110 protein-coding genes (2 of these 110 cut by a window edge) are annotated in these 115343 nt (G+C 69.5%); 70 read left to right on the forward strand and 40 right to left on the reverse strand.

The features are described from left to right. Positions 1-457: the start of a tryptophan--tRNA ligase gene (gene trpS / locus BMY74_RS04455; RefSeq protein ID WP_089909650.1), read on the reverse strand. It extends 467 nt beyond the left edge of the window; only the first 457 of its 924 coding nucleotides appear in the window; its start codon is at positions 455-457; its stop codon lies beyond the left edge, outside the window. A gap of 176 nt (positions 458-633) precedes the next feature. Between trpS and BMY74_RS04460 the strand changes: the two genes are divergently transcribed. Then, positions 634-936, forward strand: a complete 303-nt coding sequence (locus BMY74_RS04460) for a YciI family protein (protein ID WP_089909653.1) — start codon at positions 634-636, stop codon at positions 934-936. Here BMY74_RS04460 and BMY74_RS04465 read toward each other — a convergent pair. Beyond that, the gene (locus tag BMY74_RS04465; protein ID WP_143091440.1) at positions 933-1790 is read right to left on the reverse strand and encodes a S41 family peptidase; all 858 of its coding nucleotides are present in this window, start codon (positions 1788-1790) and stop codon (positions 933-935) included. The two genes, BMY74_RS04460 and BMY74_RS04465, sit on opposite strands and share 4 nt — an antisense overlap. Next, on the reverse strand, positions 1787-1942 hold the full coding sequence (locus tag BMY74_RS44800) for a hypothetical protein (protein WP_177229559.1): 156 nt from the start codon (positions 1940-1942) through the stop codon (positions 1787-1789). Before BMY74_RS44800 ends, BMY74_RS04465 begins: the two co-directional genes overlap by 4 nt. Positions 1943-2107: 165 nt before the next feature. On the opposite strand from BMY74_RS44800, the gene typA reads away from it, so the two are divergent. The 9 genes from typA (at position 2108) to BMY74_RS04510 (ending at position 13851) form a co-directional block, all read left to right on the forward strand. Then, on the forward strand, positions 2108-4003 hold the full coding sequence (gene typA / locus BMY74_RS04470; protein WP_089909659.1) for a translational GTPase TypA: 1896 nt from the start codon (positions 2108-2110) through the stop codon (positions 4001-4003). Between the two features lie 265 nt (positions 4004-4268). Continuing rightward, the gene (locus BMY74_RS04475; protein WP_089909662.1) at positions 4269-5930 is read left to right on the forward strand and encodes an ABC transporter family substrate-binding protein; all 1662 of its coding nucleotides are present in this window, start codon (positions 4269-4271) and stop codon (positions 5928-5930) included. A gap of 299 nt (positions 5931-6229) precedes the next feature. Further along, entirely contained in the window at positions 6230-8011 is a 1782-nt protein-coding gene (locus BMY74_RS04480) for an ABC transporter family substrate-binding protein (RefSeq protein ID WP_089910528.1), read from the forward strand. 93 nt (positions 8012-8104) lie between these two features. Next, the gene (locus BMY74_RS04485) at positions 8105-9103 is read left to right on the forward strand and encodes an ABC transporter permease (RefSeq protein ID WP_089909665.1); all 999 of its coding nucleotides are present in this window, start codon (positions 8105-8107) and stop codon (positions 9101-9103) included. Continuing rightward, positions 9096-10028, forward strand: a complete 933-nt coding sequence (locus tag BMY74_RS04490; protein WP_371927423.1) for an ABC transporter permease — start codon at positions 9096-9098, stop codon at positions 10026-10028. The genes BMY74_RS04485 and BMY74_RS04490 overlap by 8 nt, the downstream gene beginning before the upstream one ends. After that, a complete protein-coding gene (locus BMY74_RS04495; RefSeq protein ID WP_089909671.1) occupies positions 10028-11191 on the forward strand; it encodes an ABC transporter ATP-binding protein in 1164 nt (387 codons plus the stop codon). Before BMY74_RS04490 ends, BMY74_RS04495 begins: the two co-directional genes overlap by 1 nt. Beyond that, entirely contained in the window at positions 11188-12180 is a 993-nt protein-coding gene (locus tag BMY74_RS04500) for an ABC transporter ATP-binding protein (protein WP_089909674.1), read from the forward strand. Before BMY74_RS04495 ends, BMY74_RS04500 begins: the two co-directional genes overlap by 4 nt. A 418-nt stretch (positions 12181-12598) precedes the next feature. Next, a complete protein-coding gene (mshB, locus tag BMY74_RS04505) occupies positions 12599-13429 on the forward strand; it encodes an N-acetyl-1-D-myo-inositol-2-amino-2-deoxy-alpha-D-glucopyranoside deacetylase (protein WP_089909677.1) in 831 nt (276 codons plus the stop codon). Further along, entirely contained in the window at positions 13426-13851 is a 426-nt protein-coding gene (locus BMY74_RS04510; protein WP_089909680.1) for a hypothetical protein, read from the forward strand. The genes mshB and BMY74_RS04510 overlap by 4 nt, the downstream gene beginning before the upstream one ends. On the opposite strand, the gene BMY74_RS04515 is transcribed toward BMY74_RS04510, so the two are convergent. Continuing rightward, complete coding sequence (locus tag BMY74_RS04515) at positions 13827-14567, reverse strand: GNAT family N-acetyltransferase (RefSeq protein WP_425434812.1); 741 nt, start codon at positions 14565-14567, stop codon at positions 13827-13829. The genes BMY74_RS04510 and BMY74_RS04515 overlap by 25 nt on opposite strands. A gap of 114 nt (positions 14568-14681) precedes the next feature. On the opposite strand from BMY74_RS04515, the gene fdxA reads away from it, so the two are divergent. Further along, complete coding sequence (fdxA, locus tag BMY74_RS04520) at positions 14682-15011, forward strand: ferredoxin (RefSeq protein WP_218159521.1); 330 nt, start codon at positions 14682-14684, stop codon at positions 15009-15011. Then, positions 15008-16105 carry a succinyldiaminopimelate transaminase gene (gene dapC / locus BMY74_RS04525; protein ID WP_281244946.1) on the forward strand — a complete coding sequence of 366 codons (1098 nt, stop codon included), beginning with the start codon at positions 15008-15010 and terminating at the stop codon, positions 16103-16105. The genes fdxA and dapC overlap by 4 nt, the downstream gene beginning before the upstream one ends. On the opposite strand, the gene BMY74_RS04530 is transcribed toward dapC, so the two are convergent. Next, positions 16095-17000 carry a hypothetical protein gene (locus tag BMY74_RS04530; protein WP_143091441.1) on the reverse strand — a complete coding sequence of 302 codons (906 nt, stop codon included), beginning with the start codon at positions 16998-17000 and terminating at the stop codon, positions 16095-16097. The genes dapC and BMY74_RS04530 overlap by 11 nt on opposite strands. A gap of 37 nt (positions 17001-17037) precedes the next feature. Beyond that, positions 17038-17994 carry a 2,3,4,5-tetrahydropyridine-2,6-dicarboxylate N-succinyltransferase gene (gene dapD / locus BMY74_RS04535; RefSeq protein ID WP_245785881.1) on the reverse strand — a complete coding sequence of 319 codons (957 nt, stop codon included), beginning with the start codon at positions 17992-17994 and terminating at the stop codon, positions 17038-17040. Positions 17995-18164: 170 nt separating this feature from the next. On the opposite strand from dapD, the gene BMY74_RS04540 reads away from it, so the two are divergent. Further along, complete coding sequence (locus BMY74_RS04540) at positions 18165-18773, forward strand: MSMEG_1061 family FMN-dependent PPOX-type flavoprotein (protein WP_245785882.1); 609 nt, start codon at positions 18165-18167, stop codon at positions 18771-18773. Here BMY74_RS04540 and BMY74_RS04545 read toward each other — a convergent pair. Then, entirely contained in the window at positions 18751-19164 is a 414-nt protein-coding gene (locus tag BMY74_RS04545) for a hypothetical protein (RefSeq protein ID WP_089909690.1), read from the reverse strand. The genes BMY74_RS04540 and BMY74_RS04545 overlap by 23 nt on opposite strands. A gap of 59 nt (positions 19165-19223) precedes the next feature. On the opposite strand from BMY74_RS04545, the gene dapE reads away from it, so the two are divergent. The 3 genes from dapE to BMY74_RS04560 are packed head-to-tail and all read left to right on the forward strand — an operon-like array spanning position 19224 to position 21621. Continuing rightward, positions 19224-20291, forward strand: coding sequence for a succinyl-diaminopimelate desuccinylase (gene dapE / locus BMY74_RS04550; protein WP_089909693.1), 1068 nt, complete (start codon positions 19224-19226; stop codon positions 20289-20291). 17 nt (positions 20292-20308) lie between these two features. Then, the gene (locus BMY74_RS04555) at positions 20309-21088 is read left to right on the forward strand and encodes an LOG family protein (protein ID WP_089909695.1); all 780 of its coding nucleotides are present in this window, start codon (positions 20309-20311) and stop codon (positions 21086-21088) included. Then, complete coding sequence (locus BMY74_RS04560; protein WP_089909698.1) at positions 21088-21621, forward strand: LOG family protein; 534 nt, start codon at positions 21088-21090, stop codon at positions 21619-21621. Before BMY74_RS04555 ends, BMY74_RS04560 begins: the two co-directional genes overlap by 1 nt. Here the strand turns inward: BMY74_RS04560 and BMY74_RS04565 are convergent. Both BMY74_RS04565 and BMY74_RS04570 read right to left on the reverse strand, forming a co-directional pair. Beyond that, positions 21592-22644 carry a winged helix DNA-binding domain-containing protein gene (locus BMY74_RS04565; protein ID WP_177229560.1) on the reverse strand — a complete coding sequence of 351 codons (1053 nt, stop codon included), beginning with the start codon at positions 22642-22644 and terminating at the stop codon, positions 21592-21594. The two genes, BMY74_RS04560 and BMY74_RS04565, sit on opposite strands and share 30 nt — an antisense overlap. 10 nt (positions 22645-22654) lie before the next feature. After that, positions 22655-24157, reverse strand: a complete 1503-nt coding sequence (locus BMY74_RS04570) for a CocE/NonD family hydrolase (RefSeq protein WP_089909703.1) — start codon at positions 24155-24157, stop codon at positions 22655-22657. A 116-nt stretch (positions 24158-24273) separates the two neighbouring features. On the opposite strand from BMY74_RS04570, the gene BMY74_RS04575 reads away from it, so the two are divergent. Both BMY74_RS04575 and BMY74_RS04580 read left to right on the forward strand, forming a co-directional pair. After that, entirely contained in the window at positions 24274-24612 is a 339-nt protein-coding gene (locus tag BMY74_RS04575; RefSeq protein ID WP_089909706.1) for a hypothetical protein, read from the forward strand. Then, complete coding sequence (locus BMY74_RS04580) at positions 24612-25523, forward strand: glucosyl-3-phosphoglycerate synthase (RefSeq protein WP_089909709.1); 912 nt, start codon at positions 24612-24614, stop codon at positions 25521-25523. The genes BMY74_RS04575 and BMY74_RS04580 overlap by 1 nt, the downstream gene beginning before the upstream one ends. Here the strand turns inward: BMY74_RS04580 and BMY74_RS04585 are convergent. The 4 genes from BMY74_RS04585 to BMY74_RS04600 are packed head-to-tail and all read right to left on the reverse strand — an operon-like array spanning position 25455 to position 29852. Continuing rightward, positions 25455-26756 (reverse strand): amino acid ABC transporter ATP-binding/permease protein, encoded by a 1302-nt coding sequence (locus BMY74_RS04585; protein ID WP_089909712.1) that lies wholly within the window; start codon positions 26754-26756, stop codon positions 25455-25457. The genes BMY74_RS04580 and BMY74_RS04585 overlap by 69 nt on opposite strands. Continuing rightward, positions 26753-28102: an ABC transporter ATP-binding protein/permease gene (locus BMY74_RS04590; protein WP_089909715.1), complete on the reverse strand. Its 1350-nt coding sequence runs from the start codon at positions 28100-28102 to the stop codon at positions 26753-26755. The genes BMY74_RS04585 and BMY74_RS04590 overlap by 4 nt, the downstream gene beginning before the upstream one ends. Next, entirely contained in the window at positions 28072-28692 is a 621-nt protein-coding gene (locus BMY74_RS04595) for a cytochrome d ubiquinol oxidase subunit II (protein ID WP_089909717.1), read from the reverse strand. The genes BMY74_RS04590 and BMY74_RS04595 overlap by 31 nt, the downstream gene beginning before the upstream one ends. Then, on the reverse strand, positions 28692-29852 hold the full coding sequence (locus BMY74_RS04600; RefSeq protein ID WP_089909720.1) for a cytochrome ubiquinol oxidase subunit I: 1161 nt from the start codon (positions 29850-29852) through the stop codon (positions 28692-28694). Before BMY74_RS04600 ends, BMY74_RS04595 begins: the two co-directional genes overlap by 1 nt. A 131-nt stretch (positions 29853-29983) precedes the next feature. Here BMY74_RS04600 and BMY74_RS04605 point away from each other — a divergent pair, with 131 nt between their 5' ends. From BMY74_RS04605 to BMY74_RS04620, 4 genes are read left to right on the forward strand one after another with little or no spacing between them, the layout of a single operon-like run. Beyond that, entirely contained in the window at positions 29984-30319 is a 336-nt protein-coding gene (locus BMY74_RS04605) for a PadR family transcriptional regulator (RefSeq protein WP_089909725.1), read from the forward strand. Next, positions 30304-30981 (forward strand): permease prefix domain 1-containing protein, encoded by a 678-nt coding sequence (locus BMY74_RS04610; RefSeq protein ID WP_143091442.1) that lies wholly within the window; start codon positions 30304-30306, stop codon positions 30979-30981. The genes BMY74_RS04605 and BMY74_RS04610 overlap by 16 nt, the downstream gene beginning before the upstream one ends. Continuing rightward, positions 30978-31286, forward strand: coding sequence for a DivIVA domain-containing protein (locus tag BMY74_RS04615; RefSeq protein ID WP_089909731.1), 309 nt, complete (start codon positions 30978-30980; stop codon positions 31284-31286). Before BMY74_RS04610 ends, BMY74_RS04615 begins: the two co-directional genes overlap by 4 nt. Beyond that, positions 31270-31848 (forward strand): DNA-3-methyladenine glycosylase I, encoded by a 579-nt coding sequence (locus tag BMY74_RS04620; RefSeq protein WP_089909734.1) that lies wholly within the window; start codon positions 31270-31272, stop codon positions 31846-31848. Before BMY74_RS04615 ends, BMY74_RS04620 begins: the two co-directional genes overlap by 17 nt. Here BMY74_RS04620 and BMY74_RS04625 read toward each other — a convergent pair. Together BMY74_RS04625 and BMY74_RS04630 are read right to left on the reverse strand one after the other, a co-directional pair. Then, entirely contained in the window at positions 31835-32620 is a 786-nt protein-coding gene (locus tag BMY74_RS04625) for an enoyl-CoA hydratase-related protein (protein WP_089909736.1), read from the reverse strand. The genes BMY74_RS04620 and BMY74_RS04625 overlap by 14 nt on opposite strands. Before the next feature lie 10 nt (positions 32621-32630). After that, positions 32631-33428, reverse strand: a complete 798-nt coding sequence (locus BMY74_RS04630; protein WP_089909738.1) for a PaaX family transcriptional regulator — start codon at positions 33426-33428, stop codon at positions 32631-32633. Positions 33429-33637: 209 nt separating this feature from the next. Here BMY74_RS04630 and BMY74_RS04635 point away from each other — a divergent pair, with 209 nt between their 5' ends. The 3 genes from BMY74_RS04635 (at position 33638) to BMY74_RS04645 (ending at position 37030) form a co-directional block, all read left to right on the forward strand. Further along, positions 33638-33805 (forward strand): DUF3117 domain-containing protein, encoded by a 168-nt coding sequence (locus tag BMY74_RS04635; protein WP_065914675.1) that lies wholly within the window; start codon positions 33638-33640, stop codon positions 33803-33805. A 96-nt stretch (positions 33806-33901) separates the two neighbouring features. Then, positions 33902-35353 (forward strand): leucyl aminopeptidase family protein, encoded by a 1452-nt coding sequence (locus BMY74_RS04640; protein ID WP_089909741.1) that lies wholly within the window; start codon positions 33902-33904, stop codon positions 35351-35353. A 78-nt stretch (positions 35354-35431) separates the two neighbouring features. Continuing rightward, positions 35432-37030, forward strand: a complete 1599-nt coding sequence (locus BMY74_RS04645; protein ID WP_089909744.1) for an amidohydrolase family protein — start codon at positions 35432-35434, stop codon at positions 37028-37030. On the opposite strand, the gene BMY74_RS04650 is transcribed toward BMY74_RS04645, so the two are convergent. Then, the gene (locus BMY74_RS04650) at positions 37012-37905 is read right to left on the reverse strand and encodes a LysR family transcriptional regulator (protein ID WP_342716588.1); all 894 of its coding nucleotides are present in this window, start codon (positions 37903-37905) and stop codon (positions 37012-37014) included. The two genes, BMY74_RS04645 and BMY74_RS04650, sit on opposite strands and share 19 nt — an antisense overlap. Positions 37906-37957: 52 nt before the next feature. Here BMY74_RS04650 and BMY74_RS04655 point away from each other — a divergent pair, with 52 nt between their 5' ends. Next, positions 37958-39202, forward strand: a complete 1245-nt coding sequence (locus tag BMY74_RS04655; RefSeq protein ID WP_089909749.1) for an MFS transporter — start codon at positions 37958-37960, stop codon at positions 39200-39202. 1332 nt (positions 39203-40534) lie between these two features. Here the strand turns inward: BMY74_RS04655 and glgA are convergent. Beyond that, a complete protein-coding gene (gene glgA / locus BMY74_RS04670; RefSeq protein ID WP_089910538.1) occupies positions 40535-41686 on the reverse strand; it encodes a glycogen synthase in 1152 nt (383 codons plus the stop codon). An 88-nt stretch (positions 41687-41774) separates the two neighbouring features. Between glgA and glgC the strand changes: the two genes are divergently transcribed. Beyond that, positions 41775-42989 (forward strand): glucose-1-phosphate adenylyltransferase, encoded by a 1215-nt coding sequence (gene glgC, locus BMY74_RS04675; RefSeq protein WP_089909758.1) that lies wholly within the window; start codon positions 41775-41777, stop codon positions 42987-42989. 464 nt (positions 42990-43453) lie between these two features. On the opposite strand, the gene BMY74_RS04680 is transcribed toward glgC, so the two are convergent. After that, a complete protein-coding gene (locus tag BMY74_RS04680) occupies positions 43454-44086 on the reverse strand; it encodes an O-methyltransferase (RefSeq protein WP_089909761.1) in 633 nt (210 codons plus the stop codon). Between the two features lie 219 nt (positions 44087-44305). Here BMY74_RS04680 and sigE point away from each other — a divergent pair, with 219 nt between their 5' ends. The 4 genes from sigE to tatB all read left to right on the forward strand — a co-directional run bounded on the left by sigE (position 44306) and on the right by tatB (position 47395). Continuing rightward, a complete protein-coding gene (gene sigE / locus BMY74_RS04685) occupies positions 44306-44887 on the forward strand; it encodes an RNA polymerase sigma factor SigE (RefSeq protein ID WP_082374044.1) in 582 nt (193 codons plus the stop codon). Continuing rightward, positions 44884-45417 carry an anti-sigma factor gene (locus BMY74_RS04690; protein WP_245785883.1) on the forward strand — a complete coding sequence of 178 codons (534 nt, stop codon included), beginning with the start codon at positions 44884-44886 and terminating at the stop codon, positions 45415-45417. Before sigE ends, BMY74_RS04690 begins: the two co-directional genes overlap by 4 nt. Positions 45418-45482: 65 nt before the next feature. After that, positions 45483-47003 carry a S1C family serine protease gene (locus BMY74_RS04695; RefSeq protein ID WP_089909766.1) on the forward strand — a complete coding sequence of 507 codons (1521 nt, stop codon included), beginning with the start codon at positions 45483-45485 and terminating at the stop codon, positions 47001-47003. 17 nt (positions 47004-47020) lie between these two features. Beyond that, on the forward strand, positions 47021-47395 hold the full coding sequence (gene tatB / locus BMY74_RS04700) for a Sec-independent protein translocase protein TatB (RefSeq protein WP_089909769.1): 375 nt from the start codon (positions 47021-47023) through the stop codon (positions 47393-47395). Between the two features lie 223 nt (positions 47396-47618). Here the strand turns inward: tatB and BMY74_RS04705 are convergent, their stop codons facing one another. Then, positions 47619-48764 carry an Mrp/NBP35 family ATP-binding protein gene (locus BMY74_RS04705; protein WP_089909772.1) on the reverse strand — a complete coding sequence of 382 codons (1146 nt, stop codon included), beginning with the start codon at positions 48762-48764 and terminating at the stop codon, positions 47619-47621. Between the two features lie 103 nt (positions 48765-48867). Here BMY74_RS04705 and BMY74_RS04710 point away from each other — a divergent pair, with 103 nt between their 5' ends. Together BMY74_RS04710 and BMY74_RS04715 are read left to right on the forward strand one after the other, a co-directional pair. Further along, positions 48868-49335, forward strand: coding sequence for a MarR family winged helix-turn-helix transcriptional regulator (locus BMY74_RS04710; RefSeq protein ID WP_089909775.1), 468 nt, complete (start codon positions 48868-48870; stop codon positions 49333-49335). 4 nt (positions 49336-49339) lie between these two features. Next, the gene (locus tag BMY74_RS04715) at positions 49340-49738 is read left to right on the forward strand and encodes an NUDIX hydrolase (RefSeq protein WP_089909778.1); all 399 of its coding nucleotides are present in this window, start codon (positions 49340-49342) and stop codon (positions 49736-49738) included. Here BMY74_RS04715 and BMY74_RS04720 read toward each other — a convergent pair. From BMY74_RS04720 to BMY74_RS04740, 5 genes are read right to left on the reverse strand one after another with little or no spacing between them, the layout of a single operon-like run. Beyond that, the gene (locus tag BMY74_RS04720) at positions 49728-50186 is read right to left on the reverse strand and encodes a hypothetical protein (protein ID WP_089909782.1); all 459 of its coding nucleotides are present in this window, start codon (positions 50184-50186) and stop codon (positions 49728-49730) included. The genes BMY74_RS04715 and BMY74_RS04720 overlap by 11 nt on opposite strands. Continuing rightward, positions 50183-50668, reverse strand: a complete 486-nt coding sequence (locus BMY74_RS04725; RefSeq protein ID WP_089909785.1) for a DUF1003 domain-containing protein — start codon at positions 50666-50668, stop codon at positions 50183-50185. The genes BMY74_RS04720 and BMY74_RS04725 overlap by 4 nt, the downstream gene beginning before the upstream one ends. Further along, on the reverse strand, positions 50661-51914 hold the full coding sequence (locus tag BMY74_RS04730; protein ID WP_089909788.1) for a magnesium transporter MgtE N-terminal domain-containing protein: 1254 nt from the start codon (positions 51912-51914) through the stop codon (positions 50661-50663). Before BMY74_RS04730 ends, BMY74_RS04725 begins: the two co-directional genes overlap by 8 nt. A 15-nt stretch (positions 51915-51929) precedes the next feature. Then, positions 51930-52763 (reverse strand): aminoglycoside phosphotransferase family protein, encoded by an 834-nt coding sequence (locus tag BMY74_RS04735; RefSeq protein WP_089909791.1) that lies wholly within the window; start codon positions 52761-52763, stop codon positions 51930-51932. After that, on the reverse strand, positions 52760-53098 hold the full coding sequence (locus BMY74_RS04740) for a hypothetical protein (RefSeq protein WP_245785884.1): 339 nt from the start codon (positions 53096-53098) through the stop codon (positions 52760-52762). The genes BMY74_RS04735 and BMY74_RS04740 overlap by 4 nt, the downstream gene beginning before the upstream one ends. Positions 53099-53207: 109 nt before the next feature. Between BMY74_RS04740 and BMY74_RS04745 the strand changes: the two genes are divergently transcribed. Both BMY74_RS04745 and BMY74_RS44805 read left to right on the forward strand, forming a co-directional pair. Next, the gene (locus BMY74_RS04745) at positions 53208-54167 is read left to right on the forward strand and encodes an HpcH/HpaI aldolase/citrate lyase family protein (RefSeq protein WP_089909794.1); all 960 of its coding nucleotides are present in this window, start codon (positions 53208-53210) and stop codon (positions 54165-54167) included. Between the two features lie 146 nt (positions 54168-54313). Beyond that, entirely contained in the window at positions 54314-54490 is a 177-nt protein-coding gene (locus tag BMY74_RS44805; RefSeq protein WP_177229561.1) for a hypothetical protein, read from the forward strand. 2 nt (positions 54491-54492) lie between these two features. Here BMY74_RS44805 and BMY74_RS04755 read toward each other — a convergent pair whose 3' ends face one another. After that, positions 54493-54870 (reverse strand): DUF4190 domain-containing protein, encoded by a 378-nt coding sequence (locus BMY74_RS04755; RefSeq protein WP_089909800.1) that lies wholly within the window; start codon positions 54868-54870, stop codon positions 54493-54495. 203 nt (positions 54871-55073) lie between these two features. Between BMY74_RS04755 and BMY74_RS04760 the strand changes: the two genes are divergently transcribed. From BMY74_RS04760 to BMY74_RS04815, 13 genes are all read left to right on the forward strand, one after another. Next, positions 55074-56270, forward strand: a complete 1197-nt coding sequence (locus BMY74_RS04760) for an acyl-CoA dehydrogenase family protein (RefSeq protein WP_089909803.1) — start codon at positions 55074-55076, stop codon at positions 56268-56270. Between the two features lie 144 nt (positions 56271-56414). Next, the gene (locus BMY74_RS04765) at positions 56415-57182 is read left to right on the forward strand and encodes a hypothetical protein (RefSeq protein WP_089909806.1); all 768 of its coding nucleotides are present in this window, start codon (positions 56415-56417) and stop codon (positions 57180-57182) included. Positions 57183-57219: 37 nt separating this feature from the next. Next, on the forward strand, positions 57220-57819 hold the full coding sequence (locus BMY74_RS04770) for a hypothetical protein (protein ID WP_143091443.1): 600 nt from the start codon (positions 57220-57222) through the stop codon (positions 57817-57819). Between the two features lie 230 nt (positions 57820-58049). After that, on the forward strand, positions 58050-64766 hold the full coding sequence (locus BMY74_RS04775) for a LamG domain-containing protein (RefSeq protein WP_089909811.1): 6717 nt from the start codon (positions 58050-58052) through the stop codon (positions 64764-64766). Between the two features lie 21 nt (positions 64767-64787). Next, positions 64788-70994, forward strand: a complete 6207-nt coding sequence (locus tag BMY74_RS04780) for an RHS repeat-associated core domain-containing protein (RefSeq protein ID WP_089909816.1) — start codon at positions 64788-64790, stop codon at positions 70992-70994. A gap of 4 nt (positions 70995-70998) precedes the next feature. After that, positions 70999-71514, forward strand: coding sequence for a hypothetical protein (locus tag BMY74_RS44055; RefSeq protein WP_143091444.1), 516 nt, complete (start codon positions 70999-71001; stop codon positions 71512-71514). Positions 71515-71704: 190 nt separating this feature from the next. Next, positions 71705-72229 carry a YflT domain-containing protein gene (locus tag BMY74_RS04785; RefSeq protein ID WP_371927421.1) on the forward strand — a complete coding sequence of 175 codons (525 nt, stop codon included), beginning with the start codon at positions 71705-71707 and terminating at the stop codon, positions 72227-72229. A gap of 167 nt (positions 72230-72396) precedes the next feature. Then, positions 72397-73650, forward strand: coding sequence for an ABC transporter substrate-binding protein (locus tag BMY74_RS04790; protein ID WP_089909822.1), 1254 nt, complete (start codon positions 72397-72399; stop codon positions 73648-73650). Further along, positions 73647-74609: a carbohydrate ABC transporter permease gene (locus BMY74_RS04795; RefSeq protein ID WP_089909824.1), complete on the forward strand. Its 963-nt coding sequence runs from the start codon at positions 73647-73649 to the stop codon at positions 74607-74609. The genes BMY74_RS04790 and BMY74_RS04795 overlap by 4 nt, the downstream gene beginning before the upstream one ends. Continuing rightward, entirely contained in the window at positions 74609-75454 is an 846-nt protein-coding gene (locus BMY74_RS04800) for a carbohydrate ABC transporter permease (protein ID WP_089909827.1), read from the forward strand. The genes BMY74_RS04795 and BMY74_RS04800 overlap by 1 nt, the downstream gene beginning before the upstream one ends. An 8-nt stretch (positions 75455-75462) precedes the next feature. After that, on the forward strand, positions 75463-76647 hold the full coding sequence (locus BMY74_RS04805) for an ABC transporter ATP-binding protein (protein ID WP_089909830.1): 1185 nt from the start codon (positions 75463-75465) through the stop codon (positions 76645-76647). Between the two features lie 270 nt (positions 76648-76917). Continuing rightward, positions 76918-77805, forward strand: coding sequence for an SDR family NAD(P)-dependent oxidoreductase (locus tag BMY74_RS04810; RefSeq protein ID WP_089909833.1), 888 nt, complete (start codon positions 76918-76920; stop codon positions 77803-77805). A 99-nt stretch (positions 77806-77904) separates the two neighbouring features. Next, positions 77905-78879: a hypothetical protein gene (locus BMY74_RS04815; protein ID WP_089909836.1), complete on the forward strand. Its 975-nt coding sequence runs from the start codon at positions 77905-77907 to the stop codon at positions 78877-78879. Here the strand turns inward: BMY74_RS04815 and BMY74_RS04820 are convergent. Both BMY74_RS04820 and BMY74_RS04825 read right to left on the reverse strand, forming a co-directional pair. Further along, positions 78861-79367 carry an SRPBCC domain-containing protein gene (locus BMY74_RS04820; RefSeq protein ID WP_089909839.1) on the reverse strand — a complete coding sequence of 169 codons (507 nt, stop codon included), beginning with the start codon at positions 79365-79367 and terminating at the stop codon, positions 78861-78863. The genes BMY74_RS04815 and BMY74_RS04820 overlap by 19 nt on opposite strands. After that, positions 79364-79666: an ArsR/SmtB family transcription factor gene (locus tag BMY74_RS04825; protein WP_089909841.1), complete on the reverse strand. Its 303-nt coding sequence runs from the start codon at positions 79664-79666 to the stop codon at positions 79364-79366. Before BMY74_RS04825 ends, BMY74_RS04820 begins: the two co-directional genes overlap by 4 nt. A 58-nt stretch (positions 79667-79724) precedes the next feature. Between BMY74_RS04825 and BMY74_RS04830 the strand changes: the two genes are divergently transcribed. Together BMY74_RS04830 and BMY74_RS04835 are read left to right on the forward strand one after the other, a co-directional pair. Further along, a complete protein-coding gene (locus BMY74_RS04830; protein ID WP_089909845.1) occupies positions 79725-80267 on the forward strand; it encodes an SMI1/KNR4 family protein in 543 nt (180 codons plus the stop codon). An 86-nt stretch (positions 80268-80353) separates the two neighbouring features. After that, positions 80354-81346, forward strand: a complete 993-nt coding sequence (locus BMY74_RS04835; protein ID WP_089909848.1) for a hypothetical protein — start codon at positions 80354-80356, stop codon at positions 81344-81346. 99 nt (positions 81347-81445) lie between these two features. Here BMY74_RS04835 and BMY74_RS46625 read toward each other — a convergent pair whose 3' ends face one another. From BMY74_RS46625 to BMY74_RS04850, 3 genes are read right to left on the reverse strand one after another with little or no spacing between them, the layout of a single operon-like run. Next, the gene (locus BMY74_RS46625; RefSeq protein WP_177229562.1) at positions 81446-81778 is read right to left on the reverse strand and encodes a GNAT family N-acetyltransferase; all 333 of its coding nucleotides are present in this window, start codon (positions 81776-81778) and stop codon (positions 81446-81448) included. Between the two features lie 33 nt (positions 81779-81811). Continuing rightward, complete coding sequence (locus tag BMY74_RS04845) at positions 81812-82678, reverse strand: ParB N-terminal domain-containing protein (protein ID WP_089909851.1); 867 nt, start codon at positions 82676-82678, stop codon at positions 81812-81814. After that, positions 82668-83339, reverse strand: coding sequence for a metallophosphoesterase family protein (locus BMY74_RS04850; RefSeq protein WP_089909853.1), 672 nt, complete (start codon positions 83337-83339; stop codon positions 82668-82670). The genes BMY74_RS04845 and BMY74_RS04850 overlap by 11 nt, the downstream gene beginning before the upstream one ends. Before the next feature lie 56 nt (positions 83340-83395). Between BMY74_RS04850 and BMY74_RS04855 the strand changes: the two genes are divergently transcribed. Further along, positions 83396-84493: a DUF2332 domain-containing protein gene (locus tag BMY74_RS04855; RefSeq protein WP_245785885.1), complete on the forward strand. Its 1098-nt coding sequence runs from the start codon at positions 83396-83398 to the stop codon at positions 84491-84493. Here BMY74_RS04855 and BMY74_RS04860 read toward each other — a convergent pair. Then, positions 84477-84854, reverse strand: coding sequence for a hypothetical protein (locus BMY74_RS04860; RefSeq protein WP_089909856.1), 378 nt, complete (start codon positions 84852-84854; stop codon positions 84477-84479). The two genes, BMY74_RS04855 and BMY74_RS04860, sit on opposite strands and share 17 nt — an antisense overlap. Positions 84855-84993: 139 nt before the next feature. Continuing rightward, entirely contained in the window at positions 84994-86067 is a 1074-nt protein-coding gene (gene corA, locus BMY74_RS04865; protein WP_089910547.1) for a magnesium/cobalt transporter CorA, read from the reverse strand. Between the two features lie 285 nt (positions 86068-86352). Between corA and BMY74_RS04870 the strand changes: the two genes are divergently transcribed. Together BMY74_RS04870 and BMY74_RS04875 are read left to right on the forward strand one after the other, a co-directional pair. Further along, the gene (locus BMY74_RS04870) at positions 86353-86856 is read left to right on the forward strand and encodes a MaoC family dehydratase (protein ID WP_089909859.1); all 504 of its coding nucleotides are present in this window, start codon (positions 86353-86355) and stop codon (positions 86854-86856) included. A gap of 1 nt (position 86857) precedes the next feature. Further along, on the forward strand, positions 86858-87853 hold the full coding sequence (locus tag BMY74_RS04875) for a DUF2332 domain-containing protein (protein WP_089909862.1): 996 nt from the start codon (positions 86858-86860) through the stop codon (positions 87851-87853). 29 nt (positions 87854-87882) lie between these two features. Here BMY74_RS04875 and BMY74_RS04880 read toward each other — a convergent pair whose 3' ends face one another. Continuing rightward, positions 87883-88296: an NUDIX hydrolase gene (locus BMY74_RS04880; RefSeq protein WP_089910550.1), complete on the reverse strand. Its 414-nt coding sequence runs from the start codon at positions 88294-88296 to the stop codon at positions 87883-87885. A 140-nt stretch (positions 88297-88436) separates the two neighbouring features. Between BMY74_RS04880 and BMY74_RS44810 the strand changes: the two genes are divergently transcribed. From BMY74_RS44810 to BMY74_RS04895, 4 genes are all read left to right on the forward strand, one after another. Further along, positions 88437-88595: a hypothetical protein gene (locus BMY74_RS44810; RefSeq protein WP_170067890.1), complete on the forward strand. Its 159-nt coding sequence runs from the start codon at positions 88437-88439 to the stop codon at positions 88593-88595. Between the two features lie 64 nt (positions 88596-88659). Further along, positions 88660-89220 (forward strand): PH domain-containing protein, encoded by a 561-nt coding sequence (locus tag BMY74_RS04885; protein ID WP_089909866.1) that lies wholly within the window; start codon positions 88660-88662, stop codon positions 89218-89220. Positions 89221-89256: 36 nt separating this feature from the next. Continuing rightward, on the forward strand, positions 89257-90114 hold the full coding sequence (locus BMY74_RS04890; RefSeq protein ID WP_425434813.1) for a PHP domain-containing protein: 858 nt from the start codon (positions 89257-89259) through the stop codon (positions 90112-90114). Positions 90115-90126: 12 nt separating this feature from the next. Next, a complete protein-coding gene (locus tag BMY74_RS04895; RefSeq protein WP_256557314.1) occupies positions 90127-90741 on the forward strand; it encodes a MarC family protein in 615 nt (204 codons plus the stop codon). On the opposite strand, the gene BMY74_RS04900 is transcribed toward BMY74_RS04895, so the two are convergent. After that, positions 90738-91040 carry an ArsC/Spx/MgsR family protein gene (locus tag BMY74_RS04900; protein WP_089909872.1) on the reverse strand — a complete coding sequence of 101 codons (303 nt, stop codon included), beginning with the start codon at positions 91038-91040 and terminating at the stop codon, positions 90738-90740. The two genes, BMY74_RS04895 and BMY74_RS04900, sit on opposite strands and share 4 nt — an antisense overlap. Positions 91041-91082: 42 nt before the next feature. Between BMY74_RS04900 and BMY74_RS04905 the strand changes: the two genes are divergently transcribed. Continuing rightward, positions 91083-91922, forward strand: a complete 840-nt coding sequence (locus tag BMY74_RS04905; RefSeq protein ID WP_177229563.1) for a RecB family exonuclease — start codon at positions 91083-91085, stop codon at positions 91920-91922. A gap of 153 nt (positions 91923-92075) precedes the next feature. After that, entirely contained in the window at positions 92076-92372 is a 297-nt protein-coding gene (locus BMY74_RS04910) for a hypothetical protein (protein ID WP_143091445.1), read from the forward strand. A gap of 147 nt (positions 92373-92519) precedes the next feature. On the opposite strand, the gene BMY74_RS04915 is transcribed toward BMY74_RS04910, so the two are convergent. Genes BMY74_RS04915 through BMY74_RS04925 form a run of 3 tightly spaced genes read right to left on the reverse strand, consistent with a single transcriptional unit; the run spans position 92520 to position 96251 of the window. Beyond that, positions 92520-93398: an alpha/beta fold hydrolase gene (locus BMY74_RS04915; protein WP_089909881.1), complete on the reverse strand. Its 879-nt coding sequence runs from the start codon at positions 93396-93398 to the stop codon at positions 92520-92522. An 8-nt stretch (positions 93399-93406) separates the two neighbouring features. After that, complete coding sequence (locus BMY74_RS04920; protein ID WP_089909884.1) at positions 93407-94741, reverse strand: Rv3212 family protein; 1335 nt, start codon at positions 94739-94741, stop codon at positions 93407-93409. Between the two features lie 4 nt (positions 94742-94745). Next, on the reverse strand, positions 94746-96251 hold the full coding sequence (locus BMY74_RS04925) for a DEAD/DEAH box helicase (RefSeq protein WP_483867888.1): 1506 nt from the start codon (positions 96249-96251) through the stop codon (positions 94746-94748). A 297-nt stretch (positions 96252-96548) separates the two neighbouring features. On the opposite strand from BMY74_RS04925, the gene BMY74_RS04930 reads away from it, so the two are divergent. From BMY74_RS04930 to BMY74_RS04940, 3 genes are all read left to right on the forward strand, one after another. Continuing rightward, positions 96549-97190 (forward strand): ferritin-like fold-containing protein, encoded by a 642-nt coding sequence (locus BMY74_RS04930; RefSeq protein ID WP_089909890.1) that lies wholly within the window; start codon positions 96549-96551, stop codon positions 97188-97190. 43 nt (positions 97191-97233) lie between these two features. Further along, positions 97234-97458, forward strand: coding sequence for a DUF3107 domain-containing protein (locus tag BMY74_RS04935; RefSeq protein WP_089910556.1), 225 nt, complete (start codon positions 97234-97236; stop codon positions 97456-97458). Between the two features lie 193 nt (positions 97459-97651). Beyond that, positions 97652-105157, forward strand: coding sequence for a DUF7927 domain-containing protein (locus tag BMY74_RS04940; protein ID WP_089909893.1), 7506 nt, complete (start codon positions 97652-97654; stop codon positions 105155-105157). A gap of 34 nt (positions 105158-105191) precedes the next feature. Here BMY74_RS04940 and BMY74_RS04945 read toward each other — a convergent pair whose 3' ends face one another. Next, entirely contained in the window at positions 105192-105506 is a 315-nt protein-coding gene (locus BMY74_RS04945; RefSeq protein ID WP_089909896.1) for a DUF4873 domain-containing protein, read from the reverse strand. Continuing rightward, a complete protein-coding gene (locus BMY74_RS04950) occupies positions 105506-106189 on the reverse strand; it encodes a TetR/AcrR family transcriptional regulator (protein WP_089909899.1) in 684 nt (227 codons plus the stop codon). The genes BMY74_RS04945 and BMY74_RS04950 overlap by 1 nt, the downstream gene beginning before the upstream one ends. A gap of 61 nt (positions 106190-106250) precedes the next feature. Here BMY74_RS04950 and BMY74_RS04955 point away from each other — a divergent pair, with 61 nt between their 5' ends. Beyond that, positions 106251-107138 (forward strand): AurF N-oxygenase family protein, encoded by an 888-nt coding sequence (locus BMY74_RS04955; protein ID WP_089909902.1) that lies wholly within the window; start codon positions 106251-106253, stop codon positions 107136-107138. Continuing rightward, positions 107111-107896, forward strand: coding sequence for an alpha/beta fold hydrolase (locus BMY74_RS04960; protein ID WP_245785886.1), 786 nt, complete (start codon positions 107111-107113; stop codon positions 107894-107896). Before BMY74_RS04955 ends, BMY74_RS04960 begins: the two co-directional genes overlap by 28 nt. A 37-nt stretch (positions 107897-107933) precedes the next feature. Here BMY74_RS04960 and BMY74_RS04965 read toward each other — a convergent pair whose 3' ends face one another. Further along, complete coding sequence (locus tag BMY74_RS04965) at positions 107934-108563, reverse strand: TetR/AcrR family transcriptional regulator (RefSeq protein WP_089909905.1); 630 nt, start codon at positions 108561-108563, stop codon at positions 107934-107936. Between the two features lie 126 nt (positions 108564-108689). On the opposite strand from BMY74_RS04965, the gene BMY74_RS04970 reads away from it, so the two are divergent. The 6 genes from BMY74_RS04970 to BMY74_RS04995 form a co-directional block, all read left to right on the forward strand. Next, the gene (locus tag BMY74_RS04970) at positions 108690-109643 is read left to right on the forward strand and encodes an alpha/beta fold hydrolase (protein ID WP_245785887.1); all 954 of its coding nucleotides are present in this window, start codon (positions 108690-108692) and stop codon (positions 109641-109643) included. A 40-nt stretch (positions 109644-109683) separates the two neighbouring features. Then, entirely contained in the window at positions 109684-110682 is a 999-nt protein-coding gene (locus tag BMY74_RS04975) for a DUF3152 domain-containing protein (RefSeq protein WP_245785888.1), read from the forward strand. A 79-nt stretch (positions 110683-110761) separates the two neighbouring features. Next, entirely contained in the window at positions 110762-111934 is a 1173-nt protein-coding gene (gene moeZ, locus BMY74_RS04980) for an adenylyltransferase/sulfurtransferase MoeZ (protein WP_089909914.1), read from the forward strand. A 262-nt stretch (positions 111935-112196) separates the two neighbouring features. Then, a complete protein-coding gene (locus BMY74_RS04985; protein WP_089909917.1) occupies positions 112197-112994 on the forward strand; it encodes a TIGR02569 family protein in 798 nt (265 codons plus the stop codon). Between the two features lie 105 nt (positions 112995-113099). After that, positions 113100-115019 (forward strand): molybdopterin oxidoreductase family protein, encoded by a 1920-nt coding sequence (locus BMY74_RS04990; RefSeq protein WP_089909920.1) that lies wholly within the window; start codon positions 113100-113102, stop codon positions 115017-115019. After that, a protein-coding gene (locus BMY74_RS04995) for an FAD-dependent oxidoreductase (protein ID WP_089909923.1) crosses the window boundary here: on the forward strand, positions 115016-115343 show its 5' end (the start). 1103 nt of this gene lie beyond the right edge of the window; 328 of the gene's 1431 nt are visible here — the first part of the coding sequence; its start codon is at positions 115016-115018; the stop codon falls past the right edge of the window. Before BMY74_RS04990 ends, BMY74_RS04995 begins: the two co-directional genes overlap by 4 nt.

Below are 115343 nucleotides of genomic sequence, written 5' to 3' on the forward strand. Positions count from 1 at the left end.
CCCGCGCCAACTCGACGTGCTGCAACTGGTCCTCGCCCACCGGCACCTCCGCGGTGCCCTGCAACAGGATGTCCGCCGCCATCAGCACCGGATAGGTGAGCAGGCTCAGCCGCACCGACTCGCGCCCGAGCGACTTCTCCTTGAACTGGATCATCCGGGCCGCCTCCCCGTACGTGCAGGTGCACTCCAGGACCCAGTTGAGCGCCCCCAGCTCGCGGATGAGGTCGCTCTGCACGCACACGCTGGCCGGGTCGATGCCGGACGCGACGAGCACCGCGAGCTGCTCGCGCGTCATCGATCGCAGCCGTTGCGGGTTGTGCGACGACGTCATCGCGTGCAGGTCGCTGATGAAGTACACGTCCTCGTCGGTGCCCTCCTTCGCCCACGTGCGCAGCGCCCCCAGGTAGTTGCCGAGGTGCACCTGGCCGGACGGCGTGATGGCGGAAAGCCGGATCATGATCGGTCCTCTCGTGGGGACCGCCCGTCCGGAACGCATCAAAAAAGCCGCCCGTCGGGGCGGCCCGTGGTTCGCGTCAGTGGTGTCTGCGCGCTGCTACTCCGGCCGCCTGAAAGCGGCCTGCCAGAAGGCGTTGAGGATGCGCACGAGCACGAGTATAGGTCTACCGTCAACGCATGTTCATCGTGCTGCTGAAGTACGCCGCGCCACTGGAACAGATCGACTACGCCCTCCCCGACCACCGCGAGTGGGTCGAGAAGCAGTACGAGCGGGGCCTCTTCCTCGCTTCGGGGCGTCAGGTGCCGAGGACGGGCGGCGTGATCATCACGCGCCCCATGCCCCGGGGCAGGCTCGAGGCGCTGCTCGCCACCGACCCGTGGGCGGAGCAGAAGCTCGTGAAGTACGAGATCTGCGAGTTCGAGGCGACGCGGACGGCGCCCGAACTCTCCAAGCTGAACGAGGCCGTGCTGCCGGCCTAGGTTCGTTCGGCCAGCCACTCGATCGCCGCCGTCAGCGCGTCGCCGTCGACGACCGCCTGCGGGACGACCGGGGCGTTGCCGTACGCCCGTCCGGTCCGGTCGGCCATGACCGCGGTCGTGATCGCGAGCCGTGCGCCGTCGGGGAGCGGGAACGACCGGTTCGCCGTGGCGTAGCCGGCGGTCGGCGTGCCGAAGGTCCTCGTGTCCTCGGCGCCGAGGAACGAGATCAGCACCGCTTCGCCGGAGCTCGCCGTGCGGTGGTCGGTGAGCACCGCGACCGGTTCGGTGCGGGCCGCCGGGATCCGGCGCCATCGGAACGCCGTCCGGTGGCCGTTGTAGACGTGACCGCGTCTGATGCCCCAGCCCGTGGAGCCGTGCGGGCCGACGAACCTGCCCCGTTCGCCCTCGCCGAGCAGCGGGGCGACCACGGTGAGCATCGGGTGCATGTCGCCGCCGCCGTTGCCGCGCAGGTCCACCACCCAACCGGTCGGTCGTTCCGCGATCAGGTGTCTCAGTGCTCGAAGGCCTGCCGTGACGTAAGTGCTCCCGTGGCGGGAGTGCGTCGGGGGCAGGACCAACCATCCCGTTCCGTCGAGCAACCGACCGGTCGGCATGGGGTGCTGCCGTGGTGAGGCCGCTCGCTCGGCTGTGATCAGGTGGGTGTGCGGGTTGCCGAGGGTGGCGATCACGTGACGGATCGTGTCGTAGGTGTCTTCCAGAGTCACCGCGTGCGCCGTGGCGAGGTGAGCTTCGGCACGTAGTGCGGGCCAGTCGGCCCCGGCGCTCTCGATCGAGTGACGCTCGAGAAGCCCCAGCGCCACGTCGACGTAAGCACGCACCGAGGTAGGTCTCAAGCGGCCTTCTTCAGGGCCTTCTTGGCCGCCTTCTCCGCCTTCTTCGCGGCCTTCTTGCGGGCCTTGTCGCGTTCCTTGAGCAGGAACGGAACCGGGCAGCGCTTGCAGCGGGGCGTCGATCGGCAGCACTTCTTCTTGAGCTTTTTACCCACTGGTTGAACTCCACTCCGACACGTATCGCTAGAGTAGGTGAGGCTCACTTCACTGGCACTCTTGTGTGGTAATGGCGACGCAGCCGGTAGTATCAGCAACGGCCCTGCGCATCGAAGTGTCCGGCGCGAGCCCCTCCAACGCCTTCGAAGCTCTAGGAGTTCTGCGTGCCCACGGCCACCGCGTCCGCCCTTCAGACGCGCACTGACCTGCGAAACGTCGCGATCGTCGCGCACGTCGACCACGGCAAGACCACGCTGGTCGACGCCATGTTGCGCCAGTCCGGCGCCTTCTCCGCGCGTGCCGAGCTCGTCGACCGGGTCATGGACTCGGGCGAGCTCGAGCGGGAGAAGGGCATCACGATCCTCGCCAAGAACACGGCTGTGCGCAGGCACACGCCGGATGGTGACGTGATCATCAACGTCGTCGACACCCCCGGCCACGCCGACTTCGGTGGTGAGGTCGAGCGCGCGCTGTCGATGGTCGACGGTGTCGTCCTGCTCGTCGACGCGTCCGAGGGCCCGCTGCCCCAGACGCGCTTCGTGCTCCGCAAGACCCTCGCCGCCGGCCTGCCGGTGATCCTGCTCGTCAACAAGGTCGACCGCCCCGACGCCCGGATCTCCGAGGTCGTCGAGGAAGCCCACGACCTGCTGCTCGACCTCGCGACCGAGGTGGGCGCCGACGAGTCGGTGCTCGACCTGCCGGTCGTCTACGCGTCCGCGCGTGCCGGTCGTGCGTCGCTCACCCAGCCCGAGGACGGCGGCCTGCCGGACGAGGAGAACCTGGACACGCTGTTCCAGGTTCTGCTCGACCACATCCCCGCTCCGCACGTCGACGTCGACGGGCCGCTGCAGGCGCTCGTCACGAACCTCGACGCGTCGACCTTCCTCGGCCGCATCGCGCTGTGCCGCATCCACCGCGGCACGCTGCGCAAGGGCGAGACCGTGGCGTGGTGCCGCGAGGACGGCGAGCCGCAGAAGGTCCGCATCACCGAGCTCCTCATCACCGAGGCGCTCGACCGCATCCCCGCCGAGTTCGCCCGCGCGGGTGACCTGGTCGCCATCGCCGGCATCGCGGACATCACCATCGGTGACACGCTGGCCGACGCCGAGACCCCCGAGGCGCTGCCCCGGATCACGGTCGACCAGCCGGCCATCTCGATGACCGTCGGTGTGAACACCTCGCCGCTGGCCGGCCGCAACGGTGGCACCAAGCTCACCGCCCGCGTCCTCAAGGCCCGTCTCGACGCCGAGCTCGTCGGCAACGTGTCGGTGAAGGTCCTGCCGACCGAGCGTCCGGACACCTGGGAGGTGCAGGGCCGCGGTGAGCTGGCGCTGGCCATCCTGGTGGAGCAGATGCGCCGCGAGGGCTTCGAGCTGACCGTGGGCAAGCCCCAGGTGGTCACGCACACGGTCGACGGCAAGATCCACGAGCCGTTCGAGCGCCTGTCCGTCGACTGCCCCGAGGAGCACCTCGGCGCCGTCACGCAGCTGCTGGCCAACCGCAAGGGCCGCATGGAGAACATGTCGGGCCACGGCACGGGCCGCATCAAGCTCGACTACGTGGTCCCGTCGCGCGGCCTCATCGGCTTCCGCACCGAGTTCCTCACCGAGACCCGCGGCACCGGCATCGCCAACGCCGTCTCCGAGGGCTACGGCCCGTGGGCGGGCGAGATCCGCACGCGCCACAACGGCTCCCTGGTCGCCGACCGCACCGGCTCCATCACCGCCTACGCGATGATCCAGCTGGCCGACCGCGGCACGTTCTTCGTCGAGCCGGGTGCCGACGCGTACGAGGGCATGGTCGTGGGCGAGAACCCGCGTGCCGAGGACCTCGACGTCAACATCACCCGCGAGAAGAAGCTCACGAACATGCGCTCCTCCACGGCAGACGTGATGGAGACGCTGGCCCGCCCCCGCAAGCTCTCGCTGGAGGAGGCGCTGGAGTTCTGCGCGTCCGACGAGTGCGTGGAGGTGGCCCCGGAGGTCATCCGCGTCCGCAAGGTCACGCTGGACGCCAACCTGCGCGGCCGCGAGCGCTCGCGTCTCAAGCAGCGCGGCTGAGTCGAACGCCTGACGAGGGCGGCCGGGCCGGTGGCCTGGCCGCCCTTCGTCGTCTCCGGGGTGCACGGGGACCCAGGTACCCGTGGAACGCGTTCCGACCCCCGCGATCCCGCCGGTTCCGGCACCGAACCACTCTTCCAGGTGAGCCGTACTACCCACCGGGCGAGCAACCCCGCGACGGCGCCACACGTCACCCGTAGTGGCGCGGGTGACAAAACCTGGGTTGCCCGAACGCCGTCAACACTCTTCTGGCAATGTGAGGACCATGAGGCGACTTGGGGGAGTGCTCGTCGCTGCCGTCCTGTGCGGCAGCGCGGCGGCGTGCACGAACGCGCCTCCTCCGCCCCTGGTGCCGGCGTCCGAGGCGCCCGTCATCACCACCACGGGGCCGAAGGTCACCGAGATCGTGGTCGGCGTGGACGACGTGGCGGGCGGCTACAACCCGCACTCCCTCGCGGCGCAGAGTCCCATCACGACGGCGCTCAGCTCGCTGTTGCTGCCGAGCGTCTTCCGGCCGGGCAACGACGGCGCGCCGCAGCTCGACCGCAACCTCATGGTGAGCGCCAGGGTCACCAAGGCCGAGCCGTTCACCGTCACCTACACGATCCGCAAGGACGCCAGCTGGTCCGACAGCGCTCCCATCGCCGCCGAGGACTTCTACTACCTCTGGCAGCGTATGAGGGCCGAGCCCGGTGTGGTGGATCCGGCGGGTTACAGGCTCGTCAACAACATCAGCGCGCGGGAGGGCGGCAAGGTCGTCGAGGTCGCCTTCGGCAAGCCGTTCCCCGGCTGGCGCTCCCTCTTCGCGAACCTGCTGCCCGCGCACCTGCTCAAGGACGCGCCCGGCACGTGGTCGAACGTGCTCGCCACCGGGTTTCCCGCCACCGCGGGCCCCTTCCAGGTGCGCAGCCTCGACGAGCCGCGCGGTGAGGTCGTGCTGGAGCGCAGCGACCGGTACTGGGAGACGCCGACCACGCTCGACCGGGTCGTCATCCGCAGGGCCACGCACAGCGCGATGGCCGAGTCACTGTCCAAAGGCGACAACCAGGCGGCGTTGCTCAGGGCCGACGCGTCGGACGTGAACCTGCTCGCGGGCATCGAGAAGGTCACCACCAAGCCCGTGCCGCGCAACGAGGTCGTGCAGGTGCTGCTGCGGCCCGCGAGCGAGCGGCTCAAGGACGTCAAGACGCGCAAGGCGGTCGTCGCCGCGCTCGACCGCGAAGCCCTCATCGCGTTCGGGACGCAGAGCGGGCCGAGCACGTCGTTCCGGGCCGACTCGTACGTGGTGCCGCCGAGCCGCGCCGGGTACGCGAAGTCGATCACCGGGAACACCCTGGACGCGGCGGCGAGCGAGCAGCTGCTGACCGAGGCCGGCTACGCGAAGGCCGGCGCGGAGTGGCAGAAGGCCGGCAAGGCGCTCAAGCTGAAGATCGCGGCACCGGAGAAGACCGAGCCCTACACCGGCATCGCGAACCGGATCAAGGCCCAGCTGGCCGAGCGCGGGATCGACTCCGAGGTCGTCACGCCGAACGCCGAGGAGCTCTTCAGCAAGCAGCTCACGGAGTCCGACGTGGACATCGCCGTCGTCCCGCGGGTCGACGCGGGCGACTCGGCGGCGGCGCTCGCGAGCGAGTTCGGCTGTGCCGGTGACGCCCCGGACGGCGCGACGCCCGGTCCGCAGAACCCGGCGGGCTTCTGCGACCCGGCGATCCAGGCCGACATCGACGCCGCGCTCACCGGCAAGGCGCTGCTGTCGGACGTGCTGGCCCGCGTCGAGCCGTTGATCGCGGCCCAGGCCGTCTCGGTGCCGCTGTTCCAGGTCGTCGACCTGCTCGGTGTGCTCCCGACGGTTTCAGGAGTCGACACCGGGGCACCCCTGGCGGGCGTGCTCAGCGGAGCGCCCGAATGGCGACGGCTCGACAAGTAGCCGCCGCCGTAAATCCGTTGTGCGTGCCCTTTTCACGTTGCTACATTCGGCCGTTCTCGTTGACAGAATTCCTGTCGCCCGGTCAACGAACGCATTCGCCCGGTAATCGAGCCATTGCGGCCTGCAACAACCTGTTTCCATTGGGTCACGATCGCCCTCTTGGGTAGTGACCGCCACCTCACCGGCTTTCTACCGTGCTGCCCACGATGTGCCGGTTCGGGGCGCGTATGGCACATCTCGGTTATGGGCGTGCAGGCCGACCAGGCAACGGCCGCCCAGTGCTAGGAGGGCACGTGTCGATGAGGAGAACCAAAGCACTTCCGGCGATCGCGCTGGTCGCCAGCGCGTCTCTCGTGCTGGGTGCGTGCGGTGGTGGCGGCGGCGGGAGCAGCGACGCCGATGGTGGCGACGCCACCATCGCGGAGATGGCGACCGCCCGCGGTGAGTCCGCGGACGGCTACACCGCGCCGGAGACGAAGCAGAGCGACCAGGTGGTCGTTTCGACCGACAAGCCGTTCACCTCGTACAACAACGCGACGGAGGACGCCAACCAGTCCTACAACACGTTCGCGTTGGTGCTCGTGCAGCCTGGCGCGCACATCACGAACGGCAACAACAAGGTCGTCCTGAACAAGAACACCATGGAGTCGATCGAGGTCACCTCGAAGTCTCCCCAGGTCGTGACCTGGAAGATCAAGAAGGGCGTCACCTGGTCCGACGGCGAGGCCTGGGACTGCGACGACTTCTACATGGCGTGGTTCACGCAGTCGAACACCGCGAAGAAGGCCGACGGCAGCAAGTTCTTCAAGCCGGCCGGCACGACGGGCTACGACCTCGCGACCGGTGAGTGCAAGGACGACCAGACGTTCGTCGGCACGTTCTCCTCGCCGTACCCGGACTACGAGGACATGTTCAACGCCGACGTCCTCCCCGCGCACATCCTCGAGAAGAACGCGGGCATCGCGGACGTCACCAAGCTGACCAAGGCCAGCGACCCCGCCGAGCTGCAGAAGGCCGCCGACTTCTGGAACGAGAAGTGGAACGGCTTCACCAAGGAGCTCATGCCCGGCGCGGGCCCCTACGTCATGACCGGCTTCGAGCCGAACCAGTCGGTGACGCTGGAGCGCAACGCGAAGTGGGCCGGCAACCCCGGTGGTCCGGCCAAGATCATCCTGAAGGCGATCCCGGACCCCGTCGCGCAGGCGCAGGCGCTGGAGAACGGTGAGCTCGCCGTCAACTCCTTCGCCCAGCCGGACGCGAACGCGGCCACCAAGCTCAAGGGCCTCAACGCCCAGGGCGTGACGTTCGGCGCGGGCCCCGGCCTGTCGTTCGAGCACCTCGACATCCAGATGAAGCACCCGGTGCTGTCGAAGGAGGAGGTCCGCAAGGCCTTCTTCATGTGCGTCAAGCGCCAGGACATCATCGACAAGCTGATCTCCGAGGTCCAGACCGACGCGAAGCCCATGGGCAGCCTCATGTTCTTCCCGAAGGACGAGGGCTACAAGGACGTCTACGGCGAGAAGGCCAAGGGCGACCCGACCGAGGCCAAGAAGATCCTGACCGACGCGGGCTGGGCCCAGGGTGCCGACGGCGTGTTCGCGAAGGACGGCGTCCGCGCCTCCTTCCGGATCAGCCACACCGACATCCCGCGCCGCAAGCAGACGGTCGAGCTGATCCAGGGCCAGTGCAAGGAAGCCGGCATCGAGGTCAAGGACGACACCGACCCGAACTTCCTCGACGAGCGCGTCTCCGCCGGTGACTACGACGTGGCGCTGTTCGCCTGGTCGAGCTCGCCGTTCAAGAGCGGCAAGAAGTCGATCTACGAGACCGGTGGTGGCCAGAACTGGCAGAACCTGTCCGTGCCGAAGGCCGACGAGGCCCTGAAGCAGGCCGTCTCGCAGACGTCGATCGCGGACTCCCTGAAGTACTTCCAGGAGGCCGACGAGGCGATCGCCGGTGCGTACGCGTCCTTCCCGCTGTTCCAGATGCCGAACATGTGGGCGTTCAAGGGACTCGACCGCGTGTACTTCCAGAGCTACTACGGCGCGCTGTGGAACGCCAACGAGTGGCAGACCAAGTAATCGCCATAGCTGAAGTGCGCAACGCCTGACCGGGCGGGGCCGGACCACGAGTCCGGCCCCGCCCGAGCCGGGTTGCCCCCTAGGAGCCCGCCCGTGATCCGCTACATCATCCGGCGCCTGCTGATCTCGATACCCATCCTGCTGATCGGCAGCTTCGCCTGTTACGTCCTCGTCGCCACCGCCGGAAACCCGTTGGCGGAAATGCGATTCCGACCGGGTGTCACCGAAGCCGACATCAAGGCCGCGGAGATCTCCCTGGGCCTCGACAAGCCCGTCATCGTCCGCTACTGGAACTGGCTCACCGACTTCCTGTCGGGTGACTGGGGCCAGAGCATCGCCCTCGGTCAGGCCAAGACCGCCGTCTTCCCGGCCGTCACCGACGCGCTGTGGACCACCGGCCGGCTCGTCATCGGCGCCGAACTCCTCGCTCTGACGCTGGGTGTCTCGGTCGGCGTGCTCGCCGCCGTGCGCCAGTACTCGATCTTCGACTACCTCGCCACCAGCACCGCGTTCCTCATGTTCTCGATGCCGATCTTCTGCGTCGCGGTCATCGTGAAGAACTACGGCATCCAGTTCAACAACGTCCTGGAGTCGATGGGGCTGGACCGCTGGCTCACCACCGCGGGTCCGCGGCCGGGAGGCTTCAGCGGCAGCTTCGGCGAGGTCATCTTCAAGTACACAGGCACGTTCCTGCTGCCGACCGTCGCGCTGATGCTGATCAGCTTCGCCGCGTACAGCCGGTTCGAACGCGCCTCGATGCTCGAGATCCTGCACTCCGACTTCGTGCGGACCGCGCGGGCGAAGGGCATCTCCCAGGGCCGCGTGATCTTCAAGCACGCGTTCCGCAACGCGCTCATCCCCGTCGCCACGCTGTTCTCGCTGAACTTCGGTGCCGTGCTCTCCGGCGCGATCATCACCGAGACCGTGTTCGGCTGGGCCGGCATGGGCACGCTGCTGGTGAACTCCGTGCGGCAGTTCGACCCGCCGATGCTGATGGGCTGGCTCGCGGTCACGGCCACCCTGATCGTGCTGTTCAACCTGTTCGCCGACATCGTGTACGGCTTCCTCGACCCTAGGATTCGCCTTGGCTAACATCAACTTGGCGTCCGAGGGCGGCGTGGTGAACAGCGCTCCCCAGTCAGACTCCCACGAGTTCGACGCCTCCCAGACCCGCACGCAGGGCCAGCTCGTCCTGCGGCGCTTCCTGCGCCACCGGCTCGCGATGGTGAGCCTCGGCGTCTTCGTCTTCCTCGTCCTGTTCGCGTTCGTCGGCCCGTTCATCTGGACCTTCGACTTCGAGGACGTGAGCAGCAAGTCCTACCAGCCGATGAGCGGCACCCACCCGCTCGGCACCACCCAGGTCGGCAAGGACATGCTCGCGCTGCTCATGCGCGGCACCGGGTACTCGCTGCAGATCGCGCTGATCGTGGCCGCGCTGGCCACGGCCATCGGCGTGACCTTCGGTGCCCTCGCCGGATACCTGCGCGGCTTCGTCGACACGACGCTGATGCGCCTGGTCGACCTGCTGCTGATCATCCCGCAGATCGCGGTCGCCGCGATCGTCGTCAAGGGGTTCTCCGGCAGCTGGTACGTCGTCGCGCTGGTGCTCGCCGCGTTCGCCTGGATGCAGATCGCCCGCATCACCCGCGGTGAGACGCTCTCCCTGGCGCAGCGCGAGTTCATCGAGGCCGCGCGGGCGTGCGGCGCCTCGACCTCGCGCATCATCTTCAAGCACCTCGTGCCGAACATGATCGGCAGCATCACGGTCAACGCCACGCTGGCGATCGCGAGCGCGGTGCTGACCGAGGCGGCGCTGTCGTTCCTGGGACTGGGCGTCCAGCCCCCGGACACCTCGCTCGGCGTGATCGTGCTGGAGAACTACGGGCAGTTCCTGAACCGGCCGTGGCTGTTCTGGGGTCCGTTCATCGTGCTCGTGTCGCTCTCCCTGGCCGTCAACTTCATCGGTGACGGTCTGCGCGACGCGTTCGACCCGAGGCAGACGAAGGTGCGTGCCTGATGTCCACTGTTTCCGAACTGTCGGAGGACTTCCTGCCCTCCGGTTCCACCGCACCGCTGCTCTCGGTCAAGGACCTGTCGGTCACCTTCCCGACCGACGACGGCGACGTCCGCGCCGTGCGCAACGTCTCGTTCGACCTCAACCCCGGCGACGTGCTGGGCATCGTCGGCGAGTCGGGCTCCGGCAAGTCCGTGTCGTCCATGGCGATCATGGGTTTGCTGCCCAAGAACGCCGTTATCGAGGGCTCGATCCGCTACCGCGGTGAGGAGCTGAACGGCCGCACCTACAAGCAGATGCAGCCGTTCCGCAGCAAGCACATCTCGATGATCTTCCAGGACCCGATGACGTCGCTGAACCCCGTCTACACCGTGGGGTGGCAGCTCGCCGAGACCTACCGCGCGCACCACGACGTCTCGAAGAAGGCGGCGTGGGCCAAGGCGGTCGAGGCGCTCGAACTGGTCGGCATCCCGCAGCCGGACAAGCGCGCGGCCCAGTACCCGCACGAGTTCTCCGGCGGCATGCGGCAGCGCGTGGTGATCGCGATGGCGATCATCAACGACCCGAGCGTGATCATCGCCGACGAGCCGACCACCGCGCTCGACGTGACGGTGCAGGCGCAGATCCTCGACACCATGCTGCGCCTGCAGTCCGAGACCGACGCGGCGATCATCATGATCACGCACGACCTCGGCGTGGTCGCGGGCATGGTGAACCGCGTGCAGGTGATGTACGGCGGCACCGTGGTCGAGTCCGGCCCGGTCGACGACGTCTTCGAACGGCCGCGGATGCCCTACACGGTCGGGCTCCTGGGCTCCGTCCCGAACCCGTCCACGCTGGGCAAGCGGCTCACCCCGATCAAGGGCGCGCCGCCCTCGCTGGTGAACCTGCCGACCGGCTGCTCGTTCTCGCCGCGCTGCCCGCTCGTCGCCGACGTGTGCCACGAGTACGAGCCGCTGCTGGAGGAGGCCGGCGCCGCGAACCACCGGACGCGCTGCCACCGCTGGGAGCACCTGGCGACGATCGAGACACCGCAGAAGTTGTTCCTGCACGACGAGATCGGCACCGTCGAGAACCCGGCCGCGTTCGCCGCGGCCAACCCCGACGAGTCGCTCGAGGTGACCGCCGTGCACGGGTCGTTGCTCACGGATGAGGAGGCGAAGTGACCGCGCCACTGCTGGAGGTCACCGACCTCGTCAAGGAGTTCCCCGTGCGCGGCAAGGGGATCATCCCGCGCAACATCGGCACGGTGCAGGCCGTGTCCGGCGTGTCGTTCACGCTGCACCCCGGTGAGACGCTCGGCCTCGTCGGCGAGTCCGGCTGCGGCAAGTCCACGACCGGCCGCGCGATCCTGCAGCTGCACAAGCCGACCTCGGGCTCGGTGAAGTTCGAGGGCCGCGAGCTCACGTCCATGAGCACCAAGCAGCTGCGGCCGCTGCGCAAGGACATCCAGATCGTCTTCCAGGACCCGTACGCGTCGCTGAACCCCAAGTGGCAGGTCAACGACATCATCGCGGAACCCCTGGTGATCCACGGTGTCGAGGGCGGCGTGCAGCGGCGGGTCAACGAGCTGATGGAGCTCGTCGGCCTGAACCCCGAGCACCGCAACAGGTACGCGCACGAGTTCTCCGGCGGCCAACGCCAGCGCATCGGCATCGCCCGCGCCCTGGCGCTGAACCCGCGCTTCCTGGTGCTCGACGAGCCGGTGTCCGCTCTGGACGTCTCGGTGCAGGCCGGTGTCGTGAACCTGCTGGAGGAGCTGCAGGAACGACTCGGGCTCGCGTACCTGTTCGTCGCGCACGACCTCTCGGTGGTGCGGCACATCTCGGACCGGGTCGCGGTCATGTACCTCGGCAAGATCATCGAGATGGGCGAGCGCGAGGCCATCTACGCCAAGCCGATGCACCCGTACACGCAGGCGTTGCTGTCCGCGGTGCCGATGCCGGACCCGAAGGCGGAGCGCAAGCGCCAGCGGATCGTGCTGACGGGCGACGTGCCGTCGCCGGTCAACCCCCCGTCGGGGTGCCGGTTCCGCACGCGGTGCTGGAAGGCGCAGGACATCTGCGCGACCGAGGAGCCCCGGCTGGAGAGGCGGGGTGGGCCGGAGGGAACGTTGTCCGCGTGCCACTTCGCGGAGGAACGTTCGGTGGTCTGAGGCCACGCAGGCCACGTAGGCCACGCGGGACATCGGCCAGGGGACGCGCTGCCGGCGCGACCCTGGCCGTTCGCCGTGTCGGGGGAGTGGCTTGGGGTGGGCCGCTGCCGTGCCAGGGGAAGGCGGGATCGCGTCGGGTGGCGGGGCATATGGCTGACGTGTCAGGGGATGGCGGAATCGCGGGATCGCGTGGACTGGCCGGAGCGTGCTGCTGCCATGCCAGGGGATCGCGAGATCGCGACGGCTGGCAGGCCGTGGTGCTGCCGCGCCACGGGATCGCGCGATCGCGCCGTCTGGCAAGGCCTACTGCCGCCACGCCAAGGGATCGCGAGATCGCGTCGGCCGGACGACCGACTTCCCGGCGATCTCGCCGCCCCCTCGGAGAGGGGGCAGACCAACACAGCTTTACTCTTTTACGGTGACCCTGACTGCCCCACCACGGTTGCTCTTCGTGCACGCCCACCCCGACGACGAAAGTCTGTGGACCGGCGGCACCATCGCGCGCTACGCCGCCGCGGGCGCGCACGTCACCGTGGTCACCTGCACGCTGGGCGAAGAGGGCGAGATCATCCCGCCCGCCCTGGCGAACCTCGCCGCCGGTGCCGCCGATCAGCTCGGCGGATACCGGGTGGGTGAGTTGAGATCCGCCTGCGCCGCACTCGGTGTGACCGACCACCGCTTCCTCGGCGGCATCGGCCGCTGGCGCGATTCCGGCATGGTCGACGTGCCGTCCAACGCCCACCCGCGCGCGTTCATCCAGGGGCCGCTCGACGACCAGACCGCCCAGCTGGTCGAGATCCTGCGCGAGGTCAAGCCTCAGGTCGTGGTGAGCTACGACGCGTTCGGCGGTTACGGCCACCCGGACCACATCCGCGCGCACGAGATCACGGTGGCCGCGTGCGCCCAGGTCTCGGACGTCGAGCGAGTCTTCTACGCGGTGACGTCCCGCGACGCCACGAACGCCGGTGTGGCGGCCTTGGAGGACGTCCCCGAGGCGTTCCGGCTGCCCGAGCCCGGCGAGCTGCCGGTGACGCCGGATGAAGAGATCACAACGGTTGTCGACATCTCCGAGCACCTGACGGCCAAGCGGCGGGCGTTGAGGGCACACTCGACGCAGGTCAGTGTGTGGGACGGCGGGTACGCGTTGTCGAACGACATCGCGCAGCCGCTGGTCGGGGGCGAGTACTACGTGCTCGCGAAGGGCTCACCGGAAGGTGCGGCCGCGGATCTGTTCGGAGGACTTGGGTGAGCGGTGGCACGCGTGGGTTGTTGTTGCTGCTTCTGTGCGTGGAGGCAGCGGCGCTCGCCGTGCTCGAAACGTTCTTCCTGCCGCTCAGACTCGACGGCGTGATCCTGCCGCGGCTCGGCGACGTCCCGTTCCCGGTCACGATCGTCGTGGCCGTCGTCACCACGCCGCTGCTCGTGCAGTGGGCGGCCGGCCTGTCCGGCCGGGTGTCGGCCGCCGCGGCGCCGCTGGTCGTGTGGTTCTTCACGATCTTCACGCTCGGGTTCCTCGAGCCGGGCGGCCAGGGCCAGTTCCTGCTCGGGGACTGGCGGACGCTGCTGCTGATCGCGGGCGGTGCGATGCCCGGCGCGGTCGCCGTGGGCGCCGTGATGGCGCGCAACGCGGCGAACCGGCCCGGCCTCTACGAGACCGCCGGGATCCAGTAGCGGTAGCGGTGGTGCTCGGTGCAGCCGAGCTCCTCGTACAGCCTGATCGCCGGGTGGTTGTGCTCGGCCACCTGCAACGCGCACGTCGTGGCGCCCTGCTGCAGGCCCCAGCCCGCGAGTTCGCCCATGAGCTTCCTGGCGAGGCCCTGACGGCGGTGGGAGGGCCGCACGGCGAGGCGGGCCACGTGCAGCACGTCCTCCACGACGGCGCCCCGGACGGCCGCGACCACCTCCCCGTCGTCGGTGAGGCTCGCGAAGCAGACGGTGCCGCCGCTGCCGAGCACGTGCCGCTGGGCGGCGGAGACCTCCGATCCCGCCGTCAGTTCCCACCATCCGGGAAGATCGAGATTCTCGGCTACGCCCTCGGCGAACTTCTCCAGCGGACCGGTCATGACCAGCGACTCGGCGCCGCCGGGGTGGTCCAGGTCGACGTGCCAGCCCGCAGTGGCGATCGCGGCCTCGTGTGCCGAGCCCCTGACCACGTGCGCTGTGGGTTTGATGCCGTGCCCGGCGGCGAACCCCTCGACGACCTTCAACGCGTCGGGGATGGGGATGCCGGGATCACCGCAGGTCAGCGTGCTGTTGGCGCGGCCGGTGAACCCTGCGGCAGCTCGCATCGACCAGTCCCCTAGCGGAACTTCTGCCAGGGCGGGCCATGCTCGCGCGCAGAGTGACTCCAGATGATCGACGGTGTGCACGCGTTCATCCTGTCCCACCAGGTGTTGTGACGTGGAACACCGCTTGGATAAGGCAAGCCTGACCGGGTGATACTCGAACGTGCCGCGTACTCTCCGGCTTGCGCGGTGTGACCGATGAAGTTGGAGAGCGCAGTGACTTATGTGATCGCCCAGCCGTGCGTGGATCTGCTCGACAAGGCGTGCATCGAAGAGTGCCCTGTCGACTGCATCTACGAAGGCGACCGGATGCTCTACATCCACCCCGACGAGTGCGTGGACTGTGGTGCGTGCGAGCCGGTGTGCCCGGTGGAAGCCATCTACTACGAGGACGACGTCCCCGACGAGTGGAAGGACTACACCAAGGCGAACGTCGACTTCTTCGACGAGCTCGGTTCGCCGGGTGGCGCGTCGAAGGTCGGCAAGGTCAGCAACGACCCGCCGTTCGTCAAGGCGCTCGAGCCGCAGCAGGCCGAAGGGCATTGATCATCGCAGGCAGGGGCCCGGCGCTGCCGGACTTCCCGTGGGACCAGCTGGCCGACCACGCCGCCAAGGCGCGCACGCACCCCGGTGGCGTGGTCGACCTGTCCGTCGGCACGCCCGTCGACCCGGTCCCGGAGGTGATCAGGGCCGCGCTGGCCTCGGTCTCCGACGTCCCCGGCTACCCGACCACCCACGGCACCCCTGAGCTGCGCGCGGCCTTCGTCGCCGCCGTGGAGCGGCGGTACGGGGTCGTCGGGCTCAGCGAGGCGGCGGTGCTGCCCACCATCGGCTCCAAGGAGCTCGTGGCGTGGCTGCCCACCCTGCTCGGCATCGGGCCGGGCGACGTCGTGGCCGTGCCCGCCGTCGCGTACCCCACCTACGAGGTGGGCGCGCTGATGGCGGGGGCGCGGGTCGTCCGCCTGGCCGACGGGGAGGCCCCGCCCGCCGGCACCCGGCTGGTGTGGCTCAACTCGCCGTCCAACCCGACCGGGCGCGTGCTGTCGGCGGCGCAGTTGCGCGACGCCGTGGCCGCCGCCCGCGCGGTCGGTGCGGTCGTGGCTTCGGACGAGTGCTACCTGGCGCTGCCGTGGGACTCGTCCCCGGTGTCGGTGCTGCACCCGTCCGTCGTGGACTCCTTCGACGGCGTGCTCGCCGTGCACTCGCTGTCGAAGACGTCGTCGCTCGCGGGGTACCGGGCCGGGTTCGTCACCGGTGATCCGGAACTGGTCGCGGGCCTGCTGGAGCTGCGCAAGCACGCGGGCATGATCGTGCCCCGGCCGGTGCAGGAGGCCATGCGCGCCGCCCTGGAGGACGACGCGCACGTGGCCGAGCAGCGGTCGAGGTACCTGGCCCGGCGCGAGGTGCTCAAGCCCGCGCTGGAGGCGGCCGGGTTCACCGTGTCGCACTCCGAGGCGGGGCTCTACCTGTGGTCGACTCGCGGTGAGGCCGCCTGGGAGACGATCTCCTGGCTGGCCGACCGGGGGATCCTCGCGGCTCCGGGCACGTTCTACGGGCCGGAGGGCGCGCAGCACGTCCGGGTCGCGCTGACGGCCACCGACGAACGGGTCGCCGCGGCCGCGGAACGCCTCAGGGCTTGAGGGCCGACCAGACCCGTCGCGTGAACTGGTTCGGAGGGACGGCGTCCGTCGTCAGGCGGACGCTCGTGCTGATCTCCTCGCCGCTCAGGCCGAGGCCCAGCACGAGGTGCCAGTGCAGGTCCCACAGGTCGGCGAACGCGTCCAGTTCCACGTCGGCGTCCGCGCTCACGTGGAGCACGGCCGGTTCCGCGACGCGCACGACCCGTTCCACCGCCCGCACGTCCCGCGTGTTCGTGCGGAAGCTGAACTGCAGGTCCACCGTCGCGAGGTCGAGGCCGTACGTCGCGTACGAGTGGCATCGGTGGTGCGGCAACGACAACGGCTGGTTCGTCTCCAGGTAGAGGTCGCCCTCGAACCGCAGCGTCGGCGAGTGCTGGCTCAGGGTCGCTCTCGCGCTGACGAACTCCCAGCCCGGCATGTCGAGCTTGGGCACCAGCAGTTCCAGCACCTCACCGCGGCGCGCCGAGCGGGTGCGCTCGCCCGAGCGCCACGGGATCTCCCTGCTGTACGGCTCTTTCTTGGTGACGAACACGTACGGCGCGTTGTCGGTCTGCAACGAGAGGACGACGACGGTGCGGCCGCGGGCCCAGTCGAACGCGACCGTGGTGAGGCCCGGTGCGACGCCGTCGAAGTGGCTCTCGACCCGAGGCCACCACGACGACAACTCCTCGGCCGGCGCGCCCTTGACGTAGCGGCCCTTCTCGTCGACGCCGACGATCCACATCGCCTCGGAGCCGCGCGCGGCGTTGCACAGCGCGGCGATCTGGCGGGCAGCCTTGCCGTGGTCGACCGGCCACTGCGTCTTGAACTCCACGAAGGAGTCCTCCGACTGCGCCCCCTGGAGGGCACGCTCGATCGCGGCGCGAGCGTTCAACTCGAGTCGCTGTTTCAGCACGTGCACCTCCCCGGGGACAGCAGGGACCGGGCCCTGCTCAGTCGTTCGCGTGCAGCGCCGCGTTCAGCTCGACGCCGGTGCCCTTGCGGGGCTTGACCAGGACCGTGCCGGTGACGGAGTCCCGGATGAAGAGCAGGTTCGACCGTCCGCTCAGGGACAGCGCCTTGACGACCTCGCCGTCCGGGAGCGTGACCTTCGTGCCCGCGGTGATGTAGAGACCGGCCTCGACCACGCAGTCGTCGCCGAGGGAGATGCCGAGGCCCGCGTTCGCGCCGAGCAGGTTGCGCTCGCCGATGCTGATGACCTGCTTGCCGCCGCCGGACAGGGTGCCCATGATCGACGCGCCGCCGCCGACGTCCGAGCCGTCGCCGACCACGACACCGCCGGAGATGCGGCCCTCGACCATCGAGCCGCCGAGCGTGCCGGCGTTGAAGTTGACGAAGCCCTCGTGCATGACCGTGGTGCCGGACGCGAGGTGCGCGCCCAGGCGGACGCGGTCGGCGTCGCCGATGCGGACACCGGACGGGACGACGTAGTCGACCATGCGCGGGAACTTGTCGACGCTGTAGACCGTCACCGGGCCGCGCACGCGCAGGCGGGTGCGGGTCTGCTCGAAGCCGTCGACCGCGCACGGGCCGTGGTTCGTCCACACGACGTTCGTCAGCAGGCCGAAGATGCCGTCGAGGTTCGCGCCGTGCGGCTGCACCAGGCGGTGGCTGAGCAGGTGCAGGCGCAGCCAGACGTCGTAGGTGTCGGCCGGGGCCGCGTCCAGGTCGACCGCGACCCTGACGCCGACGACCTCGACGCCGCGTTCCAGGTCCTCGCCGAGCAGCTTCGCGGCGGACTCGCCGAGCGCCTCCGCGATCTCCGCGGACGACACGCGGACCGTGCCGAGCTCTCCCGCCTCACCGAGGGCGGGGGACGGGTACCAGGTGTCGAGGACGGTGCCGTCCGGGGTCACAGTGGCCAGGCCGATGCCGTATGCGGTGCTCACAGGTACCGAGCTTAGTCCGCCGAACGGCACCGCCACCGCCCGGCGGGGAAGTGTGACGTGCCCCCGCAGGCGTATTCACTTAGGTAAGCCTGACTTAAGCTGACCCGGCTGACCGGGAACGCGGCTCGGACGCCCCCGGCGCCGGTCCGGCGGAGGGAGTGGAGCGCGCAGTGTCCGAAGTGGACGCCCGTGACGTCGTGACCGGAACCCCGATCCGCACGCTCGCGCAGCTGCGCGAGCTGATCCCGGAACCGTTGCCCTACCTGCGGGACAAGGCCATCACGGTCGTGGACGAGGGCTCACGCGGGTTCCTCGAGGCCTCGACGTTCTTCCTGCTCGCCACCACGGCGGCGGACGGCAGCGTCGACGTCTCCCCGCGCGGCGACCCCGCGGGCAGCGTGAAGGTCCTCGACGAGCGCACCGTCGCGTTCGCCGACCGGCCGGGCAACCGGCGCGCGGACAGCTACCGCAACCTGCTCGAACACCCGCGGATCGGGATGCTCTTCCTGGTCGCCGGACGCACGGAGGTCATGCGCGTCAACGGGAGGGCGACGCTCGTGCGCGACGCGCCGTTCCTGCGCGACTACCCGGCGGCCGCCCCGCTGCTCGGGGTGGTGGTCGAGGTCGAGGAGCTGTTCCTGCACTGCGGCAACGCCCTGCGCCGGTCGTCGCTGTGGAACCCGGAGGACTGGCCCGCCGACGAGTCGGTGCCGTCGTTCGCCGACATCGCGGAGAGCCAGAAGCGCCACTGGAAGGTCAGTCCGGAACCTCGGCGCTGAAGTACAGCGAGCCCAGGTCGCCCCGCGTGGCGATCAGGGCCTCGTTGCACTTGGCCTGCAACGAGTCGGTGCTCGACAGGTTGTCGACGTCGATGGCGCCGCACCGGAGGTTCTCGAAGTCGCCGACGGCCGTCATCAGGCGGGGCAGGACCTCGCTCACGTCGTCCTGGACGGGCTTGCCCTGCAACGACTCGTCGAGCCGCCGGGTCATCGTGCCGACCTCGGCGACCCACCGCGCGCACTCGGCGGGGGTGCCGCTGTGCTGCGAGCCGCACGGCGCGGTGAACAACGCCCGGATCTCGCCGCACTGCCGGTCGCAGGCGGCGGGGACCTCACCGCAGCCGGTGGGCAGGAGCAGCAGGGAGATGACCAGGAGTGTGCGCTTGATCACGCAGCGCACGGTATCGGCTGAACGGCGTAGCGCCCAAGCGGCCTGAGTAGGGTGAACGCGTGTCCGACACCCTTGACCTCCTCGCCGACCCGATCGACCTGACGACCGCGCTCGTGGATGTGCGCAGCGTGTCCGGGGAGGAGGGGGAGATCGCGGACCTCGTGGAGCGGTCACTGGCCCTGCACGCGCCCCACCTGGAGATCACCCGATCGGGGAACGCGGTGCTGGCCCGCACGCACCTCGGCCGCGACCGCCGCGTCGTGCTCGCCGGGCACCTGGACACCGTGCCGATCAACGAGAACTTCCCGAGCCGGCGCGAGGGCGACGTCCTGCACGGCTGCGGCACCGTCGACATGAAGGGCGGCGACGCGGTCATGCTCGCGATCGCGGCCCTGAGCGCCGACGCGCGCCACGACCTCACGTTCGTCTTCTACGACTGCGAGGAGATCGAGGCCGAGCGCAACGGGCTCACGCGCATCCAGCGCGACCTGGGCGAGTGGCTGCTGGGCGACCTCGCGATCGTCTGCGAGCCGTCGAACGGCACGGTCGAGGCCGGCTGCCAGGGCACGATGCGCATCGAGATCCGCACGTCGGGCAAGCGCGCCCACACGGCCCGCGCGTGGATGGGCGAGAACGCCATCCACTCCCTGGGCGAGGCGCTGCGGCGGCTGGAGGCGTACGTGCCGCGGCAGCCCGAGATCGACGGCTGCCACTACCACGAGGGCCTGCAGGCGGTGAAGATCTCCGGCGGCGTCGCGGGCAACGTGGTGCCGGACTCCGCCGTGCTCACCGTCAACCACCGCTTCGCCCCCGACCGTTCCGCGGAGCAGGCCGAACAGCACCTCCGCGAGGTCTTCGAGGGCTTCGACGTCACCGTCACGGACGTCGCCGCGGGCGCGCTGCCCGGTCTGGGCGCTCCGGCGGCGCAGGAGTTGGTCACGGCGGCCGGCGGCACCCCGGTGGCCAAGCTGGGCTGGACGGACGTCGCCCGCTTCGCCGCGCTGGGCATGCCCGCGGTCAACTTCGGGCCCGGCGACCCGACCCTGGCGCACACCCGCGAGGAGCACGTGGAGGTCCGACAGATCACCGGGTGTTTCGACGTGCTTAAGCGATTTCTGTTGAGCTGATCACTAGCATCTCAGTGATGACGGAAGAGAAGAACGGCGTCGTGGACGAGCGCCCCACCGAGAAACAACGCGGCCCCGTCGTGGAGCGGCGTCATCGCAAGGACGACCGCACCACCACAACGGACCAGCGGCTGCTGGACTCCCGGGGCCCGTCGGACTGGGTGCACACCGACCCGTGGCGGGTGCTGCGGATCCAGGCCGAGTTCGTCGAGGGCTTCGGCGCGCTGGCCGAGGTGCCGAGCGCGGTGACCGTGTTCGGCTCGGCGCGCACCGGACGGGACCACCCGGAGTACCAGCTCGGCCGCGACCTGGGCGCGGCGCTGGCCGAGGCCGGGTTCGCCGCGATCACCGGTGGTGGTCCCGGCGCGATGGAGGCCGTCAACCGCGGGTGTTCGGAGGCCGGTGGCTTCTCGATCGGCCTGGGCATCGAGCTGCCGTTCGAGCAGGGCCTGAACCCGTGGGTCGACCTCGGGGTGAACTTCCGGTACTTCTTCGTGCGCAAGACGATGTTCATCAAGTACTCGCAGGCGTTCATCTGCCTGCCCGGCGGGTTCGGCACGCTCGACGAGCTGTTCGAGGCGTTGACGCTGGTGCAGACGAAGAAGGTCACCAAGTTCCCGGTGGTCCTGTTCGGCACCGCGTACTGGCAGGGGCTGTACGACTGGATCCAGAACTCCGTGCTGGAGGGCGGCAAGGTCGGGGAGAAGGACCTCGCCCTGCTGCACCTGACCGACGACATCGACGACGCGGTCCGGGTCGTGAAGGACGCGCACAAGGCCTGGGCGGACGCACACTGATGTACGTAGCCGTTTACTGCGGAAGCCTCGCCACCGTCCCCCAGAGCTACGTCGACCTCGCCGCCGAGGTCGGCCGGCAGATCGCCGAACGCGGGTGGCACCTCGTGTGGGGCGGCGGGCAGACGTCGATGATGGGCGCCGTGGCCCGTGCGGCCCGCGCTGGCGGCGCGCACACCTACGGCGTGATCCCGAAGGGGCTCGCCACCCGGGAGATCGCGGACCGCGAGTCGACCGAGCTGCACGTGGTCGACACCATGCGCGAGCGCAAGAAGATGATGGACGACAAGGCCGACGCGTTCCTGACGCTGCCCGGTGGCATCGGGACCGCGGAGGAGTTCTTCGAGGTCTGGACCGCCGGTGTGCTCGGCATGCACGGCAAGCCCGTGGTGCTCCTGGACGTCGACAACCACTACAAGGGCCTCGTCGAGTGGCTGGGTGAGTTGCGGGACAAGGGGTTCGTGTCGCACGCCGCGTTGAAGTCGCTGGTCGTCACGGACGACGTGTCAGTCGCTCTTGACGCTTGCGTCGTCTAGCCCCTTGGCCTTGGCCAGGAGCTGGGTCTCCGGCAGGAGGTCCGGGAGCGGGCGGTACGGGGTCGCGGTGACCTCGAAGCGCTTGCCGGAGACCACCCTGCCCTGCCAGGAGCCCGCGATCTCGCCGTCGACGAGGATCGCGCCGCGGCGGCCGAGGATGCGGAAGATGTCCCTCTGCGCGGCCTTGTCCGGCAGGAGCAGGTCGCGGTCCCGTGCCTGGAGGTACGGGTCGGTGGGCGGCAGCAGGCGGACGTCCGGGGGTTCGGCGTCGGCGATCTCGACGTCCTCGGGCAGCCACGCCGGCGCGCCGTCGACGGTCACCTCGACGAGGCCCTCCTTGGGCCAGCGCTTCTTGACCTCACGCGTCGACGTGCCGAAGTAACCGGCCACTTCGGACGGTCCGGCAGGGCCGTGCAGGGTCAGGTAGCGGTGGACGAGCTCGTCGAAACCCGCGGTCCTGCGGGGGACACCCGGCCAGCCGTGGATGCGTTCGAACGTCACGGTCTTCTCCTCCGGGATGATCCGGAGACCCGCCGGGAGCGCGCCGAGGCGGAAGATCGGGTCGCTGACGTGCTCGGTCCGGCAGCCGCGGCAGGGTTCGATCGTCTGCTTGGGCGCCAGCGGGGTCAGGGCCTTGCTCACCTCGCCCTTGGTCATGGGCTTCGTGACGATCGACCTCATCGCGGTGGCGATGTGCCGCAACGCGTCCAGCAGGTCGTCGACCTTCGGGCGGGCCGCGCGGGCTCTCGCGTCGGCGTCGTTCCACGGCCACAGCGCGCGGGAGAACGCCTTCAGCTCGCCCGCCCGGTGCAGGTGCGGGGCACCGCGCACCGACCAGGTCACGGTGAAGTCTTCTGTCGACGGTGCGTCCAGCCTCGCGGCGAGACTCAGCAGGGCCGAGCCGGAGGTGTTGTCCTGGACGCCCAGGGAGAACACCGCCAGCTCGGCCGCGTCGCCGGTCCGCCGGTCCAGCTCGTGCTGGTGGATCCGGTGGAGGAGCACCTGTTGCCGGGTGAGGTCCACCCGGACATTCTTACGCCTTCGGAACCGTGAGGCTCGACGGTCCGAAGGTGACGGTTGAGCCACGCGTCGATTCCGACAGGTAACGCGGGTCCACCGTGTCGATCACCAGTGCGATCCGGTTGCCCGCGCCGACGGTCCACGCGGTCGGTTCCAGCTCCACGTCGAGCGTCTGCGTGCGGCCCGCGCCGGTGACCTTCACCGGCTTGTGCGTGATCAGCGCGCCCAGGCCGAGCGGGCCGACCTCGTACAGGTACGCGAACAACGTCGTCGTCTCCGCGCTCGGGGTCACCTGGAGCCGGAGCTTGGGCGTGCCGGCGAGCGTCGCGCCGTTCGGGTACTGCGGCCCGCTCCACACCCCGGCGACGTTCCGGTCGACGAACGGCAGCGAGACGCCGGTCGGGATGTTGAGGAACCCTTGCAGCGCACCGGAGAGCAGGATCGTGCCGCTGTCCGCGACCGTGTTCCAGCCCGCGGTGATCCGCCTGCCGTCGAGCGCGACCGTGTCGGCGTTGCCGTTCGGCCAGGCGCCGAACTTCCTCCACGTGCCGCCGTTGTTGGGCTTGAGCTGCACCGGCTGCTCGGCGTCGATGCCGTTGGCCGTGCCCTTGACGTAGCGGTCGAACCAGCGGCCGACCGACTCCCAGATCTCGTTGGGCAGACCCGCCGCGCCGAACAGCTCGGCGGTGGCGTGGTCGCCCGGCGAGAGCATGAGCCGCTTCGGGCCGGTGAGCTCGCCGTAGAAGTCCGCGATCTGGCCGGGCGCGAAGATGCCGTCGTTCCAGGCGTTGCCGAGCAGGACCGCGGTGCCGTTGGAGTTGATCTGCGCGATCTTCGCGGCGGTGGCGGCCGAGCGGTCCGCCGAGATCGGCACGACCTCCCAGAACCTGCCGTCGCGGTAGGCGTCCTCGGCCTCGACGAGCACGGGGCCGGGACGTCCGGTGGCCTTGCCCGCGGCCAGCAGGACCTCGACGGCCTGCTTGTTCACGGTGCTGTTCGGGTAGAGCGACCGGGCCAGGTCGGTCCACGTGCTGAGCGCCGCCGCGGCCTTGATGCGCTTGTCCGACGCCGCGGCGAGCAGGGACTGCCCGGCGCCGTAGGAGATCCCGGCCGCGCCGACCTTGGTGCCGTCGGCGTTCGCGTTGGTGACGGCCCAGTCGATGACCTTGCTGACGTCCCCGACGGTGTCAGGGCCGGCGACGTCGATCTGGCCGCCGGAGTCCCAGAAGCCGCGGCTGGTGTAGCTCACGACGACGTAGCCGGACTCCTTGGCGAGCTTCGCGGCGGCGCCGACGTACTCGATGTTGGGGACCGCCCAGCTGGACGGCATGACGAGCAGCGGGAACGGGCCGCCGCCCCGGCCGGTGGGCTCGACGACGAGGGCCTTCAGGGTGGTGCCGCCGACGCCGGGGATGGACCGGTAGGTGATCTGGTGTCCGGGAGCCGCCGTGGCGGCGACCGGAGCACCGAGCAGGGTTGTGAGGAGTACGAGGGCTAGAACAAGTGATCGTCGCACGCTGGTCCTCCTTGACCATGACGTAGATCACACAGGGTGTTACCGGCGAGTAAACCAGGTTGCTACTCGTGGGTAGCAAGAAGCTGTGAGTCAGGTCACTGTCTACGCTGGGTGGCGTGAACCGATTCCGCGTCACTGACCTGCCGGAAGACCGCGTGCTGGTCGTCGCGCATCTGACCAGCGCGGACGAGCTGAGACGGGCCGTGGAGGCGGGTGCGGACGTCGTCGAGTTCGACGGCGAGCTGGAATTGCCGTCACTCACCGGGACGTTGGACGTGGTGACGATCCCACCAGGCGACGAGGACGAGACGCTCGCGGCCGCCACGGTGGCTGCGCTGTCCGGAGCACGCGCCGTTCGTGCGTCTGACGTGCGGCAGGCGAGGAAGGTCGTGGAGATGGTGGCGAGCGTGACGGGGACCCGTCCGCCGGCGCGGGCGATGCGGGCGCTGGCCTGATGCTGCCCGCCACCGAGGCCTGGTTCGCCTCGCACACCTGGCAGCAGCCGTCCTGGACGGTCGACGAACTGGTCGCGCTGAAGCGCGGCCGGACCGTGTCCGTGGTGCTGCCCGCGCTGAACGAGGAGGAGACCGTCGGCGACGTCGTCTCCGTCGTCCGGCCCTTGGTCGGCACGCTCGTGGACGAGCTGGTCGTGATGGACTCCGGGTCCACCGACCGCACCGCCGAGGTCGCCTCGGCCGCCGGGGCGCGGGTCGTGCTGCGCGAGGACGTCGTGCCGTGGCTTCCACCGTTGCCCGGCAAGGGCGAGGTGCTGTGGCGGTCGCTGGCCGCGACCACCGGTGACCTGATCGTCTTCCTCGACTCCGACCTCGTGGACCCGGAGACCGCGTTCGTCACGGCGCTCCTCGGGCCGTTGCTGCTGGACTCCGGCGTGCACCTGGTGAAGGGGTTCTACCGCCGGCCGTTGCGGCTGGAGAGCACCGGTGGCGGGCGGGTGACGGAACTGGTGGCGCGGCCGTTGCTGAACACGTTGCGGCCCGAGCTCTCCGGTGTGGTGCAACCGCTCGGCGGGGAGTACGCGGCCACGCGGTCCTTTTTGGAGTCCGTTCCCTTCGCGGCCGGGTACGGCGTGGAGATCGGGCTGTTGCTGGACGTGCACCGGGTGCACGGCCTGTCCGGCCTGGCGCAGGTGAACCTCGGGGTGCGCAAGCACCGGAACCGGTCGTTGCTGCAGCTCGGCGCGATGTCGTCGCAGATCATGGGCACGGCGCTGGCCCGGTGCGGCGTCTCCGCGGACTCCGGGCCGTTGACGCAGTTCGTGCAGGTCGGCGGGGAGTGGCTACCCGACTCGACCGACGTGCTCGTCGCCGATCGGCCGCCGATGGTGCACGTGGTCGAAGAGGGCTAGCTGTTCGGTCCGGTGCGTGACGACCAGGGCGGTGCCCCGGCTCGCGTCCAGGACCTGGGCCAGCACGCGGTCGGCTTGGTCGGGGTCGAGGCCCTCGGTGGGCTCGTCCAGCAGCAGGACCTCGGGGTGCGCGAGCACCGATCTGGTGAGGACGAGTCGCTGGCGCTGGCCGCCGGAGATCTCCTCGCCGCGTTCGCCGACGACCCGGTCCCAGTCGAGGTCCAGTTCGGTGATCGCGGCCGCCCGGTCCAGTTCTTCCTGTGTCGCATCGGGTTTGGCCAGCAGGACGTTCGTGCGGACCGTGGTGTGGAAGACGTGCGCGTCGGCCAGCGCGCCCTTGCTGGGTTCGAGGCGGTGCGCGAGAGCGTTGAGCAGCGTGGTCTTGCCCGCTCCGCTCGGCCCGACGATCGCCGTTCTGCCGTGCAGTTCCGGGGGTTCGGTGACGTGGGGCGGTTCGGGCTCGTCGGTGCGTTCCGGAGCGGGCTTGGTCAGCGCCGCGAGGGGGACGGTGATCTCGAACGCGGCGACGGCGGCCATGACCAGCCACGCCGGTTCGTGCTGGGCCAGCATCAGCAGGGCCGCGGCGAACTGGACGGCGATCGCCAGCGGGGTCAGGTCGCGCGTGCGTTCTCCGCGGGACAGCTCTTTCGCGGTCTCGGTGGCGATGCGGAGTTTCTCGTCGAACAGGTCGTAGGCGATCAGTTCTTCTCTGCCGTGGACCAGTTCCGTGGTTTGTTCGGTCAGCCTGGCGCGCAACGGCGTGAGGTCCCGCGGCGTGCGGATCGCGAGCCAGGGGAGCAGGGCGAGGTTGACCAGCAGTCCGGCGATCAGCGGCAGCGAGAAGCCCGATGCCGCCGCGACGACGGCACCGGTCAGGGCGGCGGTGATCCACGGCAGGGTGGTGCGGAGCCGCGCGTCGAGGTGCTGGTCGACGTTCGTGACGATGCGGGTCAGCGCCGTGCCGGACGGGACGTGCTTGCGGTGCACGAGGTCGTCGTAGACCTGGCCGCGCAGCTCCACGGCCTCGCTGAGCACGGCTTGGTGGCTGCTCAGGCGTTCCAGGTAGCGCAGGGCGCCCTTGGCGAGGGCCAGGGTGCGGACGGCGACGATCGCGACGGTGAGCGCCTGCACCGGCGGGTGCTCGGCGGCGCGCAGGACCAGCCAGGTCGCGGTGGCGGTCAGGCCGACTCCCGCCAGTTCGGCGAGGGTGCCGACGAGGATCGCGAGTCTCATACCCGGACCACCCTGTCGACCTCGCTGAGCAGTGCCGGTCGGTGCGCGACGATCACCGCGGTCCGTCCTCGGATGAAGTCGCGTGTCGCTTCGAGCACCAGTGCCTCCGTCTCCGCGTCGAGGTGGGCGGTCGGTTCGTCGAGCAGGAAGAGGCCGGCCCGGCGCCGGTCGAGCGCGTTCGCCACCGCGACCCGTTGCTGCTCGCCCGACGAGAGGTTCGCCGGGACGAGCACGGGGCGTTGCGGCACCCAGGCCAGAGCTTCCAGCCACTTCCGCTGGTCGATCTCCCGCAGGTCGACGCCACCGACGAGCACCCGGCCGCGGTCGGGGCGCACGAAACCCAGCAGCAGTCCGAGAACCGTGCTCTTGCCGGCGCCGCTCGGCCCGACGAGGGCGATCCGTTCACCGGGGCGGATGTGCAGGTTGAGGTTCTTCAGGCTGCGGACGCTCACGTTGTCGAACACGATCTCGGCTTGCGCGAGATCAGGTGGTGCCTGACCCGTGGTTTCGTCGTGTGCCGGCACTTTGCCGAGGACTTCGCGGCCCTGAGCGCTGGCGTGGTACTGCGCTCCGGCGGCGCGCAGCGGCAGGAACGCTTCTGGAGCAAGGAAGAGCACGAGCAGTGCGGTGTGGAGCGGCACGCCGCCGTCGAGCAGCCGGAGCCCGACCGGCACGGCGATGAGCGCGACCGACATCGTGGCCACGAGTTCGAGCACGAACGCCGACAGGAACGCGACGCGCAGCGCCGCCATCGTCTCGGTCCTGTGCCGCGCGGCCAGCCTGCGGACCGTGGCGGACTGCGCCTCGGCCCGTCCGAACGCCCGCAGCGTGCCGATTCCCTTGACCACGTCGAGGAAGTGCCCGCCGAGGGTGGCCAGCGCGTCCCACTGCCGGGATGTGCGCTCACGGGTGTGCGCGCCGACCAGTGCCCCGAAGATCGGGATCAACGGCAGCGTGACCAGGATCGTCAGGGCCGCGGTGAGGTCGGCGAACGCCAGCCTGACCACCACCGCGAGCGGCACCGCCACGGCCAGGACCCGCATGGGCAGGTACCCGACGACGTACGGCGTCACGTCGTGCACGCCCCGGGTGACCAGCGTGGCGACCTCGCCGGCCTTGGTGCCGGGGGAGCGCAGGAACGCCTCCCGCAGGCGGACGCGGGTGCGTTCGGCGGACCGGTGAGCCCACTCGCGGTGCGCCCACCACACCAGCACCCGCGCGCCGATCACCAGGCACAGCAGGAGAAAGCCGGTGCCACCGCTGAGCACCGACGCCAGCAGTTCGGCCTGGGCCAGCACCAGGAAAGGAACCGGGATCAGCGCGAGGAGAGGGCGACGATCGACCACTGCAACACCACCACCAGCGGGATGACCGGGATCGCGACCCACGCGAGCAGGCCGAGCGTGTCGGGGTGCGCCATGAGGCCGGTGACGTCGATCGAGCTGAACGCGAGCGGGATCGGCAACGCGCACAGCGCCGCCGTCACCGGGAAGAGGGCCTTCCTGTGCTGGAACGCCCAGCCGTGCAGGGCGAACAGCACCGGCATCACGAACGCGACGGGCCAGGGCGCGTCGAGCAGGTGCGCCAGGAAGAGCCCCCAGCCCGCGGACACCATCAGCGCGCCCGTGAACACGAGCCACCACCACAACCTGAGCTGGACCGAGGCCATGAACAGCACCAACCCGGCCAGGAGCAGCGTGAACGTGCTGTGCGCGCCGGAGAGCAGCTCGCCTTCGAGGCGCGGGAACGCCGCGAACAGCACCCCGATCACGGCGACCAGCCACACCTCGTTGCCCAGGAAGAACGGGGTCATGCGGTGCAGCACGACCTCTCGTCTGCCGAAGGGCAACAGCAGTCCGCTGCCGTAGTCGAAGCCGGCCAGCGCGAAGTAGCCGACGGTCAGAACACCGAGCACGGTCAACCACAGAGCTTCCATCAGAGCGTCACCACCAACGGCGAGACAGGAGCCGGCTCCACGTCCGGACCACGACGGACCGCGCGTGCGATCAACGCCCAGTCGACGCAGGCCAGCACCACGAACAGGGACGTGAACACGACGAGCGACAACAAGATCTGCGAGACGTCCACATGCGACACCGCGTCCTCGGTGCGCAACAACCCGTAGACCAGCCACGGCTGGCGCCCGATCTCCCGGAACATCCACCCGAAGATCGCGGCGGCGAACGGGAACGGGATGCCGAACACCATGAGGTACAACGGGAAGCGCATCCGGATCACGGCGTCGCGGAGCAGCAACGGCAGGGTGAGCCAGCTGACCACCGTCAGCCCCATCCCGATGAGGATCATGAACCCGAGCGGCGCGCCGATCCACGGCACCGCCCCGGTCTTGCCCGGCTGGTGCGCGGCGATCACCGGGAACTGCGCGAACCCGGCGCCGATCAGCACCGGTGTGGCCAGTGCCGTGGTCACCACGCCCATCCGCAGCGACCGCCGGAAGAAGTCGGTCTCGGGCGTGCGCTTGATGAAGTGGTACGCCGAGACGCCGGTCAGGAACACGCCGCCGGCCGTGATCGCCGCGAAGACCACGTGCACGAACGCGGAGGTGAACGTCGGATTGGTCAGCAACGCGCCGAAGTCGTCCAGCCGCAGCACGTTCCCGTCGACCCGGTAGCCGACGGGGTGCTGGAGGAACCCGTTCGCCGCCATGATCCAGAACGCCGACGCGAACGCGGTCAGCGCGGTCAGGTACAGCAACGCCAGGTGCACCCAGCGGTGCAGCCTGCCCCAGCCGAAGATCCAGAGCCCGAGGAACGTCGACTCCAGGAAGAACGCGATCAGCGTCTCCAGCGCGAGCGGCGCCCCGAACACGTCACCGGCGTAGGTCGCGAGGCCCGACCAGTTCAACCCGAACTGGAACTCCATCACGACACCGGTGACGATCCCGAGCGCGTAGTTGATCACGTAGATCCGGCCCCAGAACCGCGTCATCCGCTCGTGCACGGGCGCGCCGGTGATCGTGAACCTCGTCTGCATGACCACGAGCAGCGTCACCAGGCCGAGCGTGAGCAGCACGAACAGGAAGTGGAACGAGGTCGTCAAGGCGAACTGGAGCCGTGCGAGGTCTACTGCGCTCATGGGTAGCGACGGTATGTGTAGCACGGCTACTTATTAAGGCCGGAATCCGCATCTCAGGGGGATCTCAGGGCTGACCCTGACCGAGGATTTCAGGGACCACTCCGAGTGCGCGATGACTAGAGTCGCCACCCATGAAGCCCGACGCGCTCCGCGGCCACCTCGACGCGTTGCTGCTGGCCACGCTCGACGGGAAGCAGCTGCACGGCTACGCGATCATCGAGGCGTTGCAGCAGGGCAGCGGCGGCGCGCTGGACCTCCCGACGGGCACGGTCTACCCGGCGCTGCGGCGGCTGGAACGGGCCGGGCACGTCACCAGCGACTGGAGCACGGTCGGCGGCCGCAAGCGCCGCACGTACAAGCTCACGCAGGCGGGGCAACGCGCGCTGAACGCCGAGCGCAGCGCGTGGCGCGAGTTCACGACGGTCATCGACGGGGTGCTGGGAGGGGGGAAGTGGGCACAGCAGTGATCGACCGGTACGTCACCGACCTCGGGGCGCGGTTGCAGGGGTCGAAGAAGCAGGTCCGCGACCTGCTCACCGAGACCCGCGACAGCCTGGCCGACGCCACCGAGGCGCACGTCGGCCGCGGCCTCAGCGAGCAGGAGGCCCAGGAGCGCGCGGTCGAGGAGTTCGGTCCCGTGCGCGAGATCGCGAACGAGTACCAGGCCGAACTCGCCGTCGCCTATGGCACGCGCACGCTCGTGTGGCTCGCGATCGTGCTGCCGTTGATGCACATGGCGTGGGAGTACGGGCGGATGCTGCTCATCGGCCCGTGGCAGGACTTCGCCGCGATGCCGCCCGCCTGGTACCTGTTCATCGCCAAGGCCAACGACCTGACCAGCGGCATCGCGTCCGGGGTGGCCCTGGTGACGTTGGTGCTGGGCCGGGTCCTCGCCCGCAAGTACGACTCGAGGCGGCTCGCCAAGATCGGCGCGGGCGTCGCGCTCACGGCCGTCGGCGCCGTGTTCCTCGGCAACGTCTCGATCATCCTGGCGACCGCGCACCTCGACGTGGCGCGGCTCGCGCAGTCGCTGCCGATGACCGTCGCGAGCGCGATCACCTGGATCGTGATCGTTCGTCTCGGTCTGCTCGCTCGCCGCTGCCTGAGCTGTGCCACGATCGTCGCGTGACCAACGCCCTGATCTACCTGATCGTGATGATCGCCGTCGCGGCAGTGGTGTTCCTGCTCGCGGCGTTGGTGTTCGGGCGCGGCGAGGAGCTCGCGCCGCTGCCGCCCGGTGCCTCGCCGACGAGGCTGCCCGCCGACGACATCACCGCGCAGGACGTCCGCGAGCTCAAGTTCCAGCAGGTCTTCCGCGGCTACAAGATGACCGAGGTGGACTGGGCGTTGCAGCGGCTCGCGACCGAGGTCGAGACCCTGCGGGCGCGCGTCGCGGAGCTCGAGGACCGGGAGAGCAGTGAGCACCCGGCCTGAGCCGCTCTCCCGCTGTCCCTGGGGCGACTCGACCCCGGACTACGTCGAGTACCACGACACCGAGTGGGGCGTGGAGCTCCACGGCACCCCCGAGCTCTACGAGCGGATGTCGTTGGAGGCGTTCCAGTCCGGCCTGTCGTGGATCACGATCCTGCGCAAGCGCCCGGCGTTCCGCGCGGCCTTCTGCGACTTCGACCCGTCGCTCGTCGCGGACTTCGGCCCCGCCGACGTCGAACGGCTGATGGCCGACGCGGGCATCGTCCGCAACCGCCTGAAGATCGACGCGGCGATCCACAACGCCCGCGTGATCGTCTCGGAGGGCGTCGACCTCGACGCGCTGCTGTGGTCGTTCGCGCCGGCCGTGCACGAGCGGCCCAAGACGTTCGCGGACGTGCCGGCGATCACGGACGAGTCGAAGGCGATGGCCAAGGAACTGAAGAAGCGCGGCTTCAAGTTCCTCGGCCCCACGACCTGTTACGCGCTGATGCAGGCGACCGGCATGGTCGACGACCACATCTCGACCTGCTTCCGGGCGAACGGCGCAGCCGCTACTTCCCGGTGAACTTCGGCGCCCGCTTGTTCACGAACGCGTCCACGGCCTCGCGGTGGTCCTCGGTCGCCCCGCAGTCGGCCTGGGTGCGGCGCTCGGCCTCCAGCGCGTCCTCCAGCGTCCCGTCGGCCGCGGCGGCCAGCGCCTCCTTGATCTTCGCGTAGGCCGTCGTGGGCCCCGCGGCGAGCTTCGCGGCCAGCAGGTGCGCGGTGGAGAGCAGTTCGGAGTCGGGCACGACCTGGTTGACCATGCCGATCCGCAACGCCTCCTCGGCGCCGACGGGCTGGGCGAGCAGCATCATCTCCATCGCGCGGCCGTGGCCGATGAGCCGCGGCAGCGTGTACGACGCGCCCGAGTCAGCGGTGAGGCCCACGTTCGCGAAGGCCATCAGGAACTTGGCCGACTGGCCCGCGATCCGCAGGTCGGCGGCGTAGGCGAAGGAGGCACCGGCGCCCGCCGCGCTGCCGTTGACCGCGGCGATCACCGGCTTCGGCATGCCGATCAGCTCGCGCACGATCGGGTTGTAGTGCTTCTCGACGGTGTGCAGAGGGGCGGGATCACCGGCCTGCAACAGGCCGATGTGCTCCTTGAGGTCCTGCCCCGCGCAGAACGCCCTGCCCGCACCCGTGATCACCACCGCGCGCACCGACGCGTCCACCGCGGCGGCCTTCAGCTCGGCGAGGAACGCCTCCTTCAGCGAGACCGTGAAGGCGTTGAACGACTCGGGGCGGTTGAACGTGAGCGTGCGCACACCATCGGCGTCTTCGACGAGGAGCTCGGACACTGGACCTCCATCAAGCAGTGGAAACGTTGCGCACCGGCCGCAGGCACCCGTCGACGAAGCGACTCGTGCCCGGTGCCAGCCGCAGGGTCTGTTCGTCGAAGAACGACGCTGCCGCGTGCCCCGGCCAGTCCGGTGGCAACAGTTCAGCAGGAAGACCGGGATCGCGGAACAGGAACTTGCGCCACGCGTGCAGCAGCTGCTGCGAGGCCGCGAACGCCGCCGCGTCGTCCGTTTCGTCCACAACGGACACCTTCTCGGTCCAGTGCGCGACGAACCCGGCGTAGTCGCGGCCCAGCTCGGCCAGGTCCCAGGCCTTCGCGGCCAGCTCGGCGTCGCCACCGTCGTGTGAACCGTGAAAAGTTCGTGCGGCGATTTCTCCGGCGGCCAGCACGTCGGCCAATCCGGGGGACGGCCGGGGAGCGATCCACGTCACAGGGCCGAGCGCGCCGTAGCCCAGCAGCTGCAGTTCCGACGCCAGGTGGTCGCGCGAGTCGCGGCCCGGCATCTCCTCCAGCACCACGACGTGCCAGCGACCGTCCCACGTGGACGGCCCGGTGCGGTAGATGCGGGCAGCGGCCTCGTCGAGCCGGCGTTCCCCGCGGGGTGTCATGGCGTATCCGGGCCCGTCAGGCAGCCTGCTGGGCTGCAACCAGCCCTGCCTGACCGTGCGCGACACGGCCGTGCGGACGGCCGGCGCGGCGAAACCGAGGGGCTCGAGCAACCGGACGAGCGCGGCGATGGTGGCGGCGCCGCCGCGTTCGCGAAGGTGGCCGCCGTAGACGTCGAAGAGCGCGGAACGGGCTCGCACCCGGCCCAGTCTGTCACGACACGTCCGAGGGTGCCCAAAGTGTTGCGAGGTCGTGAAAACAGGTGTTGATCAGGTACAAGAGAAGATCGACAACTGTCACCCGGACTCGCCAAAAGATCGGTTCGGTTTCGCCCCTGAGTCGCGATAGGGGAGAATGGAGCAGATCCGGCCTGGCCGGACGGGGAAGATGTTGACGGAGGGAGCACGCGATGGCGGCCATGAAGCCCCGGACCGGCGACGGTCCCCTCGAGGTCACCAAGGAGGGACGCGGCATCGTCATGCGCGTGCCGCTCGAGGGTGGTGGGCGCCTTGTCGTCGAGATGTCGGCGGACGAGGCCAGCGCCTTGGGCGACGCGCTGAAGGCCGCCGCCGGCTGAGGCACCCGGCGAGGAAGCAGTGTTGAGCCCCGGTTTCCACAGTGGAGACCGGGGCATCGCTTCGTTCTCGGCCCAGGCGAGAATGAGCGGTCGTCAATGCAACAGGGAGGTCCAGCCGTGCCGTCGACGGTTCCGTCAGTGCCCACCAAGCTCGTGGACGTCGAGGTGGCCACCACCGCGCGCCGCGGCGTGCCGGCAGTCGTGCTCGCCGCCACCGGACCGGCGCTCGGACCGGGTGGCGACGGCATCGACGTCTCCGACCTGACCGGCAAGGCCGGTGAGGCGGTCCGCCACGACGGGACCTGGACGCTCGGCGTCGGCACCGGGACGCCCGCCGACTACCGCACCGCCGGCGCGGCGCTCGTGCGCGCGCTGAGCGGCGACGACGCACCGAAGACGGCCGACGTCCTGCTGACCCCCGACTTCGACGCCGAGAAGGTGCGCGCCCTCGTGCTGGGCGCGGCGCTCGGCGGCTACCGCTTCAAGGTCACCGGCGAGGACGCCCCGAAGCGTGTCAGCTCGCTGCGCCTCGTCACCGCGGACACCGGGTTCGAGGAGGTGCTCACGTCGGCCGCGCTGAAGGCCCACGCGCTGGCCACCGCCACCTCGCTGACGCGCGACCTGGCCAACACCCCGTCCAACGTCAAGGACCCGCGCTGGCTCACCACGACCGCCGCGAAGCTCGCGGACAAGGTCGACGGGCTGACGGCGACCGTGCGCGATGAGAAGTGGCTGGCGCAGCAGGGCTTCGGCGGCGTGCTGGCGGTCGGCGGCGGCTCGTCCCGCCCGCCGCGGTTGCTCGAGCTGACCTACGGCACCATCGGCCCGCACCTGGTGTTCGTTGGCAAGGGCATCACGTTCGACACGGGCGGCATCTCGGTGAAGCCCGCCGACGGCATGCACCTCATGCGCACCGACATGGCAGGCGGCGCCGCGGTGATCTCCGCGCTGCTGGCCGTGGCCCGGCGCGGGCTGCCGGTCAGGGTCACCGGGCTCGTGCCGTGCGCCGAGAACCACGTCTCCGGCTCGGCGTACCGGCCCGGTGACGTCGTGCGGCACTACGGCGGCGCGACGACCGAGGTCCAGAACACCGACGCCGAGGGCCGCATGGTCCTGGCCGACGCGATGGCGTACGCGGTGAAGAACCTGAAGCCCGACCTGCTCGTGGACATCGCGACGCTCACCGGCGCGATGAAGGTGTCGCTCGGCCTGCGCACGGGCGCGGTGCTGACCTCGTCCGACGCGCTGGCGGCCGAGGTGGTCGAGGCGGGCGCGAACGTCGGCGAGAAGTGGTGGCGGATGCCGCTGCTGGAGGAGCACGTCGACGCCGTCAGCAGCGAGATCGCGGACTACAGGCAGACCCCGCCCGGCCCCGGCGGCATCACGGCGGCGCTGTTCCTGCAGAAGTTCGCGGGCGACGTGCCGTGGGCGCACCTCGACATCGCGGGCCCCGCGCGGTCGGAGAAGGTCTACGACGAGGTCGTCGCGGGCGCCACCGGGTTCGGCGCGCGGACGCTGGTCGAACTGGCTGAAAAATATTCGCGTTAACCGACGATCGACCGATACGAGACGGTGGCGTTCCACGGCATGATGTGAGCTCCTTCACAACGTCGTAGAGGAGCGCTCGTGTTACTCCGCCTGGCTCTCGCCGTCTCGCTGGTCATCGCGTCGTTGTCCCCTGCCACCGCCGCCGCGCCCTGGTGGGAACCGGTCGCCCGGCCCGCGCCGGACTCGCAGATCAACGTGACGGGGGAGCCGTTCCGGGGCACGGACGGCCAGGGCAGGGTGCGCGGGCTCGTCGACGCGCACAACCACCTCATGACCAACGAGGGCTTCGGCGGCCGGCTGATCTGCGGCAAGCCGTTCTCGGAGCAGGGCATCGCGGACGCGCTGAAGGACTGCCCCGAGCACCACCCTGCGGGCCTCGGCGCGATCTTCGAGGCGATCGTGACGGGCGACCTCGACGGTCACGACCCGGTGGGCTGGCCGACGTTCAAGGACTGGCCGTCCGACACGACGGTCTCGCACCAGCAGAACTACTACGCCTGGCTGGAACGGGCCTGGCGCGGCGGCCAGCGCGTGCTCGTCACCGACCTGACCAGCAACGCGACGCTGTGCATCATCCACCCGTTCAAGGACCGCGGCTGCGACGAGATGGCGTCGGTCCGGTTGCAGGCGCAGCGCACCTACGAGTTGCAGGCGTTCATCGACAAGCAGTTCGGCGGGCCCGGCAAGGGCTGGTTCCGCATCGTCACGTCGGCCGAGCAGGCCCGTGACGTGATCACCCAGGGCAAGCTCGCCGTGGTGCTCGGCATCGAGACCTCGGAGCTGTTCGGCTGCCGCACGTTCCTCGACCTGCCGCTGTGCAGCAAGGCCGACATCGACCGCGGCCTGGACGAGGTCTACGCGCTCGGCGTCCGCAGCGCGTTCCTGTGCCACAAGTTCGACAACGCGCTGTGCGGCGTCCGGTTCGACTCGGGCACGCAGGGCGGCGTGATCAACGCTGGTCAGTTCCTGCGCACCGGCCAGTGGTGGCAGACCGAGCAGTGCAAGGGCCCGCAGCAGGACAACCCGATCGGCACCGTCGGCCCGAACGCGCTGATCCCGGCCGGTGTGGTCGCGCCGCAGTACGACCCGGCGAAGCGGTGCAACGTGCGCGGCCTGACCTCGCTCGGCGAGTACGCGGTGCAGGCGATGATGCGCAAGCACATGATGATCGAGATCGACCACATGAGCGTGAAGGCCGCCGGTCGCACGCTGGACCTGGCCGCGCAGGCGAAGTTCCCGGGCATCGTGTCGAGCCACAGCTGGATGGACGCCCAGTGGACCGAGAAGGTCTACCAGCTCGGCGGGTTCATCGCGGGCTACGAGAACGACCCCGGCGGCTACGTCTCGCAGGCCGCGGCCGCGGAACCGTTGCGGCGCAAGTACGACGTGGGCATCGGCTTCGGCTCCGACTACAACGGCGTGGGCTCGCACCCGGCACCGCAGACCGGCGTGACCTACCCGTTCCGCAGCTACCCGGACGGCCCGCTGGTCGACCGGCAGCGCACCGGCGAGCGGGTCTGGGACATCAACGTCGACGGCGGCGCGCACATCGGCCTGCTGCCGGACTGGGTCGAGAAGGTCCGCCAGCTGGGCGGCGACCGGCTCGTGCAGGACATGCTCGGGGGCGCCGAGTCGTACCTGCGGACGTGGTCGGGCACTCAGCGCTGGACGCCGTGAGTCCTCAGCGCGTGGTCGCGGAACGCGCGGACCGCGGGCGTCAGCGGGTTGCCGCTCAACCACGTGAGCCCGAAGATCCGGCCGGTCCGCGGCGTCAGTGACAGCTCCCGCAAGCCGGGAGGCGGCGCGAACTCGGCGTGGGTGAGCAGTGCCACGCCGAGTCCCGCCGCGACCAGCCCGCGCACGGTCTCGATCTCCTGGCACTCGAACACGTAGCGGGGCACGACCCCGGCCGCGGCGCACATGTCGTCGGTGATCTGGCGCAGGCCGTAGCCGTGTTCCAGGGTGATCAGGTCCTCGTCGGCCAGGTCCTCGATCCGCACGGCCTTCCTGGACTCGAGCCGGTGCCCCGCCGGCACCACGACGATCAGCGGCTGCTCGAACACGACGACCGACTCGAACTCGGGCCCGGCGGGCGGCGGGGCGACCAGCGCGAGGTCGATCTCCCCGCTGACGAGCTTGTCGACCACGGCCTGGCGGGCGTTCTGGACCAGCCCGAACCGCACGTGCGGGTGCTCGGCGCGGTAGCTGCGGACCAGTTCCGGCACGATCGCGCGGCCGAGCATGTGCAGGAACCCCAGCACGACGCGGCCCTTCTCCGGGTCGAGTTCCTCCTCGACCTCGCGCAGCCCCGGTTCCAGCGCGGCCAGCGACCGGGTGGCCGCCTCGGCCAGCAACCGGCCCGCCCGCGTGAGGCGCACCCGGCGGCCGCTCCTGACCAGCAGCGGCGCGCCGAGCTGCTCACCCAGTTCGGCGATCCAGCGGCTGACCGTGGGCTGGGGCAGCCCGACCCGCTCTGCGACGCGGGTCACGTGCTCGTCCGCGGCAAGCGCTTTCAGCACCGCCAGCTTCGGTGCCAGGTCTGATTCACGCACGGATCGATTGTGGCCCATTTCCGTATTGGACGTATGGCTTAGCGTCGGAAGCGTGAACAGGTTGACCGCGTCCATCGCCGCTTCGGGGTTCGCGTGCTTCGCGCTGCTGTACACCCCGCAGCCGGTCATGCCGCAGATCGCCGCCGACTACGGGCTCGGGCCGGGCAGCGCCTCGCTCGTCCTGTCCGCGGCGACGCTCGCGCTGGCGGTCGTGGTCGTGCCGATCGCGATGCTGTCGGAACGGGTCGGGCGCAGGCCGGTGATCGTGGTCAGCGTGCTGGTCGCGGCGGTGCTCGGGCTCGTGCTGCCGTTCGCGCCGAACTACGACGTGTTCCTGGGCCTGCGGGTGCTGCAGGGCGTCGCCGCGGCCGGGGTGCCCGCGGCGTCCATGGCCTACCTCGCGGACGAGCTCTCGAAGAAGCGGCTGGGCGCCGCGATGGGCGCGATGATCGCCGGCAACAGCCTGGGCGGCATGTCCGGGCGTCTCGTCGCCGGCATGACGTCGGACTGGCTGGGGTGGCGCGGCTCCGTGCTGCTCGCCGGCGCGTTCGGGCTGGTCGCGGCCTTGATCGTGGTGTTCCTGCTGCCCAGGGCGCACAATCGGCCGAAGCGGGCGCCCGCCGGCATGAAGGCGGCGCTGAAGGACCCGGTGCTGCTGTCGATGTACGTCGTCGCCGTGCTGCTCGTGGGCACGTTCATCTCGTTCTACAACGTGGCGGGGTTCCAGCTGTCCGGCCCGGCGTGGCTCGAGACGCTGGTGTTCCTCTTCTACGGCTTCGGCAGCACCGCGGCGGCCGTCGCGGGCAGGCTCGCGGACCGGTTCGGCCGGGGCCGCGTGCTGCTGCTGTGCATCGGCGTGGTGGCGGTCGGCGCGCTGGCGAGCCTGCTGTGGGTGCCGCTCGGCCTGGCGGTCGTGACCGCGGGGTTCTTCGCCTCGCACACCACGGCGAGCGGCTGGGTCGCCGCGCGAGCGCCCGAGCACGCCCGCGGCCAGGCCTCCGGGCTCTACCTCGCCGGCTTCTACGTGGGCAGCAGCGTCGGCGGGACGTCCGGCGCCACCTCGTACGAGGAGTGGGGCTGGACGGGGCTGGTGCTCGTGATCCTGGGCTGGCTGGCCCTCGCGGCGATGCTCGCTCAGAACTCCAGGGCGAGGGTGGCGCGCGAGTCGACGGGGGAGATCGCGGTCCTGCCGAGCCTCGGCAGGTCGAGCGTGCCGGCGACCATGCCGACCGAGACCGAGCGGGTGTCCGCCGGGATCTCGACGACGACCGCGAACGGCAGCGGGCCGCCGTCGTAGCGGCTGCCGACCTGCGGGGCGGCCGAACCGTCCGGCAGCGTGACGGTGATCAGGTCCTTGGTCAGCAGTCCACCGGCGGTGTCGGGGAGGTCGCCCGAGGCCTCGACCCGCACCTCCAGCAACGCCTTGTCGGGCGCGGAGATCGTGGCCACGTCGTACTGGCTCTCGCCGAGCTTGACGGGGCGCTGGCGGCCGAGCCGGACGCCGGTGATCTTCATGCCGAGCTCGCGGTCGCCGAAGCGGATCTTCTGCGTCTGCTCCTGGAACCGGCCGGGGGCCGCGGCGCGCTGCAGCACGTGCGGCGAGCTGTCGGCGCGCTTGCCGGACGGGACCTCGACGCGCTGCTCGAGCGACTTGGCGCCGAGCGTGCCGAGGACGAGGTGCTCGGCGCCCTCCTGCGGGTCCGGCACGGTGTAGACGACGAAGACCGAGCCGTTCGCGGGCAGCCGGTCGGCGGGCAGGACCTGGCGCTTGCCCGGCACCTCCAGCGCGAGCTCGGACGGCTGCGGGGCGAACCCCTGCCAGTTGGTGCGGTGGAAGCCGCTGTCGGTCTCGTTGAGCTTCTCGACCTTCATCCTGACCACGCGCAGCCGTGAGCCGGACTCGGCGCGGATCGTGCCCTCGGCGGTGTACCAGACGTCCGGGTTGGCCCAGCCGGTGACGGCGGTGCCGAGCAGGTCGTCGCGCAGCTTGATGTCGGCGCCGCCGAGGCCGAGGTCGACGTTGGAGCGCTTGCCGTCGTCGGGCAGCACGGCCAGGAAGTCGCGCCCGGCCGTCAGGTCCTGCTGCTTCGACGGGTCGAACTCCTTGCCGTCGGTGCGCACGAGCGTCCCGCCGGGAGAGCTGCGGTTGCCCTTCTCCGGCACCTGCGGCGACTGCACTTCGTAACGGACCTCGTCATCCGTCTTGGTGACTTCCTTCAGCGGGACGGGCACCCAGTCGGTGCCCGCGCCGGTGCCGGGGACCTGGACGGGCCCGCACCACAGCCTCTTGTCGACCTCGGACTCGACGCCCGTCTTCGAGAACCAGCAGCTGACGGCGGCGGCGCCCGCGCGTGCCACGTAGCCGTACTCGAGGGTGTAGGCGAGCTGGGCTTCGGCGTTCGCCTGCAGGTCGGAGGCGTCGGCGAGCTTCTTGCCGTCCACGGTGAGCCGAGGGGCGGCCTGCTGTCCGGCCGGGGCCGACGTGCCACATCCCGTCACTGCCAGGAGGACCGCCAGACCCAGTACCGCAGCACGCACAGTCCTCGCGCCCCTCACCAGTTGAAGCCACAACATCACTACTGGTTAAAGGCGGCTCTCACTCGTCGGGGTTGCCCCCGACGAGTGTGTCTCAGATCACACTGCGGTAGACCTCGACCGTCTGCTCGGCCATCGCGGACCACGAGAACTCCTGCTCAGCCCGCGCTCGCCCGGCCGTTCCGAACCGCTTCGCGCGCTCGGGGTCTGTGATCAAGTCGTTGATGGCTTCCGCGAGTTGGTGTCGATATGTCGACAAATCCTGCTCGTCGTAGTGGACGAGAAGGCCCGTCTCGCCGTGCACGACGACCTCGGGGATGCCGCCGACGTCGCTCGCGACGACCGCCGTGCCGCACGCCATCGCCTCCAGGTTCACGATGCCCAGCGGCTCGTAGACCGACGGGCACGCGAACACCGTCGCGTGGCTCAGGATCTGCCGCACCTCGGCGGGCTGCAGCATCTTCTGGATCCAGAACACCCCCGGCCGGGCCTGGGAGAGCTCGCTGACCGCCTGCCGGGTCTCCTCGGCGATCTCCGGCGTGTCCGGCGCCCCCGCGCACAGCACGACCTGCGCCTCGGGATCGATGTGGTGCGCGGCCGCGACGAGGTGGCCGACGCCCTTCTGCCGGGTGATCCGCCCGACGAACGCCACGATCGGCTTGGCGGGATCGATCCCGTACGCCGTGAGCGCGTCCGTCTCGGTGACGGGGTGGTAGGCGTTGCTGTCGATGCCGTTGCGCACGACGTGCACCCTGGCGGGGTCGAGCGCGGGGTAGGCGTCGAGCACGTCGGCCCGCATGCCCTCGCTCACGGCGATCACCGCGTCGGCGTGTTCGTAGGCCGTGCGCTCCGCCCAGGACGAGATCCGGTACCCGCCGCCGAGCTGCTCGGCCTTCCACGGCCGGCGCGGCTCGAGCGAGTGCGCCGTCACCACGTGGGGGATGCCGTGCAGGAGTTTGCCCAGGTGACCACCCATGTTGGCATACCAGGTGTGCGAGTGCACGAGGTTCGCCGTGGAGATCGCGGACGCCATTTCCAGGTCGACCGCGAGCGTGGTGAGGGCCGCGTTCGCCTGCTCCAGGCTGTGCGGTGGGTTGTGGGCCGTGGCGTCCGATCTGGGCGCACCGAAGCAGTGCACGTCGACGTCCACGAGTTTGCGGAGGTGGGGCACGAGGAATCCCACGTGCACTCCAGCCCCACCGTAGACCTCTGGCGGGTACTCCCTTGTCAACAGCGCAACTCGCACGCACCCACCGTAGATCACAGATGTACTTGTTGGGACGAACCGGTTTGCGTCTGGTTCGAGAACGATCGCACGGATAGGGTCACATACCGTGAAGGGGCAGCCGCACGTTCTCGGAATTGTGCTTGCCGGTGGTGAAGGCAAGCGCCTCTGGCCGCTTACGGCCGACCGCGCGAAACCGGCTGTGCCCTTCGGGGGCAACTACAGGCTGGTCGACTTCGTGCTGTCGAACCTGGTCAACGCGGGTCTCGCGAAGCTCTGCGTGCTGACGCAGTACAAGTCGCACTCACTGGACCGCCACATCTCGACGACGTGGCGCCTGTCCAATGTGCTCGGTCAGTACGTGACCCCGGTCCCGGCCCAGCAGAGACTGGGTCCGCGCTGGTACACGGGCTCGGCCGACGCGATCTTCCAGTCGCTCAACCTCGTCCACGACGAGAAACCGGACCACGTGGTCATCTTCGGAGCCGACCACGTGTACCGGATGGACCCGGGCCAGATGATCTCGCAGCACGTCGAGTCGGGCGCGGCCGTGACCGTCGCCGGCATCCGCGTGCCGCGGAACGAGGCCAAGGCGTTCGGCTGCATCGACTCGGACGCGTCGGGAAAGATCACGCGGTTCCTGGAGAAGCCGTCCGAGCCGCCGCACGTGCCGGACGACCCGGATGTGACTTTCGCTTCGATGGGCAACTACGTCTTCACGACGGAGGCCCTGCTCGACGCACTGCGCGGCGACGCGTTGAACCCCGACTCGGACCACGACATGGGTGGCGACATCATCCCCATGCTGGTGGACCGGGGTAAGGCGCACGTCTACGACTTCCAGGACAACGAGGTCCCCGGCGCGACCGACCGGGACCGCGGGTACTGGCGGGACGTGGGGACGATCGACGCCTACTACGACGCGCACATGGACCTGGTTTCGGTCCATCCGATCTTCAACCTCTACAACCAGTTGTGGCCTATTCGGACGGCCACGCCGCCGTTGCCGCCCGCCAAGTTCATCGCCGGTGGATCCGCCGAGGACTCGATGGTGGGGCCGGGGTCGATCATCTCCGGGAAGATCCACGGGTCGGTGATCTCTTCTGACGTGACCGTCGAGGTCGGGTCGGTGGTGCAGGGGTCCGTGTTGTTGCCCGGGGTTCGGATCGGCAAGGGTGCTGTGGTTCGGCGGGCCATTTTGGACAAGAACGTCGTGGTGCCGGATGGGGCGTTGATCGGGGTGGACGCTCCTATGGATCGGGAGCGGTACACGGTGTCCGCTAGCGGAATCACGGTCCTCGGCAAGGGCGTCCGGGCTTACTGATCGCCTGTTTTGTGTGGTTGTTTTGCGGGCGGCCTGGTCGCCTTGCGTGCTTCCCCTGGGGCTCTGCCCCACACCCCGGCAATCTGATCAGGGGGTAGCGCCGCGGGCAGGTAGATGGCACGCCTGCTGCTTAGGGCGGCTGCCTGTTGCTTGGTTTGGTTGCGGTGGCGGTGGGGTCCCATCCCAAGTCGCACCAGGAGCGGGCCACATGCCTGAGGGGGTGTCAACTCGACGAAAAGCGTGTCGAGTTGACACCCCCTCAGGCATGCAGCAAGTGCTGTGGCGCGACTCGTGATGGGACCCCACCGCCGGTTCCTCTTTGCTGAGGACGGCTCGCCTGCGGCATCGCACCTGCCAGGACGGCTCGCCTTCGGCTTCGCGTCTGTCGCACGGCTCGCCTGCGGCATCGCGGCTGCTGACCGGCGCGCCCCTGCCCGCTGGCTCGCCCCGCGCCCCGTCCGTGCCTACGGCCTGCGGGCCGCCACCAGCAGGCCGTCTCCCAGCGGCAGGATCACCGGCACCAGCCGCGCGTCGTCCTTCACCAGGCGCGCGATGTCCCGCATCGCCTGCGTCGACTCGTCCCGCTTCGAGGCGTCGACCACGGCCCCGTGCCACAGCACGTTGTCGAACGCGATGACGCCACCCGGCCGCAGCATGCGCACGCCGTGCTCCAGGTACTGCGGGTACTCGGGCTTGTAGGCGTCCACGAACACGAGGTCGTACGCCGCGTCGGTCAGCCGGGGGAGCACGTCGAGCGCCTTGCCCATGATCAGGCGAGTGCGCGACGGGGAGATGCCCGCCGCCGCGTAGGCCTCGCGGGCGGCGCGCTGGTGTTCCGAGGCCACGTCGATCGAGGTCAGGATGCCCGACTTGGGCATGCCCGCCAGGAGGTAGAGGCCGCTGGTGCCCGCTCCGGTGCCGATCTCGACCACCGCGCGGGCCTGGAGTGCGGTCGCGAGGAACCGCAGGGCGGCGCCTCCGCCCGCGCCGATGGGCACGCAGCCCAGTTCCTGGCCGCGTGCTCGCGCCGCCAGGTGCACGTCGTCCTCGGGGAGGTACTGCTCGACGTACTCCCGCAGGGCCGATTCCGTGGTCACGGTCTAGCAGGTTAGTGCCAACTGTGCCCAAAACGGGTGAACGCGGCCCGAACCGAGATTCTCAGGATGCTCTCAGCCCACTCTCACGATCGTTTAAAGGGAGCAGGAGAAGGTACAGAAGCAAGAAGCCAGGCTCTAGTCGGGAACAAGCCGGACCCGTCGCCCGTTGAGCCGCATAAGGGTCGCCGGGCGGCCCACATGGAGGTGCCGAAACACCTGATGCGCACGCAGTCGAGTTCGCCGGAGGCCGTCGCGCCCATCGAGACGGCCGACTGGACGCCGCCCTCGTGGGACGCCATCGTCCGCGAGCACGCGGACAGGGTCTACCGGCTCGCGTACCGCCTGACCGGCAACCAGCACGACGCCGAGGACCTGACGCAGGAGACGTTCATCCGCGTGTTCCGGTCGCTCGCGTCGTACAAGCCGGGCACCTTCGAGGGGTGGCTGCACCGCATCACCACCAACCTCTTCCTCGACATGGCACGCCGGCGCAGCCGCGTGCGCATGGAGGCGCTGCCCGAGGACAACGACCGCCTCGAGGGTGACGACCTGTCCCCCGAGGAGATCTACGACGAGAACCACCTCGACCCCGACCTGCAGGCCGCGCTCGACGAGCTCCCGCCGGAGTTCCGCGCCGCGGTCGTGCTCTGTGACGTGGAAGGTCTCTCCTACGAGGAGATCGGCGCCACGCTCGGGGTGAAGATGGGTACCGTGAGGAGCAGGATCCATCGGGGCCGCCAGGCCCTGAAGGTCGCGCTCGAACGCCGTCGTCAGGAATCGTTGCTGGAGGACTCTGCATGACCGACCTCCGTGGTTGGGGACTGCCTGAGCAGCACCTAGCGCTGGATGCCGTGGTGGCGTTCGTGGACGGGGAGCTTTCCTCGACCGCCCACGAACGAGCCTCCGCGCACATCCAGAGCTGCGGCTTCTGCGCCTTCGAGGCCTATACGCAGCAGCAGGCGCGCGCCGTCGTGCGCTCCGCACCGGCGCCCACGGCGTCGGCGTCGCTGCTGGACAGGCTCGGAGCGATTCCCCAGGAGGTCGAGCTGCCGTCCGCTCCGGACGGGCTCGCCATCACGGAGGACGGCCAGTTCGTCGCCGTCCAGCGCACGGACAAGCCCGCGTTCGGCTCCGGGCCGGTGCTGGGGTCGTCGAGACCCCTGGGCAGCAACGGCTGGTTCAGCGGCCGCCGTGCCCGTCAGGGTGCCGGTGTCGTCGTGAGCGGCATGTTGCTGAGCGCGCTCGCGTTCACCACGGCCGACGGCGGCGAGCCGCCCGCGCCCACCCCTGCGCCGCAGAACGCCGGCGCGGTCTTCGCGACCACCCCCTGACAGCCATTTCACCGCTCGTCGGGCACTCTGTGGTTCAGCACTCCTAGCGGAGAATTCGGGGAGAGATGAGCCAGCAGTCGCCCAACGGCCAGACGTCCACACCCGTTTCCGGAGTGGACGACGGAGCACACCGCAGGCTCCGGCCACGGCCTCTGGTGCAGCCGCCGGTCGACCCCGCGTCCGCCACCGCCTTCGGCCGCCCGGCCGGTGTCGACGGAGCGTTCGCCTCGCGCGACGTGCCCGTGACGCAGGTCCAGTCCGCGCCGCCGCCCCCCGAGTCCCTCGTGACGGCGTTCGGCCGCCAGGGCTCCCAGGAACTCCTGCAGCGCCCGCCGCAGCCCACGTCCGACCCGGACCCGGACATCGATCCCGTGTTCTGGGGCGACAAGCCCGCCGGCGACCCGTGGCGCGACCCGGCCTCCGGTGCCGTGATCGGCCCGCCCGCCGTCGGTGAGGAACCCCCCGGCGAACCCGAGCGCAAGCCCGAGCCCGGTCCCCAGCTGAGCGTCCCCGAGCTGCTGTTCGGCCGTCGCGTGAAGCCGACGGCCCTCGCGTTGCTGCTGACCGTGGCACTCGTGCTGGGCGCCGTCGGTGGCCTCGTCGGCTGGCTGATCGGCCGTGCGGGCAACCCGCTGACCGACTCGACCGTCACGCTGTCCGAGGTCGCGCAGGGCAAGGAACGCCCCGCCGGTTCGATCTCCGACATCGCGAAGCGCGTCACGCCCAGCGTCGTCTCGATCGAGTTCAAGGGCGCGAACGTCGCGGGCGTCGGCTCCGGCGTCGTCATCGAGGGCGGCGGCTACATCCTCACCAACGACCACGTCGTCGCGCCGGCCGCGCAGGACTCGTCCGCGAAGCTCAGCGCCGTCTTCACCGATGGCACCCGCGCCGCGGCACGGGTGGTCGGCCGCGACCCGAAGACCGACCTGGCCGTCATCAAGGTCGAGGTCACCAACCCGACCGTCCTGCAGTTCGGCAACTCCGACGAGCTCCAGGTCGGCGACAGCGTGATCGCCATCGGCTCGCCGCTGCAGCTCTCCAACACCGTCACCGAGGGCATCGTCTCCGCGCTGCACCGCCCCGTGACGGCGGCGGGCGAGAACGGCGGCCCCCAGGTCACCTACGACGCGATCCAGACCGACGCCGCCATCAACCCGGGCAACTCGGGTGGCGCGCTGGTCGACTCGCGCGGCGCCCTGGTCGGCATCAACTCGTCGATCCGCACCGAGACCGGCGGTTCGGTGGGCCTCGGCTTCGCGATCTCCGGCAACCAGGCCCGCAAGATCAGCCAGGAGCTGATCCGCAACGGCCAGGTCAAGCACGCCGACATGAACGTGAACGTCAAGTCCGTCTCCGCCGAGACCTCCGAAGGCGCCCAGGTGCAGAACGTCCCGGCAGGCGGCGCCGCCGCGGCCGCGGGCATCCAGGAGGGCGACGTCATCACCAGGGTCGGCGACCGCATGGTCCGCAACGCCGCGGAACTGGTCGTGGCGGTCCGCGAGCACGAAATCGGGCAAACGGTGCAGGTAACGCTTGCGCGCCAAGGCCGTGAACTCAAACTCGACGTGACACTGAAGAGCGACTGAGAAGTAGGCTGGGACCCGTGTTCGACAGCATCGGATGGGTAGAGATCCTCATCATCGTCGTCGCGGGTCTCTTCATCCTGGGCCCCGAACGCCTGCCCTCGGCCGCGGCCTGGCTGGGCAAGACGGTGAGGCAGGTCCGCGAGTACGCGACGGGCGCGCGCGAACAGCTCAAGCAGGAGATGGGCCCGGAGTTCGAGTCGCTCCGCAAGCCCCTCGAAGACCTCCGCGAGCTGCGCAACTTCGACCCGAAGCGCGCCGTGACCAAGCACCTGTTCGAAGACCCGGAGCCGACCAAGTCCAACGGCTACCCGGCCCCCTCGACCCCGCCGGCGACCGAACAGCGCCCGCTGGCACCGGGCGAGCGCCCGCCGTACGACCCGGACGCCACCTGAGCCACCCCGGCCACCCAACGCAATGCCCAGGCGAGCCGTCCCTACCTCGCTGCTCTGATCAGCGGTAATGGTGACGTGCGGTGCCAGCGCAACCACGCACGCTATCGGCGCGCATCGGCGATGACTCGACCCGGCTCGTCAAGACCCGAGCAAGGTGACCACCCGCAACCCAGGTGACCACCCCGCTGGAACAGGACCCGGCCAACGCAGGCCGACCGCAAAATCAGCGACCGGCAGGCGACACGTTCAACAACCGCCCAGCCAGCCCACGCGACCGCACGGAGAGCTTCGTCGCCACCTCGGTGAGGACCTTCGCGGCGGCCGAGTCCGGCACGGCCTGCACGATCGGCGTGCCCGAGTCGCCGTTCTCCCGCAACCGCGGGTCCAGCGGCACCTGCCCGAGCAACGGCACCTCGGACCCGATCGCCTGGGTCAACGACTCCGCCACTGCGGCACCACCACCGGACCCGAAGACCTCCATGCGAGAACCATCGGGCATCTCCAGCCACGACATGTTCTCGATGACCCCGGCCACCCGCTGACGGGTCTGCAAGGCGATCGACCCGGCCCGCTCCGCCACCTCGGCGGCGGCCTGCTGCGGCGTCGTCACCACCAGGATCTCGGCGTTCGGCACGAGCTGCGCCACCGAGATGGCCACGTCGCCGGTGCCGGGCGGCAGGTCGAGCAGCAGCACGTCCAGGTCGCCCCAGAACACGTCCGCCAGGAACTGCTGGAGAGCGCGGTGCAGCATCGGCCCGCGCCACACCACGGGCGTGTTGCCCGGGGTGAACATGCCGATCGAGATGACCTTCACGCCGTGCGCCTGTGGCGGCATGATCATCTTCTCGACCTGGGTGGGGCGGCCGTCCGCGCCCAGCATGCGGGGGATCGAGTGGCCGTAGATGTCCGCGTCGACGATGCCGACCGACAGGCCGCGCGCGGCCATCGCCACGGCCAGGTTGACCGTCACCGAGGACTTGCCGACGCCGCCCTTGCCGGACGCGACGCAGTACACGCGCGTCAGCGAGCCCGGCTGGGCGAACGGGATGACCGGCTCCTCGGTGCCGCCGCGCAGCGTCTTCCGCAGCTCGGTGCGCTGGGCGTCGCTCATGACGTCCAGGTCGACGCGCACGGACGAGACGCCGTCCAGCGCGGAGACGGCCGAGGTGACGTCGGCGGTGATCTTGTCCCGCATGGGGCAGCCGGCGACCGTCAGGAAGACGCCGACCACGACCGCGCCGTCCGAGCCGACCTCGACGTCCTTGACCATGCCGATCTCGGTGATCGGGCGGCGGATCTCGGGGTCCTGCACACCGGCGAGCGCCTTGCGGACGTCATCGACGGTGGGGAGGGGCTGCGTGGTGGTCACCGATCCATGCTACGTCCGGTTCGTGCCCGTCCTACCGGCCGGTCACTTTCCACCACAGGCCCAGGTCGTAGCCACGGGGGAGCTGTCCGTAACATCGACGCCCGTGCCGGAATCGGGTAGTTCCCGGTTGCCCACCCGTGTCGAGCTCGGGGTGTGGCGATCGTTCCTCCGCGCGCATGCACGGATCACGAGGGTCCTCGAGGCCGAACTGATTGCTGAGCAGCGCCTATCGCTCGCGGCGTACGACGTGCTGGTCCAACTGGCCGAGACGCCTTCCATGCGCATGCGCATGACCGAACTGGCCGATGCCGTCCTGCTGTCCCGCTCTGGCGTGACCCGCCTGGTGGACCGTTTGGAACGGGCCGGTCTCGTGGGGCGCGAACGCGCCGACGGTGACGGACGCGGCATCGTGGCCGTGCTCACACCGCTGGGCGCCGAGCGCCTCCGCAGTGCTTCCGCAACCCACCTCGCCGGCGTCGCCGAGCACTTCGGGGAGAGCTTCGGCCCCGGTGAGCTCGAGGCCTTCGGCCGCACGTGCGACCGGCTCGCCGCGGACGACGTGTTCCCGTGATCGCATGATCACGGTGGTGGGACTCGTGCACGTCGAGGCTGGCCGCCTCCTCGTTGTGCGCTCACGCAACAAGAAGGCCTTCTACCTCCCCGGCGGCAAGATCGAGCCGGGCGAAACCCCCGAGGACGCCGTCCGCCGCGAGGTCCGCGAGGAGCTCGGCGTCGAACTGGACGCACCCGCGCGGCTGAAGCGCTACGTCTCACCCGCGTACGGCGAGGGCGAAGGCGCGATGGTCGACATGACCTGCTTCACGGCCCGCTTGCTCGCCACACCCCGGCCCGCGGGCGAGATCGCCGAGATGACCTACGTGACCCGCGCCGAGTACCGCGAGCACGCCGAGACCGCTCCCGCGATCCACGAGGTGCTGGACGACCTGGTCGCGAGCGGGCGGATCAGCTCGTGAGGCGGCGGACCTCCGCCATCACCTGGAAGTCGACGTCGGCTTCGGACAGGCCCGGCCGGTAGTCCAGCGTCCGGTACGCGCCGTCCATGTAGGCGAGCTTCTCCGCCTCCGGCAGCGAGGACCCGAGCTTGCGGCGCACCCACCGCGCCAGTTCGCGCGGTGACATCTCCTCGGCCAGCGTGCGCCGGGCCATCAGCCGCAGGGCCTCCGTCCGCCCGCCCTCGGTGCCGTGCTCGTGGTGTTCGAGCCCCAGTTCACCGAGTGCGTCGCCCAGCAGCGGAGGCATCTCCTCCTGCGCGTGCTGCAACGACGCGCCGGCCAGCGTGCTGACCGCGGGACCGTCGACACCCGCGACCACCAGCTCGCCCGCGGCCTGCACGACGTCGCCGTCCGTGATCTCGTCGGCATGCCACGACGCGACGACGTCGCGGAACTCCTCGACCTTCAAGGCCTGACCTTCTTCAAGTTGTTCTGCTCCTTCACGAGCTTCTCGAGCTCGCCGCGGATGAAGTCGCGTGTGGCGACCTCACCCACCGCGAGCCTCAACGCGGCCAGTTCCCTGGCCAGGTACTCGGTGTCGGCCTTGGTCTGCGCGGCCCGCGCCCGGTCCTCCTCCAGCGACACCCTGTCCCGGTCGTCCTGCCGGTTCTGCGCGAGCAGGATCAGCGGCGCGGCGTACGCGGCCTGCGTCGAGAAGGCCAGGTTGAGCAGGATGAACGGGTACGGGTCCCACCTCAGCGACACGGCGACGAGGTTCACGACGATCCACGCGACGACGATCAGCGTCTGCCAGAACAGGAACTTGCCCGTGCCCAGGAAGCGCGCGAGCCGTTCGGAGAACTGGCCGAACGCGTCCGGGTCGATCGACAGGCGGAAGCCGCGGGGCTCACGCGGCTGGTCGAGTCTGCGCCGGGGGAGTACTTCAGGCATGGCTCAGTCCCGTCTCGCGCCAGTTGGCCGGCAGCAGGTGGTCCAGCACGTCGTCCACGGTGACGGCGCCGAGCAGGTGCTCGGTCTCGTCGAGCACCGGGGCGCACACCAGGTTGTAGGTGGCGAAGTAGCGCGTCACGTCGCTCAGCGACGCTCCGGGTGACAGGTACGCCATGTCCGTGTCGAGGACGCCCGCGACGAGGTCGAACGGCGGTTCGCGCAGCAGGCGCTGGATGTGCACGCAGCCGAGGTAGCGGCCCGTCGGCGTCGCGGAGGGGGAGCGGCAGACGAAGACCATCGACGCCAGCGCGGGGGTGAGGTCGGGATTCCTCACCCGTGCCAACGCCTCCGCGATCGTCGCGTCCGGTGTGAGGATGATCGGCTCCGGGGTCATCAGACCGCCCGCCGTGTCGAACGAGTACTCCAGCAGGCGCCGGACCGGGGCCGACTCCTCCGGTTCCATCAGCTCCAGCAGCCGGTCCTTGGTGCCCTCGGCCAGCTCTCCCAGCAGGTCCGCCGCGTCGTCCGGGTTCATCGCCTCCAGGATGTCCGCGGCGCGTTCCTCGTCCAGGTGCGACAGGACGTCCTTCTGGTCCTCTTCGGACAGTTCCTCGATGACGTCGGCGAGCCGTTCGTCGTCCAGCGCGTCCGCGACCTCGTGGCGGCGCTTGGGCGGGAGCTCGTGCAACGCGTGCGCGACGTCCGCCGCGCGCATGCCCTCGAAGACGGCGACGAGCTGCTGCGCGCCCTGCGGCTGGCCCGCGATCTCGTTGACGCTCAGGCCGCCGACGTCCTCCCAGTTCCACACCTGCACCGGGCCCTTGAGGCTGAACCGGCCGGTGCGCTCCCGCCCGGCGACGCGGACCATGCGCCAGTCGCGCGTGCGGGTCAGCTCCATCGCGGCGTCCACGACGACCGCCGAGCCGCCGTCGTCGAGCTGGATCTTGGCGTCGAGCAGCTCGCCGATCACCAGCACCTCGTTGACGCGCTGGTGGAACGGTCGCAGGTTGACCGACCCGGTCGCGAGCGTCACGGCGTTCGGCTCGACCGACGTGACCCGCAGCATCGGCACGAAGATCCGCCGGCGCGTCACCAGCTCGACCACCATGCCGAGCACGCGCGGCGGTTGCCGGTCGATGCGAAGACTGATCACGACGTCACGGGCCTTGCCGATGGGTTCGCCGTCGGGGCCGAACACGGGAAGTCCGGCCAGCTGAGCGATGAAGACCCGGTTCACAGCCACCACACCCCCCAGGCTAGATCAGGTCCGGGCCGCCCACCGGGCGATGTCACCGCAGACCGCCGCCATCTCGCCGAGATCCTCTTCCAGGGCCCAGATCCAGTTGGCGACGGCCCGGTGCAGGGTCCAGTCCCGCGCCTTCCCGGCGTCGAGCTCACCCGCGTCGCAGATCGCCAGGAACCGGTCGGTGAGCCCCCGATGGCCGTCCAGCTCGTCGAACCTGTTCCACAGCAACGGGATCATGCAGTACTCGGGATCACCGGCGAGCGGCTTCGGGTCGATCACCAGCCACGGTTCGCGGTCGCCGCGCAGCACGTTCTCGTAGTGCAGGTCCTCGTTGACGAGCGTCGTGCCCATCGGCCTGGTGCCGGCCTCGCGGGCCGCGTCGAGCAGCACCCGCGGCACCGCCGGGTGGTCCGCCAGTGAACTCGCGAACCGGCGGATCCCCTCCGGCGCCTGGATTCCGCGGTGACGGCGCAGCAGATCGCCGATCACGCCGACCGCGAGGTCGATCGGCTCGTCGTCGAGCGAGTGCGGGTCGAGCCGTTCCAGCAGCAACGCGCCCAGTTCGGCGTCGTGGTCCAGCAGCCGCACGGCGCCGTTGCCGTCGTAGAGCTTCAGCGCGAGCGGTTCGTGCTCGGTCTCGGCGTCGACCCACGTGAGCTTGAGCACGGCCGGGTGCCCGTCGGCCCGGCGCACCGGCAGCACGACGGCGCAGAAGCCGTTCATCAGCGCGCCGTCCGGGGCGAGCCGCCAGCGCGCACACGCCTTGGTGGCGAGCTTCGGCAGCTTCGCGACCCACTCGCCGGCGCCGTCGCCGAGGCCCTCGCCGAACCCGTCCGGCACGGTGATCATGCGCTGAACTCCAGGCGGTACACGGCTTCCCACTCCGGCTTCGTGTTGAGCCGCGCGGTCCTCAACGCCTGCGCGGTCTCCTCGTCGGGCTCGGTCAGGCGGGCGACGGCCGGCGCGTCGACGAGGTGCGAGTGCGTGCTGGGGGAGCGGACCGTGACGGTGACCTCCGCGCCGTCGGTCAGGCCGGGCACGCTCTGCTCGGTGCCACCGGTGATGACCCACAACGCGTCGGCACGCCAGTGCGCGTGCACGAGACGGGGTCCGTGACCGGGTGAGGTGATCCAGACGGCGGCCGCCTTGCGCAGCGCCGCGTCCAGGATTCGCGTGATCTCCACCGGTTCAGACTGCCAGGGTTTGTGAATCCGGACTCAGCGGATGTGCGGCAGGTGTCGATGCGTGCCACTGTGGCGCGATAGTTACCGGCCGGTACGAGGAGGTACTCCAGTGGTCGACCAGCAGCGTCCCCGTCGTTCGTGCCTTGCGGTGCCCGGCTCCAGCCAGAAGATGATCGACAAGGCGCGCACGCTGCCGGCGGACCAGGTGTTCCTGGACCTGGAGGACGCCTGCGCCCCGCTGGCCAAGCCGGACGCGCGCAAGACCATCGTCGCCTCGCTGAACGAGGGCGGCTGGGGCGACAAGGCCCGCGTCGTGCGCGTCAACGACTGGACGACGGAGTGGACCTACCGCGACGTCACCGAGGTCGTCGAGGGCGCCGGCGCGAACCTCGACTGCATCATGCTGCCGAAGGTGCAGACGCCCGAGCAGGTCGTGGCGCTCGACTTCCTGATCACCCAGATCGAGAAGACCATGGGCTACGAGGTCGGCAAGATCGGCATCGAGGCGCAGATCGAGAACGCCCTGGGCCTGAACAACGTCAACGCGATCGCCACCGCGTCCCCGCGCGTCGAGACGATCATCTTCGGCCCCGCCGACTTCATGGCGTCGATCAACATGAAGTCCCTGGTCGTCGGCGAGCAGCCGCCCGGCTACGACGTCGGCGACGCCTACCACTACATCCTCATGCGGATCCTGATGGCGGCGCGGGCCCACGACAAGCAGGCCATCGACGGCCCCTACCTGCAGATCCGCGACGTCGAGGGCTACAAGCGCGTCGCCGGCCGTTCCGCGGCGCTGGGCTTCGACGGCAAGTGGGTGCTGCACCCCGGCCAGATCGAGGCGGCCAACGAGGTCTTCAGCCCGAAGCAGGACGACTACGACCACGCCGAGAACATCCTCGACGCGTACGAGTTCTACACGTCGGAGGCGGGCGGCAAGCGCGGCGCGGTGATGCTCGGCGACGAGATGATCGACGAGGCGTCGCGCAAGATGGCGTTGGTGATCTCCGGCAAGGGACGTGCCGCGGGCATGTCGCGCGCGAACGTCTGGACGCCGCCGGAGGACTGACCCCGTTACGGATTGTGCGCCATTTCACCACGAATGTCACCCGACGTGGCCGACCGTCACAGGTTGCGTTCGAAACCGGTGAAGTGGCGCACAATCCGTCACCGAGATTTGCGTTGCGACCCCTGGGTGGGCGCATGCTCGTCGGCATGTCACGTTCGAGTAACGGCAAGACGAGCAGACGGTTGCGGCTCTTCAAGCGGCGCGAGGACGACCTGCTGGAGCGCAGCTTCCGCAGCTGCCCCGGATGCTCCGCCGACGTCCACGTGTTCGCCGACGTCTGCCGCCACTGCGGTGGCGCCCTGGAGATCGCCCTCGCGGGCTGAGCTCAGTAGGTCGTGGAGTTCGCGGCCGCGATGATCGCGATGATGATGAACGCCGCGTACGCCAGCCAGCCGGCGATGACCAGGTAGCCGACGATCAGACCGGCGACCGCCATGCCGTGCCCTTCCTCCTCGCCCCGCTTGATCTTCCCCATCGCGATGTGGCCGAAGATGACGCCGACGATCGACGTCACGCCACAGGTGACGAACCCGACGCACGACAGGACCAGTGCGAGGATCGCGTTCGTCTGGGGCTTGGGCTGCACATATCCGTAGCCGCCGTACATGGGCTGCTGCTGGCCGTACGGGCCGGGCTGGCCGTAGGGCTGCTGGTGGCCGTACGGATCACCGGGCTGCTTCGGGTTGTACGGGTCGTACGTCATCGCTGCTCCCCCTGGAAGTGTTGAGCGGGGATCTTAAAGTCTCGACGTGCTGTTAGTCGCCCGCGGGTGCGCGATTCGACCAGTCAGCGGTGCTGTTTCGGTACAGCGGGCACCGGTGTTGTTGCGGAGAGCACACCCCGGTCGCAAACGAGCGTTAACCGGTCCATACTCGCCGGTAACTCTTGCTTCGGAAGGGAAGTGCGATGGCGCGCCTCGCCCAGACCGCGGGTCTCACGGACATCCAGGAAGAAATCCTCGCGACCGTTCGCACGTTCGTGGACAAGGAAATCATCCCGCACGCCCAGACGCTGGAGCACGGCGACACGTACCCCGCCGACATCGTCGACGGCATGAAGGAGATGGGCCTCTTCGGCCTGACGATCCCCGAGGAGTACGGCGGCCTCGGTGAGTCGTTGCTGACCTACGCGCTGGTGGTCGAGCAGATCGCGCGCGGCTGGATGAGCGTCTCCGGTGTCATCAACACGCACTTCATCGTGGCGCACATGCTCAAGCAGCACGGCACGCCCGAGCAGAAGCAGAAGTACCTACCGCGCATGGCCGCGGGCGAGGTGCGCGGCTCGTTCTCCATGTCCGAGCCCGAACTCGGCTCCGACGTGGCCGCGATCCGCACGCGCGCGACGAAGTCGGACGCGGGTTACACCATCAACGGCCAGAAGATGTGGCTGACCAACGGCGGCACGTCGAACCTCACCGCCGTGCTGGTGAAGACCGACGAGGGCGCCGAGAAGCCGCACCAGAACCTCACGACGTTCCTGGTCGAGAAGCCCGAGGGCTACGGCGAGGTCGTGCCGGGCCTCACGATCCCCGGCAAGATCGACAAGATGGGCTACAAGGGCGTCGACACCACCGAGATGGTGTTCGACGGCTTCGAGATCGCCGCCGACCAGGTGCTGGGCGGCGTCACGGGCCAGGGCTTCCGCCACATGATGGACGGCGTCGAGGTGGGCCGCGTGAACGTGGCGGCCCGCGCGTGCGGCATCGCGATCCGCGCCTTCGAGCTCGCGATCGACTACTCGCAGCAACGCAGGACGTTCGGCAAGGCCATCGCCGAGCACCAGGCCATCGCCTTCAAGCTCGCCGAGATGGCCACCAAGGTCGAGGCCGCGCACCTGATGATGGTGAACGCGGCGCGGTTGAAGGACTCGGGCCAGCGCAACGACGTCGAGGCCGGCATGGCGAAGCTCATCGCGTCCGAGTACTGCGCCGAGGTGACGCAGGAGTCGTTCCGCATCCACGGCGGTTACGGCTACTCCAAGGAGTACGAGATCGAGCGCCTGATGCGCGAGGCCCCGTTCCTGCTGATCGGCGAGGGCACCTCGGAGATCCAGAAGACGATCATCTCGCGGGGCCTGCTCCGCGACTACCAGTCACGCGGCTAGTCACGTTCCGACGTTCCCCCGTTCGGGGCCAATCTTTCACGGGACTGGCCCCTAACGGTTTCTCCCGGTGAGTCATAAGGTTCGCTCACTTTGAGCTCAGACCTGACTCTTCCCAGACCTGTGTCGCCGCCACACGTCGTCCGCATGGAACTGGACACGTTCTCCGGTGTCGACCGTCCAGCGCTGGCCAAGTGGTTCGGTGACGTGTTCACCGACCTCCTCGCGCCCCTCTGCCCGGCGTCGGTGGAGGAACTGGTGGCCGTGGCCCGCGACTACAAGCCCTCCGACACGACCCCGTGGGGCCCGCCGGGCTACGCCCGCCTGCTGCTCTCCTCGGGTGAGTTCACCCTCCCGGCGTGGTCGGCGGCCCTGCGGGACCTGCCGTCGTTCCTGCGCGTGCAACTCGTCCAGCTCGACTCCCAGGGCCTGCCCCTCGTCGAGGACGGCTGGACCGCCGAGGTGCTGCTGAAGGACGACCCGGCGTTCCCGCACCAGGTCGTCGTCACGGCCTCCCGCTCGCTGTTCGGCGGCTGGATCTCCCATGTCGTGCAACAGGACTGGCTCTCCGCCTTCCGCGCGGGCGCCACCCTGACGAGGGCGTCCGGGGGCTGGATCACGCTGGACCGCGTGGGCGTGCGCACCGCACACGAGGTGGCCGTCGGCGTGGGCCTCGACGAGTCGCTCTTCATGGCCGCGGAACTCTCGCGCGGCCCGCACTGGGCGACGCTGCTGGGACCGCGCCAGGTCGCCGCCCTGGGAGGCGTGCAGGAGGTGACGGCGACCGCGCCGTGCTTCGCCGTCGAGAACCTCGGCGGCGGCCGCATCCTCCTGCGGCTGACCGAACACCTGGACGAGGTGCCACCGGACGTCGTGCGCAAACTGGCCGAGTTCATGGGTCCCGTCCTGCACTGACGGGCGGGATGCGCCATCGTTTGGGACCCTGTCGTCCGTGAGGCCTTCACCGAAAACCGACGCGCTGTTCGCCGTGGACACCGCCCTGCGCCCCACGGGCTTCGTCCGGCGGGGCCACGTCTGGCTCCAGGACCGCGGTGACGGCGTCTCCGGCTGGCTCGGCTTCGGCATCGCGGGCGAGCTCGACCTCACCCCGCTGGTCGGCGTCTGCTTCCAGCGCTACGACGAGATCTGCCGCACCCTCGGCGTGGGAATCCCCACCACGCCAATGGTTTCTGCGCCTGTCGGCGCCCTGATGCCCGAGAAACCCGTGTGGCACTGGAACTTCGCCTCGGGTGGTGATCACGCTGCCACCGCTTCCTCTTTGGTGGCAACGTTCCTGAAGCACGGCAAGCCGTACGTCGACAAGCACGCGAAGTGGGACGCGCTGTCCCGTGAGCTCGTCGCGAAGCCCGAGACGCTGCTCGACTTCGAGCGGGCGCGGAAGCTCGCGATCATCCACGTGCTGAACGGCAACGCGGCGGCCGCCGGTGAGGTGCTGAAGAAGGAGCGTGAACGGGTCGCGGGCAGCCGTGACGCCTACGCCCGCTCGTACCGCGCCTTCGCGCATCGATTCGAGCTCGCCTTCATGGGCTGACTGCTCGAACAAACGTTCTATGTAACGCGTGTCCGCTGGTGTCAAATGACCAGCGCGTGTCCGGAATGTCCGAACTCACGTTTCGCTCACGCGTGATTCTCCTCACCCGTTCGGCCTATAGGTATCTCCGGCTTCGTCAGTCACGCTTCACGCCGACATAACTTAGTTCGCGTGTCGTCGGGGGACATGCGCGAGCCTGGGGGCCCACCTTGTTCAACCGCCGCCGTGCGGTGAGTCAGTCGCGCCTGCGCACGTCCAGAAACGTCTCCGCAGCCCTGCTGTCACTCGCCCTGACCGCCACCGTGGTGGCCGTCGTCGCCGACCAGCCGCCGACCCCCGCCGCACCGCAGCCCGTCACCGAGGCGCCGGACACCGGTACCGCGTTGATGGCCGCCCGCGCGCAGGGCAGGGAGGTCGAGGCGCTCAACCTGCGGACCTCGACGCGCGAGGTGTTCGCGCAGCCGGACGGGCAGCTCAAGGCCATGCTGTCCACCACCCCGCAGCGCGTGCGGCGCGACGGCGGGTGGGCCGCGATCAGCACCGATCTCACCCCGGTGGACGGCGGCGTCTCGCCCAAGGCCACCGAGGTCGGCCTCACCTTCTCCGACGGCGGTGAGAAGGAGCCGCTCGTCCGGTTGGCCAAGGACGGCAAGACGTTCGAGCTGTCCTGGCCCGGCACCCTGCCCGCGCCGAGGCTCGACGGCCCGGTCGCGACCTACACCGAGGTCCTGCCCGGTGTCGACCTGCGGATGATCGCGCGCAACGACGGCTACCAGCAGCTCCTCGTGGTCAAGAACCGCGAGGCGGCCAAGGAGGTCGCGCGTGTCCGGTTCGGCGTGAAGACCGACGGCCTCACGCTGAAGCCCGGCGACAACGGCGCGTTCACCATGGTCGACGCGGCGGGCGCGAAGGTGTTCGAGGTGCCCACCTCGCTGATGTGGGACTCGAAGAAGCAGGAGAACCCGGAGGCTCCGCGCACGGACAAGCAGGTCGTCGGCGTGGAGCTCGCCGCCGACGCCCTCACCCTGGTGCCGCACCAGGGCATGCTCACCGACCCCGCGACGGTCTACCCGGTGTACGTCGACCCCGGACCCCACGTCGGCACCAACGACGGCTGGACCACGGTCTACGACGACGGCACCCACGAGATGCGTCAAGGCACGCACTGGAACGGGTACGACACCCAGGCCGAGGACCCGAACGCCTGGTGGATCGGGATCAACCCCACCGCCAGGTCCGGTCGCGCCTACGGGTGGAACCTGAGGACCAGGACGTACTTCCAGTACTACACCGGCTTTCTCGCCGGCAAAGACATCTCCTCCGCGAAGCTCGACGTCGCGGTCGTGCACTCGCCGACGTGCAACGTCACGCACAACCACCGCCTCTACCAGTCCCAGTGGGACGTCGGCTCGGGCACGAACTGGAACAACCAGCCCGCCGACTGGGGCGTGATCAGCGAGATCGGCATCCCCTCCGTCTACGGCAACTGCTCCGGCCACAAGTACCTCTCGTTCACGGCGAACAACTTCCCCGACCAGATCGACAAGGGCGGCAACTCGACCTTCTCGATCCGCGCCGCCGACGAGAACAACCAGGACTTCTGGCGGAAGTTCAACCCGGGCGAGTCGAAGCTCGTCGTCTACTACAACGGCACCCCGAACACGCCGACCGAGCCGTCGACCAACCCCGACCCCCAGGCCTGCGCCAACTGCGAGGGCATGCCGTGGGTCGGCGACTCGACGGTCCAGCTGCGCGCGCGACTGTCCGATCCGGACGGTGACCAGGTCAACGGTGTCTGGGACGTCTACGACGACGTCGTTCCCGGCGATCCCGCGAAGCAGAACAAGCGCGTGTTCTCGTCCGGCCCGCACGGTTCTGGTTCCCTGGCCGCAAGGGACGTCTCGTTCACCGGCGTCGAGGACAACCGCCTCATCACGTGGTTCGTGGCGGCGTCCGACGGCGCCAAGCAGAGCGGCTACGTGATCGGGCCGAAGCAGTTCCGCATCGACCGCACCGCACCGGTGAACCAGCCGGACGTCACGAGCCTCACCTACCCCGCGGACAACCGCTGGCACGGCGGCACCACCGTCCCCGGCAAGTTCACCTTCACCGCCAAGGACGCCGACACCGACAGGTTCGAGTACTGGTGGGGCGGGGACACCAAGCCACCGCAGTTCGTCAACGCCGACCGGCTCGGCGGCACCGCGTCCGTGACGCTGCCGCCGCCGGGCGACGGTCCGCGCGACCTGTTCGTCCGCTCCAGGGACAGGGCGAACAACCCCGGCCCGACGAACACCTACCACATCTACGTCCGCGCGGGCAGCGGCGCGATCGCTCAGTACACAATGGACGGCAACGTCAACGACAGCGCGTACCTGGGCGACCGCCACGGCACCACGCACGGCACGACGAGCTACACCACGGGAGCCTCGGGTTCCGCACTGGCGCTCGACGGCATGGGCGGCCACGCCACGGCACCCAACTCGGTCCGCACCGACTCGAGCTTCAGCGTGTCCGCCTGGGTGCGGCTCGACGGGAGCCTCGACCAGTGGTGGCGTTCCGCGGTCAGCCAGGACGGCAACGTGGTGTGCGCCTTCTGCCTGCAGTACCAGGCCGACCACCGCCGCTGGTTCTTCGTGATGCCGCAACAGGACTCCGCGAACCCGACCGCCTGGGCGGGCGTGAGGTCGCTCGAGGAACCGACTCTCGGCGCCTGGACGCACCTCACCGGCACGTTCGACGCGGAGACCAAGCAGGTCCGGCTCTACGTCAACGGAGTCCTGCAGGGCACCTCGCAGGCCACCTCTCCGTGGAACGCCGCGGGCGTCCTGCGCATCGGCCAGGCCAAGGCGCAGAGCACGTTCGTCAACAACTGGCTCGGCGCGATCGACGACGTGCGCACCTACGACCGCGCTCTCAGCGAGACCGAGGTGCGCGGCGAGGTCCGGCGCGACAACGTGCAGGCCGGCCACTGGCGCTTCGAGGAGGACCTCGCCGGCGTCGCGCGCAACTCCGCCGCCAACGGCGAGTCCGCGGCGTTGTCCGGTGGTGTCTCGTTCTTCGAGCAGCGTTCCCAGCCGAAGGACCACGCGCTGCGCTTCGACGGCTCGGGCCAGGTCCGCACCACGGGCCCGGTCGTGCGCACGGACAAGAGTTTCAGCGTCTCGGCCCACGTCACGCTCACGGACACGAACGACCCGATGACCGTGCTGTCCCAGGACGGCCCGGACTCCAGCGGGTTCGTGCTGCAGCAGAAGGACGGCCGCTGGCAGTTCGGCATGACCGAGGGCAACGGCAGCACCGCGTGGAACGTGCTCGCGCAGACCGGTCCCGCCACCGCGGTGGCGAACACGCCGACGCACCTGGCTGCGGTCTTCGACTCCGGCACCAAGAAGGCGACGCTCTACGTGAACGGCCTGCAGGCCGCGGTGAGCGCGGCCGCGACCAAGCCGTTCTGGGACTCCGCCGGCGCGTTCGTCATGGGCAACGACCAGCAGGGCGCCGCGCTGCGCGGTGACCTCGACGACGTCCGGGTCCACAGCAGGACCCTGGCGGCCGACGAGATCGCCGACATCGTGGAGCTCGACGCCGGTCCGCTGCGCCAGTGGCGCCTGGACGGCGACGGCGTCGACGCCTCGGGCTACAACGGCACCGCGTCACTCGGCGACCCGGTCAGCTGGGCCGGCGGGCAGAGCGAGAACTCCGACCCGAAGGACCTCGGTGTTCGCCTCACCGGCGTGCCTGGTGCGTCGCTCTACGCATCACACGTCCTGAACACGTCACGCAACTTCTCCGTCAGCGCCTGGGCACGGCTCGACAAGCTCGTCGACGGACAGTCGCCGACCGTGTTGTCCCAGGACGGCACCACGACGAGCGCGTTCCAGCTCCAGGCGACGCCCGACGGGCACTGGGCGTTCACGATGTACGAGACCGACCAGGCAGGCGGCGGCCGCCGTGACCGCGCGGTCGGTGCCGTGGCCCAGCTCGGCATCTGGACCCACCTGGTGGGTCAGTACGACGCCGCACGCGACGTGATGACGTTGTACGTCAACGGTGTTGAGTCCGGATCCGCCGCGCACCCGAACGCGTGGAACCACGCGACGGGCCAGTTCCGCATCGGCAGGGGCCTGTGGAACAGCGGACAGGCCGACTACTTCCCCGGCGCGATCGACGACGTCGAGGTGCACAACCGCCTCCTGTTCGCGGACGAGATCCGCGACAAGGCCGGTCGTGACCTCAGCCTCGTGCACAAGTGGCAGTTCGACGAGGGCACCGGCACCACGGCGGGCGACTCCGTCGGCGGCAAGGGCGGCACGCTGACCAACACCACCTACGCGCCCGGCCGCATCGGCAACGCGGTGTCGTTCAACGGCACCAACGCGGAGGTCTCGACCGGCGCGGTGGTCCGCACCGACGAGAACTTCACGGTGTCGGCCTGGGTGCACATGCCCAGCGCGTGCAGCACGAAGTGCAAGCGGATCGCGGTGAGCCAGGACGGTCAGCACAACAGCAAGTTCCGCCTCGGTTTCCTCAAGGACCGGGAGCACCTGGGCAACTGGGTCTTCGAGATGACCGAGGCCGACACCGACCTGACGAAGGTGACCATGGCGGCGGTCTCCGCCGTGCCGTCGGACATCGCCAAGTGGGTGCACCTCGTCGGCGTTTACGACAAGGCCACCGGCCAGGTCGTGCTGTACGTGGACGGAAGCCGCGTCGGTGAGGGCAGGGTCAACTCGACCTGGCAGGCGAACGGTGGTGTCCAGATCGGCCGGGCGAAGCTCGGGAGCGTCGCCGCCGAGTACTGGGCGGGCTCCGTCGACGACGTCCGGATGTACACGGGCGCGCAGACGAGCGAGGGCGTGTACAGCCTCTACCAGTCGTACCCGTCGCAGGACCAGCCGGCTGCGACCCTCCCGGTCGCGGACGTGGCGCACTGGAAGCTCAACGAGACCAACGGCACGACCGCGGCTGACAGCAGTGGCCGCAACAACACGGCGACGTTCGTCGGCACGGCCCCGAGCTGGATCGGTGGGCGCAGCGCGGCCGGTGTCTCGCTCGACGGTTCCACCGCCGCGGCCGAGACCTCCGGGCCGATCATCGACACCTCGCGCAGCTTCACCGCTTCCGCTTGGGCGTACGCGCAGTCCGGCATCACCGGCAACCGCGGCATCCTGGCGCAGGACGGCACCAGGCAGAGCGCGTTCGTGTTGTCCTACAACGGCGACTCGGGCAAGTGGGCGGTCGTCCAGCCGAGCAAGGACGAGGACGGGGCACCCACCACGGTGCTGGTGTCGACGGAACTGGTGAAGGTCGACCGCTGGACGCATCTCACGGTCGTCTACGACGCCGACACGAAGCAGCTCCGCCTGTACGTCAACGGTGTGCTGTCGGCGGTGAAGGTCGGCGTGGTCCTGTGGAACGCCACCGGTCCGTTCACCATCGGGCGCAACAAGTGGAACGGTGTGAAGGGCAGCTGGTTCTACCGCGGCATCGACGACGTCCGCGTCTTCAGCCGCGCGCTCTCGGCGGGTGAGGTCAACAAGATCCACGACGACGTGCCGACCAACGACGTCGGGCTCTGGAAGTTCGACGACAACGACGGCAAGGACAGCACGTGGCGCAACAACCCCGTGACGACGGCGGGTGGCGCTTCCTACGTGCAGGGCGTGATCGGCAACGCGCTCAAGCTCGACGGCAGCGGATCGGCGGCGGCGCAGTGGCACGGTGTCAACGCCCGCGACAGTTTCACCGTCGAGGCCTGGGCACGGCTGGAACGCGACGACAAGACGTACACCGTGCTCGGCCAGAACGGCACGAATGTCAGCGGTTTCGTCCTGCAGTACCAGCCTGACTCCAAGAGGTGGGTCTTCGCCGCACCCGTGCAGGACTCCGACCAGGCACCACTGGTGAAGGCGCAGTCCGCCGAGCCGGCGGTCACGTGGCGCTGGACGCACCTCGCCGGGGTGTACGACCACGGCGCCGGGCAGCTGAGGCTCTACGTCGACGGCAAGCTGGCCGGCAGCGAGTCGGGGCGGCTGTGGCCCTCCGACGGCGGGATGACGATCGGCAAGGCCAGGTGGCAGGGCAAGGACGCCGACCTCTTCGCAGGCCTCGTCGACGAGGTGCGGGCCGTGGAGGGGGCGGTGCCCGAGGCGAAGATCCTCGAGCACGCGTCGCGCCCGCTGCCGGCCGCCGGTCAGCTCGGCCGGTACGTCAGCATCAACGGCACCGGTGAGCACTACACGGGCCTCACTTCGGTGCCGCCGCTGCCCAACTACCGCTACGAGGGCGTCGCAGGTCGGCCGGTGTCGCCGACCGAGCCGAACGCGCAACGGCTGTACTCGTGCAAGTCGGGCAACGACCACTTCAGCTCGACCGCGGCGGACTGCGAGGGCGCGACGCTGATCGGCGAGACCGGAGCCGTCTACTCCGTGAAGCCGACCAACATCCCGACCGTCGAGCTCACCCTGTGCGTGGTGAACGCCGACAGGTTCACTTCCCTGGCTGCCGACTGCGAGGGCCAGACCAAGGTGAAGCGCCTCGGCTGGCTGCGCGCCTACACGCCGCTCGTCCGCTACCTCACCACGCAGTTCCCCTGGGACCACTGGAGCACCACGCAGGGAGTGCTGCCGGGCTACAAGTCCGAGGGAATCCTCGGTTACCTGGCGATGACCGGTGAGCCGGGAACCACGACGCTGTGGGTGTGCCGCGAAGGCACCGACACCTTCAGTTCGCTGGACTCGACCTGCGGCGGCAAGCAGAAGATCGGCAGCGCGGGCAACATCTGGACCTCGCCGCCGACGGGCATGGCCTCCAAGGAGTTGTTCCGCTGCCGCGCCAACGGAGTGGGCAACAGGTTCGACTCGGTCAACTGCGAAGGGCATCCGGTCGAGCAGTCCCTCGGCCACGTGCTCGTCAGCCCGCCGACCACCGCCGCAACGTTCTGACCTCTGGGGAGAAGCACCATCATGAAGCTGAAGCGCGCCCTCATCAGAGGGTTGGCGGTCTGCCTCGCGCTGACCGCCGTGACCGCGACCGTCGAACAGCAGGCCGTCGCCGCCGGGGGACCGTCGGTCAACGCGCCGGACGTGAAGTCGGTCCCGGTGACCAACGGGACGTTCGCGGCCAGGGGCCTGGACGACGCGTCCACGCGGGCGTTGCAGGGCAACCAGCCGCAGGCCGGTTCCCAGGAGGGTGGCGGCTCGTTCGCCGCGACTCCCTTCTCCCAGTCGGCGTCGTGGGAGGTGTCGAAGCAGAGCGGTGACTTCAGCTGGTCGTACCCGTTGCGGGTGCCGCCCTCACCCGGTGGGTTCAACCCGTCGCTCGGACTGTCCTACCGCTCGTCCGCTGTGGACGGTCTGACGTCGGCGACGAACAACCAGCCGTCGTGGATCGGTGACGGCTGGGACCTCTCGGCCGGGTTCGTCGAGCGGGCCTACGGTTCCTGCGCCGACGACACCACGGGAGGCACCACCCCGCCGAAGACCGGCGACCTGTGCTGGCGCAGCGACAACGCCACCGCGTCGTTCGGCGGCAGCGGCGGCATGCTGATCAAGGACGACTCGACCGGCGCCTGGCGGCTGAAGCAGGACGACCGGTCGCGGGTCGAACGGACGGTCACCGCCGGCAACGGCGACAAGTTCAACGAGTCCTGGAAGATCACCACGGTCGACGGGACGCAGTACCTCTTCGGCACACGTCCTGACTCGAAGTCGACCTGGACCGTTCCGGTGTTCGGTGACGACGCCGGAGAGCCCTGCCACGAAAGCACTTTCGAGGCTTCCTCGTGTGATCGCGCGTGGCGCTGGATGCTGGACAAGGTCATCGACCCGCGCGGGAACGTGATCCTCTACAACTACGACACCGAGATCAACAAGTACGGCAAGAACCTCAAGGAAGCGGCCGTTCCCTACGTGCGCGCGGGAACGCTGAAGTCCGTCGAGTACGGCCTGCGCGACGACGTGAACGCCCCCGCCACCGGCCGGGTCGAGTTCGGCCTCGCCGACCGGTGCGTCAAGGACAGCGAGTGCACCTTCGCGAAGAAGGAGAACTGGCCGGATGCCGCCGTCGCCGAGAACTGCGACGGCACCACCTGCAAGGACAAGTACAGCCCCACGTTCTGGTCGACGAAGCGCCTGTCGACGATCACCACACAGGTGCGCGCGGGCGAGGGCTACCAGAACGTCGACCGCTGGACGTTGCAGCACGAGTTCCCGAAGGGCGACGACGTCTACCAGGCCGCCTTGTGGCTGAAGGGCGTCACGCACACCGGCCTGGTCGGTGGCGAGATCTCGTTGCCGCAGGTGAAGTTCGAGGGAACGGCGAAGCCGAACCGCGTCGACACCCCGACCGGCGTCGGGCCGCTCAACCGCTACCGCGTCACCGGTGTCATCTCCGAGGCCGGCGGTACGACGACGATCAAGTACGCGGACCCGGACTGCGTCCCCGGAACGTCGATGCCGTCCAACCCGGAGACGAACGGCAAGCGCTGCTACCCCGTGAAGTGGGCGCCGAAGGACGGCGCCGAGCGGGAGGACTACTTCCACAAGTACGTGGTGGAGTCGATCACCACCTCGGACCGCGTGGCCGCGAGCACCGAGCAGATCGTGAAGTACGAGTACCTCGACGGTGCCGCCTGGCGCCGCAACCAGTCGGAGTTCGTCAAGGACGAGAAACGGACCTACAACGAGTTTCGCGGTTACGGCCGCGTCCGGGTGAGGTCCGGGCACGACGGCAACCCGGAGCAGCCGGTCACGATGACCGAGGAGCGCTTCTACCGCGGAATGAACGGCGACAAGCTGCCGAACAACGGCACGCGCGTCGCCAAGGTCAAGGACTCCGAGGGCGGTGAGCGCGAGGACTCCGACTGGCTGAGCGGGCTCAGCTTCGAGACCCAGGTCCACGACGGAACCGGTGAGACCGTCACGTCCAAGAGCATCTCCACCCCCACCTGGGCGGGACCCACGGCTACGCGCGGGGACTACAAGGCGTACTGGGTCGCCAACGCCTCCACCACGTCCTACACCGCGTTGCGGTCGGGCGGCTGGCGCACGACGAAGACCGAGAGCAAGTACGACGACCACGGTCAGCTGACCGAGAGCAACGACCTCGGCGACCTGGCCACCGCGTCCGACGACCGCTGCACCCGCAGCTCGTACCGGCAGGACGCCTCCAGGTGGAACTGGGCCTCCCCGCTGGAGTCTGAGACCGTGGCGGTCCACTGCGGAGAGACGGCCGTCTTCCCGCAGCACTCGCTCGGTGCCACCAAGAACACGTACGACGCCAACGGCAACGTGACCAGCGTGGCCACGCTGGACTCGCGCCCGGCGGCCGGCCCGGTCTTCACATCGGTCGTTTCGACCACCTACGACGCGTACGGGCGCTCGCTGACGACGACCGACCCGCTCGGCAACACGGTGCGCACCGAGTACACGCCCGCCACCGGTGGCCCGGTCACGAAGGTCGTGGTGACGGACCAGCTCGGTTTCAGCACGACGACGGACGTCAACCCGGCCTGGGGCGTCGGGACGAAGCTCACCGATCCCAACGAGAACGTCACCGAGGGCGAGTACGACTCCCTCGGCAGGACCAAGCGGGTGTGGCAGGCGAACCGCCCCCGTGACGAGTACCCGGACGACCCGAGCGTCAAGGTCGACTACGACGTGAGCCAGGACAAGCCGAGCTCCGTCAAGACGACGACCGTCAACGCCATCGGCGAGTACGTCAGCGGAACCGTGGTGTTCGACGGCCAGTACCGGACCCGGCAGGCGCAGAACGCCACGACGGGTGGCCGTCTCGTCGTCGACACGAAGTACGACTCGCAGGGCCGGGTGAGCCGGACGACGCAGCCGTTCTTCAACTCCGGTCCGGTGGACACCAACCTGCTGAACTTCTCCGAGACCGACGTCCCGGGGCTCACCAGGAGCGCGTTCGACGGATCGGGCCGCCCGACCGCGTCGATCTTCCAGGCCGGTGGGCAGGAGAAGTGGCGCAGCAGCACGGCGTACGGCGGCGACCGGGTGGACGTGACGCCGCCTGCCGGTGGCACTCCCACCACGTCCGTGACGGACGCGCGCGGTCAGATGACCGAGCTGTGGCAGTACAAGGGCGCCACGGCCAGCGGTGACCACGACGTGACCAAGTACTCCTACTCCGCTGCTGGAAAGCTCGCTGCGGCAACGGATGCCGCCGGCAACACCTGGCGCTGGCACTACGACCTGCGCGGCCGGCTGGTGAAGTCGGAAGACGTCGACCGCGGCGTCACCGAGATGACCTACGACGCGGCCAACCGCGTCAAGACGACCAAGGACGCGCGCGGAACGGTTCTCACCCACGAGTACGACGCCGCGGGGCGCAAGACCGCGGTGAAGTCTGGGGCGACGGTCCTCGCGAAGTTCGACTTCGACACGGCCGAGTACGGCAAGGGTCTGCCGGCATCATCAACGCGCTACGTCGGCGGCAAGGCCTACGTCAACAGGGTTCTGTCGTACACGTCGCTGAACAAGCCGTTGGCCGCGGAGGTGGAGATCCCCGACTCCGAGGGGCCGCTGAAGGGCATCTACAAGCGGTGGTACACCTACAGCCCGGACGGCACCGTCACCGGTGAAGGGCTCGGCGCGGTTCCTGCGGCGAGCATGCCGACCGAGTCGGTCGTGCACGGGTTCGACGACCTCGGCCGCCCGCGCAACACGACCGCGTCGCTGACCGGCTTGGGCACCGACAACCTCGTCAACACGACGGGTTACACGAAGCTCGGTGAGCTCTACAGGCTCGAACTGGGCAACACCGGCAAACGCACGTGGCTGTCGTACTACTACGACGACAGCACCCGCCGGATGAACCGCTACATCGTCGACGCGGAAGTCGCTTCGCCGATGCAGGCGGACGTGAACTACGCCTACGACCAGGTCGGCAACATCACCTCGGTGGCGGACACGACGCTCGGACAGGTCCCGGACCGCCAGTGCTTCCAGTACGACTACCTCAGGAGGCTCACCGAAGCCTGGACTCCGTCCGGCGGGTGTGACGCGGCCAAGTCCACCGGCACGCTGGCGGGACCCGCGCCGTACTGGCACTCCTACACCTACGACCAGATCGGCAACCGGCGCACGGAGACCCAGCACGCGGCGTCCGGCGACACGACCAGGACGTACGACTACCCGGCGACGGGCTCACCGAGGCCGCACGCCGCGAACTCGGTGACCACCACCGGCCCGGGCGGCAGCCGCCTGGACCAGTTCACGTACAACGAGATCGGCGCGACGACCAGCCGCAAGGTGGCGGGCGCCGACCAGAGCCTGGAGTGGGACGCCGAAGGCCGCGTCACCAAGCTGACAGAGGGCTCGAAGGTCTCCGAGTTCCTCTACAGCGCCAGTGGGGAACGGCTCATCCGCCGCGACGCGAACGCCACCACCCTCTACCTCGGTGACGAGGAGATCAGGCTGGCCAAGGGCGCGACCGCGCCGACCGTGACGCGGTACTACCGCCACGGCGGCCAGGTCGTCGCGATGCGCGAGGGCAAGACCAAGGTCACCTGGCTGGCCTCGGACATGCAGGGCACCGCCCACGTGGCGATCGACCGGGCGACCATGAAGGTCGACCGCCGCCGCCAGCTCCCGTTCGGCGGCCCGCGCGGCGCGGCCACCACGTTCCCCGGCGAGCGCGGCTTCGTCGGCGGCACCAACGACACGACCACCGGTCTGGTCAACATCGGTGCACGCCAATACGACGCCGCACTCGGCAAGTTCATCTCGGTAGACCCGCTGATGATGCCGCTGGACCCCCAGCAGTGGAACGCGTACGCGTACGCCAACAACTCGCCGATCACGTTCAGCGACCCGACCGGTCTCGCGTACTGCGACTACAACGTGTGCGCGGGCGACCCCGGCTACAAGGACAACGGCCAGCGCAACAACAAGGACGGCAAGTGCGTCGCGTACTGCGGCAACCCGCACAACGCGCCGCCGCCGCCGTCCAAGCCGAAGTCCACTCCCGCCTCACCCAAGATGTGCACGGCGGCGAGCGGTTACGGCTCTGCCCCTTGCGGTTCGCAGGGGAATTCGACCGGCAAGTACGGCCACACCTCGAGCGGCTACCCCGCCTGTACGGGATGTGGGCAGAAGGGAAGCGCGGCGTTCGCGCACCTGGTGCTCGACGGACTCGGAATGGTTCCCGTCATCGGCGAAGCCGCCGACCTGACGAACTGCGCCGCGTATGCGGGCGAGGGCAAGACGACGGATGCCGTCCTGTCCTGTGCTGGAGCCGTTCCGTTCCTCGGCTGGGGCGCGACGATCTTCAAGTGGGTCCGCAACGCGGACCACGTGAAGGACGCCGGTCGCGGTGTCGAGCAGGCCGTCGAAGCGGGCGCCAAGTGTGTCAACAGCTTCAGCGGGGACACGCAGGTGTTGATGGCGGACGGCTCGACCAAGCGGATCGACGAGATCGAGGTCGGTGACCAGGTCGCCGCCAGCCAGCCGGAGAGCGACAAGGTCGAGAAGCAGACCGTTGTCGCGGTCATCATCACCGACGAGGACAAGAGCTACGTCGACCTGACGGTGTCGACCCCGGAAGGGCCGAAGGTCATCCGGTCGACGGCGCACCACCCGTTCTACAACGCCACCACGGGGGAGTGGGAGGACGCGGCTGATCTCGACGCCGGTGATCTGCTCAACACGCCCGGCAACGGTCGTGCTGAGCTGGTGGCCACGCGTCATTACGCCTCGTTCATGCGCACGTACAACCTCACGGTTGACGTTGTCCACACCTACTTCGTGGTTGCAGGCGAGACGCCGGTGCTCGTCCACAACACCGGCCCATGTGACACCGGAACGGTCTGGGACGACATCGTTGGAACTCAACCTGAAATCCCAGGTACCGGTGGTGTCCCGAAATCGTTCGAACTGACGGCTGGCGGTCACAAGGTGTGGGTTCACGGCAATGTGACTGACCACTTCAGTGAAGTCGCCAAGTCGATGGAGGCGAGGGGTGCAAGTCCGGAAATGATTGGCCTCGCCTCGCAGCAGAAGTTGAAGAGCCTTCAGGAGGCCGTTGCGCAAGCGACCAGTGGAGGAGTCCCGCTCTTCCGGCCCATGACGGTCGGTGGATGGCAGCTTGAATTCAGGCAGTCGCCTGGCGACATCCTCCCGGTGCTCATGCACGGAAGATATGTAGGCTGATCCGATGTTCAAGGTGCTGGATGGTGTGGGATGCCCGGGGGCCTCGGCTTCGGCCGATCCCTGGGTGCCTCTCTCGGTGCTGTGGCAGATCAGTCTTCGGGGAGGTCCGCTTTACTGCTATGTCACAGGTGACGACGGCGGTCACGTGGAGCTCAAGGTCGATCCGGACTCCGGTGCGCTTTGTGCGTTGATCGTTATTGATCTCCCGCCACTCGTTGATCGAGCGATCGACGAAGCTCGGATTGAGCCGGGGTCGCTGTCGCCGAAATTTGACCTGGAACTCTGGGAGTGGAAGACGACTCCTGATTACAAGGAGCCCGCCAAGTACGACATCGACAAGGTAGAAGCACTTGCGCGATCAACATCAGGCGAGTTCTTTGTGCTCTGGTTTGCGCATTGCTCGGTTGACCGGTACTTGGAGTGCGGCGAGGCGCGGGTGGGTGTCTCAGGGGATGGCGAACTCGTCAACATCGTCGTTCGTCAACCTCCTGTGATTCGACCGCAATTGATCAACAGGTAAGTTGCGAAGAGCGTTCGCAGATCGACGGCTCCGCGTGACATCACGCGGAGCCGCCGCCGTGACATGAGACGAGACCTCGACCGAGGTGCTTCGCCTGCTCTGATCCCGGCAAAACACCCGTAGGCGTCTCGGCATCCCGCACCGGGCACTGGCAGGATGGAACGATCAGCGTCCGACAGAGGTGGTCCCCGTGACGAGTCCGTTCGCCAACCCGAACCGGCCCGGCGTCCCTCCCCGCCTGCCCACCCCGCCCACGGGGTGGCCGATCGGCTCGTACGCCACGTACGAGGAGGCGCAGCGCGCGGTCGACCACCTCGCCACCGAGGACTTCACGGTGCAGGACGTGATGATCGTCGGCGTCGACCTGATGCTCGTCGAACGCATCACCGGCAAACTCACCTGGGGCCGGGTACTGGCAACCGGCGCGGCGAGCGGCGCCTGGTTCGGCCTGTTCGTCGGCCTGCTCCTCACCCTCTTCAGCCCCGAGCCCGGCGTGACCGTCGGGCCGGTGCTGACGGGTCTCATCACCGGTGTGTTCTTCGGGCTCGTGTTCGCCGCGGTCGGGTACGGGTCGGCCAAGGGCAAGCGCGACTTCCAGTCCGCGTCCCAGTTGGTCGCCAACAGGTATGACGTGCTCTGCCACCCGAAGTCGGCCGAAAAGGGCCGTGACCTGCTCGCGAGGCTCGCGATGCGGCCTGCGAACCCGAGCTCTTAAAGGTCTCATAAGGTCATTGGTTCTGAATCGTTGCTTCCCTTGGTTGCGACTCCTGATCACCGGGCCTAGGTTCGGTTGACCGGTCCGCCCGGTGCGGCCGGTGGCACGACGAGGTGCCGGGCGCTGCGGTCTGGCTCCTCCGTGCAGTCGGGAAGGAGGCAGGGCCGATGGGTGCGACAAGGCGCTATCGACTCGCGGCCGGAGTGGGAGCCGCGATGCTCGCGGCGGGGACTCTGACGGCGTGCGGGTCTGGCGACCAGGGCATCACCGTGAACGTCTACAAGTACCCCCAGGAGAACTTCCAGGCCATCGTCGACGCGTGCAACGCGAAGGCCGGCGGGCGGTACAACATCGTCTACAACAAGCTGCCGCGTGAGGCAGATGGTCAGCGCGAACAGATGGTGCGCAGACTCGCGGCCGAGGACGACAGCATGGACGTCCTCGGGCTCGACGTCACGTGGACGGCGGAGCTCGCCAAGGCGGGCTGGATCAAGGAGTTCACCGGCTCCGTCAAGTCGCAGGTGGAGTCCGGCACGTTGAAGACGCCGCTCGACACGGCGACCTACGAGGGCAAGCTGTACGGGGCTCCGGACAACACCAACGTCCAGTTGCTCTGGTACCGCTCGGACCTCGTGCCCACGCCGCCGAAGACGTGGGACGAGATGATCTCCATGGCCGAGGCGCTGGTGGCGGAAGGGAAGCCCGGCCAGATCGTGGGGCAGGGAAAGCAGTACGAAGGGCTCGTCGTGCTGTACAACACGCTCGTCAACTCCAACGGCGGCACGATCCTCGACGAGAACGGCACCAAGGCCGTCGTCGACGACAAGGCCGTGGAAGCGTTGGCGGCGTTGAAGAAGCTCGCCACGTCGAAGGCGATCGACCCGTCGTTCTCCAACGCGGCCGAGGACAACGCGCGCCTCGCCATGGAGAACGGCAACGCGGCGTTCCAGCTCAACTGGCCGTACGTCTACGCGGCGGCGCAGAAGAAGCCGGACTTCGCGAAGAACTTCAAGTGGGCGCCGTACCCCACGGTGAGCGGTGAGCAGTCGAAGGTCACCGTCGGTGGGATCAACTACGCCGTCAGCAACTACACCACGAAGCCGAACGAGTCGTTCGACGCCGTGTTGTGCTTGCGCAGCGCCGAAAGCCAGAAGCTCGCCGCGCTCAAGGACGGCGTGCCGCCGACCATCGAGGCCGTCTACGACGAGCCCGAGATGGCCGAGGCGTACCCGATGCGCGACGACATCAAGGAGACGCTGAAGAACGCGAGTGTGCGGCCGCGCACGCCCGCCTACCAGAACGTCTCGACGGTGATCTCCACGATCCTGTCGCCGCCCGCGGGCATCGACCCGCAGGCCACGGCGGACAGGCTGCGCAAGGAACTGCAGGACGCTCTCGACTCGAAGGGGGTGCTGCCGTGAGCCAGACGACGACAGAGGACACCGCGACGGGAACCGGTGCCTCACCGGCGCCTGTCGCGGCCAGGAAGAAGGTCGCGCTGAGCGAGGGCAAGAAGGCCGAGCGCAGACTCGGCTGGCTGCTCTGCGCGCCCGCCGCCCTCACCATGATCGCGGTGACCGGCTGGCCGATCCTCTACTCGCTGCTGCTCTCGATGCAGAGGTTCGACCTGAAGTTCCCCGACCGGACCGAGTGGATCTGGTTCGACAACTACGTCACCGTGCTCAGCAGCCCGTACTGGTGGAACGCGGTGTGGGTGACGGTCGTGCTGACCGTCGTCACCGTCGCGATCGAGCTGGTGCTGGGCATGTCGCTCGCGCTGATCATGCACCGGGCGCTCGTCGGCCGGGGCATCGTCCGCACGACGACGCTGATCCCGTACGGCATTGTCACGGTCGTGGCCGCGTTCTCCTGGCGCTTCGCCTGGACGCCCGGCACCGGCTACCTCGCCGAGGCGCTGGGCGGTGACCCGGTGCTGACCGAGAAGGTGCCCGCGCTGATCGTCGTGAGCATCGCGGAGATCTGGAAGACCACGCCGTTCATGGCCCTGCTGCTGATGGCGGGCCTGGCGCTGGTGCCGGACGACCTGCTCAAGGCCGCGGCGATGGACGGCGCGAGCGGGTGGCAGCGGTTCATCAAGATCACCGTGCCGATCATGAAGCCGGCGATCCTGGTCGCACTGCTGTTCCGCACGCTCGACGCGTTCCGCATCTTCGACAACCTCTTCGTGCTCACCGCGGGCTCGCAGGGCACGTCGTCGGTGTCGATGCTGACCTACAACAACCTGATCAAGGGCTTGAACCTCGGTATCGGGTCGACCATGTCGGTCCTGATATTCATCATGGTCGCGATCATCGCGTTCGTGTTCATCAAGCTCTTCGGCACCGCTGCCCCCGGCAGTGACGACGGGGGGAAGCGCTGATGGCTGGAATCGGAGGAGCGGAGACCACCGGCAAGAAGGTCGGCTGGGGTGTCCTCAACGCGGTCGTCGTGATCTACGCGCTGTTCCCGGTGCTGTGGATCGTGTCGTTGTCGTTCAAGTCGTCGGCGACGCTCGCGGACGGCAACTTCATCCCCCGGGAGTGGAGCCTCGAGAACTACCAGAACATCTTCTCGACGTCCGAGTTCACGCGGGCGCTGATCAACTCCATCGGCATCGCGCTGATCGCGACCGCGATCGCCGTGGTGTTCGGCACGATGGCCGCCTACGCCATCGCGCGGCTCGACTTCCCCGGCAAGAGCCTGCTGGTGGGCGTCTCGCTGCTGATCGCGATGTTCCCGCAGGTCTCGCTGGTGTCCCCGCTGTTCGAGATCGAGCGCTCGCTCGGCCTCTTCGACACGTGGCCCGGCCTGATCCTGCCGTACATCACGTTCGCGCTGCCGCTCGCGATCTACACCCTGTCGGCGTTCTTCCGCGAGATCCCGTGGGAGCTCGAGAAGGCGGCGAAGATGGACGGCGCGACGCCGGGGCAGGCGTTCCGGCGGGTCATCGCGCCGCTCGCGGCACCGGGTGTGTTCACGACGGCGATCCTCGTGTTCATCTTCTGCTGGAACGACTTCCTGTTCGCGATCTCGCTCACCTCGACCGAGCAGTCGCGGACCGTGCCGGTGGCGCTGTCGTTCTTCACCGGCAGCTCGCAGTTCGAGGACCCGGCCGGGTCGATCGCGGCGGCCGCCGTCGTGATCACCATCCCGATCATCCTCTTCGTGTTGTTCTTCCAGCGCCGGATCGTCGCCGGCCTGACCTCCGGCGCCGTCAAGGGGTGAGTTGACCAATGGCAGAGATCGTTCTGGACAAGGTGACCAAGAGGTACCCCGACGGCGCTTTGGCCGTGCAGGAGGTCAACCTGGAGATCGCCGACGGCGAGTTCATCATCCTGGTCGGACCGTCCGGCTGCGGGAAGTCCACCACGCTCAACATGATCGCGGGCCTGGAGGACATCACCGACGGCGAGCTGCGCATCGGCGGGCAGCGCGTCAACGAGAAGGCGCCCAAGGACCGCGACATCGCGATGGTGTTCCAGTCCTACGCGCTCTACCCGCACATGACGGTGAAGGAGAACATGGCCTTCCCGTTGCGGCTGGCCAAGGTCGACAACGCGACGGTCGAGAAGAAGGTCAAGGAGGCGGCCGAGATCCTCGACCTCTCGCAGCACCTCGACCGCAAACCGTCCAACCTGTCCGGTGGCCAGCGGCAGCGCGTGGCGATGGGCCGCGCGATCGTGCGCAGCCCCAAGGCGTTCCTCATGGACGAACCGCTGTCCAACCTGGACGCCAAGCTGCGCGTGCAGATGCGCACCTCGGTGTCGCGCCTGCAGAAGCAGCTCGGCACGACCACGGTGTACGTGACGCACGACCAGACCGAGGCGATGACCCTCGGCGACCGGGTCGTCGTCATGCGCGGCGGTGTCGTGCAGCAGATCGGCGCGCCGCAGTTCCTCTACGACCAGCCGGCGAACCTGTTCGTCGCGGGCTTCATCGGCTCCCCGTCGATGAACTTCGTGCCGGCGACGCTCGAGAACGGCGCGCTGCGGTCGGTCATCGGCGACGTGACGCTGACGGACCGGGTCCGCCAGCTCGTCGAGGCCGCCGACGCGCCCCGCGAGGTGATCCTCGGCATCCGCCCGGAGCACTTCGAGGACGCGGCGCTGGTCGAGCCGGCGAAGCTGTCGGCGGGCGGCAAGTTCACGTCCCAGGTGGACGTGCTGGAGTCGATGGGCTCGGACAAGTACGCCTACTTCAACCTCACCGGTGAGCAGGCGGCCTCGGCGGAGCTCCAGGAGCTCGCGGCGGACGCGGGATCGGACGACGTGCCGGGTGACGGCATCTCGCTCGTGACGCGGTTGTCGTCGGCGTCCGGCGCGGTGGAAGGCGCCTCGGCGGACATCTGGTTCGACGCGGACAAGGTGCAGCTGTTCGACCCGTCCAGCGGCAGGAACCTGACTTACACGGAACGGTGAATTCTCGTTTTGCGGGCCGTCTTCCCCATGCGGGAAGGCGGCCCGTTCGTGTCACTCGAACGAGTGAGGCACAAAGCCCTCTGTCCTCAGGGGCCGATCAGTCCGGGGAAACTGCCGGGCTGAATTCACGCCGACCATTGGGCGCTCGGCAGCGACATCTCATCGAAACGTGGAGTACGCGGCTCCGGAACGTCCGCACGCTTGTCGAAGGCGGCTACAGGACCACAGGGGGGTCAGGGGAACCGCCGCCCGAGTGAAAGAGAGCGTGCAATGGGGATCCTGGACGGAAAAGCTGTCGTCATCACCGGGGCGGGCCGAGGACTGGGTGAGGCCTACGCCATGCACGCCGCCCTCGCCGGCGCGTCCGTGGTGGTCAACGACAACGACGGTGACCTGGCAGAACGGGTGGCCGAGCACATCCGCGAGTTCGGCGGCCGCGCCGTCGCCTCGAACCACACGGTCGCGGACCCGAGCGAGGCGGCCAAGATCGTCGACCTGTGTCTGGACGAGTTCGGCCGCGTCGACGGCCTCGTGAACAACGCGGGGCTCAACTACGAGACCGCGCCGTGGGAGGACGATCCCGAGACGATCAGGCACGTGGTCGAGGTGAACGTCCTCGGCGTCATCTACACCGGAATCGCGGCAATGCGGGCGATGAGGGCGACCGGTGGCGGTTCCATCATCAACATTTCCTCCGGAGCGTCATTCGGGCAACGCAAACTCGCCACCTATTCGGCGACGAAGGGCGCGGTGGCGTCGCTGAGCTACTCGTGGGCTCTCGACCTGGAATCCGAAGGCATCCGCGTGAACGCCGTGTGCCCCGTCGCGCACACGCGGATGGTGTGGAAGTCCGAACGCTCCCTGCGCGCCATCCCGGCCGACCGCACGCCGGGCAAGGTGGCGCCGCTGGTGCTGTTCCTGCTCTCGGACCGTGCCGAGGGCATCACCGGGCAGGTCATCCGGTGCAACGGCAGGCAGCTGCACATCGTCGGCCAGCCGTACTTCAAGCAGCCGATCCTGGAGAGCGACAACTGGGACACCGCTTCGGTCGAGCGGGCGTTCACGGGCGTGCTGCAGGCGCACCTCGAACCGTACGGGTTGGAGAAGAGGATGCCTCCCCGGCTCCGTGCGCTGGTGGAGCCTTCGCAGACCGCCTGAGCGGGTGGGGGAGGCGTCGTTCGGTGCCCTGTCGGCGCCTCCCGCATCGTTTCGATCAACTGTGGACGGTCGCGCGCGACGCGGTGCTAGCTTCCGCGCGTGGTCTCGCAGCTTCCTTCTTACGTCGACGTCAACTTCGACGACGACGAACTCATGAGCACGGCCCTGGCGCTGGTCTCCGGTGAACTCGGCCCCGCTCTCCGCCTCATCGCCGCCACCCGTGAGCAGCCGCACCGCCACGAGCTGGTGCTCGACGTGCTCGGCGGCGCGGGCACCGTCGTCCTGCCGCGGTTGCTCGACGCGCACGAGGAACGACCGGACGACCGGGAGCTGCTGCTGTTGCTGGGCAGCGCCCAGTCCGTCGCGGGGTGGGAGTCGCGGGGTGCGGCGGGCGCGGACCGGACCACGGAGGAGCAGTGGGACGGGCTGCGGAAGTTCTCCCACCTGGCACACGAGACGCTGCACCGCGCCGCCGCCCTCGACCCCGACGACGTCGCGCCGTGGGCGTTGATGATGTCGATGGCCGTCGCACTGCCCACCCATCGACGTGAGGCCGCGGAGGTCTACGAGGAGGTCGTGAAGCGGGTCCCCGACCTGTTCAACGCGTCGTTCCGGCGGCTGCACGCGGCCTGTGCGAAGTGGTACGGCAGCCACGAGGAGATGTTCGGGTTCGCGAGGAGCACCGCCGACGGCCTGCCCGACGGCCACCCGCTGCTGGCGCTGATCCCCACCGCGCACATCGAGATGCACGTGTACCTGACCTGGAAGACCAGCTTCGCGGTGCGGATGTGGCAGACCATCAGCCGGTCGTACCTCAAGAAGCAGCGAGCCGAGGTCGACGCCGCGTCCGACCGCCTGCTCGCCGGTGCCGACGACCACCCGCGTTCCCCGTGGGCACACCAGATCTTCGCGAACTACTACTACGAGCTCTTCGTGACCGACAGGCTCGCCCAGCACCTCGCCCGCGGCGGTGAGCGCGCGTCGCGGTGGCCCTGGGGTTACAGCGGGGACGCGGACGCGCAGTTCGCGCGGGCGCACTCGCACGTCGCCCGGTTTCACCGCCAGGACGGGTAGCCCGGCGCGACCTCCGCGTAGCGCTCGCCCCACGCCGGCGGCGTCTCGTCGTGCAGGAAGGCGTTCGCGCGGTCGAAGAACGCGTGCGTGCCCGGCGCGAAGCCCTTGGCGTTGCGTTCGGAGAGTCCGGTGTGGGTGAAGCGGAGCAACGTCTCGTCGCCGTCCGCGGTGAGCTCGTAGCGCACGACGCTGTCCTCCACGATCCGCTGGTGCCACTCGTGTTCGAAGACCGCGTGGCCGTTCCGCGGCGGCTGCCAGGTGAGGATGCGGCCCGTCACGCGCTTGGCGTCCATCGGCGCGGGCGGGTCCTCGGGCTCGATGACGACCGATCCGCTCCGCGGGTCGACGGTTCCCTCGCCGAACCACGCCTTGCGCTCGGCGTCGTCGGTGATGGCCGACCACACGCGGTCGATCGGGAACGCGAACCTGCGGTGGAACGTGAGGGTGGCGTGCTCGCCGTCGACGGTGATGGTGCCGAGGTCGTTCATTCGCTCTCCAGGTGCTGTCGCAGTGCGTCGAGGTGGGTGCGCCAGAAGCGGCGGTACGGGGTGATCCAGTCGTCGATGCGTTGCAGGCCTTCGGGTTTGAGCGCGTAGATGCGGCGCTGGCCGTCGGGCCTGACCTCGACCAGTCCGGTCTCCCTGAGGACGCGCAGGTGCCGGGACACGGCGGGCTGGGTGAGCGACGGCAGGCTGTCGACGAGCTCGCCCGCGGTGCGCTCACGTTCGGCCAGCAGCGTGATCAGGTGCCGGCGGTGGGGTTCGGCCACGGCCTCGAAGACGTCCACGTGCAAATTTATAACGTTTGGCGTATATACGCGCAAGGTTATGCGTTAGGTTGGGGCGGTGAGAGAAGACCTCGACGGGCTGCGGGAACTCGTCCCGCCTCCTGCCCGGCCACAGCTCGGTGACCAGACGTGGGAGTGGCTGTTCACGAGGCTGGGTTCGCGACTTCCCGCCGACTACGTGGAGTTCATGGAGACCTACGGCGGCGGCGCGTGGGCCGGCTGGCTGCGGTTGTGGGCGCCGCTGGACGCCGGGGACATGGGGCTGGCGGCGTGCGCGGGAAGCCTGCTCGGTGCCGAACGGCAGGCCAGGGCGGAGTTCCCGCACCACTACCGGCTGCCGCTGTACCCGGAACCCGGTGGCCACCTCCCGTTCGGGGACTCGATCGACGGTGACCGGATCGGCTGGCTCACCTCCGGTCCGCCGGACGAGTGGCAGTTGGTGCTGATGCCGAGGCACGAGGACGAGGAGTCGCGGTTGTCCGGTTCGCTCGCGGGCACGGTGCTGCAGTGGCTCAGCGGGCGGCTGAGGGTGGCGGGGCTCTACCGGTTCGACGAGGACGAGCTGGCGGAGGCCGCTACGTTCCGCGTCTGGGGTACCTGATCACCGAATGAGGTGTTCGGGTGACGTTTGCGCACGTCACACGGATGGCTGCCGAAATTGTCGGTGGTGGCTGTCACCATCGGGACATGGCCGAGCGCAAACCCAGAGTCACCGACTGGCGACTCGTCGTGCAGTCCCGGTTGGACCGGGTCCGCGCGGATCTGGCTGCCCTCGGCCCGTCCGACCCGGTCGATCCCGAAGGCGACGTGTGGCGCCACACGGCCGAATCGCAGGCCGCCGTGGTCGAGGAGATGCTGAGCTCCCGCGAACCGTGGTGGCGCATGCTGCCGTCGTGGTGGTCGGGCTGGTACATCGAACGGGCGTGGCGCGCCCTGCACGAGGCCGAGGTGGCGACGATCTCGGCCGAGCGCGGCTTCCTGGGCCGCCTGCCGGGCCTGCGGGCGCGGGTGGCGCAGTACCTCGACGAGGACGACCCGCGCCGCCGCGGCCTGGAGGCGTTGCGGCCGGGGGAGTTCACGCCCGCGGTGGAACGGGCGATCGTCGTCGACGCCCTGCGCGCGGCCTACGACAACTCGGACTTCGCCCACGCGGGCTCCCGCGCGCTGCGCAACAAGCTGATCGCCGCGTCCCTCGTGCTGTTCGTGATCAACACGGTGCTCGGCGTCGTCGGCATCGTGAAGCCGGGCATCATCCCGCTGTGCGTCGACCCGAAGGAGAACGCGCTCCCGACGGTCTGCCCCGGCGGTACGGCGAAGGCGTCCGGAGTGGACGTCTGGCTGGTGCAGGTGCTCGGCGCGTTCGGCGCGGTGCTGGCCGCGGTGGTGCTCCTCTTACGCCGCCGGCCATCGCTCTCGCCGTACGTGATGATCGGGTACCAGGCCCTCATCAAGATCATGCTCGGCGCGGCACTGGCGGTGGTCGGGATCCTGGCGCTCGGAGCGGGCGTCACGAGCGGTCTGATCGGCATCCCGTCGGCGGCGGCCCTGCTGCTGTGGGCGGTCATCTTCGGTTACGCGCAGCAGATCGGCACGCGGCTGCTCGACAAGTACACCGACGAGGTGCTGGACCAGGCACGTCCGTTGCCGGACGCGGACGCGCCGCGGGTGGCGCCGCGCTGACCCTCAGCTCGTGCGCGGGTAGCTGATCAGCTCGTCGGTGCTCGCGTACCGGGTGAAGCCGACCTTCTCCAGCACGCGGGCCGACGCCGTGTTGGACGGTTAGACGTTCGCGTGGACGGCGTAGCCGCGGCCCTGGCGTGAAGGCACCACGCCGTACCCGATCTCCACCCGCCCGTCGGAAGGAGGCCAGAACAGGCCCAGTGATCCCACAACTTCATCCGTCGACCGCTCGATGACCAGGCGGTGGCCGAACGGCGACAGCCGCTGAGGGTTCGAGGCGAGCACGCCGGCACGCCAGCGACGGGCGGGCGGGGGTGTGACCGAGTTTCGGTGGGCGGCAGGCGGGTCACGTGGGCCGTGCGAGCCGTGGGCTGGCCACCTGCCGTGCGCCAGCCACGCGTAAGCCGCGTCTCGGCCGCCTGCGCCGGCCACGCCCCAGCGGCGTGCGCTGCGTCCCAGCCACGCCTAACCGCGGGACCCCCGCCCCTGCGACTGGCTCTCCTCCCGCACGGCGTTGATGACGTCGGCGTCCCACCGGTGCGTCCGGATCAGCCGGTACCGCTCCGCCGCGACCCACATGTACGCCTCGGTCTCGTTCCTGTCCCTGATCATGTCGGCCTGCCGCAGCATCGCCACGACGGGCCGGTACTCGTCGGCGTACCACCGGCGCGCCACCTCGGCGCGGTCGAGGAACTGGCCCGTGTCCTGCATGAGCCGGAACCCCCACGCCTCGACGTGCTCGCCGAGCTGCGCGTAGTGCCACGGGTCGGACAGGACGACGGCGGCGCGGGCCTCGCCCGACAGGGGCACCCGTTCCAGGAAGAGGCGGCGGTAGTCCTTCACGATCAGGTCGCCGCGGTAGCGGATGCCCGAGGAGTTGAGGCGGGTGATCACCTGCGTCACGTACGCGTCGATCACCTCCAGGCCGAGGGCGTGCGCGACCGAGACGCGGTGGTGGCCGTCGATGATGAAGTGCAGCTCGCCGACCCGGTACACCTCGATCGGCGGCACGCTCTCGCCTCGGCGGGCGGCCAGGGCGAGGCGTTGCCAGCGTTCGCGAACGCGGCTCGAGGTCGGGCGGAAGCGGCGGTCGAAGTCGCGGGTGCGGTCGACGCTGCCCACGATCGAGTCGAGCCTGATCGACTGCAGGCCCAGGCGCTTCTCCGACGCCATGCCGAGCGCCTCCACGACCTCGTGGAACGGCAGCATGATGTTGACGTCGTCCGGCTCGCGGCGCAGCCACGTCGCGAGGCGGGACATCACCTGGCTGCGGCGGGCGCGCTGGAAGTCGTTCTCGGCGTCGGCCGCGGGGAAACCGGTGTCACGCCTCATCGCGTCCTCCTGGGACGTCGAGCACCTTCAGCGGAACGACGTTGACCACGCGCGTGGTGCCCAACGAACGGTCTGGGCGCACGTGGCCGTGCGGGTGGATGTGGCCGTGCAGCATGAACGAGGGCTGCAGGCGCGAGACGAGCGCACCAAGACATTCGAAGCCGCGGTGCGGCGCGTCGGGTTCGTCGCCGCAGTCGCGCGGCGGTGAGTGGGTCAGCAGCACGTCCACGCCACGTCCGTCCCGCAGCCTGCGCCAGCCGGCCAGCCGGGACACCCGGCGGGCGCGGCGGGCCTGCTGCCGTTCCGTCCACTGGTTCGGGCCTTTGTTGTAGCGGATCGAACCACCGAGACCGGCGATGCGCAGCCCGGCCACGTCGACCACGCGTTCGTCCGCGTTCACCGCACCGGTTGGACCTGGCCAGCGCACCGGCACGCCCGCCTTGGTCCACAGGCCGCGCACGTTCGAGTAGCCGGACAGGTCGGCGTCGTGGTTGCCGGGCACGAACACGACGGGCTTCTCCAGCGCGTTGGCCAGGTGTTCCAGGTAGTCGAACGGCAGGTCGCCCGCCGCGAGCACCAGGTCCACACCGGCGTACTGGTGCACCTGGTCGGTCCACAGCTGCTCGACCACCTCGTCCGCGACCGCCAGAATCCGTGCCATCCCAGCAGCGTAATGAGGTCTTTCACCACATGACGGGCGGCGGAGCTGCCGTTAGCGTGAACACCGTGCTTGCCGAGCTGTTCGCCGCGGCCGCCCACGGCTGCCGCGACCGCAGTCCGCTGACCCAGCGACTCCTCACCGACGCCGCCGCCGACCTGGAGCGGGGCGGTGTCACGGCCAGGATCATGGCGGGCTCCGAACGCGACCGGGAGGGCACGGTGCCGGGCCTGCGGTTCGCGGGCGCCGTCCACCGGCTCGTGCTCGAAGGACGCGCGCCGGGCCTCGCGAAGCACTACCCGACCGCCGGCGGCCGGCCGGACCTGCCCGCGTTGTGGGAGGACGCGGTGCCCGCCCTCACCGAGCACGCCGACCTGCTCCGGCAGCGGGTCCAGGCCACCGTCGTGCAGACCAACGAACCCGGCCGCAGCGCACCCCTCTACGGAGGACTGGTGGTCGCCGCGCAGGAGGCCGCGAAGGTCGCCGGCCGGCACGTGCCGTTCTGCGTGCGGTTGCTGGAGGTCGGCGCGAGCGGCGGGCTCAACCTGCGCCCGCACCACGTCGGCTACCAGCTCCCGGACAGGGTTCTCGGCGATCCGGACAGCCCGCTGGTGCTCGACCCCGGGTGGACCGGCAGGCCGCCCGCGGACCTGGACCACCGGCTGCGCGTGGTCGGCAGGGCGGGCTGCGACCTGCACCCGGTCGACGTGTCCACAGAGGACGGACGGCTGCACCTGAGCTCGTTCGTCTGGGCGGACCAGGTCGACCGGTGGAACCGCCTGCGCGCCGCCCTCGACCTCGCCGCGACCGATCCGGTCCGCGTCGAGCGCTCGCCGGGCCCGGAGTGGCTCGCGAAACAGCTCGCCAGGGCCGAACGCGACGTGCTCACCGTCGTGTGGCATTCCGTGGTGTGGCAGTACGCCTCGCCCGCGGACCGGGCGATGGGCAGGGCCGTGCTGGCCGACGCGGCCGCGAAGGCGACGCCCACGACACCGTTGGCACTGCTGGTCTTCGAGCCCCGCAGGAGCGACGACCCCGGCGAGGTGTACCGGTTCGAGCTGCTGCTCAAGCTGTGGCCCGCCGGGCTCTCGCTGAACCTCGGCCACGGCGCGGGGCACGGCACGCCGTTCACCTGGGACGTCACCCCTTGGGAGTGACCACCGGGTTCACCACGTACCGCCCGTCCTGCAGTTCCACCGGCAGCCGGAACTCCGCGCGCGTGCCTGCGTGCGAGTACGCGACGACGATCGCGCCGTCGCGGTAGGTGCCGCTTTCCACCTGGGCGGTCTTGAAGTGGTCGACCGTCGACTTGGCGACGTCCTCACCGCCGACCGCGAGCAACGGCTCCAGCCGGTGGAAGTCGTGTGCCCGCAAGGCGTTCGTCACCTCGACGGCGAGCTGGTCCGGCGACTCCTCACCGGGTTCCGGCCAGAACGCGATGGACGCGAAGACCATCAGCAGCCAGCCCACGGCGAACACCATGATCCAGAACCGCAGGTTGGTCAGCTGCCTCCGCACGTCAGGGCGTCCCGCTGATCAGCACGAACACGGTGGTGATCCAGCAGAGCAGGAACGCGAGGATCCAGAAGCGGATGTTGGTCAGGATTCTGGTCATGACAGGGCCCTCCTACAACGAACAAAGCGAGCGAAAACGGGGCTACAGCCAGCGATTTCGGCGCAGTATTCGGTAGAGCGTGAGGCAGGCGACGAGGACCAGGCTCATCACCAGGGGATAGCCGAACTTCCACTTCAGCTCGGGCATGTAGTCGAAGTTCATGCCGTACACGCCGACGACCATGGTGGGCACGGAGATGATCGCGACCCACGAGGTGATCTTGCGCATGTCGGTGTTCTGCTGCAGCGTGATCTTCGCGAGCGTCGCGTCGACCAGCGTCGTCAGCAGTTCGTCGAACGCGGTGACGCGCTCGGAGACCTCGGTGAGGTGGTCGTCGACGTCGCGGAAGAACGCCCGCACCTGCTCGGGGATGAGCGGCGTGTAGCCCTCCGCCAGGCGGCGCAACGGGTTCGCGAGCGGCATGACCGCGCGGCGCAGCTCCACGACCTCGCGCTTGAACATGTAGATCTGCTCCGCGCTCACCTCGGTGCGCGGCGCGAAGACCCGTTCCTCCATGCGGTCGATGTCGTCCTCGATGTGGTCGGTGACCTCGAGGTAGTTGTCGACCACCTGGTCCGCGATCGCGTGCATCACCGCGGACGGGCCGATCTCGAGCCGCTCCGGGTCCTCCTCCAGCACGTGCCGGAGCTTGGACAGGCCGGAGTGGTTGCCGTGCCGCACGGTGATGACGAAGTCCTTGCCCAGGAACACCATGATCTCGCCGGACTCGACGATCTCGTTGGCGGTGTCCGGGTGCTCGTTCGTCACGTAGCGCACGGTCTTGAAGACCATGAAGAGCGTGTTGTCGTACCGCTCGAGCTTCGGGCGCTGGTGCGCGTGCACCGCGTCCTCGACGGCGAGCTCGTGCAGTCCGAACGTCTCGGCGATGCCCTCGATCTGCTCCGCGTCCGGCTCGTGCAGGCCGATCCAGACGAAGCCGTCCTTGCGCTTGCGCACCTCTTTGACGGCGTCGGTGTGCGTCCAGCGGCCCGGCAGTCGCTTGCCGTCGACGTACACGGCGCAGTCGACGACGTAGTGCGACAACGGCACGGAGATGTGCGGCGGCGTCGGGCGCTGCTGAGACCCGCGGCCGCGGATCGAGGGCAGGCTGGGCATGGTGGGTTCCTCCAGGTACACGCCGGCGTGAAGTGCGAAAGCACGACGGGCGTCCTGACCCGGTGGAACTGGAACGTTCTAGACGGAGCTAGAAGGCCACCTCGGTGAGGACGCGCTTGGTACTGGCAGGGTGGGGGTCCTTGCTCATTTAGGGGTCCTCACCTCCTCGGGGCGAAGTCACTGGTGGTGGAAATCCTCACACACCGGTTGCCGAGGGTACTCCCCCCGCGTAAAGACTGTCTCCCCACCTGACACAGATCTCGATCACACGTAGCTGGAGGCGCGGTGCAGTTCGGTCGGTACTACGAGGAGTTCGAGGTCGGCGCGGTCTACAAGCACTGGCCCGGCAAGACGGTGACGGAGTACGACGACCACCTGTTCTGCCTGCTGACGATGAACCACCACCCGCTCCACATGGACGTGAACTACGCGGAGAACACGACGGACTTCGGCAAGAACGTCGTCGTCGGCAACTACATCTACTCGTTGCTGCTGGGCATGTCCGTGCCCGACGTCTCCGGCAAGGCGATCGCCAACCTGGAGATCGAGTCGCTGCGGCACGTGAAGCCGACGTTCCACGGCGACACGATCTACGGTGAGACCGAGGTGCTCGACAAGACGCCGTCCAAGTCGAAGGACGACAGGGGCGTCGTCTACGTGGAGACTCGCGGTTACAAGCAGGACGGCACGGTCGTGTGCATCTTCCGGCGGAAGGTCATGGTGCCGAAGCGGTCCTACGGCGAGGCTCGCGGAGGCGAGCAGCCGGGGCGCCCTGAACCCAAGGAGTGAAGTGACTTCTCTGGATCTGGCACAGCGACGTCTGCGGGAGTTCGCGGAGGAGGCCGCGGCGATCTCGCCGCTCTACGAGCACCTCGCGTCCCGTGCCGCCGCCGATCCGGAGGTCGCCGGCCTGCTCACCGCCGCCAGCGAGGACAACGCCACGGGCGAGCTCCTGCTGGCGGCGGCGCACCGGCTCGTGCAGGCCGAGCCGTTCCACCGGCTCTCGAACTACTACCCGTCGCTCGGCGGGACCTACGGCGCCGACGAGAGCACCTGGCCGTTGTTCCGGGACTTCCTGCTCGAACGCGCCGACCGCGTGCGGGCGCTGGTGAGCTCGCAGGTCGTCCAGGCGAACGAGGTGCGGCGCGCGGCCCTGCTCTACCCGGCCGTCGCGGCCGCGGCGAAGCAGGCGGGCGGGCCGATCGGGCTCGTGGAGGTCGCGACGACGGCCGGGCTGCTGCTCGGGCTCGACCAGTACTCGTACCGCTACCAGACCGCGGAGGCCGGGCAGGTCGTCGCCGGGCCCGCGAAGGCCGCCCTCGGCCTGCACTGCGCCCTGGAGCTCGCGCCCGGCGCCGCGCTGCCGAAGCTGCCCAAGACGGTCAAGGTCGCCGCGAAGGCCGGGATCGGGGAGGCCACCGCCGACCTGGCCGACGAGGACGCCTACGCGTGGCTGGAGGCCTGCGTGTGGGCCGACCAACCGGAACGGCTGCGTCTGTTCGGGGTGGCCTCCGGCGTCCTGCGCAAGAACCCGCCCCGCCTCGTGACCGGGGACCCGGTCGCGGACCTCGCGAAGGTCGTCGAGCCGATCGACGCGCCGCTCGTCGTCATCACGAGCGGGTCCGACCTCGACCTCGTGCCCGCATTGTCGGCTTTGGGCAGACCTGTCTGGTGGGCCGCGCACGAGGCCGGTGAGCTGCGGTTGGTCCGAATCGGTGATTCGGGCGCGGAGACGACCGTTCTGGCGACGACCGAGGCCCACGGGCAACGTCTTGTTTGGCGCTGAACGCCCGTCCCCGATCGCGTGAACCCTGATCAGGCCTTGGGCAGGCAGTTCCAGCCGGAGAGCGCTTCCACGAGCCCGTCGGTGGTCGGAAGTGTGTCCAAGGTCGCACCGTCGACCCAAGCGACATCCGATGCGTCGTCGCCCGCTCGGAGCACACCCGACGTGACCTGGCATTCGTAGTCGAAGATCTGGAAAACCCCGTTCGGGGCCGGTCGCTCCACGTGGCCGACGAGGCGTCCGACGGTGACGGAGAGTCCCGTCTCCTCGATCAGTTCCCTAGTCACAGCCGCCTCATCGGTCTCACCCGGCTCCACGCGCCCACCCGGTATCGACCACATGCCCTCACCAGGCGGATTGGCACGTCGCACGAGCAATAGTCGCCCGAACGAGTCATGAACGACGGCTCCGACGCAACGGATCGTGCGCTTGCTGCTGGGCGTCACGATCACGAAGCGTAGTCACACCGGAACGGCGGTGCAGTTCGCTACCCCGGCTGCGGTACAAATCTCCCAAGGTGCTGAATCGTGCTGTACAACGGTCACGAACGGCGCCAAACGGGTGCGACGCGGACGGGGTGGACACCGTGAACTTGAAGAAGATTCTCACTTTCGCTGGAATCGCCTTGCTGCTCTTCTTCCTCATCGCGGAGCCCCAGCAGGCGGCCCAACTCGTGCAGAACATCCTCAACTCGCTGCGAACTGCGGCTGAGGCCCTGATCACCTTCGTGCGACAATTGTTCTAGGCCCCACGGGTTCGCCCGGGGCAGGACTGAGCACTGGCTGGCATCGGGAAAGGGCTGGTAGCGCATGTTCGCACCACGTGATCCGGACGACTACCTCCTGCCGAGCGAGCGTCGGGTCATCCGTGTGCGCAGGCACTGGTCCTACCTGATCTGGGACGTCCTGGAGGCGGCGGCGCTGCTCGCCGGCTTCATGATGATCTCCTACCTGCTCCCGGCGGACGCCGCGGTGATCCAGAACGTGCTCTGGTACGGGGCTCTGCTCGTGCTGCTGCGCGTGGCGTACTTCATCATCGAGTGGTGGGTGGAGCGCATCGTCGTCACCGACAAGCGCTTCATGCTGACCTCGGGCGTCTTCGAGACCAAGGTCGCGATGATGCCCATCACCAAGGTCACCGACCTCACCTACGAACGCACCGTGGGCGGGCGCATGCTCGGCTACGGCACGCTCATCGTGGAGTCGGCGGGACAGATCCAGGCGCTGAACCGCCTGGAGTTCCTGCCGAACCCCGAAGAGGTCTACGACGCCATCTCGGAGCTGACCTTCGGCGACAAGAAGGCGCAGGCCGAGCGGTTCTCGATGATCAAGGCCCAGCGCGCCGCGCGCGGCAAGAAGATGGTCCCGTAACACCGGTCGTGCACCACGTCGTCCACACTGGACGACGTGGTCATCGATCTGCACACCCATTCGTCCGAGTCCGACGGTACCGACAGCCCCGCAGACCTGGTGAGGGCCGCGGCCCTCGCGGGGCTCGACGCGGTGGCGATCACGGACCACGACACGGCGGCCGGGTGGGCCGAGGCCGAGGCGGCGCTGCCGTCGGGCCTGCGGCTGGTGCGCGGCGCCGAGCTGTCGTGCTCCTCGGCGGACGGCTACGGCCACACGATCACCGTTCATCTGCTGGCGTACCTCTACGACCCGACGCACGCCATGTTGATGAAGGAGCAGTCACGCCTGCGTGAGGAACGGCGCGCGCGGCTGCAGAAGATGGCCGAGATGATGCAGGCCGACGGCTTCCCGATCGACCCGGTCGACCTGATGTCCCGCCTGCCGTTCGACGCGCCGGCCGGCCGCCCGCACCTCGCCCAGGCGCTGATCCGCGCCGGTGTGGTGACGTCGGTCGACGAGGCGTTCGCGACGTTCCTGACCGGCGGCCAGTACTACGTGGGCCGCACCGACACCCCCGTCGAGCGCGCGATCGAGATGATCACCGAGGCGGGCGGCGTGACCGTGCTGGCCCACCCGTTCGCCCGCTCCCGCGGCCCCGTCGTGGCGCCCTCGGTCGTGCGGTCGCTCGCCTCGATCGGCCTGGCCGGCGTCGAGGTCGACCACCCGGACCACGACGTCGAGACCCGGCGGTCGCTGAGGTCGCTCGCGGACTCGCTGGGGCTGGTCGTCACCGGGTCGAGTGACTACCACGGCACGAACAAGACCGTGCGGCTCGGCGCGGAGACGACGGCGCCCGAGATGCTGGATGCTCTGGCCGAGAGGGCGACGGGCTGCAAGATCCTCGTCGGATAAGGCGGTGTTCGCGTGTTCAACCTGCGGCTCTTCATCGAGGCCTCGATCACCCTGCTGGTGATCATGGACCCGCCCGGCACCGTGCCCGTGTTCCTGGGGCTGGTGGGGCGCAAGTCCCGCGAGGCCCGCAAGAGGGCCGCGCGTCAGGGCGTGCTGGTGTCGTTCCTGGTGATCACGCTGTTCGCCGTCGCCGGCAACTCGATCCTCGCGTACATGCACATCGGCATCCCCGCCCTGCAGGGCGCGGGCGGGTTGCTGCTGTTGCTGATCGCGCTCGACCTGCTGACCGGCAAGGGCGCGACCAACCACCCCGAGGTCGAGGACGTGAACATCGCCCTCGTGCCGCTGGGGACGCCGCTGCTGGCCGGGCCCGGTGCGATCGCGGCGACGATCGTGTTCGTGCGCCAGGCGGACGGCGCGTGGGGTTCCTACTTCGCCCTGGCCGCGGCGATCGTGGCCGTGCACCTCGTGCTGCTGGGGACGCTGCGGTCCGCCGGTCTGCTGATCAAGGTGTTCAAGGAGAGCGGCATCCTGCTGATGGCCAAGATCGCCGGTCTGCTGCTGGCCGCGATCGCCGTGCAGCTCGTCGCGTCGTCCGTGCAGGGCTTCATCACGTCGGGCGTCTAGCGCTCGATGCGCGCGCTGTCGCCGTCGATGATGATCGGCCGTTCGATGAGGCTCGGGTTGGCGACCATGTGCTCGATCCACTTCGCGCGGTCGTGCTCGAGGGTCACGGGGTAGGCGGCCTCCTTCTTGCGCGCGATCTCCCAGGGCTGCTTGTCCAGCAGCTCTAGGACGTGGTCGAGCTCCTCGAAGGTGGGCACGTCGTCGAGATAGCGCCGTTCGGTGTATTCGACGTTGCTCTCGTCCAGGCGCTGCTTGGCCGCGCGGCTCTTCGAGCAGCGGGGGTTGTGCCAGATCTCCATGCGGTTGATTTTCTGTCAGGGTGGCTGAGTAACTTGGCCGGGGTGGAACAACTCGGCTTCGACTTCGGCACCGCGGCACCACGTCGGCTCGTGCGCGTCACGCCCGCGAAGCTCGCGACGTGGACGGACTGCCCGCGCCGCTTCCGGATGACGTACCTCGACCGCCCCTCACCACCCCGAGGCGGCGCCTGGGCGCACAACACGCTGGGCGCCGTCGTGCACAACGCGCTGAAGGCCCTGTTCGACCTGCCGGCCGACCGCCGCACCCCGGACCAGGCCGTGGCCCTGGTCAGCCGCCAGTGGAAGTCCGAGGGCTTCCGCGACGTGGACCAGGCCGCCGAGTACCGCACCCGGGCCCAGGGCTGGGTCCACGAGTACGTCTCGTCCCTGGACGTCGACTTCGAACCGCTCGGCGTCGAGCGCTGGGTGTCCTCCCCGACCGAGCGCATCGTCGCCGAGGGCCGCGTGGACCGCATCGACCACCGCGACGGCGAACTGGTCATCGTCGACTACAAGACCGGCCGCCACGTCCTGACCTCCGACGACGCCCGAGGCTCCCAGGCCCTGGCGCTGTACGCGCTGGCGGCCCGCCGCACCCTGCGCAAACCGTGCCGCCGCGTCGAACTGCACCACCTGCCGTCCGGCTCGATCGCCGTGTGGGAGCACACGGAGGAGTCGCTGGCGCGGCACGTGCGGCGGGCGGAGGAGGCGGCGGACGAGATCGACCTGGCCACGGAGACGCTGAAGGCGGGTGGGGACCCGGAGGTGCTGTTCCCGCCGGTCACGGGGCGGCAGTGCCAGTGGTGCGATTTTCGGCGGAGTTGTGCGGAGGGGCAGGCGGCGGCTCCGTCGTTGGAGCCTTGGGCGCTGTTGGCGCCTTAGGCGGTGGCGGCCTCCGGCTTGCTGGGGCTCCGGCTTGCCGCCGTGTGGCCCGGAAGGGTGTCTGGAGTGCGGCTTTTGCCGTAGCCGTGGCGGCGGCCGTCCGGGTCATGCCTGCCCGCGCACCCCAGGACCCGTAGGGTGGCGGGAGTGGACGTGGAAGCAGCAAAGCGGCCGTCGCGGACCTACGGACTCCTGCGCGCCGTGAGCGGTGTGCTCGCGGTGGGCTTGGTGCTGCTCGCCCTGGGGAACATCGGCGTCCAGTTCTACGCGAACTCCCGCGATCTGCCGGGGCCCGGCACGTTGTCTGTGGTCGCGCACGTGGTGGCGGCGTTGCTGGTGGTCGCGGCGCAGATCGTGGCCGACCGGTACGCGGACTGGAAGGCGCCGGTCGCGTCCGTCGTGGTGCTCGTGGTCACGGGCGTGACGTTGTGGACGTTCTGGTGGGCCTAGCCCGCGGTTGAGTCGCGGGCGCGCCGCCGGCCAAGGCCGGTCCGCACCTCAGCAAGCCGGCTCACGACATCGGCCAAGGCCGCGCCACACCCCGGCAGGCCCGCTCACGCCGCCGGCCGAGGCCGCGCCGCACCCCAGCAAGCCGGCTCAGGACGTCAGCCACGCCCGCCAGGTCGGCAGGAGGGTGGCGATGAGGTCCAGCGGCGCCTCGGTGTTGGGGGAGTGCATCACGCCCGGCAGCACGGCGAAGTCCGCGTCCAGGCGTTCCGCCATGTCGCGCTGGGCGGCTGGGGTCCAGGCGTCGTCCGCGTCGCCGCACACCACCAGGCACGGCGTGCCGGAGGAGCGGAGGGCGCGGGCCAGTTTGGCGACCTGGTCCGGTTCGAAGCGCAGGCCGTTGGCCATGCCCAGGAGGGCGGCGGCGTTCGACTTGAGGAACCTCGCGCGGTAGAAGTCGCGCAGTTCCTGCGGTAGTGCGGCGTAGGCCGGGTTCTGTTGTGACCGCAGCTCGTTCAGCCTCTGGGTGCCCTCCACGCCCTGTTCGGCCAGCACGTGCTCGCCCACTTCGAGGACGGTGCGGCGTTCGCCTGCCGGGATTTCCGCTGGGCCCGACGACATCAGGGTCAGGCCGGCGATCGGGGCGCCCGCGAAGACCGCGGCGCGTGCCACCAGGCCGCCGTAGGAGTGGCCGAGCAGCAGGACTTTCCGGCCGTCCGCGGCGATCTTGCCGATCAGCTCGGCGATGACCGAGCCGAGCGGGCCGGGGCGGTAGAGCGCCTCGTCGTCCGGGCCCGCCGAGTCCTGCTGGCCCGGCAGGTCCAGGGCGACGACCTCGAAGCCCGCGTCGGCGATCGGGTCGATCATCGGTGCGAAGTCCTCTTTGGACCCCGTGTAGCCGGGCACCAGCAGCACGGTGGTGCGCATCGCGTCGTCGCCCATCGCGGGCGCGCGCAACGCGGCGATCGTGCCGTGGCGGCCCTGGAAGTCGACGCGTTGCGCCCGGTGCGGACTGATCTGCGAGTACACGAGCTGAACTATCGCAGCGCGACCAGGGTTTCGCCACGCTGCTCGAGGACGACGGAACCGGCTGTGGCGAGTTGCACAGGGCCCGTGTGGCCTTCGCGGTCCAGCTTGACCGTGCCCACGACGGCGCCGGTGGCCTGCTCGAACACGCGCAGACCCTCCTGCACCGGGATGATCGCGCGGCCCGCGAGGGTGGTGCCGGCGCCCAGCGTGCCGTCGGCGGTCCACAGTGGAGTGAGCGTGTCGAGCGACAGCGCGATCGTGCGCGATCCGGTGAACCAGAAGGCGTTCGTCTTGGTGTTGAAGACGCGGGACACGTGGTTCGGCGGGTCGGTGAAGTCGGCGGCCGGCACGTCGATCGGGGCCTCGTTGACCTGGTTGCCGGTCTCGGCGTCGTAGATCAGCAGCCGACTCGGGTTCGGCACGGCCACCGCGACGAGCTTGTCGGTGACGGCGACGACCTGCGCGCCCTTCGCGCCGGTGACGGAGCTGCCGAACACCTTGGGCTCGTCGGACTTGTCCGGGTTCGGCTTGAGGATCGTCACGCGGTCCGACGCGTCCTCGGGGCAGCGCTCGATCATCGCGAACCTGCCGGACGCGACGGCGACCGAGCCGTACGTGCAGCCGACGCGCGGCTGCTTGCCCGGGTTCACGATCGCCCGGAGGCCGCCGTACTCGAGGGAGCGCACCAGGTCGTCACGCCGGTAGACCTCGACGAACTTCGAGCCCGTCGTGATCAGGTGCGACCCCTCGTTGAGCAGTGCCGTGCCCGGTTCCGCGTCGCCGTTGCGCTGCGCCCGCCGCTCGCCGGTCACGCCGTCGAGCGACGTGAGCTCCGAGCAGTTCTCGCCCTTGGAGTACAGCGCCATGGCCCGGCCCCAAGCCGAGCTCACGACGCACAACGGCAGGTCGCGCTTGTACGTCCACCGCACGTCGCCGGTCAGCGGGTCGCGCCCGTTGACCTCGCCGCCGTCGCCGGTGACGACCGTCGAGGGCTTCTCCTCGCCGGTCTCCTTCGACGGCGTCAGCACCACCACGGGCGACTGCGACGCGCCGCTGCGCGCCCGCCACACCTCGGAGAGCGACGGCGGCAGCGCGGCCGCCTCGGGCAGCGGGGCCCACGACGACGGCCCGGTGATCGACGTCGTGGCGCGAGCATCGCTGAAGGCCCACGTCAGCACCGACGCCACCACCGACACCACCGCGATCACGGCGACCGCGATGAAGTCGGCGCGGGTGCGCCAGGACCGGGCGGGCGGACGCTCCTCGACGGGCGGCGCTGTCTCGTGCGCGGGCTCGTCGAGGACGTCCTCGACGTCGGTGACGTCGGAACCGGGGGACGACATGTGATCAGTCTGCCGAAGGAGCGGCCTGTTCGGCAGAGCTTCGGCGACGACGGCGCCGGCGCGGCTTGTCCGAGGCGGACTTCTCGGCGCCCTCGGACGCGGACTGCGCCTGCTCACCGGACTCCTGCGACACGCCGGCACGGCTGCGCGTGCGCGAACGGGTCCGCTTCGGCCTGGTCTCCTCGTTGTTCGCCTCCGCGGCCTGGTCGCCCTCGGAGCGGGACGAGCCGGGGCGGCGGCTGCGGCGCTTGCGCTTGCCGGCGTCGAGCTGCTCCTCCTCTTCGGCGTCGAGGCCCGCGCGGGTGCGGTGGCTCAGCGGCAACCGGCCGGTCGAACCGGACGGGATGCCCATGTCGGCGAACAGGTGGTCGGACGTCGAGTACGTCTCCACCGGCAGCGGCGCGCCCAGGCCGAGCAGGTCGTTGACGACCTGCCAGCGGTTCGTCTCGTCCCAGTCGACGAACGTGACCGCGATGCCCATGCGCCCGGCACGGCCCGTGCGGCCGATGCGGTGGACGTACGTCTTCTCGTCCTCGGGGCACTGGTAGTTGATGACGTGCGTCACGTCGTCGATGTCGATGCCGCGCGCGGCGACGTCGGTGGCCACGAGCACGTCGACCTTGCCGCTGCGGAACGCCCGCAGCGCCTTCTCGCGCGCGCCCTGGCCCAGGTCGCCGTGCACGGCGGCCGCGGCGAACCCGCGCTCGGTCAGGTCGTCGGCGACCTTCTGCGCGGTGCGCTTGGTCCGCGCGAACACCATCGTCAGACCGCGGTCGCGGGCCTGCAGCACGCGGGCCAGCATCTCCGGCTTGTCCATCGAGTGCGCGCGGTAGACGAACTGCGAGATGTTCTCGTGCGTCTGCGGAGCGTTGTTCTCCTCCGCGCGGATGTGCGTCGGCTGGTTCAGGAACGTGCGGGCCAGCGTGATGATCGGGCCCGGCATGGTCGCGCTGAACAGCATCGTCTGGCGCTTGTCCGGGACCATGGTGAGGATGCGCTCGATGTCGGGCAGGAAGCCCAGGTCGAGCATCTCGTCGGCCTCGTCGAGCACCAGCATGCGGACCTTGCCGAGCACCAGGTGCTGCTGTTCGGCCAGGTCGAGGAGGCGGCCGGGCGTGCCGATGACGACGTCGACGCCCTTGCGGAGCTGCGCGATCTGCCGCTCGTACGGGATGCCGCCGTAGATCGCGGCGACCTTCAGGTCGAGGTGCTTCGCCGCGTCGGTGAGGTCGTGCGAGACCTGGAGGCACAGCTCACGGGTGGGCACGACCACCAGGGCCTGCGGGGTGCCGTCACCGGGCAGTTCGGTGCGGTGCAGCAGCGGCACGCCGAACCCGAGCGTCTTGCCGGTGCCGGTGCGCGCCTGGCCGATGACGTCGTCGCCGGCGAGCGCGATGGGGAGCGTCAGCTCCTGGATGGCGAACGTGCGTTCGATGCCCGCTTCGCTGAGCGCCTTGACGATCTCGTCGCGCACTCCGAGCTCGGCGAACGTGGGGGATTCGGGTGCCACCGGCGCGTCGGCCAGCAGCGGGTGGGACGTGTCCTCTTCGGGAACTCCGGCCTCGCTGTGCTCCAGCAGGACCGGGTCCAGATGTGCTTCTACTTCAGCGGTCAGGGTGATCAGCCTCTCTCGTACCAAGCGCGTACGAGCCCTGCCGGGCCTCTCGACCGCGCTTGGGAATCAGCTGCGGGAAAGGTGTACGCGCACCATTTCGTGCGCCTCGCGGCGGTTCGTCACACTCGTCACGCCGGGCGTCCAGGCCCATTCTACCTGCCCAGACGCATTTGACCACTAGGCTTGCGTCTCATGGGTGTTGCGGAGGGTGTTGTCGATCTTCTGGGAGCGCTCGCATATGGCGAGCTCTCGGCTTTCGACCGGATGACGGAGGACTCGCGCACGGCGCCGACCCTGGCGGGCCGCGCGGCGCTCGCGCAGATGGCGGCGGCCGAGATCGGGCACTTCACGCTGTTGCAGAAGCACCTCGCCGCCGAGGGGATCGCCGTCGAGGACGCGATGGCGCCGTTCGTGAAGGGTTTCGACGCGTTCCACGAGTCGACGAGCCCCAAGTCGTGGCTCGAGTCGCTCGTGAAGGCGTACGTCGGTGACGGGCTCGCGGCCGACTTCTACCGCGAGGTGGCGAACTGGCTCGACGAGCCGACGAAGGAACTCGTGCTCCACGTGCTCGCCGACACGGGTCACTCGGCGTTCGCTGAACGCGAAGTCCTGGCCGCCGTCGAGTCCGATCCGCGGGTCCGCGACCGGCTCGCGCTGTGGGGCCGGCGGCTCCTCGGAGAGGCGTTGACGCAGGCCCAGTACGTGGTGGCGGAGCGGGACGGGCTCTCGGAGCTCATCGTGCGGGGGTCGGGAGACCTCGCCGGGATCGGTCAGCTGTTCCGCCGGCTCCAGCAGTCGCACGCGCGGCGCATGACGCAGCTGGGTCTGGGCTAGGTAGGCTCGGGTTCAGTTTTTTCTCTTGAGCACGGAGGTCAGCGTGGAGGTCAGGATCGGCGTCGCGGACAGCGGGCGCGAACTCGTCGTGACCAGTGAGCTCAACCCGTCCGAGGTCGAGTCCCTGGTGGCGGACGCGGTGTCCGGCAAGTCCAGCGTGCTGACGCTGGTGGACGCCAAGGGCGCGCGGTTCGTCGTGCCCGCTGGCCGCGTCGCGTACGTGGAGATCGGCCCGCAGGACTCGCGCAGGGTCGGTTTCGGCGCCTGAGTCGTCAGAGCGGAGGAGGGCCCCGGTCGTCACGACCGGGGCCCTCCTCGTTTCGGGAACGGCGCAGTATCGGACAAGGTCGGGCAGCCCGCATCCCCGCCGTGCGTCGAGGTCGCCTGAAGCGGTGATTGCGCTGGTAGGAGGGTTTGAGCGCACCTAGCGTGACGGAGTCGTCACGCTGTTGAGGAGTGCTATGCGCGCCGCCCTGCTCGCCCTGTTGCTCGTGGTCTCGGCAACGACCTTCTCGCTGCCCGCGCAGGCGTACCAGTCGCACGCGGCCGGGTCGTGGTCCACGTCCTCGGCGCTGCCCGCGACCAACGCCTCCGCGCGCTCGACGCTGTCGTCCGGCACGCAGGTCACGGCCTCGGTGTCGGGAGCGAACGTGCGGCTGACCACGCTGAACTCCCCTCCCGGCGACCGGGGGGCGGTGCCGGGCAACTTCCGGCCGCAGATCCCGGCGAACACGGCGCTGATCGGCCTGACGGCGGCGGCCGCGGGGTGTGCGGCGTTCGTCGACTGCTTCAACCGGGGCACGCTCACGTTCTCGTTCAACCGGCCGGTGCGCGACCCGGTGCTGCACATCGCGGGCAGCGGCGCGACCGTCGGCAACACTGGCAGCACGCACGTCGCCCACACGCTGACCACGCCGGGAGTCACGCTCGACGGGCCCCTCGCGGGCGCGACCAACATGACGATCGGGCAGAACGGCACCCGCATCGAGGCGCCGAACCGCAACCTCAACGTGCTGTGCAACTCCAACGGCGCGAGGCTGGCGCCGGCGTCGTGCGGCAGCGTGAAGCTCAACGGCACGATCAGCTCCGTGAGCTTCCAGATCGACATGCTCACCAACAGCAGCACGCCGACCGACGACTTCTACGTCGCGGGTGTCTCCGTGGACGAGGACTTCGGTGACGCGCCCGCGAGCTACGACGCCGGGTCCGCCGCGAGCCACACCATCGGAGATCTGGTGATGGGCTCGGGCGTGTCGGCCGACAACCCGGCGACGATCAACACCGGGTCCGTGACGCCGAGCCCGAAGGCCGTGGCGGCCGGCGCGGACAACAACACGCCCAACGGCGACGACCTCGACGACGGCGTGGCGGCGTTCCCGCGCCTCGCCAGGTCGGACGCGGGCGAGGACTACTCGGTGCGGGTGGCCTTGTCCGGCGCCTCGCAACCAGGTCGAACCTGCGCGTGGATCGACTTCAACGGCAACGACACGTTCGACAGCGGCAACGAACGCGCCTGCACGGACTTCCCGGCCGGCGCCACCTCGGTCACGATCACGTGGAAGATCCCGGGGAGCATCAGGTGCGGCACCACCTACGCGCGCTTCCGGGCGAGCTACAACGTCGACCAGGTGCGCAACGAGAAGGGCCTCGCGGACAGCGGCGAGGTCGAGGACTACCGACTGCCGGTCGAGTGCCTGGACATCAAGAAGTCCACGACCAAGACCACGGCGAACCCCGGTGAGCAGGTGCCGTACACGGTCACCATCACCAACTCCGGCGCCACGGACGTCACCGGGCTCAGCGTCTCCGACGACCTCACGCAGGTGCTGGACGACGCGACGTTCAACAACGACCAGGCCGCGACCTCCGGCTCGATCTCCTACACCGCACCGAAACTGACGTGGTCCGGCGACATCGGCAAGGGCAGGACCGTCACGCTGACGTACTCCGTCACGGTCAAGAACCCGATCACCGGTGACCACCAGCTGCGCAACGCCGTCGTCAGCAGCGCGGGCAACTGCCTGGCCGGCTCGACCGACCCCGACTGCTCGACCACGGTGAACACACCGGGCGTGAAGATCGAGAAGTCCGTGGACCGGCAGGCCGCGAACCCCGGCGACACGGTGACGTACACGGTGAAGGTCACCAACACCGGCAAGACGCCGCTGAACGCGATGTTCGCCGATGACCTGACGAAGGTGCTCGACGACGCGACCTGGGGCTCCGCGACGGCGTCCAGCGGCACGGCGAACTTCGTGTCCCCGACGCTGACCTGGACGGGCGCGCTGGCCGTCGGCGCGTCGGCGACGGTCACCTACACGGTCGTCGTGACCGGCAAGGGCGACAAGCAGCTCACGAACGTCGTCACCTCGGAGACGCCCGGCAACAACTGCGTGCCGAGCTGCACGACCGACACCCCGGTCTCCGGCATCACCTTCGAGAAGAAGGCCGACAAGCAGTCGGCGAACCCCGGCGAGACCGTCACGTACACGGTCACCGTCACGAACACCGGCAGGACTCCTTGGCAGGGCGCCACTTTCACCGACGACCTGGCGCGCGTCCTCGACGACGCCGAGTGGGTGTCGGCGGCAGCGTCGTCGGGCACGGCCGAGTTCACCGCGCCGAAGCTGACCTGGACCGGCAACCTGCCGGTCGGCGGGTCCGCGACCGTCACCTACGCGGTGAAGGTCACCAACCCCGTCCAGGGCGACTTCCAGCTGGCCAACGCGATCACGTCCACCACGCCGGGCGGCAACTGCCCGCCGGGGTCGACCGATCCGAAGTGCGGCACGACCACACCGGTCGCCGGCTTGAAGATCGAGAAGTCCGTCGACCGGCAGTCCGCGAACCCCGGTGACACCGTCACGTACACGGTGAAGGTCACCAACACCGGCAAGACCGCGCTGAACGCCACGTTCTCCGACGACCTGTCGAAGGTGCTGGACGACGCCGACTGGATCGGCACCAGCGCGGGCACGTTCACCTCGCCGGTGCTGACGTGGAACGGTTCGCTCGCGGTCGGTGGCTCGGCCACCGTCACGTACTCGGTGAAGGTGACCGGCAAGGGCGATCACCTGCTGGACAACGTGATCACCTCGACCACGCCCGGCTCCAACTGCCCGGAGGGGTCCGCGGACGCGGACTGCCGCACCTCCACGCCCGTGTCCGGGGTGGAGATCAAGAAGGGCGTGGACCGGCAGTCCGCGAACCCCGGTGACACCGTGAAGTACACGGTCACCGTGCGGAACACCGGCAAGACGGCGTCGACCCCGTCGTTCATCGACGACCTGACGCAGGTGCTCGACGACGCGACCTGGGGTTCGGTCACCGCTTCGAGCGGTACGGCGGACTTCGCCGCGCCGAAGCTGACCTGGACCGGCCCGCTGGCGCCCGGCGAGGCGGCGACGATCACCTACACCGTGGTCGTGAACGGCAAGGGCGACAAGCAGCTGACGAACGTCGTCACCTCGGAGACGCCGGGGAACAACTGCGTGCCGAACTGCACGACGACGACCCCGGTGTCCGGCGTCGAGTTCGAGAAGGCGGTCGACCGGCAGTCGGCCAAGCCCGGCGACACCGTCAAGTACACGGTGACCGTGCGCAACACCGGCAAGACCCCGTTGCAGGGAGCCACGTTCACCGACGACCTGGCGAAGGTCCTGGACGACGCCGAGTGGGTTTCCGCTGAAGCCTCAACGGGTTCGGCGACCTTCACGGCTCCGCGGCTCACGTGGACCGGCGATCTCGCGGCCGGCGGCACGGCCACCGTCACCTACACGGTGAAGGTCGGCGACCCGGCGGACTTCAGGCTGGACAACGTCATCACGTCGACCACGCCCGGCGCGAACTGCCCCGGCGGCGACAAGTGCTCGACCAGCACACCGATCGCCGGGCTGCGGATCGAGAAGTCCGACGACCGCGACCAGGTCGTGCCCGGTGACACCGTGACCTACACGATCAAGGTCACCAACACCGGCCAGACCGTCCAAACAGGAGCGTCGTTCACCGACGACCTGACGCAGGTCCTGGACGACGCGCGCTACAACGACGACGCGCAGGCCACGATCGGCGCCGTCGCGCTGGTGTGGCCGAGGCTGGAGTGGAAGGGCGACCTGCCGATCGGGGCCACCGCCACGATCACCTACACGGTGACGGTGAAGAACCCGAACCCCGGCGACAAGAGGCTCAACAACAAGATCACCTCGGACACGCCCGGCACCAACTGCCCGCCGGGGTCCAAGGACCCGTCGTGCAGCACCGAGACGCCCGGCCGTGAGCTGACGATCGAGAAGAAGGTGGACCGGCAGCCCGCGAACCCCGGTGACCCGGTCACCTACACCGTGACGATCACCAACACCGGCCAGGTGCCGCTGACCGGCGCGAAGGTGACGGACGACCTGTCCGGCGTGCTCGACGACGCCACGTGGGTGTCCGGGCAGGCGACTCCGGGTGCGGTGGCGCTCGTGGCACCGACGCTGACGTGGACCGGTGACCTCGCGGTCGGCGCCACGGCGACGGTGACGTACGTGGTCCGCGTCGACGACCCGATCAAGGGCGATCACGCGCTGGTCAACCGCGTCAGCACCGAGATCCCCGGCAACTGCCCGCCCGGCTCGACGGATCCCCGTTGCGGCACCACGACCCCGTTGCCCGGCATGGAGATCGTGAAGGAGGTCGACCGGAAGTCCGCGAACCCCGGCGACACCGTCACCTACACCGTGACCGTGCGGAACACGGGTCAGACCGAGCTGAACGCGTCGTTCCGCGACGACCTGACCCAGGTCCTCGACGACGCGACGTGGGGCGGCACGGACGCGGGCACGTTCACCTCGCCCGTGCTGACCTGGAACGGCACGCTGCCGGTCGGCGGGACCGCCACCATCAGGTACTCGGTCGTCGTGACCGGCAAGGGTGATCACCAGCTGACGAACGTCGTCACGTCCGACACCCCCGGCAACAACTGCGTGCCGAACTGCACGACGACGACCCCGGTGTCCGGCGTGCAGATCACGAAGACCGCCGAGCCGTCGTCGGCCAAGCCGGGCGACACCGTCACGTACACCGTGACCGTGCGGAACACCGGCAGGACCGTGCTCGACGCGTCGTTCCGCGACGACCTGACCGGTGTGCTGGACGACGCCACGTGGATCGGCGCGAGCGCGGGCACGTTCGCCTCGCCCGTGCTGACCTGGTCCGGACAGCTGGCGGTGGACGGGACGGCGACCGTCACGTACACGGTGAAGGTGACCGGCGCCGGCGACAAGCGGCTCAAGAACGTCGTGACGTCCGAGACGCCGGGCAACAACTGCGCCGACGGCTGCACGACGGACACGCCGGTCGCCTCGCTGAAACTCGTGAAGAGGTCCGAGCCCGCCACGGCGAAACCCGGTGACATCGTCAAGTACACGGTGACGATCTCCAACACCGGTCAGACGGTCCACAGTGGAATCTCCGTGACCGACGACCTGACCGGGGTGCTGGACGACGCGACCTGGAACGACGACCAGGTCCCCAGCGCGGGCACGCTGTCCTTCGCGGCACCGGAGCTGACGTGGACCGGTGACCTCGCGGTCGGGGCGTCGGTGACGGTCACGTACTCGGTGAAGGTCACGGGAGCGGGGGACAAGCGGCTGAAGAACGTGGTGTCGTCGGAGACCCCGGGCACCGACTGCTCGGAGGGCTGCACGACCGACACCCCGGTGGCGGGCCTCGCGATCGAGAAGGAGGTCTCGCCGGACAAGCCCGTGCCGGGTGACGTAGTGACCTACACGGTGACCGTGAAGAACACCGGCCAGACGGCCCAGAAGGCGTCGTTCCGCGACGACCTGACCGGCGTGCTGGACGACGCGACCTGGAACGACGACGCGGCGGCGACCGTGGGCGAAGTCGCCTACGCGGCTCCGGCGCTGACGTGGACCGGTGACCTGCCGATCGGCTCGCAGGCCGTCATCACCTACTCGGTGAAGGTGACCGGCGACGGTGACCACAGGCTCACCAACGTCGTCACCTCGGACACGCCCGGCGGCAACTGCCCGCCGGGGTCGGCCGATCCGAAGTGCTCGACCTCGACCCCGTTGCCGGGCATGGAGGTCAGCAAGTCCGTCGACGTGAAGTCGGCCAAGCCCGGTGACACCGTGACGTACACCGTCGAGGTCGTGAACACCGGTCAGACCGACCTGCTCGGAGCCTCGTTCTCCGACGACCTGGGCAAGGTCCTGGACGACGCGACGTTCGGCACGTGGTCGGCTTCGGGTGGCACGGTGGCGGTCGCCGAGCCGACGCTGACGTGGACCGGCGATCTTCTGGTCGGCACCTCGGTGACCGTGACGTACACGGTCGTCGTGAAGAACCCGGTGACCGGTGACTTCAGCCTGGACAACGTCGTGACGACGAAGACACCGGGCGGCAAGTGCGTCGAGTGCGCGACCGTCACGCCGATCGCCGGGCTGAAGCTGGTGAAGAAGTCCGAGCCGGAGTCCGCCAAGCCGGGTGACACCGTCCGGTACACCGTGACGGTCACCAACACCGGCAAGACGGTCCACAGTGGAATCTCGGTCACCGACGACCTGTCCGGTGTGCTGGACGACGCCACCTGGATCGGCACGGACGCGGGCACGTTCACCTCGCCCGTGCTGACGTGGACGGGTGACCTCGCGGTCGGCGCGTCGGTGACGATCACGTACTCGGTGAAGGTGACCGGCGACGGCGACAAGCGGCTCAAGAACGCCGTGACGTCGGACGTGCCGGAGACCGACTGCTCGGACGGCTGCACCACGGACACCCCCGTCGCCGGCTTCCAGCTCGTGAAGAAGGCGGACCGGACCGAGGCGAAGCCGGGGGAGAAGGTCACGTACACGATCGTCGTGAAGAACACCGGCGCCACCGTGTTGCAGGACGCCACGTTCGTCGACGACATGACCGAGGTGCTCGACGACGCCACCTACAACGGCGACGCGGCCTCGACCTCGGGCTTCGCGACCTACGCCGAGCCGAAGCTGACGTGGAAGGGCACGCTCGGGCAGGGCGCCGAGGCGACGGTCCGGTACTCCGTGACCGTCACGAGCAAGGGCGACCTGCGGCTGAAGAACGTCGTCACGTCCGACACCCCCGGCTCGAACTGCCGCGACGGCTGCTCGGTCGAGGTCCTCGTGCCGCGGCTGGAGATCGTGAAGAAGGTGGACGTGGCGTCGGCCAAGCCCGGCGACCTCGTCACCTACACCGTGACGGTCACGAACACGGGCCAGACCGCGTTGCCGGCGGCGAGCTTCGTCGACGACCTGAGCGGCGTGCTCGACGACGCGTCCTTCGTGGACACGAGCGCCGGCGCGTTCACCGCGCCGAAGCTCACGTGGACCGGCGAACTCGCCGTCGGGGCCACGAGGTCGGTCACGTACCGGGTGCGGGTGAACGACCCGCCGACCGGTGACTTCCGCCTCCGCAACGTGGTCACGTCCGGCACGCCGTCGAACTGCCCCGGCGAGGAGTGCGGCACCGAGACCCCGGTGTCGGGCCTGGAGGTCGTCAAGAAGGCGGACCGGACCGAGGCGAAACCGGGCGACCGGATCACCTACACCGTGACCGTCCGGAACACGGGCCGGACGCCGGTCGAGGCCTCGTTCAGCGACTCGCTGGCCGACGTGCTGAAGCACGCGACCTGGGACGGCACCGACGCGGGCACCTTCGCGTCACCGGTGCTGACCTGGTCCGGCGAGCTGGCGGTCGGGGCCACGGCCACGATCACGTACCGGGTGACCGCGACCGGGCCCGGCGAGCTGCGCAACGTCGTGACCTCGGACGTGCCGGGCTCGAACTGCAAGCCGGGCGGGTCCGACCCGAGGTGCTCGGCGACGGTGAAGGTGCGGCAGGACCCGCCGATCGCGTGGACCGGTTTCCCGGCACTGCCCCTGGCGGCGTTCGGCCTGGTCCTGGTGCTCGCGGGCGTGCTGCTGAGGAGGAGGAACGCGTAGCCGTGGCGGCCCGGCGCTCGTCCGGGCCTCCCCGCTAGTGCTCGACCGGCTCCTCGATCCGGTAGGGCGGGGTGGACGTGCCACCGACCCGGTAGCGGCCCCACGGGTCCTGGTCGGTGAGCGTCCCCTCCGCCTCGCCGGTGGGGGTGCGCAGCACCGCCTTGCGGGCGCCCCCTTCGACGCGGCTCGTGACGTCGTCGCTGGCCTTCACGCGCCCGTACCAGTGGTAGCGGCCGTCGATCGGCTGGAAGTAGCCCCGGAGGTCGACCTCGACCGGGACCGCGTCCTCGCCGAACACCAGGACCGCGGAGCCGCTGTAACCCTCTTCGTCGTGCTCGTGCTCGCTCATCAATCAACCAATCGGAGAGGCGTGAGGGGTTGTCCGGGGTCCGCCTGGATGCCCGCCGACCGCAGCAGCCCGTCGATGGCGTGCCAGATCAGCGTGGCGAGGTAGTCGCTGAGGTTCGCGCGGGACATGGTCTGGCGGTCGAGCCACCAGTCGCCCGCGTTCTGCACCATGCCGACGAGCGCGTGCGCCCACGGCTCGGCGCCGCCGGAGTCCATGTCGAACGAGCGCAGGTAGTCGCCGAGGATCCGGGCCAGGGTCGTCGCGATGAGGTTCTTGTCCTCCGCGACCAGGTCCTTCTCCACCGGCCGGTCGACGAACGAGCCCTTGACCACGAACTTGTAGAGGTTCGGGTTCTCCTCGATCACCGACAGGTAGGCGTCGACGATGCCCGCGATGCGGCCGCGGATCGGCCCGTCGGCGACCAGGGCCGGGCCCATGCGGTCCATCAGCAGTTCGGTGGCCTTCTGGCCCACTGCCAGGTACAGGTCGGACTTGTCGGTGAAGTGCCGGTACAGCACCGGCTTGCTGACGCCGGCCTCCGCGGCCACGTCGTCCATGCCGACGTCCGGGCCCTTCCTCGCCACGGCGGCGATCGTGGCCTCCACGAACTCCGCCCTGCGCTGCTCGCGGTGACCCTTCCACCGCTCCCGTCGCGCGTCCGGCCCCTTGACAGTACGTGCCATGTGACGCACGCTACCAGAAGTAACCGTTACCTCAAGTAACACTTACCGGGGAGGGCAACCGATGAGGGTCGCCGATCGGGAGAAGACCGCGGAGAGGCTGCTCAAGTCGTCCGCCGAGAAGTTCTACGACCCCGAGGTGGACATCGACTGGTCCGCACCTCTGGCCGAAGGCCTCTTCTACATCCCTGAAAAGCGCATTTCGCTCTACGGCACGCCTCTCTACGACTCGCTCACGCAGGAGCAGCGCATCGAGCTGTCGAAGCACGAGCTGGCGTCCATCGCGTCCGTGGGCCTGTGGTTCGAGCTGCTGCTCATGCAGATGCTGGTCAAGATGGTCTACAACACCGACCCGACCTCGCGGCACGCCCAGTACGCGCTGACCGAGGTCGCCGACGAGTGCCGTCATTCGACGATGTTCGCGCGCCTGGTCGAGCGGATCGGCTGCCCGGCCTACGGGCCGACGAAGCACACGCACCGCATGGGCAAGCTGCTGCCGATCATCGGCTACGGCCCTGCGATGTACGGCTCGATCCTGGTCGCCGAGGAGATCCTCGACCGGCTGCAGCGCGAGGCGATGACCGACGAGACCGTCCAGCCGATCGTGCGGATGGTGAACCGGATCCACGTGCTCGAGGAGGCCCGCCACGTGCGGTTCGCCCGCGAGGAGCTCCAGCGGGGCATGGCCGGGCTCAAGGGCTACGAGAAGCCGTACCAGAAGTGGCTGATCGGGTACGTGTCGATGATGATCACGCGCGCGATCATCAACCCGCAGGTGTACGCGGCCGTCGGCCTGGACGTGCGCGAGGCGCACCGCCAGGCGCTCGGCAACCCGAAGTTCCAGGAGACCATCCGCTGGTCGGGGGAGCGGATCATGTCGTTCCTGGATGAGGCCGGACTCGTCGGAAAGCCGGGGATGCGCTCGTGGCGCCGCTCGTTCTTGATCGGCTGAACGTCGTCACGTCGGGGCCTTCGTCCTCCGACGTGACCGCCGTCCTGCTGCACGGCTGGACCATGGACCTCACGACGTGGGACCGCGTCGCCGCCGCACTGCCCGGCCGGGTCGTGCGCTACGACGTGCGCGGTCACGGGCTCTCGGCGGGCACCGGCACCGGGACCATCGCGGACCTCGCGGACGACCTGGCGGCCGTGCTGGACAGGCACGTCCCCACCGGGCGGATCGTGCTGGCCGGCCACTCGCTGGGCGGCATGACGATCATGGCGCTCGCCGAGCAGCGCCCCGAGCTGTTCGAGCGCGTCTCGGGCGTGGCGCTGATCGCCACGTCGTGCGGGAACCTGCCGCGGCAGAGCGCGGTGGAGCGACTTGCGGGGAAGTGGCTGGTCAAGCGGCCCAAGGTCGGGTTCGGGCGGGTGCTCGCGCCGGGTCTGCGGGTGACGTTCGGGCGTCGTCCGCGCTGGGCCGACGTGCGGGCCGCCGCGGCGATGGCCGGGAACACGTCCGGCGAGGCGTTCGTCGGGATCCGCGAGGAGTTGACGCTGCACCAGCGGCGCGAGGCGCTGGCCGTGCTGTCGGACGTCCCGACCGTCGTGATGGCGGGGTCGTGGGACGTGCTGACGCCCATGCGGCACTCACGGGTGCTCGCCGAGGCGCTGCCGTCGGCGCGGTTCGTGATCTACCCGAAGACCGGGCACATGCTGCCGCTCGAACGCTCCGAGGACGTGGCCAGACGGATCGCCGCGCTGATGTGAGAAAGGGCCCGCGCCGAGCGGGCCCTTTTTCGCGTCGTCAGTGCTGGAGCGGGAAACCGCCACCGATGCCGCGCCACGCCAGGTTGGAGATCAGCGCGACCGCCTCCTCCTTCGGCACCCGGCGGTTGTCGGCGAGCCAGGACCGGGCGGTGACCTGCGACAGGCCGACGAGGCCGACGGCCAGCAGGCGGGCGCGCTCCTCGTCGAGGCCGGCGTCGGCCGTGATGGTCTCGGTGATCGCGTCGACGGAGTCCGTCGTGGCGCGCTCGACCGCGGACTGCACCGACGGCTCCGAGCGCAGGTCCGACTCGAACACCATGCGGAACGCCTGGCCCTCGCCGTCCACGAAGTCGTAGAACGCGGCCACGGCGGCACGCACGCGCAGCTTGTTGTCACTCGTGGAGCCGATGGCGGTGCGCACGCGGCCGACCAGCTCGTCCACATGGGACTCGAGCAGTGCCATGTAGAGCTCGAGCTTGCCCGGGAAGTGCTGGTACAGCACAGGCTTGGACACGCCGGCACGTTCGGCGATCTCGTCCATCGCCGCGGCGTGGTAGCCGTTGGCGACGAACACGTCCTGCGCCGCTGCCAGCAGTTGCGCGCGGCGGGCGGTGCGCGGCAGTCGAACGCCCCTTCCTGCGGGTGCGCTCTGCGCCGTCTCCGTCATTGGTGCCTCCAGCACGAGTGATGCGCCGTCGGAGAGGGGTTGCCTGACCGGGGCTGAGCGCAACCTTACTCGCTGGTAGCCCACATGCGGGAACCATCTGGGCCCGATTTCCCGCATCCTGGTCCGGTGAGCACGTTCATCCCCGCCCCGTTGTCCACCGTCGAGCTGCCGCCGCTGGACACGTCCCAGACGCCGTGGCCCGGCGAGTTCCAGCAGGTCGACGGCCACGAGGTGCACATCAGGACCACCCCCGGCGACGGTCCTCCCGCCGTGTACGTGCACGGCCTCGGCGGGTCCGCGACGAACTGGACGGATCTCGCGGCCCAGCTGCGCGACCACGTCACCGGTCACTCGATCGACCTGCCCGGGTTCGGGCGGTCGGAGCCGATCCCGGGCTACGACTTCAGCCTCGCCACGCACGCGCGCACGGTGACCAAGTACCTGGAAACGCTCTCACAGCCCGTGCACCTGTTCGGCAACTCCATGGGCGGCGCCATCTCGGTCATCGTCGCCGCGGGCAGGCCGGACCTCGTGAAGACGCTCACGCTGGTCTCCCCGGCCGTGCCGGACTTCCGGCCCCGCCTCGACCGCATGTCCGACCCGCGGATGGCCCTCGCCGTCCTGCCGGTCGTCGGCGCCAGGGTCCGCCGCGAGCTCGCGAAGCTGACGCCGCACCAGCGGACCAGGCAGATGCTGGAGCTGTGCTTCGCCGACCCGAGCGTCGTGCCGGACAACCGCATCGAGGAGTCGATCGCGGAGAACGAGGAGCGCGCCCGGCAGAGGTGGGCGGGGCACGCCCTCAACCGCAGCACGGTCGGTCTCGTGCAGAGCTGGCTCACACCCGGCGCGAGGTCCCTGTGGCGGCTCCTGCCGCTGGTCGAGGCGCCGACGCTGGTGCTGTGGGGCGAGAACGACCGGCTCGTCAGCGTCCGGAAGGGCCCGCGGACGGCGCGGGCGCTGCCGAAGGGGCGACTGCTGGTGCTCCCCAAGACCGGCCACGTCGCCCAGATGGAGCGGCCCGCCACCGTGGCGAGGGCCGTGCTGGGCATGTGGGAGGCCGTCGACCAGAACACATGGTGACGAACGACGGCCATACGGGGGATGTGGGACCCTGGACGACGTGAATCGCGCCCCCGAGCGAGGACGCTCTGCTCCGCCCGCTGACCGCTACCGCCGTGGCGAGCGCCGGACCAGCGCGGAACCGCTCGCGGCCTCCTGGGAACCGGACGCCACGCAGGCGATGCGGCGGCCCCGCAAGGCCCGCGGTGTGAAGAGACTCGTCGCCAACTACGGGTGGCGGATCTACGCGATCCCGGTCCTGCTCGTGCTGACGGCTCTGGTGGTGCTCGACACCGTCCAGCCGAAGGCGCCCGCGACCGGGAGCGACGGCACCAGCACGAACGCCGCCGAGACGCCCGTGAGCACGCCCGAGGTGCCTCCGTCGGAGCTGCCGGGCAAGAAACCCGACCTGAAGATCCCGACCGCCGAGCTGCCCGCCGGTCCGGACTTCTCGCAGGACGGCGTCGGCACGTTCAAGGTCGTCGCGGGCAGCGGCCCCCGCGTCGGCGAGGGCGGCGCGCCGAAGTTCCGCAGGTACGCGATCGCCATCGAGGACGGCGTCAAGCCGGCCGACTACAACGACGACGCGGCCGCGTTCGCCCGCACCGTCGAGGGGATCCTCTCCGACCCGCGCAGCTGGATCGGCACCAAGCAGGTCGCGCTGCAGCGGGTCGAGGCGAACCAGAACCCGGACTTCGTCGTGGCGCTGACCACCACGAAGACGACCCACACGCTCTGCGGCAAGGAGATCCCGTTCGAGACCTCCTGCTTCAACCCCGCCCAGAAGCGCGTGATCATCAACGTCGCGCGCTGGGTCCGCGGCGCCATGGTCTACGGCTCCGACCTGGCCGGATACCGCACGTACGTGATCAACCACGAGGTCGGGCACGCCCTGGGCAGCGGCCACGCGGCGTGCACCGAGAACGACGCGCCGGCCCCCGTGATGATGCAGCAGACGTTCGGCGTCTCGAACGACTTCGTCTCGCAGCTCAACGCGGGCCAGGACGTCGTGCCGGCCGACGGCAAGGTGTGCAAGCCGAACGCGTTTCCCGCTGGGTGAGACGGCTTTCCAACGGGGAAGAGCCGAGGCAGGGTAGACGTTGTCTCGGACACGGAGACATTCGTCGAGGAGGACCAGCATGGCGCTTCCGCCGCTCGTTGAGCCAGCCGCGGAGCTGACCAAGGAAGAAGTCGCGCGCTACAGCCGGCACCTGATCATCCCGGACGTCGGGGTGGACGGGCAGAAGCGCCTGAAGAACGCGAAGGTGCTCGTCGTCGGCGCGGGCGGCCTGGGCAGCCCGGCACTGCTGTACCTGGCCGCGGCCGGGGTCGGCACGCTCGGCGTCGTCGACTTCGACGTCGTGGACGAGTCGAACCTGCAGCGCCAGGTGATCCACGGCCAGTCCGACGTCGGCCGCCCCAAGGCGGAGTCGGCGCGCGACTCGGTCGCCGAGATCAACCCGTTCGTCAAGGTGGTCCTGCACCAGACGCACCTCAACTCCGAGAACGCGCTGGAGATCTTCCGCGACTACGACCTGATCCTCGACGGCACCGACAACTTCGCCACCAGGTACCTGGTGAACGACGCCGCGGTGCTGCTGGGCAAGCCGTACGTGTGGGGCTCGATCTTCCGGTTCGAGGGCCAGGTCAGCGTCTTCTGGGAGGACGCCCCGAACGGCCAGGGCCTCAACTACCGCGACCTCTACCCGGAGCCGCCGCCTCCCGGCATGGTCCCCTCCTGCGCCGAGGGCGGCGTGCTGGGTGTGCTGTGCGCGTCCATCGGCTCGATCATGGTGACCGAGGCGATCAAGCTGCTCACGGGCATCGGCGACCCGCTGCTGGGCCGCCTGATGGTCTACGACGCGCTCGAGATGTCGTACCGGACCATCAAGATCCGCAAGGACCCGGAGTCGCCGAAGATCACCGAGCTGATCGACTACGAGGCGTTCTGCGGGGTCGTGTCCACGGACGCGCAGCAGGCCGCCGCGGGCAACACGATCACGCCGCTCGAGCTCAAGCACAAGCAGGAGTCCGGTGAGGACTTCCTGCTGGTGGACGTGCGCGAGCCGCACGAGTACGAGATCGTCAAGATCCCGGGCTCGGTGCTGATCCCGAAGGACAGGATCCTCTCGGGCGAGGCGTTCTCGGAGCTGCCGCAGGACAAGCCGCTCGTGCTGCACTGCAAGTCCGGTGCCCGGTCCGCCGAGGCCCTCGCCGCGCTGCACAAGGCGGGGTTCAAGGACGCCGTGCACGTCGGTGGCGGCGTGCTGGCGTGGGCCCGCGAGGTCGACCCGAGCCTGCCCACTTACTGACGCGAGTTCGTGCCGGTCGTCCGGTCAACCGTTCTCGTCGAATTCGGCGTAGCCCAATTCGACGAGAACGATTCGGCCGGACGACCGGCTTCTCGACGGACTCGCCGCCACCTGCGGAGCAGTGGCCGTCGAACACTGGTGCATTCGGGTGGTTCGGTGCCCGAATGCACCTACCAGCTGATGCGCTGTTCGGGTGGCGGCGCGAATCACGGCGTGTCGTGATCCACCACCCGGACGGTCTAAGCAGGTAGCGTGCCCGACCGTGACCCGGTCCCCCGAACCGCCCCCTGCGCACGTGCGTGCGGCGTTCGGGGCACGTGACGCCGAACCAGAGCTCATCGACGGCGGCCCGGCCTGGCGCTGCGGCGACGCCACGATCCGGCCCGCGCCCAAGCCCGCCGAGGCCACCTGGATCGCCAAGACCCTCGACGGCCTCGACGTGCACCACCTGCGCATCGGCCGCCCGCTCAGATCCACCGACGGCCGGTACGTCGTCGGCGGCTGGTCCGCCACCAAGTTCCTCGCCGGCCGGGCCGAGTCGCGTCACGACGAGGTCATCGCCGTCGCGCAGCGCCTGCACCAGGCCACGGCCGAGCTGCCCAAGCCCCGGTTCCTCGACGCCCGCACGGACGTGTTCGCCGTCGCGGACCGCAAGGCGTGGGGCGAGGAGGACGTGCCGCTCGAAGCCGACCTCGGCGGGCGGACGTTCGACGCGCTGAAGGAACTGCGCAAGCCGATCAACCTCAGGCCGCAGGTCGTGCACGGGGACCTGTTCGGCAACGTGCTGTTCGCGGGCAACGCGCCGCCGGCCGTCATCGACTTCACCGCGTACTGGCGCCCCGCCGAGTGGGCCGCGGCCGTGATCGCGGTGGACGCCGTCGCGTGGGGCGGCGCGGACTCAGGCCTGTTCCACCGGTGGAGCCACCAGGCCGAGTGGGAGCAGGCGCTGCTGCGCGCGACGCTGTTCCGCCTGGCCGTGCACGCGTTGCACCCGCTGTCGACACCGCAGTCCTTCGCGGGTCTGGAGCGGGCGGCTCACCACGTCACGACCCTGCTCTGAGCGGGCCAATTAGCAGGTACGAAACATTGCGGAGCATCGGGTTAACGCGCGGTTCCTAGCGTCAGCGGCGTGACCCATTGCCCCTACTGCGCGCTGCAGTGCTCCATGAGCGTCATCGACGGCCAGGTGACTCCTGGTCCCGGTGGGCTGTGCCAGAAGGGCTGGACGGCGGGCGAGCTGCTGCGCCATCCGGGCCGGCTCACCACGCCGTTGCTGCACGGCCGGCCCGTGTCGTGGGACGAGGCGCTGGACTTCGTGGCGTCGCGGATCGCCTCCTTCGAGCCCGACGAGGTCGCCGTGTTCGGCGGCGGCGGACTGACGAACGAAAAGGCCTACGCGCTCGGGAAGTTCGCCCGCGTGGCGTTGAAGACCTCGCAGATCGACTACAACGGCCGGTTCTGCATGTCGTCCGCCGCGGCCGCGGGCAACAAGGCGTTCGGGCTGGACCGCGGCCTGCCGTTCCCGTTGACGGACCTGCGTTCCGCCGACACCGTGCTGCTGGCGGGCTCCAACCCGGCCGAGACGATGCCGCCTTTCCTGCGGTACCTGGAAGGTGCGCGGCTGATCGTCATCGACCCGCGCCGCACGCCCACCGCCGAACGCGCGACGCTGCACCTGCAGCCCGCACCGGGCACGGACCTGGCGCTGGCACTGGGGCTGTTGCACACGGCGGTCATCGAGGGCGTGATCGACAAGGAATACGTCACCTCGCGCACCACGGGCTTCGACGACGCGTGGCGCGTCGCGGCGCAGTGGTGGCCCGAGCAGACCGAACGCGTGACCGGGGTCTCGGCCGCGGACCAGCGCGCCGCCGTGCACATGCTGGCCGGGCGGTCGTACGTGCTGAGCGGGCGCGGCACCGAGCAGCACGCGTCCGGCACCGACACCGTCTCGGCGTGGATCAACCTGGCGCTGGCGCTGGGACTTCCCGGCCGGGTGGGCTCCGGGTACGGCTGCCTGACCGGGCAGGGCAACGGCCAGGGCGGCCGCGAGCACGGGCAGAAGGCCGACCAGCTCCCCGGTTACCGCAAGATCGACGATCCCGTGGCGCGCCGGCACGTCATGGACGTGTGGGGTGTGTCGTGGCTGCCGGGACCGGGCCGCAGCGCCTACGAACTGCTCGTCGCCGAGGACGTCAAGGCGATGCTGGTGTTCGGCAGCAACCCGGTGGTGTCGGCGCCGCGCGCGTCCGGTGTGGCCGACCGGTTGCGGTCGCTGGACCTGCTGGTGGTGGCGGACTTCGTGATGTCGGAGACCGCCGCGATGGCCGACGTCGTGTTCCCGGTCACGCAGTGGGCCGAGGAGGACGGCACGATGACCAACCTCGAAGGCCGGATCATCCGGCGCCGCAAGGCACTCGACCCGCCGCCCGGAGTCCGCAGCGACCTGGAGTTGCTGCAGGGCCTGGCTTCCCGACTCGGCGTGCCGAACGGGTTCCCGGCGGAACCGGCCGAGGTCTTCGAGGAGCTGCGCCGCGCGTCCGCCGGCGGGCTCTCCGACTACTCCGGCGTCACCTACGAGCGGCTCGACTCCGAGCAACTGCACTGGCCGGTGCCCTCGGTGGAACATCCAGGCACACCAAGGCTCTTCCTCGACCGGTTCGCGCACGCCGACGGCCTCGCGCGGTTCGTCCCGGTCGACCACCGCGGCCCCGCCGAACCGCCCGACGGCGAGTTCCCGTTGCAGGCCACCACGGGACGCGTGTTGCAGCACTACCAGTCGGGCGCGCAGACGCGGCGCGTCGGCGAACTGCTGGCCGCCGTGCCCGAGATGTACGTGGAGGTGCACCCGGACACGGCGTCCCGGGCGGGACTGGCCGCCGGCGAGTCCGCACACGTCGTGTCCCGGCGGGGAACCGTGACCGCGGTCGTGCGGTGCGTGCCGAGCATGCGCCCCGACGCGGTGTTCCTGCCGTTCCACTTCCCCGGTGACGGCCGGGCGAACCTGCTCACCAACCCCGCGCTCGATCCCACGAGCCGGATGCCCGAGTTCAAGGTCTGCGCTGTGCGATTGGAGCCGGCATGAGGCGAGTGGTGGTCGTCGGGTACGGCATGGCGGGGGCACGACTGGCGGACGAGCTGCGCCGCCGCGACCCGGACGTGTCGGTGACGGTGGTGGGCGCCGAGCCGCACGCCGCGTACAACCGGGTGCTGCTGTCGACGGTGGTGGCGGGCACGATGACGCCGGAGTCGACGCGGCTGCACGACGAGAGGTGGGCGGCGGAGCACGGCGTCGACCTGCGGGTGGGCTGCGAGGTGCTGGAGATAGACCGCTCCGCGCGGACCGTGGAACTCGATTCCGGTGAACTCGTTCCCTACGACGCTCTGGTCCTCGCCACCGGCAGCACCC

The organism is Lentzea albida (assembly GCF_900111005.1).
Taxonomy (GTDB): Bacteria; Actinomycetota; Actinomycetes; order Mycobacteriales; family Pseudonocardiaceae; genus Lentzea; species Lentzea albida.

What these genes read in the sequence shown, in the direction of transcription:
- BMY74_RS04460 (WP_089909653.1), top strand. Translation starts at nt 634, where the DNA reads ATGTTCATCGTGCTGCTGAAGTACGCCGCGCCACTGGAACAGATCGAC.
- BMY74_RS04475 (WP_089909662.1), top strand. Translation starts at nt 4,269, where the DNA reads ATGAGGCGACTTGGGGGAGTGCTCGTCGCTGCCGTCCTGTGCGGCAGC.
- BMY74_RS04480 (WP_089910528.1), top strand. Translation starts at nt 6,230, where the DNA reads ATGAGGAGAACCAAAGCACTTCCGGCGATCGCGCTGGTCGCCAGCGCG.
- BMY74_RS04495 (WP_089909671.1), top strand. Translation starts at nt 10,028, where the DNA reads ATGTCCACTGTTTCCGAACTGTCGGAGGACTTCCTGCCCTCCGGTTCC.
- BMY74_RS04555 (WP_089909695.1), top strand. Translation starts at nt 20,309, where the DNA reads ATGACGGAAGAGAAGAACGGCGTCGTGGACGAGCGCCCCACCGAGAAA.
- BMY74_RS04560 (WP_089909698.1), top strand. Translation starts at nt 21,088, where the DNA reads ATGTACGTAGCCGTTTACTGCGGAAGCCTCGCCACCGTCCCCCAGAGC.
- BMY74_RS04580 (WP_089909709.1), top strand. Translation starts at nt 24,612, where the DNA reads ATGCTGCCCGCCACCGAGGCCTGGTTCGCCTCGCACACCTGGCAGCAG.
- BMY74_RS04585 (WP_089909712.1), bottom strand. Translation starts at nt 26,756, where the DNA reads ATGAGACTCGCGATCCTCGTCGGCACCCTCGCCGAACTGGCGGGAGTC.
- BMY74_RS04595 (WP_089909717.1), bottom strand. Translation starts at nt 28,692, where the DNA reads ATGGAAGCTCTGTGGTTGACCGTGCTCGGTGTTCTGACCGTCGGCTAC.
- BMY74_RS04600 (WP_089909720.1), bottom strand. Translation starts at nt 29,852, where the DNA reads ATGAGCGCAGTAGACCTCGCACGGCTCCAGTTCGCCTTGACGACCTCG.
- BMY74_RS04605 (WP_089909725.1), top strand. Translation starts at nt 29,984, where the DNA reads ATGAAGCCCGACGCGCTCCGCGGCCACCTCGACGCGTTGCTGCTGGCC.
- BMY74_RS04635 (WP_065914675.1), top strand. Translation starts at nt 33,638, where the DNA reads ATGGCGGCCATGAAGCCCCGGACCGGCGACGGTCCCCTCGAGGTCACC.
- BMY74_RS04640 (WP_089909741.1), top strand. Translation starts at nt 33,902, where the DNA reads ATGCAACAGGGAGGTCCAGCCGTGCCGTCGACGGTTCCGTCAGTGCCC.
- sigE (WP_082374044.1), top strand. Translation starts at nt 44,306, where the DNA reads ATGCGCACGCAGTCGAGTTCGCCGGAGGCCGTCGCGCCCATCGAGACG.
- BMY74_RS04690 (WP_245785883.1), top strand. Translation starts at nt 44,884, where the DNA reads ATGACCGACCTCCGTGGTTGGGGACTGCCTGAGCAGCACCTAGCGCTG.
- BMY74_RS04695 (WP_089909766.1), top strand. Translation starts at nt 45,483, where the DNA reads ATGAGCCAGCAGTCGCCCAACGGCCAGACGTCCACACCCGTTTCCGGA.
- BMY74_RS04715 (WP_089909778.1), top strand. Translation starts at nt 49,340, where the DNA reads ATGATCACGGTGGTGGGACTCGTGCACGTCGAGGCTGGCCGCCTCCTC.
- BMY74_RS04725 (WP_089909785.1), bottom strand. Translation starts at nt 50,668, where the DNA reads ATGCCTGAAGTACTCCCCCGGCGCAGACTCGACCAGCCGCGTGAGCCC.
- BMY74_RS04735 (WP_089909791.1), bottom strand. Translation starts at nt 52,763, where the DNA reads ATGATCACCGTGCCGGACGGGTTCGGCGAGGGCCTCGGCGACGGCGCC.
- BMY74_RS44805 (WP_177229561.1), top strand. Translation starts at nt 54,314, where the DNA reads ATGTCACGTTCGAGTAACGGCAAGACGAGCAGACGGTTGCGGCTCTTC.
- BMY74_RS04755 (WP_089909800.1), bottom strand. Translation starts at nt 54,870, where the DNA reads ATGACGTACGACCCGTACAACCCGAAGCAGCCCGGTGATCCGTACGGC.
- BMY74_RS04760 (WP_089909803.1), top strand. Translation starts at nt 55,074, where the DNA reads ATGGCGCGCCTCGCCCAGACCGCGGGTCTCACGGACATCCAGGAAGAA.
- BMY74_RS04765 (WP_089909806.1), top strand. Translation starts at nt 56,415, where the DNA reads ATGGAACTGGACACGTTCTCCGGTGTCGACCGTCCAGCGCTGGCCAAG.
- BMY74_RS04780 (WP_089909816.1), top strand. Translation starts at nt 64,788, where the DNA reads ATGAAGCTGAAGCGCGCCCTCATCAGAGGGTTGGCGGTCTGCCTCGCG.
- BMY74_RS44055 (WP_143091444.1), top strand. Translation starts at nt 70,999, where the DNA reads ATGTTCAAGGTGCTGGATGGTGTGGGATGCCCGGGGGCCTCGGCTTCG.
- BMY74_RS04790 (WP_089909822.1), top strand. Translation starts at nt 72,397, where the DNA reads ATGGGTGCGACAAGGCGCTATCGACTCGCGGCCGGAGTGGGAGCCGCG.
- BMY74_RS04800 (WP_089909827.1), top strand. Translation starts at nt 74,609, where the DNA reads ATGGCTGGAATCGGAGGAGCGGAGACCACCGGCAAGAAGGTCGGCTGG.
- BMY74_RS04805 (WP_089909830.1), top strand. Translation starts at nt 75,463, where the DNA reads ATGGCAGAGATCGTTCTGGACAAGGTGACCAAGAGGTACCCCGACGGC.
- BMY74_RS04810 (WP_089909833.1), top strand. Translation starts at nt 76,918, where the DNA reads ATGGGGATCCTGGACGGAAAAGCTGTCGTCATCACCGGGGCGGGCCGA.
- BMY74_RS04820 (WP_089909839.1), bottom strand. Translation starts at nt 79,367, where the DNA reads ATGAACGACCTCGGCACCATCACCGTCGACGGCGAGCACGCCACCCTC.
- BMY74_RS04835 (WP_089909848.1), top strand. Translation starts at nt 80,354, where the DNA reads ATGGCCGAGCGCAAACCCAGAGTCACCGACTGGCGACTCGTCGTGCAG.
- BMY74_RS04845 (WP_089909851.1), bottom strand. Translation starts at nt 82,678, where the DNA reads ATGAGGCGTGACACCGGTTTCCCCGCGGCCGACGCCGAGAACGACTTC.
- BMY74_RS04850 (WP_089909853.1), bottom strand. Translation starts at nt 83,339, where the DNA reads ATGGCACGGATTCTGGCGGTCGCGGACGAGGTGGTCGAGCAGCTGTGG.
- corA (WP_089910547.1), bottom strand. Translation starts at nt 86,067, where the DNA reads ATGCCCAGCCTGCCCTCGATCCGCGGCCGCGGGTCTCAGCAGCGCCCG.
- BMY74_RS04885 (WP_089909866.1), top strand. Translation starts at nt 88,660, where the DNA reads ATGTTCGCACCACGTGATCCGGACGACTACCTCCTGCCGAGCGAGCGT.
- BMY74_RS04900 (WP_089909872.1), bottom strand. Translation starts at nt 91,040, where the DNA reads ATGGAGATCTGGCACAACCCCCGCTGCTCGAAGAGCCGCGCGGCCAAG.
- BMY74_RS04920 (WP_089909884.1), bottom strand. Translation starts at nt 94,741, where the DNA reads ATGTCGTCCCCCGGTTCCGACGTCACCGACGTCGAGGACGTCCTCGAC.
- BMY74_RS04930 (WP_089909890.1), top strand. Translation starts at nt 96,549, where the DNA reads ATGGGTGTTGCGGAGGGTGTTGTCGATCTTCTGGGAGCGCTCGCATAT.
- BMY74_RS04940 (WP_089909893.1), top strand. Translation starts at nt 97,652, where the DNA reads ATGCGCGCCGCCCTGCTCGCCCTGTTGCTCGTGGTCTCGGCAACGACC.
- BMY74_RS04945 (WP_089909896.1), bottom strand. Translation starts at nt 105,506, where the DNA reads ATGAGCGAGCACGAGCACGACGAAGAGGGTTACAGCGGCTCCGCGGTC.
- BMY74_RS04950 (WP_089909899.1), bottom strand. Translation starts at nt 106,189, where the DNA reads ATGGCACGTACTGTCAAGGGGCCGGACGCGCGACGGGAGCGGTGGAAG.
- BMY74_RS04955 (WP_089909902.1), top strand. Translation starts at nt 106,251, where the DNA reads ATGAGGGTCGCCGATCGGGAGAAGACCGCGGAGAGGCTGCTCAAGTCG.
- BMY74_RS04965 (WP_089909905.1), bottom strand. Translation starts at nt 108,563, where the DNA reads ATGACGGAGACGGCGCAGAGCGCACCCGCAGGAAGGGGCGTTCGACTG.
- moeZ (WP_089909914.1), top strand. Translation starts at nt 110,762, where the DNA reads ATGGCGCTTCCGCCGCTCGTTGAGCCAGCCGCGGAGCTGACCAAGGAA.
- BMY74_RS04990 (WP_089909920.1), top strand. Translation starts at nt 113,100, where the DNA reads ATGAGCGTCATCGACGGCCAGGTGACTCCTGGTCCCGGTGGGCTGTGC.